Source organism: Rothia sp. HC945 (assembly GCF_051370785.1).
GTDB lineage: Bacteria > Actinomycetota > Actinomycetes > Actinomycetales > Micrococcaceae > Rothia.
Window position 1 is genome coordinate 115,343 of sequence record NZ_JBFCSN010000003.1, and the last position, 115,343, is coordinate 230,685.

A 115,343-nucleotide genomic window follows, 5' to 3' on the forward strand; every position below is an offset into this window, starting at 1 on the left:
GTCCGTGTTCTTCCGCAATGGAAGCGATGGATGCAGATGTGGCCCGAGCCGGCGGACCTGGCGTCCGCATCCACGGGAGACGCCGTGCGTGAGTGGGGCCGACTCGGTTACCCTCGGAGGGCCCTTCGCCTGCACGCTGCAGCGGTGGCCATCGTCGAGCGCCACGGCGGCGACGTTCCCTCGGACTACGACGAGCTCCTGGCTCTGCCGGGAGTCGGCTCCTACACTGCGGCGGCCATTTCGGTGTTTGCCTTCGGCGGTCGACAAACCGTGATCGATACCAACATCCGACGGGTTGAGGCCCGCGCAGTCACCGGGAAGGCGTTACCCTCCAAAGGACTGACCGCGGCGGAGACGAGACTCGCCGAATCATTGATGCCCGACGACGATGCGACCGCCGTCCGGTGGAACATCGCCGTCATGGAGCTGGGAGCCTTGGTCTGCACCGCGAAATCGCCCCGTTGCGATGTGTGCCCCGTGCTGGACCAGTGCGCGTGGGTGGCCGCGGGCCGCCCCGAGCCGGAATACGTTCCCCGAGGGCAAGCGTGGAAAGGCACGGACCGCCAGACTCGGGGAGCCATGATGGCCGTGCTCAGGGAAGCCACGGAGCCGGTGCCGCCGGATGCCCTCCTGTCCCCCGAGAGGACCGCTTGGAAGGGGGCACCTCATGCCATGGAACAGCTGAGGACCATCGGTGCCCCGGGAGACCAGTTGGAACGGTGCCTCGAGGGACTGGTCCGCGACGGGTTGGCATCACGAAACCCTGAGGGCCGTGTGACTCTTCCCGGCTGACCGGATTCGGCGTCAGAGTTGTCGAAGCATACGGGTGTTACCGAGAGTATTCGGCTTCACCCTCGCCAGGTCCAGGAATTCAGCCACGCCCTCGTCGTGGGACCGCAGGAGTTCGGCAAAAACCTCATGGTCGATCGTCTCTTGATTGCTCATGATCTCGAAGCCCATACGCCGGAAGAATTCGACCTCGAACGTCAGGCAGAACACGCGGTCGACGCCGATGCCTTGTGCCCGTTCGAGCAGCGCCTCCACCAGCATGCGCCCAACGCCTTGACCGCGCGCCCGTTCGTCCGCGGCGAGGGTACGGATCTCGCCGAGGTCCTCCCACAGGATGTGCAGGGCACCGCAACCGATCAGCTGGGCCGCGCCGTGGGCATCGAGGTCTTCGACCACCATGAATTCCTGGATCGACTCGAAATACTCGACGGCGTCCTTGGAGATCAGCGCGCCCGACGTGACGTACGGTGCGACGAGCCGTCTGATCTCGTGGACGTCCGAAGTTTTGGCAGGTCGCATCCGCAGGTTGGTCATGCGCCCAGAGTTTACGCCCGTGACCTGCGTCGGCACCATTCGATCTCACGGGCCGGCCCCGACCTCACGCGCCGGCCTTGCAATGCACGAAGCGGGGCCGCCCCGAAGGGCGACCCCGCTACATGTGATGCCACGTGCTCAGAGCACCAGGCCAGTTCCTGGGCTCATCCGAGCCCCGCACGGAGCCAGATGTGGCGGCTCCGGCCCGGACGGGCTCCTACGCGGTCGCGGACCCGGCCGCTCCGCCGCCGTCGCCACCTTCGTAACGCGGAGGTGTGGACGGACGCGAGACCTGCTGGGTGTCCGGGTTCGACTCTGTGGACTCGGCCTGACCGTAATCGAATCCGTCATCCGTCAGCTCGGACATCTTCTGCGAGGAGAAGATGAACTTCGCGTCCTTGCCTTCGCCCTCGGCGTCCACGGTGATCTTCTCTCCGCCCTGGATCTCTCCGAAGAGGATCTTCTCGGAGATCTGGTCCTCGATCTCGCGCTGCATCGTGCGGCGCAACGGGCGGGCACCCATCGAGGGATCGTATCCGCGCTCCCCAAGGATCTTCTTGGCGGCGTCCGTGAGCTCGATGGACATGTCCTGGTCCCGCAGACGCTCCGCGAGGCGGGCCACGAACAGGTCGACGATCTGGACGATTTCTTCCTCGGACAGCTGCGGGAAGACGATGATGTCATCCACACGGTTCAGGAATTCCGGACGGAAGTGCTCCTTGAGCTCCTCCTGGACCTTGGCCTGCATCCGCTCGTAGTTCGTTGTGGGATCCTCGTGGGACTGGAAGCCCACGGGAACCCGACGGGAGATGTCCTTCGTTCCCAGGTTCGTGGTCATGATGATCACGGTGTTCTTGAAGTCCACCACGCGTCCCTGCGAGTCGGTCAGGCGACCGTCCTCGAGGATCTGCAACAACGAGTTGAACAGATCCGCGTGGGCCTTCTCGACCTCGTCGAACAGGACCACGGAGAAGGGCTTGCGGCGGACCTTCTCGGTCAGCTGGCCGCCCTCTTCGTAGCCGACGTATCCGGGGGGCGCACCGAACAGCCGCGAGACCGTGTGCTTCTCCTGGTACTCGGACATGTCCAGCGTGATCAGCGATTCGTCGTCGCCGAACAGGAACTGGGCGAGGGCCTTGGCCAGCTCGGTCTTGCCGACGCCCGTGGGCCCGGCGAAGATGAACGAGCCACCGGGACGGTGCGGGTCCTTCAACCCGGCACGCGTGCGCCGGATCGAACGGGACAGCGCCTTGATGGCGTTGTCCTGACCGATGACGCGGCGGTGCAGCTCATCCTCCATATTGAGGAGTCGACCCGATTCCTCGTCGGTGAGCTTGTACACCGGAACACCCGTGGACGCGGAGAGAACCTCGGAGATGACGTCCGGAGTGACCTCGCCCATGGCGGAGTCGCTCTCCTTCCACTTCTTCTCCTGCTCGTCCTTCTCCGCGATGAGCTTCTGCTCCTTGTCGCGCAGGGAGGCCGCCTTCTCGAAGTCCTGCCCGTCGATCGCGGATTCCTTCTGGGACTTCACCTCGGCGATGCGCTCCTCGATGGCCTTGATCTCCGGCGGAGCGGTCAGACGCTTGATGCGCAGACGGGCACCTGCCTCGTCGATCATGTCGATCGCCTTGTCCGGGAGGAACCGGTCCGAGATGTAGCGGGCCGAAAGGGTCACGGCCGCCTCGAGGGCCTCGTCGGAAATCGTGACTCGGTGGTGTGCTTCGTACTTGTCCCGCAGGCCCTTGAGGATCTCGACGGCGTGCGCCTGCGACGGTTCGTCAACCTGGATCGGCTGGAAACGACGCTCGAGGGCGGCGTCCTTCTCGATGTGCTTGCGGTACTCATCCAGCGTGGTCGCACCGATGGTCTGCAGCTCACCGCGAGCCAGCATGGGCTTGAGGATCGACGCGGCGTCTATGGCGCCTTCGGCCGCTCCCGCGCCCACCAGCGTGTGGATCTCATCGATGAACAGAATGATGTCCCCGCGAGTGCGAATCTCCTTGAGCACCTTCTTGAGGCGTTCCTCGAAGTCGCCGCGGTAGCGTGAACCGGCCACCAGGGAGCCGAGATCCAGCGTGTACAGGTGCTTGTCCTTGAGCGTCTCCGGGACGTCTCCACGAACGATCGCCTGGGCCAGGCCCTCGACGACGGCCGTCTTGCCGACACCGGGCTCACCGATGAGCACGGGGTTGTTCTTGGTGCGCCGGGAGAGGACCTGCATGACGCGTTCCATCTCCTTGTAGCGCCCGATCACCGGGTCGAGGTCGCTCTCCCGAGCGGCGGCGGTAAGGTTCGTGCCGAACTGGTCCAGCACCGCGGAACCCGCCGGGGCCCCCTCCTTGCCGCCCGCACCCACGCCGGCAGCTTCCTTCGAGTCACCCGATCCGCCCTGGTAGCCGGAGATCATGTCGATGACCGTCTGGCGCACACGCGAGGGCTCGGCGCCCAGCTTGGACAGAACCTGCGAGGCAACGCCTTCGCCGGCCCTGATGAGGCCGAGCAGAATGTGCTCGGTTCCGATGTAGTTGTGTCCGAGCTGGAGCGCTTCGCGCAGGGACAGCTCGAGGACTTTCTTGGCCCGCGGCGTGAACGGGATGTGCCCGCTGGGCGCCTGCTGGCCCGGTCCGATAATGTCCTGGACCTGCTCACGAACGGCGGAGAGGGTCACGCCCATGGACTCCAGGGCCTTGGCCGCGATCCCTTCGCCCTCATGGATCAGACCCAGCAACAGGTGTTCTGTGCCGATGTAATTGTGGTTGAGCATGCGGGCTTCTTCCTGAGCCAGCACCACAACACGCCGTGCGCGGTCCGTAAACCGTTCAAACATAGTTGGTCTCCTTGTACGTCTTTGATTCGATGCTACGCACGGAAAAGGCCTGATTATCTGCTGTTCGCCACCGGCGAGACGCAATAAAGCTCAGGGCAGAAAATACGTGAGTATTTCCGCCCTGAGCTTGATCATGCACGAGGTCGAGAACCAGCAGATGCTTCGCGCCGATTCCTTCGACAGCTCTCGAAAACCGGCTCTTACTAGGAGTCTTTCTTACGAGCGGCGTAGTAGGCATCTTGGATCTCCTGGTGGATCCGGCCGCGGTCGGAGACGTTGTAACCGTTCTCCTTGGCCCACTTGCGAATCAGGGCCGTCTCAGGATTGCGGACCTGCCCCGAGCCCTTGCCCGATGCGCCTCGCCCACTGTTGCGCCCCTGGACCCGGCGTGCTTTGGCCGCGTACGGACGAATCGCGTCGCGAAGCTTCGCGGCGTTCGCCGACGAGAGGTCGATTTCGTACTGGCCGCCGTCGAGCCCGAAACGCACGGTTTCGTCAGCGGCGCCGCCCTCGAGATCGTCCTCGAGAATGATCTTAACTTTCTGAGCCATGAGTGTCTCCTCAGTCCTTATTGGCGCGGTCGGACGCAAAATTTGATGTCAGAGGACCTTAATCGTGTTAGCGAAGCGCGGGAACGGCATCCGGCTCACGCAACACTAAAGCTGTGGACTTTTGTCCTTTGTAAGGCCAGAGTATCAATCACCAACAGAAAAGGACAGTCAAATAGTCCTCCGGAAGCATAATTCTTCCTGTGAAAAACTTATGAATCCGAGTCTTCTCTGGGAAGGAAAATGTCTCCCGATCCTTCCCGGGATTTGATCTCCTCATACCATTGGCGCGCGTCTTCGTCCGAGGCTGCATGGGCCTTGCGCTCCGAGCTGTCGGCCCGGAACGCCCAGCGCATCACGAAATAGAAGATGATGCCGATAGCGACGGACGGCAACAATACAGCCACATATTCCACGCCGAACCTTCTCCCCCGGGCCCACGGGCCCGCTTGATCATCCCGATTTACTCGGGCTTCATCAGCGGAAACAAAATCGTTTCCCTAATCCCCAGTCCTGTGAACAACATGATCAGCCGATCAATTCCCAGGCCCAATCCGCCCATGGGGGGAGCGGCATGTTCCAGGGCGCGAAGAAAGTCCTCGTCAAGTTCCATGGCTTCATCGTCTCCGCCCGCGGCCAGACGGGACTGCTCCGTGAGACGCTCTCGCTGGATCACAGGATCGATCAATTCGGAGAAAGCCGTACCGCGCTCCGTACCGCCAATGATGAGGTCCCAGGCCTCAATGACGTCCGGCTTCGAGCGGTGGGGCCGCGCAAGCGGCTGCGCCGACGGCGGGTAGTCGCATACGAACGTCGGGTTGATGAGGGTCGGTTCCACGATTTCGCCGAAGAGCTCGACGACCAGCTTCTCGGCGTCCCACGAGGGATCCACCGAGACGTCATGCTGCTCCGCGATGCCGCGAAGCTCCTCGATCGTGGTCTCGGGGGTGATCTCCCGCCCGACAGCCTCCGAGAGGCCCGGATAGACGCCGAGCCACGTCCATTCCGCGTTGAGGTCGACCGTTCCCCGGTCCGTCTCGATCTGATGGACTCCCAGGGCATCGGCGCAGGCCATGATGATGTTCTTGATGAGCTCGGCCATCGTGAACTGGTCCCCATAGGCTTGGTACGCCTCAAGGGTCGTGAACTCGGGGCTGTGCGTGGAATCCACGCCCTCGTTGCGGAAAATACGCCCGATTTCGAAGACACGGTCGATGCCACCGACCACGGCCCGCTTCAGGTAGAGCTCGGTCGCGATGCGCAACGTCATGTCCTGGTCGAAGGCGTTCAAATGGGTCTGGAACGGCCGCGCGGTCGCGCCACCGTGCACGAGCTGCAGGATCGGGGACTCGATTTCGATGTAGCCCTGATCGACAAGGACCTGACGCACGGTCTGCATGATCTTCGCGCGGTTGAGAACCGTCTCCTGCGCTTCCTTGCGGACCATGAGGTCCAGGTAGCGCTGCCGGACCCGGGTTTCCTCGTTCAGGTCCTTGTGCAGCGTCGGGAGCGGGCGCAACGCCTTGGACGCCATCGACCAGTCCTCGACCATGACGGACAGCTCGCCGCGACGTGAGCTGACGACTTCTCCGTGCACGAACACGTGGTCGCCGAGGTCCACGAGCGCCTTCCAGTCGTCCAGGTTCTCCTGTCCGGCCTTCGCCAACGAAATCATCGCTTGGAGCCGTGTTCCGTCACCGGCTTGGAGGCTTGCGAAGCACAGTTTGCCTGTGTTCCGCACGAACACCACGCGCCCGACGACGCCGACGACGTCGCCCGTCTCGTCCCCGGCCTCCAGGTCGCCGTACTGCTCACGGACGCTCTGGATGCTTCGGGTCGCGGGGACGCCCACGGGATAGGCTTCACGTCCTCGAGAGATCAGTTGCGCGCGCTTGTCCATCCGGATGCGCATCTGCTCGTTGATCTCGGTCTGCTGACTGGTCTGGTCCTGCGGGGAGGATGACGAAGCTGAAGTACTCACGATCCTAAGCCTATCTGTGGGTGTATTGGACGCGGAATCCGGGGGTGTGAGAACCCTCAGATGACATCCATGTTGTCGATGAGCCGGGTTCCGCCCACCCGGATCGCGGCGAGCGCCGTCGCCCGCTCCGAATTCTCGACGGGCGACTCGAAGGTCTTGGGGTCGACGATCTCGAGGTATTCGAGGTCCACTCCGTCCCGGTCGGATATCCGTTCCCTCGCGGCGTCGACGTCGATTCCGGCGTATCCCCGGGAGAGGCCTTCCTCACGCAAGAGGGCGAGGGTGCGGGAGAGCACGAGGGCGGCCTTCCTCTCCTCAGGATCCAGATAGGAATTGCGGGAAGACATCGCGAGGCCGTCGTCGTCACGGACGATGGCTACGGGGCAGACCACCAGCGGGATCGCGAAGTCGGCCACCATCCGCTGGACCAGGGCAACCTGCTGGGCGTCCTTCTGGCCGAAGTACGCGCGGCCACGGTGGGGGCCCGCCGCGGCAACGACGACGTTGAACAGCTTGTTGACCACAGTCAGCACGCCATCGAAGTGTCCCGGCCGTGCGGCCCCTTCGAACATGGTGCCGAGGCGGCCGGAACTCACGCGCACGAGGGGCTCGCCCCCGGGGTACATGACCTCGAGTTCTGGAATGAACACGATGTCCACCCCGTACTCCCTCAACAGGGCCAGATCCTCATCCGGCCGGCGCGGGTACTCGTCGTAGTCCTCTCCCGGTCCGAACTGGAGCGGGTTGACGAAGATCGAAACTGCGACGACGTCGTTCTGCTCACGCGCTCTTTCGATGAGGGTTGCGTGCCCATCGTGCAGTGCACCCATGGTCGGGACGAAACCGAGTGTCGCCACTCGGGGCGTCGCAGGCTCGGCGTCGGGATCGCTGCGCTGCGCGGAGAGCGTGTCGGCCTCGGCCGCGTGGATCCTCGCTTCGGCGTCGCCCATACGTTGGCTGATGTGGGCGGAAAATTCTTCCAGGGTTCGAGCGATGAACAGCTCACCCGTCATAGTCGTCCTTCCTTGAGCGAATACCGCGGCACGGCCTGTCGGTGCGAATGGCCGGGTGCCACGGGGCGAGGCACCTCCGCGACTGGGCGCGGGATGCCTCGGACCGCAATGCAGTTTACTGTTCGTGGCCGCCGCTTTCACTTTTGTGCGAATTTTCGAGACCGAGAGCACGCAATATGCGTTGGAGCGCCTCGTCCGGGAGGGCTCCACGGCGATTGGCCCGGTAGGCACTCGCCTCTGCCAGGGCGAGGTAGGCGGCGCCGATATCCGGAGCAGATTCCTCCGTCGCGAACCCCTCGAGGTTTTCCCGGTGGGTCCGGACGGTTCCGGCATCTCCACGCACCACGGGCCCGGTCAGCGCACCGTCCCCGGAGGCCAGGGCGTTGTCGATGCTCGCACGAACCAGGGGTCCCAAGACCTCCCCGGGCTTCTCTATGCCCATGCTCTCCAAGATCTGGGAGGCCTGGCCGATGAGCGTGACCGAATGATTCGAGGCATGGGCCAGCGCGGCGTGGTAAAGCGGTCTGTCCCCTTCCGCGACGACCACGGGTTCACCACCCATCTCGACGACGAGGGCTTGCGCGATCGGCAGAAAGGGACCAGATGCCGTGACACCGAAGGAAGCCGTCTGCAAACGCGCCAGATCCAGGGAAAGTCCTGTGAATGTCATGACCGGGTGCACCGCCAGAGCGATCGCGCCGGCTTCTCGGCCCGGTTCCAGCACGTCGGTACCGAACCGGCCAGACGTGTGCATGAGAATCTGGCCGGTCGTGAAGTGCCCGGCCTGGGCCAGACCCGAGACGAGCGGACCGAGTTCGTCATCCGGCACCGCGAAGAGCACGACCTCACTCCGCTCGACGATCTGCGGAATCGGCAGAACGGGCACATCGGGCAAGAGAGCTTCGGCGCGGGTTCGCGAGTCCTCCGACACCGCGTGGACTCCGACCAGCGCGTGGCCCGCCGACCGGAGGGCGGCACCGAGAACGGCGCCGACCTTGCCTGCGCCGATGATTCCGATGCCGAGGCGCCCGGGACGGTTGGCTGGTTCGCTCATGATGTTGGGGAGTCCTCGCTCGGGGTCAGTGATGGGGCGGTGCGGGGTGCCGTGTCGGCGGAAATCCGCCGCGCGAAGGCCGCCCGCGCGGCCTGTTCGCGGATCATCTCACGCACGTCCTCGGTCGCCAAGTGCTCGACCTTCGTGCTGACGTCCCCGCCGACCGAGTCCAACCTCGCGGTGGCCAGTCCGAGACGCCTGAGCAGGGGGCCGTTCTCGAGGGCGACCGATTGGGTTCTCTCATGCGGAACCACGCTGAGCCGCCGCCTGAGCCACCCTCCGCGGAGCAACAGGAGGTCCGGCGTGGTGGCATAACCGTTGCGTCGATAGTTGAACGGGTCGAGCCACCGGGAGCTACGGGGCGCAACCACGAAGCCATTCTCCGGGCCGCTGCCCTCGAGCGCGCTCCGAAGCCGGTACCCGTCGACGCCGCCTTCCTCGGACGTCTCGACGACGTGCGGAAGGATATTCATCAGGTCCTGTCCCGTGCCCACGGGAAGGAGCGTCCTGTGCTGTTCCTCGGACGACGACGCGCCCAGTCCCGCGGAATTGATGCGTACCCGGAACCAACCCGGGATCCTCCACAGCAGCGGCTGGTCGATGCCGACGGCCTGGATACGGCCCAGCGGCAGGGTCCGGGTACGAGTGGAGGTCAGCCCATATCTCATTCTGAATCCGTCGCGGGTCCTGGTCAGCGTGAAGTTCGCCCCGGTGTTGACCGAGCTCCACACACCGCTGACGAGGCTCAGTATCGCCGGGACGAAGACGAAGCCCCCGACCTCCGGCAGGAAGAGACCGAAAGCCAACGACCCGCAGAGCACGATCAGGAACCAGAGCCCGGTTCCACCCAGCAGCGTCGAGACGATCGCTCGGCCAGGGCCGACGGAAGCGAGCGCAGCCTCGTTCATGTCCGACGATTCCGCCTCCGCATGCGGATTCGCCTCGGGATCGGTCTGCGCGCGGTCCGCCGCGTGCGGGTTTGGATCGAAACCTTGTCCGGCGCCCACCGACCGCGCGCCGTGTGCCTCTGCGCTCGGTGATGCCGACGCTGATTCTTCGGCCCGGATTTCATTGCGACGTCCCAGGAGCTGCTCTCGCAACGCCTCGGCGTCCTTTTTCCTGAGGTACTGGAGGTGGAGGGCGGCGTCGCCCGAATCCGCGACGTCGAACCGAAGCTCGGCCAGTCCCACGAGGCGTGCCATGAACGGCTGGAAGATCTCGATGCTCTGTACGCGGTCGAGGCGTGCTTGCTTGTCTGTGCGGAACAGCCACCCCTGGCGCACGCGCACGGAGTCCGCAGACACCGTGAAACGAGTGAACCACCAGTTGAGGAACATTCCTCCCAGCACGACCACGATCACGAGAGTCAGGCCGAGCCAGGCGAGAGTATTCAATGACGTCAGGAATTCGACGACATTCTTGCGCAGAGATTCCGCGTCCGTTTTGCCTTCGAAGATGTCCTCGACGAAATTGCGTCCGATCGCGAACAGTGCAATCACGATCGCGAACCAGAATCTCGCGAAGGGGCTCAGCGGGTGGACGCGCCGCCACCGCTGGGTATCGGGAGTCTGTGAATCCATTGGTTACAGCCCCGCGAGTCGGTCGTCGCCGCGCTCGGTCAGCTCATGCCGGAGTCGGGCGGCTTCTTCGGCCGTGATGCCCTCGATCTTCGCATCGGTCGAGGATGAGGCCGTATGCAGCTCGACCTTGGCCAGACCGAATCTGCGCTCGAGAGGCCCGACGGAAACCTCGACGGTCTGGAGTCGACCGTAAGGAATCGCATTGACTTTGTGCCACATGGCACCGTGACGGATGAGCAGGTCGTCCTCGCGCTCGGAATAGCCGCGGGCTCGGGCGCGCCGGGGCACGAGCGCAACGCTGATGACGACGCCCACCGCATAGGCGGCAGGCACGGCGATGGCCAACCACAACCACGGCCAGTTCCACCATCCGAGGCTCACCATGACCAGGGGAATGCACAGCGCCGCGGTGACCACTGCTCCCCAGATGATTTCGTTGAGCAACAGCAACTTGGGGTAGCGGCTGTCGGGCCGGACCCACTCGGTCCGCCACGGGTCGAGTTCCTGGAGAATCCGTTCAAAACGCGGGGACCCCGGACCCAGGTGTCGACGCTGGGCGCTTCCTGGGGTATCCGAGCCCGGGCGGTCGACCTCCTCCTTCGGCCCCTTGTCCGTCGAATGGTCGTGCGGGGACACCGAGTGTTCCTCAGTCTCTCCGGTTCCTGGCATATCCGCCTTCTCCCTCGGGTATGTCTTGGTCCGATCCTCGCCGAGAGGTGACGTCCTGGTCCGATTCGGATCTGTCCGAATCGTCGGGTGGTCTCTTGCACCATGTCTCAGCGAGGCAGCCCGCGATGCACACCATCGCGCCCACCACAACATTAGCGAGGCTCAACAATAAAGTGTCCGAAGCCGGGCGGAAGCGCAGTAGAGCGAGTTCGTAAGCGACGATTCCAGCGGCCCAGCCGAAGAGCAGCGCGCCGTAGACGGCACAGGTCTGGGCCAGGACGGCTATTCTGGACGCGACGATCGGCTCGATGGGCTTGTGCTTGGGATCCTTGACGTGTGCCCTGACTTTCCACCCGAGGGCGAGGGCCGCAATCGCCAGGAGCAGACTGACCGCCAGCGTCGGCCAGGGGAGGATGAACCCGATCTCTCGGAAGTCCGGCCATATGCCCGTCGCGAGCCCGCCCGAGGCAAGGGCCACGGCGGCAATCAGCGCCAGCCACCTGTATCGCAATGGCTTCATCTGCTCGGCTCCGGATCGTCCGTTGCGTCCAGATATCCGCGAATACCGTCCCGATCCGCCGCTCGTTCTGCCAGCTCCGCAACCGGGACGCCGTCCAGCACCGCGTCGGGGTCCATGCGCGCCCAAGGAGCAAGGACAAAGGCCCTTTCGGCGGCATGAGGATGGGGCAGGCTCAGTTCGGGCTCGTCCATGTACAGGTCACCGAAGGTCACGATGTCCACGTCCAGGGTTCGAGGTCCCCAGCGCACCGTGCGGACTCGGTGGAAGTCTTCCTCGATGCCCTGGCAGAAACGCAGCAGGGCGAAGGGACTCAGGTCGGTGCTGACCCTGACGATCTGGTTGAGGTAGTCGGGCTGCCCCTCGGGGCCTCCGACCGGGGCCGTGACGGCGACCGGTGAGAAGTCCTCGACCGAGATCCTGTCATTCTCCACGAGCGCCTCGATGGCCTTCGAGAGGGTGTCCCGCGACTCCCCCAAATTGGAGCCGAGGGCAATGATGGAATCAACGGTCATGGTTTCTCCCGGTAGATCGTGACCGAAACGTCCGCGAAAGTCACTTGGATGGGGGCCTTCGGTTTGTGAACGGTAACTTCGACGGCGGACACCTCGTAGGAAGCGAACAGGCTGTTCACAATGCGTTCGGCCAGGGTCTCAATGAGATCCACCGGGTCGCCCACGATGACGTCCTTGACTGTTTCGGCCACCGCGCCGTAATTGACGGTGTGCTCGAGATCGTCGGTCCTGGCCGCGGGAGCGCAATCGGTGAACAGCGTGACATCCACGAAGAACGGCTGCCCCACGCGTTTCTCCTGGTCGAAGACCCCGTGATATCCCACCGCCCCGATCCCGGAGATTGCGATGCGGTCCTGCCGCGTCGGGGCGTGCGGTGCCGGGTCGGCGGGTCTGCTCGGGAGGTTCTCCGTCATGTGTCCGTCCCCTCAGGTCCAGCAACTATCTATTGCTATGCGATGTGATTGATGGCGTTGACTATCAGGATGCGTCACCAGAGGCTTCTGTGGCGAGCAGTTTGCGGGTGACATCCACCGCATTCCGGCTCGAGGCGGCGTCGTGGACCCTGACCGCCCAGGCTCCCCTCTCGGCCGCAAGTGCGGAGATCGCCGCGGTCGCGGCGTCCCTCTCCGACGGCGGAGGAACCTGCTGGCCGTTCCCTCCCGGCTTGCCGATGCTTTCTTCACGCGACCGAGCCATCAGGGTGCCGATGAACCTCTTCCGAGAAGCCGCGATCAGAACAGGGTGTCCCATATCGGTGAACCTGCCCATGCCCGCCAGCAGGTCCCAGTCCTGGTCTCCGGCCTTGGCGAAACCGAGTCCCGGATCGAGGATCAGTTGTTCACGCATGACGCCACGGTCCAGGAACCTTCCGCGCCACTCGAGCAATTCCGCCCGCACATCCTCGACGGTGTCCTCGTAGACGGCCCGACGGTCCATTGACCGGGAGTCCCCTCGGGCGTGGGTCAAAATATACGGAACGCCGGTATCACGAACCAGATCGATCATGTCGTCCGCGACCCGTTCGCCCGAGACGTCGTTGATGATGTGCGCCCCGGCCTCGACCGCGAGACGCGCGGTCTCAACGTGCATCGTGTCCACCGACATCACAACGCCGCGCGCAGCCAGTTCCCGGATGACCGGCAGAACCCTCTCCTGTTCGGTGGGGACCGCAACGGGGTCGGCTCCGGGTCTGGTGGACTCGCCCCCGACGTCGATGATGTCCGCGCCCGCGAGCACCAGGTCCAGCGCGTGTCTCACGGCTCCGGATCTGTCGGCATGCTGCCCACCGTCGGAGAACGAATCGGGTGTGACATTGAGGATCCCCATGACCAGGGTCCGTCCGCCAGGCAGGTTCTCGAACGATCCCCAACCGCGCACGGATTCTTGCTCCGGGGAGAGTTCGAGCTCGCCACCGCGGGATCCGGACGTGGACGAGGACGCGGTCACCGGCTCTTGCCTCCCATGATGAGGCCCATGGCCTCGGAGCGGGTGGCGGTATCCCGCATCTGTCCGCGCACGGCGGAGGTCACGGTCTTCGCACCGGGTTTCTGGACGCCACGCATCGACATGCACATGTGCTCGCCCTCGATGACCACCATCGCACCCGCTGGTTCGAGGGAATCCTCGATGGCTTCGACGATTTGGGTCGTGAGGCGTTCCTGGACCTGTGGTCTCTTCGCGTAGAGGTCCACCAGACGCGCGAATTTGGACAGCCCCGTCACATGCCCGCTGGCTCCGGGAATGTACGCCACGTGCGCCAAGCCGTAGAAGGGCACCAGATGGTGTTCACACATCGAGAAGAAGTCGATGTCCTTGACCAGAACCATCTCCGAGTGGTCGATGTCGAAGGTGGTCGCCAACAGCTCGGTGGGATCCGTGCCCAGGCCGGAAAACATCTCGGCGTAGGACCGCGCAACCCGCGCCGGAGTATCTTTCAGACCATCCCTGTCCGGGTTCTCGCCGATCGCGGCCAAGATCTCGCGGACGGCGGCTTCGATGCGGGGCTGATCCATGACTACGCCTGGTCGCCCGAGGTGCCGTCGTCGGGTTTCGGACGTCCCGCAGGGCCCTGGCCGGGTTCGTCGGAACCGGGCTCGCCCGGTCCCGGCTGGGGACCGTTTTCGGGCGGGACGGCGCCGGAAGAATTCTCCGGAACTTCGAGGGGATGCTCCGGCTTCGCCGCGACGGCCTGGTCCTGGGGTGCCATGGTCTCGGGATCCTCGGCGCCGGCTTCGGCTGCCTCTTCCTTCTCGGCGGGAGTCGTGATGGGAGGCATGCTCGAGACGGGGCGCGTCTCCTTGGAGAGCCAGACGTCGCGCAACGGGCGCTTGCGCACGTCCTTGAAGATTTCGGCGATCTCGCGCTCGTTCAGGGTTTCCCTGTCCAGCAGTTCGAAAGCGAGACGGTCCAGGACGTCGCGATTCTCCGTCAGGATTTCGTAGGCCTCGTCGTGCGCGCTGTCGATCAGGGTGCGGACCTCGGCATCGATCTTGGCAGCGAGTTCATCCGAGTACTCGGGTCCGCTGGAGCCGGCGTCGCGTCCCATGAAGGGCTCCGAATTCCCTGAGCCCAGCTTGACCGACCCGATCACGGAACTCATGCCGTATTCGGTGACCATCTTGCGGGCGGTCCCGGTCGCCTTGTCGATGTCGTTGGCCGCGCCCGTGGACGGGTCATGGAACACGATTTCCTCCGCGGCCCGGCCGCCCAGAGCGTAAGCGAGCTGGTCGAGGAGCTCATTCCTGGTGGTCGAGTACTTGTCGTCGACCGGCATGACCATGGTGTATCCCAGCGCGCGACCGCGCGGGAGGATGGTGATCTTGGTGACCGGATCGGTGTTGCGCAGAGCCGCGGCCACGAGCGCGTGCCCGCCTTCGTGGTACGCGGTGATCTTGCGTTCGAGCTCCTTCATGAGGCGGGAACGCCTCTGCGGTCCGGCGATGACGCGGTCGATCGCCTCGTCCAGTGCCCGGTCGTCGATGATCTGCGCGTTGGAACGCGCCGTCAGGAGCGCGGCCTCGTTCATGACGTTGGCCAGGTCCGCACCTGTGAAGCCGGGGGTCCGCTTGGCGACGGCGCCCATGTCCACGTCATCGGCCAGACGCTTGCCCTGCGCGTGGACCTCGAGGATCTGCTTGCGTCCCTTCAGGTCCGGCGCGTCCACGCCGATCTGACGGTCGAAACGTCCGGGACGCAGAAGGGCGGGGTCCAGGACATCGGGACGGTTGGTGGCAGCGATGAGAATGATGTTGGTGTTCTCGTCAAAACCGTCCATCTCAACGAGAAGCTGGTTGAGGGTCTGCTCGCGCTCGTCGTTGCCGCCACCCATGCCAGCGCCGCGCTGACGTCCGACGGCATCGATCTCGTCGACGAAGATGATGGCGGCGTCGTTCTGCTTGGCCTGCTCGAAGAGGTCACGCACGCGCGAGGCGCCCACGCCAACGAACATTTCGACGAAATCCGACCCCGAGATCGAGTAGAACGGAACGCCGGCCTCGCCGGCAACCGCCTTCGCGAGCAAGGTCTTGCCCGTACCTGGGGGGCCGTAGAGCAGCACGCCCTTGGGGATCTTGGCCCCGACAGACGTGAATCGGGTGGGATCGGTCAGGAATTCTTTGACCTCGTGCAGTTCCTCGACCGCCTCGTCCGCGCCGGCCACGTCGGCGAACTTGACCTGCGAGTTCTCCTTGTTGAACTTCTTGGCCTTCGACTTGCCGAAGTTCATGATCTGGCCTCCGCCACCTCCCATGCGGGAGAGGAGGAACCAGAAGATCAGCATGACCACCAAGAAGGGCACGATGAAGCCCAGCATCGAGGTGAACCAGTTGTTCTGGACGGGCTGGTCCGTGTACCCCTTCAGGCCGGCATCGTCCATGGCTTTGACGACGTCGCCCGATCGGGGTTCGACGTAGTAGAACTCGACCTTCTTGCCCAGGTCGCGATCGCCCTCGTGGTAATTGTCCTTGAGCGAGAGCTCGACCTTCTGGTCGCCGTCGTAGATCTTGGCCTCATCGACCTTGTCGTCCTTGAGCAGCTCCATCCCCACGTTCGTGTCCACGCGGTTCGTGGAGGAGGACGTGGATACGAAGATCACGGGAAGCAGCACCAGAAGCGCCAGGAAGATCCAGAAATACGGCCCCTTGAGGATCCTGTCCTTGAGCGGCTTCTTCTGGTTGCTGTTTTGCTGAGCCAAGCTAATTTTCCTCCGCGTGAAACGATCACGGTCGAGTTTGAATCCTCGCAATAGGGTACAGCCGTGAGCTGAAGAGCGTCCGCTCTTCACCTCACAGCGGACATTCGCCGAGGATCATGGGAAATCCCTCAGGATTCCCTAGGAATACACGTGCGGTGCCAAGGTTCCGATGCAATCCAGGTTGCGGTACTGCTCAGCAAAATCGAGACCGTAGCCGACCACGAATTCGGGATCGATGTCCCATCCGACGTACTTGACGGGGACCTCGGTCTTCACGGAAGACGGCTTGCGCAGCAGGGCGCAGATCTCCACCGAATTCGCGCCCCGCGATTCGAGGTTGGACTTGAGCCAGGACAACGTGAGGCCGGAATCGATGATGTCCTCGACGATCAGGACGTCACGCCCATGAAGGTCCGTGTCCAGGTCCTTGAGGATGCGAACCACGCCGGAGGACTTCGTGCCCGACCCGTAGGAAGAGACCGCCATCCAGTCCATCGTGTAATGCGCGTGCAGAGCACGGGACAGGTCGGCCATGACCATCACGGCGCCCTTCAGAACACCAACCAGGAGGACCTCCCTGTCCTCGTAGTCCTTGTCCACCTGGGCCGCGAGTTCGGCGATCTTCTCCTGGATCTCTTCCTTGGTGAAGAGAACATGCTTCAGATCTTCCTTGACGTCCTGTGAATCCACTGCTGTCTCCTGCTCGAGTCGCTGAAATCTTGGGGGCCGCTCGCGCCGGGCGCGGAATACCGAGGAGCGCGACGACTCATGGCAACTCTACCCGTGACGCGACCGGGGCACGTCACGGGGTCGTGCCAGCCCCATGAGTCGAGGCATTCACGCGGATCCGGCCTTCCTCCACGGCTCGGGTGAGGACCAATGCGCCCTCCGGTCCATCAGGCCTCTCCCCCTCGCGCTCGGACACGAGCGGACGACGTCGCCAGGCGGCCACGTGTCCCGCCAACTGGATCGGGCCCGCGTTGCCGTGCCCGGCGACCAATTCTTCGATCGCGGTCAGCCGTTCGAAACTGGGCGCCTCTCCCCCGGCGTCGACGATGGCACGAGCCAGGACGCGACGACGCATCGCGGGATGTGCCGCCCTCAGCCGTGGCAGGGACAATGCCGCAACGACCGCGGTGTCCTCTCCCCGAGGTACGGAGTGGTAGTCGGACGGATCCGTCGCGGCCTCCCGGGCGACGTCGTTGGCGCACTGCTCGAGGAAATCCGCGTCGCCACCGAGAATCGCTGCCGTCCGCGCGAGTGCCTGCGGAATCCCCGGCCCAATCCTCTCGTCGAGGAAAGGCAGAACCTCGTGGCGAACGCGGTTCCGACGGAATGCGGTCTGGTCGTTCGTCGGGTCGTGCCACGCCGTGAGACCTTCGGCCTCGCAGATCGCGAGCGTATCCGCACGCCGGAGGGCGAGAAGCGGTCGGATCACCAGGGTCGGTGCCTCGGGTTCCCGCTGAGGTGTCGCCCCGCCAGCAGGCCGCGGGCCGGCGTCGCCCCGCGCCTCCTCCAGAATGCGGGCTTCCGGCATCCCGGAGAGGGAACGGGTACCGGACCCACGGGCCAGGCCCAGCACCACGGTCTCTGCTTGATCGTCGAGTGTGTGGCCGAGGAGCACGGCTCGGGCCGCCTCCTCCCGAGCGACCCGGCCCAGGGCCTCATAGCGAGCCGTGCGGGCGGCCATTTCCGGGCCCATCCCACGCCTCTCGACCTGCGCCCGGACCGTACGAACCGGGGCAAGGCCCAGTTCTTCGCATTCCCGCGCGGCACGCTCGGTCTGTTCAGCGCTGCCTTCCTGGAGCGCGTGGTCCACGACCACGGCGCCGACCCGCAGATCACCCCGGCGTGCGAAATGTGCGGCGATCGAGGCCAGGGCCAAGGAATCCGGCCCCCCGCTGCAGGCGACCAGTACCAGCGGGCGCTCCGTGTTCTCGCCCCGGATCCCCTGCGTTCGACCGGTGGGGGCGGCGCGGAAGCCCCGCACATGACGTTCGAGCACCTCCGCAAAACTTCTGCGGGCGGATCCGACGGACGGATGAAGCCGACCGGCACGCCCCGACTGCGCCACTAGCGCGCCCTTTCCGGGCGGTCGTCCTCCGTGGTGTCGGCCGGACGGTTCGACGCCGCCCGACCATCCAGCACCCGGTCGATCCAGAGCCCCGGATTGTGGATCTCGAGTTCGCTGGGCAGGTTGTCCGGTCCCTCCCAGATCCTGTTGAACTGCGCCATGCCGCGCTCGTCGACCACGTGGCGCACGAAGCGCTGGCCGTCCCGATACTGGCGCATCTTGATGTCCATGCCCAAGGCTTTGCGGATCATGGTGTCGAACGCTCCCCTGTTGCGTCCTCGGGTTTCGAATCGGCGGCGAATGGTCTTGACCGTGGGCACGATCTCGGCGTCGACGGCGTCCATCACGACGTTCGCGTGCCCCTCCATCAGGCTCATGATCCCGGTCAGCCGCGAGAACACCGCAGCGGACTCCTCGTCCAGCAGGGCCGTCATGCGGTTCTTCGGAACGGGGTTGAGCTCCGCGCCCGCGTCGATCGTCGCCTCGCCGTCGGCCGCCGTGCTAGCGGCAGGAGCTTCGCCCTTCTTCCGGGCGCTGCGCACGGCCTCGGCCGCGCCGTCGATGAGCCGGTCGACCATTTCCTTGCCTCCGCCCGATACGGATTCGGGCAACCTGGACATCAAGTCGATCATGTGCCCGCGCAACCACGGTGCGGCGGCGAACTGTACGCGGTGAGTCTGCTCGTGGAGGCACACCCACAAGCGGAAGTCCTCCGGCTCGAGGTTGAGCTCTCTCTCGATCATGACGATGTTCGGCGCGACCAGCAGCAGCCTGCCGCCCGGTGCACCGAAACCGCCCAGCGCGGCGAACGGGTCGTACTGTCCGAGAACCTTGCTCGAGAGGAAGGACAGGACGCCGCCGAGCTCGACGGCCGTGCCCATTTCCGCGACCTTGCGGTCGACCGACCCCATGTCATCGAATTTCTCTTGCAAGCCGGCCCGCACCAACTCGTTGAGAATATGGGAGAAGGTCTGCGCGTTGGCTCGCGACCAGCCCGCCCGATCCACCACCAGGACCTGCGAGTCGTGGAGGTTCTCGGCCGCGTCCAGCTGGGTAATCCGATGCACATGGTCCACGGAGGCGGTCGCGTTGTACCTCACCGATTCGACGACGCGGCTGGCCTCCCGGGCGGAGAGCCTGGGGCCTGCCGGTGTCACACGTGCCGCGGCCGAAGCGGAAGCCTTCCAACTGATGATGTTCTCCGTCATGATCCCCACCATGCCACACGAGGCCGAAAGCGACCTCAGAGTTCGGAGAGAGCCGCGACCGAAGCGTCCAGGGTGTTCGTGGCGGCCTTGGCGTCAGTTACGTCGTTGACCACGAAGGAGTACGCGAGAAGCCTCCCCTGCGACGTCGTGGTGTAGCCCGTCAGGGAATTGACCTTCAGCAGCGTGCCCGTCTTGGCGCGCGCATTGCCCTGGGCCGCCTTGGCGTCGTCGGCCTCGAAACGGGCGGCCAGCGTGCCCGTGCCGCCGGCCACGGGCAATGTCTCAGCGAGGTCCGACGTCGCGGTCTTGGATTGGGTCGCGTTCGCGATGAGCTGGGACAGAGTGATCGGCGTGACGCGGTTGTCCGCCGAGAGACCGCTCGAATCCTTCTGCGTCAGCCCGTCCGTGGAGATCCCGGCGGCCTCCAGAGTTTCCTTGACCGTCCGGATCGCACCTTCGGTCGATCCGTCGTTGCCTGCCGCGACGGCCGCGTTGCGACCGAGGACCTCGGCCAGGACGTTGTCGGAATTCTCCATCATGTATTTGGCCTGTTCCAGAACGGTCGCGGATTCGACCGACCCGAGCTTGCGGTCCTTGCCCTGGTCACCAGAGGCAGTCGACCCGGACCCGGCCGTGAAGCTGATCCCCTGGTCGGTGCCCAGATCGTTGAGGGCCTTCACATATTCGTTCAGGGCTTCCTGGCCGGCATTGTCCGGACGATGGGAGACGTCCTCCCCGTCCGAAGGTCGTTGCGTGTGGTGGTCCCACAAGGCGATCGGCGAGATACCCGTGACGTACCCGGCGTCGATATCGGCCGAGTCCCATGCCGGGTTGGTCGCTTCTCCCGAGTACATGGACGCGTCCAGATTCACCGGCAGTTCCCCGGAGACCCCCTGCTGTTTGAGCCGGTCCACGGTCTGTTGGGCGAGGGTGCGCATGCCGGCGTGCCCCAGAACGGAGTTCTCGTCCGATTCACCGTCGGAGATCATGGTGTCGCCGCCCGCCACCAGATTCACCGACTTGGAGTCCTGGGACAGATAGGAGTTTGTTTCGTACCTCGAGTTCGGGTCCGCGTGGCTCAGCAGCGTGAATTGCGTCAGGAGTTTCAGGTTCGAAGCCGGTGTGACCGGATGCGCGGCATCGTCCGAGTACAGGACGTCCCCACTCGAGACATCGACCACCTGGGAGGCCATGGTGCCGCCTCCGTTGAGCTTTCCGGCTGCCGCCCCCAAGGGTCCAGCGAGATCCGCCGGGGCGGGGCGCGCGGCGTCGTCGGGCAGGTTCTTGACCGGGTTCTCTGCCGAGGACGCCGAGTCCATGACGTTGGGCTGGTCCGCCCCGGTCAACATTCCCCACTGTCCTGCGGCCGTCGGTACGAGCCAAGCGCCCACGCCCAAGCAGCCAGCCGCCAGGATGCCCGTGGCGACCCACCATCCGCGGCTCTTCTGCCGGCCGGACTTCTCGGGCTTGTCGGAGTTCTTCGACCGCTCGGGCGGCTTGGGCTGGCGCGTGCTCATCGGGTCTCCTCGAGAGGTGGGGGCTGGTCTCCGACCGGGTACGGACCGGCCGAAACCGTTGAGGTTCGTTCACGAGTTTAGGCGCAATTCCCTCGGCGAGGTTTTCCCAAATGCGCGCGTAGGGCGATAGATTGAGAGGCAGAAAGGCCGTTGGTACGCCAAACGGCCATAGAGTCAGGAAATCTACAACCAGCCAGTGTGCAGGAGATTCGTTCATGGAACTTGATGTCACGATCGAGATCCCCCAGGGGTCCCGCGTAAAGTACGAGATCGACCACGAGACCGGGCGTCTCCGCCTGGACCGCGTCCTCTACACGTCCATGCAGTACCCCACGCACTACGGGTACTTCGAGGACACTCTCGGCGAGGACGGCGACCCCCTCGATGCGATGGTCGTGATGGACTACGACATCATTCCGGGCGTCATCGTCGAGGCCCGTCCGATCGGCGTCTTCAACATGACCGACGAAGCCGGCGGCGATGCCAAGGTTCTCTGTGTCCCGAGCGACAAGCGTTTCGACAGCATCGAGAGCCTGGACGACATCGAGGACTACAAGAAGGACGAGATCAAGCACTTCTTCGAACGCTACAAGGATCTCGAACCCGGTAAGTGGGTCAAGGGTGAAGGCTGGGATTCCAAGGAGGAAGCCGAGCGCCTGATCCAGGAAGCCGCCGATCGGTTCAAGAACTCCTAGTTCGGCTTCCTCGGCGGAGGCCTCACCTCTCTCAGCGACGGGCGACGCCGCGAACTCACTGTTCGCGGCGTCGCCCGTTTTGGTGCGGTTGTGGCGTATGGGGCGCGCGGTTGGGGTTCGTCTCGCCGACCCGCGTGGGTGGCGGCGTGCGGTTGTGTGTGGGGGGGGGCGTTCGGCTGTGTGGGTCGCGGCGTGCGGCGGCCGAGGCGCCCAGGAGGCCCGTAGCGTGGCGGTTGCCCAAATCGGTGGCCTTTTCCGTCGTTAGGTGGCGGTTTAGACGCCACCTAACGACGGAAAAGGCCCCTCCATCGGGTAACCCCCACCCAACGGCAGCTCGCTACGGACCCACAGAGCTACGACGCGGCCGGCAAACCCCACTCCATCGGGCAACCGCCACCCAACGACACCGCGCAGTGGGCGCGCAGGGTTGCGAAAGCGTCACCAATCCCTTCGAGGTGGCAATCCCGTGCGTTCTCGACCCGTGTCCGACCGCGAGGTGGCAGATTCGTGCAGTTTTGACCGTCGAAAGCGCACGAAACTGCCACCTCGGGCTCCGAGCGTGCACGAAACTGCTACCTCGCGACCACCTCGGCGGCAGCTCCAGCGGGCCGACCCGCGCCACGGGGCACTGCCCCCCCCCTATTTCCCCAAGTACTCCAGCGCGGCGAGCACCTGGGCGCGGGTTCCCGTCTCGAGCGTCGGGTGGATGACCGGGTAGAAGAACGGGGAGTGGTTGGCCGGGATGTCTTCCCGAAGGCGGCCGTTGCGCACGGCGTCGTCGTACTTTTCCTGGTCGGCTCCGCCGAAGAACCAGTAGCAGTAAGGCACCCCGAATGCGTTCGGAAGTTCGCTGAAGTCCTCGGAGGCGGTTGCGGGCGCGCCCGGTTGGAGGACATCGGCTTCGAAGCCGGTGCTGAAGGCGCGGCTGATCCGGTCGGTGACGTCGGCGTCGTTGTCGGTGAGGGGGAACTGGTCGTAGTACTCGAATTCGGGGTCGTCCTGCGCGCCAGCCGCCTCGGACTCGCCGCGCACGATGCGCTCGATCGAGGCGATGACCCGGTTCCGCACGTCGGGATCGTAGGTGCGCACGTTGAGGCGCAATTCGGCACGGTCGGGAATCACGTTCGCCTGTGTGCCCGCGGTCAGGGACCCCACGGTCACGACCGCGAACTCGCCCGGCTCGACTTCCCGAGAAACGATGGTCTGCAACTTCAGGACCACGCTCGAGGCGATTACCACCGGGTCCACGGACAGGTGAGGCATCGACCCGTGGGAACCCCGACCGTGGATCGTGATGTGCACCGAGTCCGCCATGGACAGCATGGGACCCGCGTGGGTGAAGACGTGACCACTAGGCTTCGGCATGACGTGTTGACCCAGGACCACCTCGGGGTGCGGGACCTTATTCACCAGGCCGTCGTCGATCATGGCCGAGGCACCCTTGGACTTCTCTTCCGCGGGCTGGAACAGCGCGATGTAGGTGCCGGCCCAGGCATTCTTGTTCTGCACCAGAATCCGTACCGCACCCATGAGCGCTGCCACGTGCATGTCGTGGCCGCACGCGTGCATGACCCCCTCGTTCTCCGAGGCATAGTCCAGCCCCGTCCTTTCCGTGACGGGGAGTGCATCGATATCGGCCCTGGCCATGATGGTGGGGCCTTCGCCGTTCTCTATGACCGCGACGACGCCGGTCCCACCGATCGATGTCGTCTCGAGCCCGAGGTCCTTCAGCTCCTGGTGGATTCGCTCCGAGGTTCGGTGTTCCTGGAGTCCGAGTTCCGGCCTGCGGTGCAGGTCCTTGTACAACTCCTCCTGCCAGTCCAACTGGTCGGAGAGGTTCCGAAAGACGTCGCTGGTTCCCATGGTTGTCCTTTCACCTCGTGTGACTCCCCATCGGCGTCGATCGGGAGGAGGCGGCCAGACTCATCCGGCCAAGGCCGCCCTGTATCCATCCTCCGCCTCTTGCCCGAACGGGACCAGCACCACGGTGCGTATGGTGTCGCCGACTTGCTCTTCCATCGAACGGATCGTCTCGACGGCGATTCTGGTCGCGTCATCCATCGGCCATCCGTACACGCCGGCCGAGATGGTGGGAAATGCGATGGTTTCGACGTCGAGTTCGGCCGCGGCCTGGAGCGAGGCCCGGTAGCAGGACGCCAAGACAGGAGCTTTCTCCTGATACTTCTCGGGTGTCTTGGCGTACGTGGGCCCTACGGTGTGGACGACCCACTGCGCAGGCAACTCTCCCGCCGTCGTCACGACCGCCTGGCCGGCGGGAAGGCCGTCCGGCAAGTCGGTCTCACGAATTTTCTTGCACTCGTCCAGGATCGAGGGGCCACCGGCACGATGGATCGCACCGTCGACGCCGCCACCACCCATGAGGGAGGAATTGGCCGCATTCACGATGGCTTGGGTTTCGACCGCGGTGATGTCGCCTGGGCGTATTTCGATGTCCATGCCACCAGCCTAGGGGCAACTCGCCATCAGCGGGATGGGCTGTGGACAAGTGATGGAATCCCCGTTCCGGCCGAGACGGAGACGTCGATCGACGCAGTGCTACCCCACCGGCGACCAACGCTCGAGCCGAGGGGCAGAGCACAGCGCGAGCTGAGACTCCGTACTTGCTCACGCGTCTGCCGCCTCGGCCGCGATCGGAGACATCTGCCGGTGTCTACTCGGGTGTGACGTACGCTCCGGACAAACCGCCATCGACCAGGAACGTGTTGGCTGTGATGAAGGATGAATCATCCGACGCCAGGAAGGCGACGGCAGCGGCCGTTCCTCGCCTATCGGACCGTGGTCGAGTCCGGTGCCGCTCGCCTCGCGGCCGAGGCCGACCTGCAGGCGCCCCAGAGAAGAGGGCTACGACGTGCACTGGACGCGGCGTCGGCGGCCACGCCAGAAGAGTATCGACACCTCGAAGGTACGGAGACATTGCTGCGGAGCTTCCTGAATCTCAGTTCGTAGGGCCGCATCTGAGCTCGAGCGCGGAGGGTGAGCCCGACATCTGTCCCGGCGGTCCTCCGCTATCCCCGAAAGCGCCCCCGGAGGGCGCCTACCATGCCCTGGGCCATGCCCCGACCCGACCGCATCGAGCGGTACGCGGCATAGCGGGGGACGGAGACGGGAAGATCCCAGGTCCCGGCGAACTCGACGTCGCGACCCCCGAAAGACCTCTTGAATTGGGTAAAGCCCGCCCACGGGTGATTGGGCGAATCCGTCGGTGCGATGCCGAAGAGATCCGCGGTTTTCGCGCCGCGTTCGGCAGCGTCCAGGACGGCCTGAGCAATCAGCGGCTGATTGGGGCGGAGCTTCTTGAATTCGGGCCTCATGCCCGCGTGAGCGAAGATCCTGGTGCTCGCCGAGTCGTAGACGAAGGCAGAAGCGACAACCTGTCCTTCGTACCGCGTCAGGTACACACGGCCCGAGCCGCATGTCAGCAGCGTACGTGCCACTGTGCGGAGATAGTCGGCATCGTGCGCCACGAATCCCTTGCGCTCGGCGCTCTCCTGGTTCAGGGCAATCAGCTCCTCGACGTCGGCCGGATCCCGACTCGACTCGATGCTCAGCCCTTTGTCCTGGTGACGCCGCCAGAGATTCCGGTTCGTGCTCGTCATTCCGGCCAGCAGCGCTTCGGGTCCCTGGGTCAGGTCCAGCCACCTGGAACGACGCGGCTGGATGTCGCGTGGGGCCTCACGGGCTCCCAGCTCCAGCAGCTCTGACCGAAGACCCGGAGCCCGCATCTGTTCTGACCCGTCGGAAACCATGGGCTCGATACGCACCCATGCGACCTTCGCCTTCTTGGCGGCCTCACCCAAGCTGGTCAGTGCGGCTTCGAGAGCCACGACGTCGTTCGCGACCGGACCGTACGGGAGGTACCAGATCCGCCCCAACGTATTGCTCTCCTCGATCACCAACGCCGACCACCCGGGTCCGCGAAACCGGTGGGTCCTGCGCCCCAACGCGGTTTGGACGCGACCCCAATCGCGGCTTTGCAGAACGGTGTGCGGGCCTGCCATCTGACTGATCCGGCCCGCGATCGGGACAGACCCCGCGGACCCCGCGGACCCGGCGGACCCGACGGACCCGGCATGCCCGGACCAGGCTGAGGAGGGGAGGAACGGAGACGGGTGCGTCCCGAATTCGGCGCGTCCGTCCGGGCGGTTCAGTAGTGACATCGGTGTGGTCCCTCTTCCGATCGTGAGCGATGGCGGAGAACCAGGGGCAACAGACGAACCGCCTCGTTGCTGGTTCTCTCTGCAAAGAGTTCGGAACCAACCCGACGTTCGGATTCATACGGGAAGGAAAAACTTCAGACCGCCAGGACCCTGCGCGCGAAGTCGACCAAATAGTCATTGAGACTCGTGGCCGCCCGCTCTCCCTCTTGGGCATCCTCCCGGACGATGGCGGTGAGCATCGCCCGGTGGAGGGCCGCACCGGCGGTCACCTCTGACTGGTCGGTCACGTGCGAAGTCCAGAATCTGCGCGACAGATTCTGCAACTGAACCATGGCGTCGTGAAGGTACTCGTTATGGGCCGCACGGAGAATCAGCCCGTGGGTCTGGCGGACGGTCTCGGAGTAATCGGACAGGCTAAAGTTCTCCGCCCCAAGGGTTTCCGCGAGATGGCGCATCTCGTCGCGCTCCCCGGGTGTGGCCCGCTCGCATGCCAAACGAGTCGCCCACGGATCCAGGACCCTGCGCATCTCGAGGATCCGCAGTTCCGACTCAACGCTGATTTCCGGGATGAGGATGCCCCGACTGGGATGGATCTCCACCATCCGCTCTCGCGCCAGCCGATGGACCGCCTCACGAACCGGCGTACGGCCCAGTCCCGTCCACTCCATGAAATCGGCCTCCGACACGAAGGTGAGCGGCTCGATCTCCCCGTGAATGATCATGCGCTCTATGTGCACATAGGCAGTGTCCGTGAGCGTGGGTCCGGAGCGCGTGCGGACGGGACGGTTCATGCTGGTCCTCTCTGACGGGGTCGTACAGAAATCTTGGCACACCGCTGGAATATACAGCCGATATATCGGTAGAGTGGCGGCCATGAATGGTGTCAGGGCTCACAATGACACCGAAAGCAAGGAGAATGACATGTCCACTCCAACGGTCGGACCGAAAACCATGGAACTCCGGTCCATTGACTGGATCCCGCCGCGGGAACGTCACGGCTCCCCGGTCTCTTTCTTCTTCCTCTGGTTCGCGGCGAACAGCTCAATCACGGCTCTGGTGACCGGCGGCCTCTTCGTTCTGCTGGGCAATTCGGCCCTGTGGTCCATCCCCGCCATCGTCATCGGCAACCTGATCGGCGGCTTCATCACGGCGCTCCACTCCGCCCAGGGGCCTCAGCTCGGCGTCCCCCAGATGATCCAGAGTCGCGCCCAGTTCGGCTACTACGGGGCGATCCTTCCCCTGGTCTTGGCCCTGATCATCTATATCGGTTTCTACGCGACCGGCCTGGTACTCGGCGGACAGGCACTCGCGACCCTGCTCCACATCAGCGTCAAGGCAGGTGCGGTGATCTTCGCGCTGTTCTCGACCGTCCTGGCCATCGCCGGGTACAAGTGGATCCACAAGTTTTCGCACGCGGCGTCGGTCCTGAGCGGGGTCGTCTTCGTGATTCTCCTGGTCATTATTCTGGGCGGCCCGATGCGTCACCAGATCACCGCGGACACCAGTTTTGCCTTGGCCCCGTTCATCCTGGGTATCTCGCTCTCGGCGTCGTGGCAGCTGACCTTCGGTCCTTACATCGCCGACTACAGCCGGTACCTCCCCGAGACGACGTCCCAGCGGTCCACGATCGGGTGGACCTTTGCGGGGAGCTTCATCGGGGCAACCCTGGCCATGATCGTCGGAGCCTTCGCCGCACAGATCGGCGGGGATGCATTCAGCGACCACCAGGTCGGATTCCTCTCGGGGCTGGCGGGCACCTTCTTCTGGCTCGTGCTGCTGGCCGTCGTCGTCGGCAAACTGACGGGCAACACGCTGAGCTCGTACGGCGGGTTCATGTCTTTGGCGACGATCGTCACGGCGGTGGCCCGGCACGAGGTCATCAAACCCCGCGCACGCACGATCTACGTGCTCATCATCTCCGCCTTTGCGGTAGTGATCGCGCTCCTGGCATCGGACAATTTCGTCGCCGTGTTCACCGACTTCCTGATGTTCCTGCTGTACTTCATGACGCCGTGGTCTGCGATCAACCTGGTCGACTACTACCTCATTCGACATAAGAAATACGACGTCGACGCCCTATTCCAGCGCAATGGCCCCTATGGCACGGTCAACAAGGGGGCCTTCGTGGCCTACTTCGCCGCCGTACTGATCCAGATCCCGTTCATGAACAGCTCCCTCTACGTCGGCCCCATCGCCCATCTGTTCGGGGGTGCCGAGATCGCGTGGATTATCGGTCTCGTGGTCGCCGGCGGCATCTACCTGGTCATAGCCAAGAATTCGGCGGCCGGTCGTGACTCCACTGCTGACGATCGTTCCGCAAACCACCAGCAAGAAAGGAATGCACTGTGAAATACGATCCCAACGAGGTCGAACGCCCGCTCTCACACTCCCCCTTCAAGGCTCTGACTGTGCCTCGCCCCATCGGTTGGCTCTCGAGCGTCAGCGAGGACGGTGTCGAAAACATCGCCCCGTACAGCCAGTGGCAGAACCTGACCTTCGACCCGCCGATGGTCATGTTCGCGGCCAACCAGTACCCGGACGGGCGACGCAAGGACACTGTTGTCAACGCCGAGAAGGCCGGGTGGTTCGTGTGGAACATGGCGACCTGGGATCTGCGCGAATCGGTCAACATCTCAGCCATGGCGCTGCCGCCTGGTGAGAACGAGTTCGACCGCCTCGACGTCACCAAGCAGACCGCGGACCTCTCCCCCGCCCCGATGGTCGCGGAAAGCCCTTTCCACTACGAGTGCAAGTACCTCACCACGCATCGCCTGCCCGGCAAGTCCAATGTGGGGACCATCGACGTCGTCTACGCGACCGTCGAGCGAATCCACCTCAACGAGAAGTACCTGACCGATGATGGCCGCGTGGACATCACCACGGTGCAGCCCATCGCCCGGATGGGGTACTTCGACTACACCGTGGTGACAGACACCTTCGAGATGCGCGTTCCCGGCGCCGACGCCGACGCGCAGGCCGGCCTGGGCGGCAACCCTCAGTAGGAAGTGTCTAGAGGTTCCAGTGGGTCGGTCGCCCCGCCACAAATGTGGCGGCGACCGACATCCCTGCCAGGGTGCGCGCGGCGTCGTCACTCGTGGCCCCGGCGAACGGATCCGAGTCGAGCAACAGCACGTCCGCGACGTCACCGGAACGAATCCGGTCGACGCCGTCCGTCGAGGCCAAGAACGCTTCCCTCGAGGTGATCGCCTCCTCCTGGTGCCACGGCGGCCGCTCGTCGCCCGAACGATGGACCGCGGCCGCCATGGCCAACCACGGGTCCAGAGGAGCCACGGGCGCGTCAGACCCCATGGCCAGCCGGACGCCCCGATCCAGCATCGTGCGGAAGGCGAAGATGCGGTCGGCTCGATCCGGCCACAAAAGGTCCATGGCGTCCCGGTCGTCGAGGAGGTGAGCGGGTTGCACGCTGGCTGTAACCCCCAACCGGGCCATACGGTCCAGGTCGTCCGGCCGAACCACCTGCGCGTGCTCGACCGAGCCTCGAGCGCCCACGGATCCGAAGGCATCCAGGGCCAGACCGACGGCGGCGTCCCCCAGAGCGTGGAGTGCGACGGCGAGATCCCGTTGGTGAGCGAGGTCGAGCAATCTGGCCAGCTCTTCCGGCGGCACGTTCTGCACGCCTCGGGGATGGTCCAGATCTTCGGCCCCGACATAGGGCTCGCAGCAGTGAGCGGTCCTGGTTCCCAGCGACCCGTCGGAAATGATCTTGAGCGGACCCATCCGGATGAGACCTGACTCGTCCAGCGCGTCCCCGCTTGCGAGTCCGCGGTCCAGGACGTCGTCCAGGAGTTCCGGGTAGACACCGGTCCGAACCCTGAGCAGTGGTTCGCTCTGTCTGGAACGACTCACCCATGCGTCGTGATTGGCCGCGAATTCCAGATCGACTATGCCGACGACGCCGCGGGCCGCCGCGGCCCGCGCGGCGTCGCGAACGGCCGCTTCGGGATCCGGCGCCAACGGTTCGAGCTTCGCGAAGAGCGGGAACCAGTCGTCCTCGCTGAAGATCCCATCCCGCGGAGGGACACCGAGCAGAGTCATCGCCGCCGAGTTGAGCCACCCGTTGTGCATGTCGCCGCTGACCAGAACCACGGGTCGGTTCCCGGTCACGGCGTCGAGCTCGGTCACGGTCGGCTGCCGCTGCCACGCCGAGGCACGATACCCGAAGCCGAAGAACACGGTGTCTCCGCCGTCCTCCTTGAGCGCTTCGCCGACGGCCTGGGTCACTGCTGCGGGCGACGGCGTCGCCGACAGGTCAAGCCGCGACCTGGCCTGGGCCCACTGGTCGAAGTGGACGTGCGCGTCCCAGAGGCCGGGAACGAGCCACCGGCCGTCGGCATCCACGAGGTGATCCTCAGGTCCTGGCTCGAGACCGTTTCCCCATTCGATGCGGCCCTGAGCGATGCGCGCGTCGAGGACGTCGCCGCCGAAGGGGTCTCTCACGGCACGGAGGAAGAACGAATCCATGACTCCCTTCTACCCCAGTCGCTGATCCGCCGCCTCACGACCTCCCGGATACCGCCGGAATATGACGTCGGGGTGTTTCGGGGCGGAGTGAGTGGAGTGCTGGCTCGTCTCGGTGAAGTGGTGGGGACGCACGGGGCCGCCTCGGGGACGAGGTGGCAGTCCCGTGCGAGACGACGCCGCGAGCCGCACGGACGCCGCTGGGTGGGGACCTTCGTGGCCGCCATCGGGGTTTGGGCGCGGACTCCTGTCGCAGTCACACGTCGTCGAGTCGGGAAACCACCACCGGGTCGGGTAACCGCCGGCTCGAAACCCGTCACCCGCCGCTCACCCCACCAACCGAGCTGGCCAGACGCGCGGCGGAGTCGATGACACCGCCACGCCGTCTGCCCCGTCACGCCGTCGCGGCAGCCGATTCCGCCGCGGAATTCTCATCCGCCATACGAGCGACGAGGTCTTTGGGAACGCCGAAGAAGTAGGTCAGCAGGAACCCTGCCACGTAGGAGATGAGCAGCCCCACGGCGTAGACCCCGAGGGCAGCGCCCAGGCCGTGGTTGCCTGCGGCCAGCGGGAAAAGTGCCCAACCGCTGGGTCCGATTGCGGTGGAACCGGTCGCGAACCCGAGCTGGTTGAAGATGCCGATGAATCCGCCGCCGAACGCGCCTCCGATGCACGCGGTGATGAACGGGCGGCCCATAGGCAGGGTCACGCCGTAGATCAGCGGCTCTCCGACACCGAGAATTCCGGCGGGCAACGCCGACTTGATCGTGTTGCGCAGGGCCCGGTTGCGGATGCGCAGGTAGACCGCGGCGGTCGCGCCCACCTGTCCGCCACCCGCCATCGCCAGGATCGGCAGAAGGATCGTGTAACCGGCCTGCGCGATCAGCGTGGTGTGGATCGGGATGAGTGCCTGGTGCAGTCCCAGCATCACGAGCGGCAGGAAGAGTCCGGCCAAGACAAACCCCGCAAGTCCGCCGCTGGTCCCGAGCAACCAGGTGGCACCAGTTCCAATACCGGTCGAGATCCAGCCGGCGAGCGTCATGAGCGGGAAGAGGGTCAACGCTCCGGCGACGAGGACAGTCACGGTCGGGACGATCAGCATCGCGAGCGATTCAGGGGCCCACTTCCGGGCCCATCGCTCCACATAGGCCGCGAGGATGGCAGCCAGCAGCGCGCCGATCACACCACCCTGGCCGGGCTCGAGGCTGGCACCGAGAATCGACACCTTGGACACGCCGGCGAAGGGGATGATGGCCGCGACCGCGCCGCCGAGCACTGGCGTCCCGCCAAATTCCTTCGCGGCGTTCATGCCCACGAAGACCGCGATCAGGGTCATGAACCCACTGGAGATCGCGGTCAGGACCGGGACCACCCCGGCCGCCCACGGCCACGCCCCATTCGCGACGAAGTTCTGGAGCACGCCGCTGATGCCGGCGACGATTCCGCAGGCAATCAGCGCGGGAATCAGCGGGAGAAAGATGTTGGCTATCCGACCCAGGAATGCACGGATGGGAGAAGACTTGCGCTCCGACTGGGAACGTTTCATCTGCGCGCCGAGGGCTTGGAGGTCTTCGGGCGACCCAGGGGCCTCACCCTCGGCACCTGTTCCGGCGCCCGTACCGTTGCCTCCGGACGAGGCGCCAGCCTCGCCGGAGGACCCGAGGCCGGCCGCACTGCCCGCGTCACCCCTTCCATTCCCCGCGGGTTCCGATTCGGCGTCCCGCAAGCGGGCCTCGATGTCGCGGGCGACGGTGTCCACGACGCCGGGCCCCAGGACCACCTGCATGGTCGGCCCCGGAACGACGCCGAGAACCGCGTCAATCCCGCGCAGGGCGTCGACGTCTACCGCCGATTCGTTGTGGACCGGAATCCTCAGGCGGGTGATGCAATTCTCCACACCGTTGATGTTTGACGCACCGCCGAGGCCAGCGATGACGTCCTGGGATGTCTTGTTCTGATCGGACATGGCCGACTCCTTTGTGGGTTGCGTTCGTTTCTCCGCCCCGACCGGCGGGGTACCGGTGGCGGGACCGCCAGGCTGCCGGCGGGGTCGCATGGTTCAGTTGTGGGGTCGGACCAGGCGTTCCAAGGCGGTTCGGAGGACGCCGGAGTCGCGCTCGAGCTCTTCGCGGGCGCGCTCGGCGTCGACGTCGGCGAGAATCGTCAGAATCGCGACCTTGGCGCTTCCGCCGGCCGCGCTGACGGCTTTCTCGATGACGTCCGGCTCTGCCCCGGTGACCGCGCCCACGATGCGCTGGACCCGTTCTCTCAGCTTGGCGTTGGTGGACTGCACATCGACCATGAGGTTTCCGTAGGTCTTGCCGAGGCGCACCATGCTCATCGTTGAAATCATGTTGAGCACCAGCTTCTGGGCGGTTCCGGCCTTCAGCCGTGTCGATCCGGCCACGAGCTCCGGACCGACCACGACCTCGATGGGGTGCACCGCGACGGCCGCAAGACGCGAACCCGTGTTGCACACCATCGCTCCCGTCGTGGCACCACGCCGCCCCGCCTCCTCGACCGCGCCAACGGCGTAGGGGGTCCTGCCCGAGGCCGAAACCCCGACGAGGGTATCCAGCGGACCGATGTCCAGGTCGATCACGGCCTGGGCGCCAGCGGCGGCATCGTCCTCCGCTCCTTCCACGGCGGAGACCAGGGCTCGTTCGCCGCCGGCAATGAGACCGACGACCTCCCCCGGGCCTGTGTTGAACGTGGGCGGGCACTCGGACGCGTCCAGGACACCGAGCCTCCCGGCCGTCCCGGCACCCGCATAGACCAGACGCCCGCCGGCACGGAGCCCGGGCACGGCCTGGTCGACGAGTCGGGCAATGTCCTCGACGCTGCGTCCCACGGATTCGGGGACCGTGGAGTCCGTCCGGTTCATGAGCCTAGCCAGGTCCGCGGTCGGCATCCTGTCGATCTGTGAGTACTGTTCGTCCACTGCCTCGGTGGTGGGCACGTCCGTTGTCATGATTTCTCCGATGCTGGGGTGGGGGTTTGGGCGGTTCGGGGCAGTCGCTTGAAGGCCAGAGCTTCATGGGAGCGCGCGATCGCGGTCCTGGCTTCGTCCTCGCGCAACTGGAAGACCATGGTGAACAAAGCGTCGACCACGAACAGCTGTCCCGAACGGGAGGTCATCGCACCCAGTCGAAGACCGTTCTCGCGAGTCGCAACGCTGACGAGGACATGATCGGCCGTCCCCAACGGTGAGCGCGGGCGCGTCGTAATGGCCACGGTGCGGGCACCGGCACGTGCGGCGAGGGAGAGAGGGTCGACGACGTCCCGCGTGCGCCCCGACGCGGAAATTCCGATGAACACATCCTGGTCCGTCAGCAGGACGGCGAACGTGAGCGCGTCATGGGCGTCCGACGCTGTGTGGACCTGGATCCCTATGCGCCCAAGTTTCGCCGCGAGGTCTCGCGCGACCAGGCCGGACGCTCCGACGCCGACGACGAGCACCCGCCTGGCCCCTGCCACGGCTCCGGCCACCTCACGGACGGCGTGCGCGTCCAGTGTCTCTTCCGTCCGCGCGATCGTCTCGCGGTCGCTGGAAGCGAGCTTTGCTATGACAACCTCCGGGAGATCCTCGGCGGAGATCCCAGCGGGGTACGAGCGGTCGCCCCCGTCCGACCCTTGTGCACGGCCGATCGAAGTGGCCAAACGTGTGCGCAGCTCGCGGAAACCCGAGCACCCGACGGCGCGGGCCAAGCGAATGACTGACGCGTCGCTGGTCCGACTCTCCTTCGCGAGATCCGCCAGTGTCATCGGCACGGTGCGCGCCGGCTCCTCGAGGATGAAGCGGGCCACCCGGGCGGGCCCCGGGCTCAACGTGCCCTCCGCAGCTCTCAAGGATCCGAGGATATCGGCCTCCTCGCCGCCTTCGAAGTTTTTCTCCACTTTGGTGTTCACAACTCGAAGTTTTCCTTCATATGTGAGCCATGTCAAGAACTACGACTTGGCGTAGTTTTAAGTTCTGCACCGTGGTATTTCTATATATGGGCACCTTCAAACCCCTTCAACACAACATGTTGTGTTTTTGACCAACAGAGAAAGGACGCCATGAATGAGCCATCCGCCTCTCGCAGGCGGCCCCCGACATCGTTCCGTACCCTCCCACCCACCGAATCGCCCCACCTGGTGTACTTCTCGAGCGCCTCCGAGAACACCCACCGGCTCGTGCAACGGCTGAGGCATTCCAGTGTTCGCATACCCCTTCGTCCCCGCACAGAGGGCATGATCCGGGTCAGCCGGCCCTACGTGCTGGTCGTGCCGAGCTACGGCGGCGGGGACGCCAGAAAGGCCGTCCCTCGGCAAGTCATCACCTTCCTGAACGACCCACAGAACCGCTCCCTCATTCGGGGAGTCGTGACCGCGGGCAACACCAATTTCGGGGAGGACTACTGCATCGCCGGCCCTGTGATCTCCAAGAAGTGCGGAGTCCCCGAGCTCTACAGGTTCGAGCTGCTCGGCAACGCACACGACGTCAAGACCATCGACCACGGACTCGACGAGTTCTGGAAATCCGCACAGAAAGAGAAGGAAACCGCATGACGCTCTCGCCGGAAGCCACCGACGTCGGCCGCGAAGGCATCGGGACACGCAAGGACTACCATGCCCTGAACGCCCGGCTGAATCTGTTCGACGATCAGGGGCGCATCCAGTTCGAACAAGACCAGCAAGCCATCGACGCCTTCCTGAAGCAGCAGATTGGCCCTCGCCTCAAGAAATTCGACTCTGCCCTAGGCCGCCTCGACTGGCTCGTGACCAATGACTATTACGAGGCCGAATTTCTCGCCAACTACGAGCGTGACGCCCTGGAGGAGATTCATGACCGTGCCCACAAGTTCGGGCACACCTTCGGATCGTTCCTGGGCGCCTTCAAGTTCTTCACGTCGTATGCCCTCAAGAGCTTCGACGGGACGGAGTATCTCGAAGATTTCCCGGACCGGGTCGCGGCGACGGCCCTGTACCTGGCACAGGGCGAGCGGGAGTTCGCCGCGAACCTTGTCGACGAAATGATGTCCGGTCGCTACCAACCGGCCACCCCCACGTTCCTCAATGCGGGCAAGAAACAACGCGGCGAGCTGATCTCCTGCTTCCTGCTGCGCGTCGAGGACTCGATGGAATCGATCGGTCGGTCGATCAATTCGGCCCTCCAATTGTCGAAGCGCGGCGGCGGGGTCGCCCTCATGCTCACGAATCTCCGGGAATCGGGTGCACCGATCAAGAAGATCGAGAACCAGGCGTCGGGTGTGGTTCCGGTCATGAAGATCCTCGAGGACTCTTTCTCCTATGCCAATCAGCTGGGGGCCCGACAGGGGGCCGGCGCAGTCTATCTGCACGCCCACCACCCGGACATCCTGCGCTTCCTGGACACGAAACGGGAGAACGCCGATGAGAAGGTTCGGATCAAGACCCTCTCGCTCGGCGTCGTGGTCCCGGACGTCACCTTCCGACTGGCGAAGGAAGACCGCGAGATGCACCTGTTCTCTCCCTACGACGTCGAGCGCGAGTACGGCACCCCGATGTCCGAACTGTCGATCACGGAGCACTACGACGATCTGGTTCGGAACTCGCGCATCCGGAAGACGACGATCCGGGCCCGGGACTTCTTCACGACCATCGCGGAGCTCCAGTTCGAATCCGGTTACCCGTACGTGCTGTTCGACGACACCGTCAATCGCGAGCATCCCCATCCCGGACGCGTCGGGATGTCCAACCTGTGCAGCGAGATTCTCCAGGTCAGCACGCCATCGACCATGGATCCGGACCTGACGTACTCCTCCGTGGGCCGAGATATCTCCTGCAACCTGGGCTCGCTCAACATCGCGGCCGCCATGGCCTCACCCGACGTCGGCCGGACCGTGGAGACCGCAGTGCGGGCCCTGACGAGCGTTTCGGACCAGTGCGACGTCGGTGCGGTCCCGTCCGTCGAACGCGGCAACCGGGCGAGCCACGCGATCGGGCTGGGGCAGATGAACCTGCACGGATACCTGGCATCGCAACGCATCCAGTACGGCAGCCCCGAGGCGCTTGACTTCACGGACGCCTATTTCCGACTCGTGACCTATCACGCGATCCGCGCATCGCACCGACTCGCTGTGGAACGCGGGGAGACCTTCGAAGGGTTCGAAGACTCCGATTACGCGAGTGGGGCCAGGTTCGACCGTTACGTTCGATCGAGTGGCAAACCAGCGACCGAGCGGGTGCGAGCACTCTTCGCCGACGCCGGCTTGCACCTGCCGACCCGTGAGGACTGGATCGTGCTCAGGTCACGGGTCATGCGCGACGGCATGTACAACGCGTACCTGCAGGCGATACCGCCCACCGGCTCGATCAGCTATATCAACCACTCGACCGCGTCGCTGCACCCCGTGGCGTCCCGGGTCGAAATCAGGAAGGAGGGCAAGCTGGGCCGCGTGTACTTTCCGGCGCCCCACATGGACCAGGACAACCTCGAATACTTCCAGGACGCCTACGAGATCGGGTACCGCAAGATCATCGACACGTACGCTGCCGCAACCCCGCATGTGGACCAGGGGCTTTCGCTCACGCTGTTCTTCACCGACGAGGCGACCACGCGGGACATCAACAGGGCACAGATTTACGCGTGGAGGTCCGGAATCAAAACCCTCTATTACATCCGGCTCCGCCAGGCGGCCCTGAACGGAACCGAAGTGCAGGACTGCGTTTCCTGCTCCCTCTGACCCCTCGCCGCTTTTTGAAGGAGAACACCATGACATCATCGACCGATCGCCGCCCCCTCACCGACATCTCGGTGACCCCGCCGTCCTTTCGCCACGACCCGAACCACCGGTTGCGACCGATCAATTGGAACCGCGTCCAGGACGAGAAAGACCTCGAGGTCTGGAATCGGCTCACGTCGAATTTCTGGTTGCCCGAGAAGGTTCCGCTCTCGAACGACCTCCCTGCCTGGCAACGCCTGTCCGAAGAAGAGCGGACGCTGACGATGCGGGTCTTCACGGGCCTGACCATGCTGGACACGGTTCAGGCGACCGTCGGGGAAATCAGCCAGATCCAGGATGCCCGCACCGAGCACGAGGAGGCCGTGTACACAAACATCGCCTTCATGCAGTCGGTCCATGCCAGGTCGTATTCGAGCGTGTTTTCCACGCTGGCCTCGACGCCCCAGATCGAGGAATCCTATCGGTGGGCCGTCGCCAATGACCTTTTGCAGGAACGCGCCAAGAAGGTTCTGGTGCACTACTACGGGGACGATCCGCTGCGCCGCAAGGTCGCCTCGACCCTGCTGTCGTCGTTGCTGCTCTACGCCGGGTTCTATCTCCCCCTGCATTTCTCGGTCCACGCGACCATGACCAACACCGCTGACATGATCCGGCTGATCCTGAGGGACAAGGCGGTTCACGGGTACTATTCGGGGTACAAGTTCCAGCGCGGCCTGGACTCCTGCACGAGCGAACGCAGGGAAGAGATCCAGGCCTTCACCGTGGGTCTGCTCGACGAACTGTACGACCTCGAGCTCCAGTATTCGGGAGAGCTGTACGAGCCCCTCGGCCTCATGGACGACGTCGCCGTCTTCGTCCGGTACAACGCCAACAAAGCCCTCATGAACCTCGGATACCCCGCTCGTTTCGGCGCTGAGGAAACCTCAGTGAATCCCGAGATCCTCGCGGCCCTCGCACCGGGATCGGACGAGAACCACGACTTCTTCAGCGGCTCCGGGTCCTCCTACGTGATGGGCAAAGCCGTGGAGACGGACGACGACGACTGGGACTTCTAGCCGCCTCCCATCGGGCGCTCGACCCAGCGCGAGGTGGCAAGTTTGTGCGCAATTCATGCCGAAATCCGCACATACTTGCCACCTCGGGCTCGGGGTGTGCACGACACTGCCACCTCAGGCCGACACCGCTATGTCGGGTTGGGTCCTTGTTCCGGGCTCGGGTCCGAGGACTGCGCCACATGTCGACCGGAGGCACCCGATGCATCGTCTCGGCCCGCCGTGTCGGCAATGCCCGGGCCGGCGTCTCTCCGTGAATCATCGGTTGGGGCCGCGTCGGACGAACCGACGTCGCGCGAACCTGCGTCGGACGTGCTTTCGCCCGTGGTCGACGTCTTCTCGGCGGAGACTCGCTTCGAGGTCCCCGTGTCCGCGCCCACGGCGGCCTCAGTTCCGGCGTCTTCCTCACGACCCGGCGTGCGCAGGTTCCACTTGCGGATTACGAAACGGAACAAGAAGTAGTAGATCAGTCCGTAGCCGATGCCTATGGGTATCAACCAGATCGACTTCTGGGATATGCCGAAGTTGAGGAGGTAGTCGATGGTTCCCGCGGAGAATCCGAAACCGGAATGTATGCCCAGGGCGTTGGTCAGGGCCATGGACGTTCCCATGAGCACCGCGTGGATCAGGTAGAGCGGCCAGGCGATGAACATGAAGGAGAACTCCAGCGGCTCGGTGATCCCCGTGAGGAACGAGGTCAGACCCGTCGAGAGCATGATGCCGCCAACGACCTTCTTCTGGCCCGGCTTCGCCTCGTGCCAGATGGCCAGAGCCGCCGCAGGGAGACCGAACATCATGATCGGGAAGAAGCCGGTCATGAAGACGCCCGCACTGGGATCGCCGGCGAAGAACCGGGAGAGGTCCCCGTGGGCGCCGTCGTAGTCGCCCAGGATGAACCACACGATCGAGTTGAGAATGTGGTGCAGGCCGAAAGGAATCAGCATTCGATTCAGGAGGCCGTAGATTCCCGCACCCAGGACCGTGTTGCTGCCCACTGCGGCGCCGATCGCGGCGAGGCCCTTGTCGAAGAACGGGTAGAGCAGGGCGAGCACCACGGCGATCACCAACGCGGCCAGTGAGGTCAGGATCGGCACGAGACGACGCCCGCCGAAGAAGCCCAGCCAGTCGGGCAGCTTGGTTCGGTGGAATCTTTGCCACAACAGGGCTGACGTCAGACCGATCACGATGCCGCCCAGCACGCCGTAATCGATCTCCGGCTTCTCTCCGGCTGCCGCGGTGGCATTGCTGTCCAGGACCACCGGAGACATGACCTTGAAGATATTGGTCATCACCAGGTAGCCGACGACGGCCGCGAGCGCCGTCGAGCCGTCACCCTTCTTGGCGAAGCCGAAGGAGATTCCGACGGCGAAGAGCAGTGGCAGTCCGTCGAACAGGGCCGAACCGGCGGCGCCGATCACCTGTGCGGCCGTGGATATGGACGAGAATTGCCCGAGAAGATCATCCTGTCCCAGCCTTTGGAGAATCGCGGCCGCAGGAAGGGCCGCGATCGGAAGCATCAGGCTCCGGCCAAAGCGTTGGAGAAGTTTCATGGCGTTGCCGTCACCCTTGGTCCGCGGTGCGGCGGCGGCCGGGGTGGAAACGTCTGACGAAGACATGGGGACCTCGTTTCCCGCGGGTGCGAGAGTAGCGTGCGGTTGTGAAGGTCGAGCGCTATGGGTACGCTCGAGACAACTGTTTATAACCAGTGGTTCTGATCACTGTATTCGCATGACATAGCTTGTCAAGGGCCAGGAGGCACCCAATGTTCGATCCGGAGAAATTGCTGGAAGCACTCGGTGGAGCCGAGAACGTTGAAGAAATCGAAGGGTGCATCACCCGCTTGCGCACCGAGGTCGAGGATTCGTCTGCGGTGGATCAGGCCGCGCTCAAGGCCATGGGAGTCCACGGGGTTGTGGTCTCGGGCGGAATGGTGCAGGTCGTCGTCGGTCCCGAGGCCGAGAACCTGGCCGAAGACATTCAGGATCTGCTGTAGAGAAAGCGCGCGAGCACGTGGTCCACAAGCACGAACAGGTCAGGTCGGAGTTGCGGGAACTGGCCCGGAGGGAACTCTCTCCGGGTGCCGCGCTTCCGGGGGAAAGAGCCCTCGAGAAGCAGTTCGGGGTTTCCCGCATCACGATTCGACGTGCCGTCTCGGATCTGGTCGCGGAGGGTGTTCTGGTCCGTATTCACGGCAAGGGCACCTTCGTGTCCCACGGTCGTGTCCGTTCGACCCTCCACCTTGCTTCCTTCACCGAGGACATGAAACGGGCGGGTTTCGAACCATCCACCGAGATTCTCGTGGCCGATCGAGGCACACCTCCCCCACGGGCGGCGGAGTTCTTCGGTCTGGAGGAAGGCGAACAGACTCTCTGCATCAAGCGCCTGCGTCGCGCAAACGAGGCCCCGGTCAGCGTGGACGAGTCCTGGATCCGTCCGGACCTGACGGACCTCCTCCTGGCCAAGGACCTGACGCAGTCCCTGTACTCACATCTGTCGGGGACCGGTTTCGAGGTCAGCACCGCCGAACAGACCGTCGAGGCGGCTGCGGCGGAACCGTCGGTCGCTCGCGTCCTCGAGGTGGAGCCCTCGGCCCCCGTGCTGCTGTTCCACCGCTACACGTGCGCCCAGTCCGAGGAAGGACCCGTACCGCTCGAGTACTCGATCTCGACGTACCGGTCGGATCGGTACCAGATTTCCATGACCCTGGACCGCGAGCGTCTGGGAGCCCCGGAGCCGGAGGACTCAAAACCCGCTTAACTTGTCAGTCAGCCCCCGTACCCTGGACTCAGCGCCTCGCACGACGCCCGAGGCAGAGTCTGGAGGTGCCTGTGTTCTTCGTTGATGTACCGGAACAGCGTGCGGCTCGTCCGCGCCCTGGTCTGGTCTATTCCGCGTCCGACCTCGTGCGGGCCGCGGAATGCTCGTGGGCCACCCTCCACCTCCTGGACGAAAAGCTGGGCCGTCTCCCCCGATTCGAGGCGCCGGAAGACCCGATGCTCGAACGCACTTCGGTGCTGGGTGACCAGCACGAAGCGGCGGTGCTCCAGGAATTCCGCGAGCGCTTCGGTCCGTACGACCCCGCGACCGGCCGAGGTGTCTACGAAATCGAACCTGCCCGCAGAATGGATTGGGGCACCCTGGTCGACAAGCACCGGGAGTCCATCGAGGCCTTGCGGTCCGGGGCCGACGTCGTCTTCCAGGCCTCTTTCTTCGATGGCAGATTCCATGGAAGGTCGGACTTCCTGGTCCGCGAGGATGACGGCCGATACGCGGTCTACGACACCAAACTGGCTCGCCATGCCAAGGTCACCGCACTGCTGCAATTGGCCGCCTACGCCGACCAACTGGACAACGCAGGAATTCCGGTGTCTGACACCGTCACTCTGATCCTCGGGAACCGAGAGCGGGCCTCTTTCCACGTCGGGGAATTCATGGCGGTCTATCAGGAGCGGCGGGACCGTTTCGAGGCGCTGTCGCGGGAACGCATCACCTCGGATGCCGAGCCGCTCGACTGGTGGCAGGACTCCGTGTCCAGATGCGGCAAGTGTCCGCACTGCGCGGCTGAGGTCGAGCGGCATCGGGATGTCCTCCAGGTGGCCGGGATGTCCATGGCTCAGAGAAAACTCCTGCGGCAGCGCTATGGAGTGCGCACCGTCGACGACCTCGCCAACCTCGAAGGTCGTTCCCTGCCCTCACCCGTTCGATCGGCCAGGGACCAGGCTGCGCTGCAGTCCGGGCGCGCGGTTCCGGACAAGACGGTGACCTTCACCGATGCGTCGGGTACACGAAAGAGCGTCTCTTATGTGGTCACGGATTCGGCGCCCTTGACCAGGATTCCGGCGGCGAACCCCGGCGACATCTTCTTCGATTTCGAAGGAGACCCACTATGGCAGGATCCCGGGGACTCCTCGTGGGGCATCGAGTACCTCTTCGGCTTGGTCGAATCCCCGGAAGACTCATCCGAGGATCCCCGGTTCGTGCCCTTTTGGGCCCATTCCCGGGACGAGGAAAAACAGGCACTTCTCGATTTCCTGGAGTACGTCCGTCAACGCAGGCAACGGTTCCCGGGGATGAAGATCTATCACTATGCCAACTACGAGAAAAGGGCCCTCAGGGACCTGGCCGCGAAGCATGGGGTCGGCGAGGAAGCCGTGGACGATCTCTTGAGGGAGGAAGTACTGGTCGATCTCTACGACACCGTTCGCTCCAGCCTGCGCATCTCCGAGGACTCCTACTCGATCAAGAAGCTGGAGCCCCTCTACATGGGCGACCGACTGCGCGCTGGCGACGTCACCACGGCGGCCGCCTCGGTGGTGGCATACGCCGACTACTGCTTGGCCAGGGACTCAGGGGACCAGAAGCGCGCCGTGGCCGTTCTGGACTCCATCGGGGACTACAACCGGTACGACTGCGTCTCGACCCTGCGTCTCCGGAATTGGCTGCTGAGCCTGGTCTCCCGGTCGGTCGAGGAGGAAGTCAGTCAGCCATCCGACAGGCTTGACCCCTCGCTGGAGCCCGAGCCTCCGGAGGACGCCCGCGAGTCGGCCGTCGAAGCATCTCTTCATCATTTCGTCGAAACGGCGTCGCCGGAATCCACCGGGTTGGACCCGGACATCTTCCGGGACACCATCCGGGCCGTCGCCATGGTCTCCAGCGCGACAGGCTACTATCGGCGCGAGCGCAAACAATTCTGGTGGTCACACTTCGACCGGCTGTCGGCCCCGGTCGCGGATTGGGAGTCGCAGCGGGACGTCCTCGTCTTCGAACGCCTCGCGGTCGAACAGGACTGGCACACAACCACCCCGCGTGCGCGAACCGAAAAACGGATCCTCTCGGGAACGGCTCGCCTGGCCGAGGGCTCCACCCTGCGGGACGGGGATTCCGGCCTCTTCGCGATGTACGAGACGCCGTTGCCGCCCTACCTGGAGGACAAAGCCCGTGAGGCACGCCAGCGCGTCGAATCCGGACCACGTGACGGTCAGCCCGTTGCCTCTCGAGCCAGTGATGCGCGCCTGACCCTCGAGTCCCTGGAGCAGACGGACGTTCCTGGGCACGTGCGTATTCGTGTCGTCGAGTCACGGCCGCAGGGCACGGAACCCTTCGATCAGCTGCCCATCGCCTCAACGCCGCCCGCCCCCATACGGACGAAAGCCCAGGAAGAATCCTTGGCTTTGCTCGCCGAGGAAGTCGATGCGGCGCTGCCGCACCTCCCCCGCGCCGCCGGCTTGGACATTGTGGCTCGACGGCCGCCGCGTCTCGCTGGCGGTGGGGCCCTTCCGCGCGTCGGCGACCCGGGACTCGGCGACGGCAAGATCCCCATGGCGGACGCGATCCACGCTGCGGTGTCACGACTCGAGAACTCTTATGTCGCCGTTCAGGGGCCTCCCGGAACGGGAAAGTCCTTCGTCGGTTCCCACGTGATCGGACGGTTGGTCCGTGAAGGATGGACGATCGGCGTGGTCGCCCAATCCCACGCCGTGATCGAAAATCTCTTGAAGGGGTGCATGGTCAATGGCGGTGTACCTGGCGACGCCATCGCCAAGGCCAAGAGGTCCAAGACGTCAACCGACGATGAAGTTCCTCGGGTCCCCTGGCGGGAAATCGCGCAGAAGGACATCCCTTCATTCATGGCCGAAGCCACATCCGGCGAATCGCCAGTACCCGGGGGCAGGATCTACGGCGGAACCGCCTGGGACTTCGCGCACCAGGATCGTTTCGCGCCGGGCAGCGTGGACCTTCTGGTCATCGACGAAGCCGGGCAGTATTCACTGGCCAACATGCTGGCCGTGTCCCAGTCGGCCCGGAACCTCTTGCTTCTGGGAGACCCGCAACAATTGCCCCAGGTCACCCAGGGAAGCCATCCACAACCGGTCGACGAATCGGCCTTGGGCTGGCTCTCAGCGGGTGCACGAACCCTCCCGCAGGAATACGGGTACTTCCTCGATGCGTCGTGGCGTATGCATCCGGAATTGTGTGCCCCAGTTTCCACGTTGTCCTATCAAGGGCGGTTGCACTCGGCGTCGGCCGCTGCCCAAAGGATGCTCGCGGACACGGAACCGGGGGTCTACCGCCTCGAGGTTCCGCACACGGGCAACGCGACCTCATCTCCCGAGGAAGCCGCACGCGTGGTGGAACTTGCGAGAGAACTCGTCGGAAGGAGCTGGAGAGATGCGCCGGACGAAGCGTTCAGGCCATTGGAACCTCACGATGTCCTCGTCGTGGCTGCCTACAACGCCCAGGTGGAAGTCATTCGTGAAGCCCTGGCGGAAGCGGGGCTTTCGGATCAGGATGAGACAGGGGTCCGGGTCGGGACCGTCGATAGGTTTCAAGGGCAGGAAGCGCCGGTAGTCATCGTTTCCATGGCGGCTTCCTCTGCCGAGGACGTACCTCGCGGGATGGACTTTCTTCTCTCCCCGAATCGTCTCAACGTCGCCGTTTCCCGCGGACAGTGGGCAGCCGTGATCGTCAGTTCCCCCAGCCTGACGGACTATTGGCCCACCAATCCGGAATCGCTGTCGATTCTGGGCGGGTTCACGGCACTGCGCAGGAACGCCACATCGTGGGACCGGCTTCCGCTCTCAGGGAGCACCCGGGACAAAGAAGGGGAGATCCATGAATAATAATCATGAACCGTACGGACACGAGCAGGAGGAAGGGATGATAAACATCAACCCCAGTTTCAAAGCCCGGACTCCTTATATCTTCCACTTCGACGACCAAACGGTTGTTCTGGGGGATCCCGAATACCTGAAACAGGTTGAGACCTTCCTGCTGACGGCTGACCTCGCAACACGCACCACCTACTGGGACACCGGCGAAGAAGACCCTCTCGATTTCGATCCGGACCCCGAGCCCGAGGACATGAATAGCGTCGGGATCGAGGGGGACGAATCCGTATTCTGGAATGCCATCGAATCGGCTATTTTCCAACAAACGGAATGGCCCGAGGGTGAGGACGCCGTGGTCTATGCGCCGCACGTTCCCGACTGGCTCTCGCAGGCGCAGTCCTGGTATTTCGATCCCATTTGTCCACCACTGGGTCCGGGTGGTCCCGGTGGGTGGGTCCGACGGCGAGCCGTCGAGGGCCGGGGCTACCCGGTCGGCCTCTTCCAATTGACCGAAGCGGATTCCTTCTGGGTCTTCGCGTCGGAGGAGGACCTTTCCGACATCATGGAACTGTGCCGATCACTGGCCCGATTCCGTATCGGCTTCGATCAGGTCACCCCGTATCTCGGTCCCGATGACACGATCGGGTCGCTGGCCCTGCCCATCGAATGCAGGGATGCGCTCCATGAGGAGCTCATGATCAGGGGCGTGGACGTCGAATCTATGTTCTGGGAATGAGACCTCCGGCCGGAGACAGGCCCTCGTCGAGAAGTCGAAGTGGCAAACCGGCGGCCCACGGGTTCAACCCCACGGCTCTGGCCGGTCGGGTCGTGGCCGCCGTCAACGCCTCGTCGAGGTCGATACCGGCCTCGACCACGGTCCGCACCGCCTGATCCATCGTGAGGGTTGAACCGGCAATGGCACCCTGGCTACCGTCCGGGGTGGTCAACCGCGCGATGCCGTCGTCCACCCGAACGTCCAGGGAACCGAGCCTGTAGTCACCGTCGGACTGGCCTGTGGCGGACATGGCATCGGTTATGAGCACGACCCGACCGGGCATAGCACGGAACAGCATCGCGACCACTTCGGGCGCAATATGGACCCCGTCGGCGATGACTTCTGCAACCACGTGAGATGACTCCATCGCGGCAATCACCGGACCAGGGTGCCTGTGATGGATTCCGTTCATGGCGTTGAAAGCGTGCGTCAAGATCGACGCTCCGGCGTCAAAGGCGCGCATCGCAGTCTCGTAACCGGCATCGGTGTGGCCCACGGCCACGCGTACGCCCTGGCCCACCAAGTATCGGGTCACCGCAAGGTCCTCATCGAGCTCAGGGGCCAGCGTCACCTGACGCAGGTAGCCGCCGGCCGCATCCACCAGACGCTTGGCCTGGTCGAGCGTTGCCGGTTGAAGGTAGTCCTGCCGGTGCGCCCCCTTGTGCGCGGGCGAAAGCCACGGACCCTCGGCATGGATGCCCTCCAAGCGAAGACCAGCGGGGACGCCCTCGCCGGTCGTGATGGCCCGCACCACGCGCCGGAAGGAATCTTCCAGTTCGTCCAACGGATTGGCGACGAACGAAGCCAGCGCCCGCCCCGTCCCGTGGTCCCTGTGCACCGACAACGAGGTCGGCAGGCTGTCTGCGTCCTCATACGCGTACCCGCCCGCTCCGTGGCAGTGAATATCGGTGAATGGGGCAATCAAGAACATGCCGGATGCGTCGAACGGGTGCGACCCCGCGGCACTCCCGGCGTCCCGGTGGAAGGAGTCTCCCAGGCCGCCGCGGATCGGTACGCCCGCGTCGTCGCACTCGGCCCAGACCGGTCCCGAATCCGCCGTCAACGCCTCGGCGGGAACATCGGCAAAAACGGGCACGTCCCGTAGCGTCTCGGTCGGGCGTGCATTGTGGATCAAGGTATTCATGAGTTCAGTCCTTCACTCCGCGGACGACGCTGAGGTCGAAGCCGTACCGGTCCGCTCGGTAGGTCGTCTCTGTGCATTCGACAGGCCGCCCCAGAGAGTCGCGGGCACATCGCTCGACACGGAGCGCCGCGGCTCCGACGGGCTGGGACAGCAGGTTGGCCTCCTCAAACCCAAGGTTGACCGCGCGGATCGATTGGTCCGCCGATTCCGCGCGGTGCCCCCGGGGGGACAATTGTTCATCGAGGGAACCACGAGGGTCAGGCAGGCTGCCACCAAAATATTTCAAGGGGATGCGCGCGAGCTCGAGAGCCATCGGCAGGCCGTCCGCGAGCCGCAGGCGATGGATCCGAGCGAGTCCCTCCCCCACCGGCACATTCAATTTTTCGGCCAAGAGCTCGTCTGCGGGGACAACGTCGTTGCCAAGAGTCTCGCTGCTCGGCCGATGCCCTCGCTCGTCCATGTCTTCAGAAAACGACGTCAGACGCAGGCCCTTGCGAATCATGCTCGGATCCGCGATATAGGTCCCCGAGCCACGGATCGAGTAGACGGTTCCAGAGGCCACCAGGTGGGCGATGGCTCGACGCACGGTGGCCCGGCTGACGCCGTACTCCTCCTGCAGGGCCCTCTCCGTCGGCAGTACCTCGTGCGGTTCACCAACGGCGACGACGTCGGCCTCCAACGCGGCGGCCAGCGAAAGGTACTTGGGCACGAGCTCTGTTTCGCCTGCGGTCATCCTCGGACATCACCCACTGTTTGAGTATTGGTACGAACCAAACATACACGGATCACCCGAACGGGACTATTGGTCCGTACCAATTCGGTCATCACGGGGTAGGCTGGAGACATGGAAATCATCGTTGTCCCTGATCCCGAAGCCGTCGGCGACGTCGCGGCGGAACGCATTGCCGAACTCGTTCGGAGGAAACCGGGCGCGGTTCTGGGCGTTGCGACCGGTTCGAGCCCCGTTCCGACGTACCGGTCCCTCGAGCAGCGGGTGCGCAACGGCCTGGACATGTCCGGGGTAAGCGCCTTTGCGTTGGACGAGTACGTCGGTCTGAGCGAGGGCCACCCCCAGAGCTATGCAGAGGTCGTGCGGAGAGAAGTGACGGAGAGGCTCGGGCTCGACCCGGAGCGCGTGCACGTCCCGAAGGGCCACGCAGAGGACGTCCCGGCGGCATGCGAGGAGTATGAAGAGGCGATTCGCGCCGCCGGCGGGGTCGACCTCCAGATCCTCGGGATCGGCAGCAACGGTCACATCGGGTTCAACGAACCGAGCTCCTCTCTCGCGGGCAGGACTCGCGTCAAAACCCTGACTCCCACCACACGCAGGGATAACGCACGGTTCTTCGACGACGACCTCTCCCAGGTCCCCACCCATTGCATCACCCAGGGCATCGGCACGATCCTGGACTCAGGTCTGGCTCTGTTGGTGGCATCGGGCGAAGGCAAGGCCGAAGCAGTAGCCGCCATGGCCGAAGGGCCTCTGGGGGCGTTCTGCCCGGCCTCCGCTTTGCAACTGCATCGTCGGTCCGTCGTCGTCGTGGACGAGGCCGCCGCATCTTTGTTGACGAATCGGGAGTACTACGACTTCGTCAGGGACAACCGTCCGTCCTGGCAACTCTGAGCAAGAGGGACTGACCCCCTCGTTGAGCGTGGGACGCCCCTATGATGCGCGGCGGCCGGCGACTGTCGCCGTTGGGCGGCGGTTACCCGATTCGGTGGCGCTTTCCGGCCGTTTGAGGCCCCGCACCCGCACCCGACACTCCACGTTAGGTGGGGGATACCCGATTCGGCGCCGATCTCCGTCGTTAGGTGGCGGTTGAACCGCCACCTAACGACGGAAAGCACCTCCTGATCGGGCAACCACCACCCAATGCCCGCCCCGGAACGCCCACGCATCCCGGACCGCCTACCCCGCCCGGACACGCGCGATGGCGCCGTCGGTGGCAGCCCCAGCGATCCCAGCAGCCCCAGCGGCCCTGATCAACGATCAGCCCCCAGCAACTCGCCGCCACCCCGCGCCATATCCCGCCCGGACGGGTTCAGTCCATGGAGGGCAGGGCGTCGACGAACCAAGAGGTGATGCTGGTCGGGTGCGTGATCGCGGTCCCCACCACCACGGAGTCGGCTCCCGCGGACAGGGCCGACGCGGCCTGGGCCGGGGTGTGGATCCGCCCTTCGGCAATGAGCATCCGGCCGGTGCCCTGCGCCGCGATCTGTTCGATGAGTTCCAGGTCCGGGCCATCGATCTTGGGGCGTTCCCCCGTGTACCCCGCGAGGGTCGTTCCGAGAACGTCCGCACCGGAGTCGACCGCGGCCAGTGCGTCGTCGAGAGAGCCGCAATCGGCCATGACCCTTGCCCCGGTCTTTTCGTGGATCACGGCGATCGTTTCAGTCAGACTGCGACCATCGGGGCGTTCCCGCCGGGTCGCGTCCAGGGCCACGATGTGGGCACCCGCCTGGGCGACAGCGAGGGCGTGATGGAGGGTCGGGGTGATGAAGACCCCTTCGTGACCGTCCTTGAACAAACCAATGACGGGCACCTCCACGGCCGACCTCGCGTGCTGGATGTCGGCGAGACCCTGGACCCTGACGGCCCCCGCCCCACCGAGCACGACCGATTGGGCGACCTGGGCCATGGTCCGAGGGTCCCGCATGGGTTCACCAGGGTATGCCTGGGCCGAGACGACGAGTCGCCCCCGCAGGCCGTTCAGCTGTTCGTTGGTGAGGAGCATGGGTTCCTTTCCGCCCGGAGGGCGCGTCTCAGTCCGTGGGGGCTACGGGGTTACGGTCCGACCAAGCGAGCGAAGCCGCACCCAGGAGCGCCGCCATATCCCCGGACGAGGCGGCCACGGGGCGCGTGGTGATCCCGGGCAGTCGGACCTTCGAGAAGGTCTCGATCATGGGCTCCCACCACGAAGGTCCCGAAGCTGCCAGGCCGCCGGAGAGCACGAGCTCGTCCGGGTCGATCATATTGACGATCCCACCGAGGAATGCCCCTGCGATTTCCCCCGAAACCCTGACGACGCGGCTTGCAGAAGCGTCTTCATCGGCCCGTGCGAACACTTCGCGGGCAGTGCTGAGTTCGGCTTGTCCGCCGGCGCTGCGATAGGCCTCCGCGAACGAGACGCCGCCGCACGCGTTTTCGAGGATCATGTGCTGAGGCGTCTCCGACCCGGCCGCGAAGAGCTCGGCGTCCGGGTGGTGAGGCATCGGCGTCATTCCCACGTGACCGGCGACGAAATGCCTGCCGACCTGTGGTTTGCCGTCGATCAGCATGGCACCTCCCACACCGGTCCCGAAGGCGACCAGGAACATCGTCCCTCCCGCCGTCATGCCGTGGTTCTTTCTGTACAGCGCCTCGCCCAACGCATGTGCGTGGACGTCATTGACCGGCCGGACGGTCGTGATGGGCCGACCGGGAACGTCCTCCAACAACGCGGCCAGGTCGCGTGACAGTGCGGTCCCGGTCCAGTCGCGGATGTTGGGCGTTGCCGAGACGACGTCGCCGGTGTGCGGGTCGACGACGCCGGCCGACCCGATGCCCAGGACGGGACGGACCTCAATCCCGCGTTCCCTGGCCTCGTCAAGCAGTGTCCTGGACACCGAAGCCGCGGTGGCCATGACCGCGGACGCCCCGCGTTGGGCCGGCGTGGGTTCGGCGGCCTGCCCCAGGATCTCTCCCGTGGCGGTGATGAGCGCTCCCGCCGTTTTCGTTCCACCCAGGTCGAGGGCGACCGCGGCATGGGTCATAGGAGTCCGGTCCTTTCCAAGATCGTACGAATCGAGGCGGCCTCGTTCTCGTTGAGCGCCGCCATCGGCTTGGACATTGTATTCGACGAGATTACGCCCAGTTCGACCAGCGCGGTCTTGAACGCGCCCAGCCCTGCGGCACCGCCGGAGACGCGATTCGAGTCCACGCACCCGACGATCGTGAACAGATCGACCAGACGGTTCTGTTCACGACGTGCGGCTTCCCAATCGCCGGATGCCGCCGCCTCGTACAGACGAACGTAGCCGGAAGGATCCACGTTGCCCAGCCCGGGCACAATGCCGTCCGCCCCGGAGAGCATGGCTCCGTCGCACACGACCTCGTGGCCCGTGAACAGGGAGAACCCCGCGACGTCGCGCGTGGCGAGCGCGAGCTGCCGGAAGGCGACGTCGTCGTTGGAGGAGTCCTTGACTCCGACGATCGTGCCCTCGTGAGCCAGCTGGGCCAGCAGGTCCGCGCCCAAGGGGATGTGGGTGCGAACGGGGACGTTGTAGGCGAAGACGGGGACATCCACGGCATCCCGCACCATGCGGAAGTGATCGAGGATCTCGTTCTGGTTCGTGATCACGTAGTACGGACTGGAGGCGACAACGGCGTCCGCACCGAGCCGGGTCATTCTCCGTGCTTCTTCCGCGACCCGCACACCGGTCTGGTCATTGGCGCCCACGATCACGGGCACCGACCCGTTCACGATCTCGGCGGTCAGTTCGACGACGGTGCTCCGTTCGTCATCGCTCATATAGGGCGTCTCGGCGGAGGACCCGAGCATGAACAGGCCATGCACTCCTCCGTCGATCAGGTGACGGACGACCCGTTCGAGGCCGTTGCGGTCAATCTCGCCGTCGCTGGATCGGGGGGTGACGACGGGCGGGATGACGCCGCGGAATCGAGGATTGCTCATGTCTTCTCCTTTTTAGGGGGTCAGGCTCTTCTTGTCAGAGCGAGGTCAGGGATTGCCGCGACTCTTCGAGCCACGACAATGGGATGCGGGTGAAGTAGATGCCATGCCATTCCCTCTCCCACAACAGTCCGATCGATCCGTCGCTCAACTGAGCCATGGACTGATAGACGTAGTGGCGAGGGTTGAACACTTTGTTGTGCGGCCAAGTTCGACCGTCGTCGTAGGAAAGCCGCAGTACCCCGCAGCCGCGAAACGGCAACAGCTGAGAGGCGTTCGCGAAGACGACGCCTCTCCCCCGTTCGGTGCTGAGGGCGACCGCGTTGGGCTGGCTGAAAATCTCGGTCAACTGGGGATCAAAATCGACGGGGCCCCACGTCTGGCCACCGTCCGAGCTCCGGGACCGGGCCACCCTGCCGCTGCTGTTCTGATTGCGCATGAGCAGTACGAGTTCACCGTTCTCCGCCTCGAATACGGTCGATTCGTGGAGAGATGCGGCGTCGTAGCTCAGCGTCCGGGAGTGGACCGTTTGTCCGTCGATCTCCCGTTCGTCGTTCGGGGACCCGCCCAGGCACCAGGTCGTTCCGCCATCGTCGGAATACACGACCGCGGCAGAGAAAGTGATGTTCTCTTCCCTGTTGTAGTAGACGGGCATGACGAGTCGGCCGGCATACGGCCCCTTCTCGATCTGGATTCCGGACCCGGGGGACGTTCCCAGGAAACGCATCCACGGCTGCTTGACCTGCGGCGTGATATCCACCGGGTCGCTCCATGTCTCGCCGTCGTCGTCGCTCGTGACCATCCAGAGGTAGCAGCTGAGAAGCGGGCGCAGAGGCGGATGGCTCGTAGAGTCCCAGATATTTCCCTGCTTCTCGCCACTGAGCAGAACCGTCCCGTCCGTCTCGACCCGGTACTCTGTGGGGGTTCCGTCGCCACGAAGGACCTGTCCGTCTTCCTGGAGCTCGTGTTCGTCTCCGTCGTCATCCGTGAGGAGCAGACGACCGGCATCGTTGAAACCCGTGCCGAGCGCGGAATTCGGTTGTCCGACGCCGCCGGGGAAATGGTCGATCAAGACGACGATCCTGCCGGTCGATCTGTCCTCGACCAGCAGAGAATCGATGACCGATGCGCCTTTCGGCCCTTCGCCCGGCGAAGAAATGACGGTTTGAAGATCCTCCCACGTCGCGCCGTCGTCCAGGCTTCTGCGGATCACGAAGTTGATGTGGTTCGGGCTGTCATTGGCGATGGCCGTGCGCTGGTCCGCTCCGGCGATGAGAACACCGCTTTGCGTCCGCAGGAGAGAAGGAATCCTGTAACTGACGGAACCGAGCATTCCTGTGTCGAAGAGAGCGTTCGTGTCCAGGGGGTCCACCATCGACAGACGCTTGACCTGCGCATCGGAGAGGATTTGGTCGAAGACCATCGCAGTCGAGGCCTCCCCGAAGAGTCGAGAACCGTCGATGTCCATCCCCACCGTGACGACGTCGACGTCCGCGACGTCGCGGAAAAAGGCTACCCCCGGAGCACGACCAACCTGGAAACCGTCCACGTAGATGGTGGTTGCTCCATATCCGGAGGTCACGACGATGTCGTGCCACCCTCCGTCGTCCCAGTTGCCTGGGGCCACCACATCCACCAATGTTCGACCACCAGCCGTGACGCTGTAACGCAGGTCCCCGGAATCGATCCGTAGGGTCACCGCATGCTGTCCCGGATCCTGCTTCGCCAAACCGCCCTGAAGGATGACTCCGCCTTGGTGGCGCCCTCTCACACGGAAACGTGCCCGCAGAGAGCCCACGGAAAGTTCGGCGCAGCGTCGGGCATCACGGTCCGCGAGTCTCTCTGCGGCAAACTCAACCAGGGGCCGCGTTTCTTCGGTGTGCGCCAAGACTCCGCGCGGGGTCAGGACGTCAGACCTGATAGTCAGGTGGGAAACCTCCGGAACCCCTTCCCGACCCACCTCAAGAGCTCCGAGCTCACCCAACGCCTCGAAGAAGCTGACATCAGTGGCGGTAAAGAGCTCGTACCCGTCCAGGAAGATGGACGTCCCGCGAGGCCCGACCACGACCGCGACGTCGTGATCCCGCCCGTCATTGAGCCGGTCGGCATCTTCGGCATCGAGGAATGAGGAAATCCCGCCGTCAACGGTGACGCGCCGGACCAGACGATTCCGTTCGATCGCCAGCTCCCACTCCGCACTCTCGTCGGCGGCCCGCGCCGACAGCAACGTGCCGTCGACGAGAGTCGCAAACTTCAGCAGAATCGTTCCCTCGCGGAGCCCCTGCAGCACATCCAGCCGCTGAGCCGTCGCACGATTGATGTCGGCGCAGGAACCGACTTCGTCCACAAGAACCCCGCTGGCATGCAGCGATGCTTTCATGACAATTCCTCCGTTGAAGAAGCTATCCACAAGGTGCCCCTCGACACATAGGACATCCTATGACTGCACTCTAACACCTCGATCGAGCCTGGTCAGGAATCGAATTCTCTGGGCGCGAGAGGGACGTTGACCTGGATCACTCAACCTGCTAATTTCCGCGTAGGACGTCCTACCTATGACTGACATCTCACCCGCGGCCGAATGCCGGCCTTCAGAGCAAGGATCTCGTGGTCATGAGTTCTCCTCATACTTCATCTCGTACCTCCCCCAGTACCGGGAAGCGCTGGTGGCAGCACCTCAATTCACAGGACGGAAAATCGTTCTTCGCAGCCTGGCTTGGCGTTCTCCTCGACGGGTACGATTTCGTGCTCATCTCTTTCGCCCTTCCGGCAATGATCGAGACCTTCGACCTCACCCTCGTTCAGGGCGCCTCTTTGGTATCAGCGGCCTTCATTACCCGCTGGCTCGGCGGCCTCGTCCTGGGCGCAGTCGGCGACAAGTTCGGCAGGCGTCCCGCGATGGTCGTCTCGATCCTCATGTTCGCTGTGGCTTCCATCGGCATGGCTTTCGCGCCGAACTATTGGTTCCTCTTCGTCTTCCGCCTCATCATCGGGTTTGCCATGGCGGGCGAGTACTCCGCCTCGGCCGCATACGTCATCGAGTCCTGGCCCAGGCACATGCGCAACAAGGCCTCCGGCTTCCTACTGTCCGGATATGCCTTCGGCGTGGTTCTTGCGGCCCAGGTCGACAAATACCTCGTCCCGTGGGCCGAGCAATTCGGGCATGGGTGGGGCTGGCGAGCCCTGTACCTGACGGGCATCGTTCCTATCGTCGTCGCGATCTACATGCGCCGCTCGCTTCCCGAAGCCAAGGATTGGGAGGAATCCAAGAAGACGGGACCGGCCCAGGAAGCGGACATGCTCACGACCCTGTTCGGCGGCCCGAAGAAAATCCTCAACCTCATGGGCACCGTAGTGGCTGCGGTGTCGCTCCTGTTCATCTTCGCCGGATTCGGCCTCCCCCGGTACGCTGTGGTCCTTCTGGCCGTGGTGTCGGCCGCGGTATTCATCGCCTTCATCGTGCAATTCGACAAGATGCGTTGGGCCACCGGTATCGCCATCGTGGTGACAGTCTTCGCGAGCTTCATGTACACCTGGCCGATTCAGGGCCTGTTGCCGACGTACCTCAAGGGGGTCGGCATGGATCCCAACGTGGTGGCCAACATCGTCACCATCGCGGGCTTGGGCAATGCCCTCGGCTATATCGTGGCCGGTTTCGCGGGGGACGCCGTCGGCATGCGCCGCTGGTACGCCATCAGCCTGACCATCTCCCAGATCCTTGTGTTCCCTCTGTTCCTGCAGAATGGCGAGTACGTGGTCCTGGTCGGGATTCTGCTCTTCTTCACCCAGATGTTCGGACAGGGTGTCTCCGGCCTTCTGCCCAAGTGGGTTTCCAGCTACTTCCCGGTCGAAAAGCGAGCGGCCGGCTTGGGGTTCACCTACAACGTGGGCGCCCTGGGCGGCGCAGTCGGCCCGATTCTTGGTGCGAGCCTCGCCGACAAGTTCTCCCTGGGCACCGCACTGGCGGTTCTCTCCGTCGGGTTCGCTCTCCTCGTCATCCTGTCCATCTGGCTGAATCTGCCTCGTAGGGCTCAGACCGCCGTATCAGCTGAAAGCGTCCGGCCTGAGGACGGAAACGACGAAATCATCGCAACCACGGACTGACTCGTCGCCCTTTCACTTCATCACTTCTGCACCTCATCACTTCATGCCTCATTGACGAGCCGAAAACTCCTCAACGAAGGAACATCATGAGGCCATCCGTGGATCGCCGACTATCCCGTCGTAAGGTGAGCCCCCTGGAAGGCTGACGCCGAACAAGCGCCCGTTCGAAGAATTCTTCGAACGGGCGCTTGTCTCCTTGCGCTCGAGCGCCCCGGCCTGTCGCCGTGCCGGCTTCGCCCTCAGTCGAGAAACGACGGAGCGGCCTTCAGCAAATTCACTGTGTATTCGGACGAAGGATTGCCCAGCACGTCCTGCGCCAGCCCCTGCTCGATGGCTCGCCCCTGGGTCATGACCAGGAGGTCATCGGAGATATGTCGCACGGTCTGGATGTCATGCGAGATGAAGACCATCCCGATGCCGAGTTCCTTTTTCAGATCGATCAAGAGGTTGAGGACCTGGGCCCGCACGGAGACGTCCAAAGCGCTCGTCGGCTCGTCGGCGACGATGACCTCGGGATCCAGGGCGAGCGCTCGGGCGATGGCGACGCGCTGGCGCTGGCCTCCGGAGAGCTGGGCCGGAACCGCTTCGGCGGCCGATGTAGGCAGCCCCACCATGTCCAGCAGTTCGTAGACCCGATCCGACCGGCCCGGTACGCTGCCCATTCCGTGCACGTCCATGGGGTCCCTGATGATGTCGTGAGTGGTCATGCGAGGGTTCAGCGCGGTCGAGGCGTTCTGGAACACCATCGTCACCGCCTTGCCGAAGGCCTTCCGGTCCGCCTTGCCGGTGCCCACCGGCTTGCCCCGATGCAACAACCGTCCTCCGGTGGGCTCCTGAAGACCGACGAGGACGTTCGCGAGCGTCGTCTTCCCGGAACCGGACTCACCAACGATGCCGACCGTGCGACCGCTCTGGACCTCGAGGGAGATCCCGTCCACCGCTTTGACCACCTTTCGCCGGAACAGTGAACCGGTTCGACTGGTGAAGTGGACTTCGAGGTTCTCCAGGGAGAGGACGGACTCTGCGGTCCGGGATTCCGTGGCGCTCATGAGTCAGCTCCTTGAATGATGTTGACCGTGGCCGTTCCGGAGGCCGGTTCGTTGGTTGCCCAGTAGTGATCGGAGTCGCCGACCTGCTCCATGCGCAACGGCGCCAAGGGATTGGCATCGTGGCGCTGGGATCTGGGGGCAAAACGATCTCCGGGGGCAAAATCCCCAGGGCTCGGAACGGTTCCCGGGATCTGGTAGAGCCGCTCTGCCGAGGACTCGATGGACAGCACCGACCCCAGGAGCCCCTGCGTGTACTCGTGCCGCGGGTCGGACAGGACTTCCGAGGTGCTCCCGCTCTCGACCACCTGGCCCGCGTACATGACGGTGACCCGATGGGCCAGTGACCCCACCAGGGCGAGGTCGTGGCTCACGAAAATCATCGCGAAACCCAACTGTTTCTGCAGGTCGAGCAGGAGATCGATGACCTGCCGCTGGACGGTGACGTCAAGCGCCGTTGTGGGTTCGTCGGCGACCACCAGCTTGGGCGATCGAGACAGGGCCATCGCTATCAGAACACGCTGGCGCTGCCCACCGGAGAGCTCATGGGGATAGCTCTTGAGGGTTCGGTCCGGGTCGAGCTGGACGAGCTCCAGCAGCTCTGCGGGACTCATACGCCCACCGCGCTTGGTCAGCTGCTCCATTTGGTCCTTGATGAGCATCGACGGATTCAACGAGGACAGGGCGTCCTGATAAATCATCGCGATCTGTTGGCCCCTGAGTCCGGCGAAGGTCCGGTCCAGGGCCTGCTGCCCGGCAGCCGAGGGGACGAGCTCCTTGCCGCCGAAGTCGATCGACCCGGTCACCACCGCGTTGGGCGCCTGGAGGCCCATGATGGCCAGGGAGGTGATCGACTTTCCGGATCCGGACTCGCCGACCAGCCCCATGGTTTCTCCCGGGGCAACGGAGAAACTCAGGTCGCGCACGACCTTCGTGTCCCCATACCTGTCCGGGAAGGAGATCGACAGATTCTTGACCTCGAGCAACGGCGCGGCGTCCGGGTCGGGAGCAAACCGGTCCGTGCGGCGGGCCTCGGCCGCGGCGAGAGCGGCGAGCTGGGAGCCCAGGACGGATTTGCCCCGCGGACCAACAGTCTGGATGTTCGACGTCGGAATATCCTGCTCGGAATCCGAGGCGAAGATCGCTTCCGTGGTCGGTTGCGGGTTCTCCCTCCGGCGCTCATCGGGCTCAGCGCCCGCCGCGTGCGAGCGCAAACGAGGGTTGGCCATCGCATCGGTCATGCCTTCGGACAGGACATTCAACGCCAGGACGGTCAGAAGGATGGTGATACCGGCGAATGTGGTCGCCCACCAAGCGCCCGAGAGAACCACATTGCGCCCGTAGGAGATGACGTTGCCCCAGCTCGGGTCGGGATCCTGGATCCCTGCACCCAGGAACGAGAGGGACGCCTCGAAAATGATCGCGTCGGCAACCATGACCGTGGCGAAGACCAGCACCGGGGCCGCACTGTTGCGCACCACGTGCTTGAGTAGGATGAAGCTCTTCAAGGCACCGACAATGCGTTCGGCGCGAACGTAGTCCTCGTTCCATTGGGTGAGGATATTGGCTCGCACCACGCGAGCAAGCTGCGGGGTGTAGATGATCGCGATCGAAAGGATGATCACGGGGATCGTATTGCCCATCGTGGACAACAGAACCGCGGCGAGGGCGATGCCCGGGAACGCCATGATCACGTCCATGACCCGCATGACTCCCTCGTTGACCCACCTGCGCCCGGTCGCGGCGATCGCGCCGAGGATGCCGCCGAGCACCAGGGCCAGGGCCACGGACCCCAGGCCGATGACCAGGGAGCTGCGCGCCCCGTACAACAGACGGGAGAAGATGTCCCTGTTGAGCCGGTCGGTGCCGAACAGGTGATCCCCGCTCGGTGGCTGCGGTACTCCTGAGCCTGTGGCCAGCGGGTCGTGGGGTGCAAGCACCGGGGCAAGGATCGCCGCGAGAGCGATGATGACCAGGAATGCCATGGACAGCTTGGATCCCCAGGGCATGGTCCGGAAACGGATTCCGGGCCGGGACAGCCGGTCGGCGAGCTTGAATCTCATGGTCACACCGTCCTAATGCGGGGGTTGATGAGCAGGTAGAGGAGATCGACGATGATGTTGACCGCCACGAAGGTCACGGCGATCGTCACCACGACCCCTTGGACCAGGTTGATGTCCTGATTCGTGATCCCATTGAGGATCAGCTGACCCATGCCCGGCATCGAGAAGATCATCTCGATCACCACGGCGCCGCCGAGCAAGTAGCCGATGCGCAGACCGAGCACGGTCACGGGCGTCACGAGCGCGTTGCGCAGAACGTTCTTCCTCAGGACTTCGCCTCGAGGGACGCCGTTGCCGATCGCGGTGCGGACATAGTCTCTGTCGAGTTCTTCGACCATGGAGGTCCGGACCACGCGAATGAGGGAGGCGCACACAGGGATGGCGAGCGCGACGGAAGGCATCAGCATCGACGTCGCGTACTTGCCGGGGTCATCGAAGATGGAGGTGTAGCCGCCCGAAGGAAGAATCCGCCACCCGACGGCGAACCATTGAATCAACAAGATGCCGAGCCAGAAGGAAGGAGTCGCGACGGCCGCGATCGAGAAGACACGGATCACCTGGTCGGGCCACCGGTCTCGCCAAAGGGCGGCGACGACGCCGAGCACCAGCGACACGATGGCCGCGATGACCACTCCCCAGAAGGTCAATTGCAGGGTCACGGGGAAGGCTCCGGCGATCATGGTGGAGATCGGGGATTCGGGCGGCGTCGTGACGCCGAAGTCGAGCCGTACCAGGCGCCCCAGGAACGACAAGTACTGAACGACCAATGGATCGTTGAGACCATGGGCTGCCCGGTATGCTTCCTTGGCGTCGGAGCTGGCGCCTTCGCCGAGAGCAGCGGTCGCCTGGTCCCCCGGGGAGAAGTGCAACACGATGAAAACGAGCAGCGTGATGCCCAGGATCATGAAGGGCAGGGCGACGAGCCGACGCCCGAGGAGTCTGAGTATGTTCCCCACGAGAAATCCTCCTTGGATCGTGTGCGGGAGAAGGTGGCTGGGTCAGTTCCGTTCGACGCCGAGGAAGGACAGGCCCGTGGTCGGCAACGGCTGGAAGCCCTTGAGCTCGGAGCCGTGCCACGCCGTCGGCAGCTTGCGATGGAAGATCGGGTAGAGGGGAACCTGGTCGGCGATGATGTCGATCGCTTGGCCCCACAGGCGCTGCGCCTCCCCGTGATCGGTCGTTCTGACCGCCTGGTCCATGAGGCTGAGGGTCTGGTCGTGCTCCGGCGTTCCCGCCCAGTGATACCTCTTGTCCGCCCACGTCTTGCCGCGGAACCACCACGAGAGCAGCAGATCCATGTCGTTGCCGAAGACGGAGGGGTCGCCCGGAGCCACACAGACGTCGTACTTCCCGGCATCCACGTGCTGGGAGTAGAGGGCACCGGACTGGAGTGCTTTCATGCTGGCCGTGACCCCGGGAATCCTGTTCCACGACTCGAGAACCACCGGCATGACGTCCTTGACCCAGGAGGTGTCCGTGGTGTGGACCGTGAACTCGAGCGAGTCCGCCCCGGCCTCCCTCAGGAGGGCCGCCGCCTTGTCCGGATCGTAGTCGTACACGGTGGAGGCCCTGACGTAATCGGGGTGCTCACGGTGCACGTACGACGTCGCCGCGCTGGCGTTTCCCAGGAGCCCCCGCTGAATGACCTGCTCGGTGTCGAGGCCATAGTGCAGGGCTTTGCGCACCCGGACGTCGTCGAACGGCGGCTTCTGGAGGTTGAACATCAGGAACAGCAGCCCGAAAGAAGGAACCTGTTTGAGTTCTGAGCGTTCCTTGAGCCATTCGGTATCCAGGTACGGGACGTCCTCGATCGCCTGGACGCGATCAGAGTCCTGAGCGGTGACCCGGGCCGCGGAGTCGGAGAGCAGGAACCAGGTCATTTCGTCCACGGTGGGCTTGTACTTCCCGCCGTAGTCCTCGAAGGCCTTGAATTCGATGCGGTTGTCCTTGAGCGCCCGGACGAACGAATACGGTCCCGACCCGACCGGATGGGCATCGAAGCCCTTGGGGTCCTTCTCGACCGCGGCCTTCGGCACGATCTTGACGCACGAGATGCGCTCGGCAAACTGCGGGAAAGGACTCTTGAGGCGGAACAACACGACGTCCTCGCCTTGGGGCTCGACGGCCTCGATGAATCCGAGGAATTGCATGAGGGTCGAGGAATTCTTCGGGTCCAGAATCCTGGTGAACGAGTACACCACGTCCTGGACGGTGACGGGAGAACCATCGTGGAACTTGGCCCCGGAGCGCAGTGGGACCTCGTACGTGGTCTCGTCGATTTGCTTCGGCATCTCCGAGGCCAGAGCGAGATACGGTTCACGCGTCGCCGGGTGGAGGTCCACGAGCCCTTCGAAAACGTGCAGGTTGACCGCCATCGCGGTGGCGCTGGTCGTAATCATGGGGTCGAATCCGCCGGAAAGCGTGTAAGAGATACCGGCCTCAATGCGTTTCTTCTGCGGAGCGGACTCCCCCGCGCAGGCGGAGAGGCTGGCCGAGAACGCGAGCGCCGCACCGAGGCCGCCTACGGCCGTGATAAAGCCGCGCCGTGACACACCGTGCGCGGTCTGAGACTTCGTCATCGAAGGCTCTGGGTTCATCGGGACCTCCGGGAGATGGGATGTAGGATGTCCTAGCTAAAGTGCGAATTTATAGCTATTGCACGATGTTGTCAACATCACGTCGAAGAAGCGAGCCGGCGCCGGGGTTGGACGGCGCAGCCAACACGATAGGATCCACAAGTGTGAATCATCGACGAGGGGAATCGCATGCCGGAGAAGGAACCGATGCCCAAACGCAGAGTGGGCGCCGCTGATCGCATGCGCGCGCTCCAGCAGGACATCATGGAGTTCATCCTGGACCGAGGATTGGCTCCTGGGGATCCCATGCCCACGGAGTTCGAACTGGTCGAGGAGCTCGGCGTCGGCCGCAATACGGTGCGTGAAGCCCTCAAGGTCCTTCAATCGATGGGCATTGTGGAGGTCCGCCACGGATACGGGATGTTCGTGGGCCGCAAGAACCTCGAGGCCCTGGCGATGGGGCTCGAGTTCCATGCCCGCATGTCCCTGCAGGGTCGGGGAGACGAGGCCCTGGAAGTGGTCGAGGTCCGCCAGGCCCTGGAATCGGCCCTGATCGGCTCGGCCATGGACGCCATGACCTCGAAGGACCACATGGCCCTCGAAGCGTGCATCCGAGGCATGGAGGAGTCCGCGGAAGACGGCGCCCTGAACGCCGAGCACGACCACGAATTCCACAGATTGCTCTTCGCGCCCTTGGACAACGACCTCTTGGCCAATCTGCTCGAGGTTTTCTGGTCCGTCTATGGCCGGATCCGTGAACAGGTCGGCCAATCGATCCCGATGGCCAAACAGAATGCCCGGGCACACCGGGAGGTCCTCGAGGCCGTCAGGCACGGGGAGAAGGAACGTGCCGCGGTTCTGCTGACATCGCACTTTGATGCGCTGCGCGATGTGCTGCGCAGCTCCGCCGGCTGACCCGAGCCAGGCATAATAGCGGAACATGTATGCCATCATCATCGAAGCCACGGACGCGCCCGGCCTGGGCGATCGCCTGCGGTCGCTCCCGGCGCTGACCGAAGGCACCGAACTTGGGTCGCCGTCATCGGGCCGGTTGAGCGCCGTGTTCACGGAGCCCGGACCTGCGATCGACGTCGCCCTCGAGGCTCTCCGCTCCCCCGGCGTGTCCGTGGGAGTCGGGATTTCCTCCGGCGGCCCCGACGACTCCGGGTACGCGAGCGCTTATGCGCGGGCGGCGGTTCAGCGGTGCACTGCTGCCCCCTCCGCCGGTCGGGCCGCGTTCCGCAATGTCTTCGTCGAGGCCCCCGATCCCGCCCTCGCCGATGCGGCCACGGCCCTGGCGAGGCTGCTGGCTCGCCTGGTCGGCACGAGGACCGAGGCCGAATGGCGCGTCGTGGATCTTCTGGTTCCCGGCGTGCGTGGACAGCACCGTGCCGTCGGAGAGGCATTGGGCATCTCCCCGCAGGCCGTCAGCAAGGCCCTGATCCGCACCGGGTGGCATGAGCAGAGCGAGGGCCGGGCGGGCCTTGTGGAGATTATGAGGCGTCTCAACAACTCGTAATATCATTGTGGCTGTTATCCCGATGGAACCACGCATCAAGGAATCAGGTTTCATGAACAGCCCTTCAGTTGCCGTCATTCTGCCTGTCTACAACACCGCGCGAACGGTAGTTCGATCGATCGACAGCATTCTCCATCAAACGCACACAAATTTTGAACTCGTCATCGTCAATGACTCATCACCGGACGACGCAGATCGTGTCATTCGCCAGCACCTGGCGGAAACGAATGATTCTCGCGTTCGTTATGTGGTCAATGAGCACAATCTGGGATTGGCGGGATCACGTAATCGCGGTCTGAGGAGCGTGAGTTCGGACTGGGTGGCGTTCCTGGATTCGGACGATGTTTTTCATCCCGAGTTCCTCGAGAAGATGCTTGCTGCCGCGGGACCGGCCACGGACGTCGTCGTATGCAGCCATGACGTGTTGTACCCGGACGGAACGCATCGGTACCGGTCTCGGGGCAGACCCGGCCGCTATACGGGGAACCAGGCCATGACTCTCCTGATGAAGGACGAAATGACGCCCTATGCGTGGGACAAGCTGTTTCGCTCCTCGACAATTCGAGGGTTGGAGTTTCCCCTGTTGAATCGGGTCGAGGACGCCGGATTCTCGATCGCGGCGTACGAGCGCGCTCGAGAAGTCGTATGCATCGAGGACTCACTCCATTTGTATTCGGTGAATCCGCAATCCATTACTTGGGGGTCGGTTCCACCGATTCCTGAAAGTTACCGTTTTATGGAATTCCTCAAGGAGACCACCCGGGCCCATGAAGGGTCGCCGTCGGCAAAGAATGCCCTGGCGGCAGCATGGATTCTCACTTTCCTGAACTCCGCCCAGGCCGCCCTCAGACTTACTCCTCCGGACGTGGGCCACCACATTCGCGAGTGCCAGAGCGCCATGAGATTCTCCCTTCTTCTTCGCTGCCTCAGGGCACGCCCCGATTACGCGCTGGCGGGGCTCCTGCTCAAGACCTCTCCCCTGGTGTACGGGATGCTCTACAACGAATTTGTCAGACGTCGCTACGGGATCTGAGACGGGCATCTGCCTCCCGGGGGCTTTCATCACGGCGCACCGGATTCGCCTGACGCTCTTCCCTCCGGCACGGCAAAGGCGCCCCAACCGGTCTCATCCGATCAGGGCGCCTTTCGTGTCCCCCGCCCGAAACCACATCGCGGTCCCTGGGCGTGCGGACTTCGGGCCTGTGCGGCCTACTTCTTCTTGACCAGGCCCTTGTCCGCCATCCAGTCGAAGGCCACGTCCCCAGGATCCTCGCCCTCGACGTCGACCCGATAATTCAGGTCCTGCATCGTCTTGTCGTCCAGGAGCTTGGAGACCTCCTCGAAACGGTCCTGGAGCTCGGGGTACTCCTTGACCAGGTCGGAGTTGAAGACCGGTGAACCGTTGTACTTCGGGAAGAATTCCCTGTTGTCCTCGAGGACCGTCAGGTTCAGCGCAGGGATACGACCGTCGGTCGTGAAGACCTCACCGAAGTTGCAGTCGCCCTTGGCCGTGGCCGCATAGACCGTCCCGGTGTCCATCACCGATACCTTGTCTTCCGGAACGCCATCCGGGGCCCCACGCTTCAGCCCGTACTTTTCGAGCATCGGGTTGAATCCGTCGCTGCGGGAGTTGAATTCCGACTCCACGCAGAAAGACCGTTCCTCGGGCGGAACCTTGGCGATGTCCTCCAGGGTCTTGACGTCGTACTTGTCCTTGAAGTCCTGGCGAACCGCGAACGCGTACGTGTTGTTCAGCGGGGCGGGCTTGCCCCACGTGAGGTCGTTCTTGGCGTCTTCCTTCTTCACTGCCTCCCACTGCTCCTGGGCATCCGGGATGGCCTTGTCCTTGCCCATATAGGTCAGCCAGGCGGTGCCGGTGTACTCCCAGCCCAGCTGTGCCTGGCCGCTGACCATGAGGTTGCGGGAGGGCTGGGACCCCGGAACGTTGGTCATATCGGTCACGTCGAAGCCTGCCGCCTTTGCGGTCAGCACGGCGATCTTGCCGAGCACCAATTGTTCGGTGAAGTTCTTGGAGGTCACCGTGACCTTTTTGTCTCCTGCGCCGTCGATGGGCTTGATCGCCCCCGACTCCAGGTCGGGAAGGGTCGACGTCGCCGGCTGCAGGCCGCACCCGGCCAGCGCGAGCACCCCGACGGCGCCCAAGGCGGCGAACCGTATCTTCTTCTGTCCAAACATGTCTAGATTCCCTTCGGTCGAGCGACCTGCTCGACGACGCGAGCAATCCAGTCCACGCTCAGCGCGAGGAGGGCCACCAACAGTGATCCCGCGATGAGGACCTTGTTCAAGGACAGGTTGACGCCCGTGGTGATCAGGAGGCCCAGACCGCCGCCGTCGACGAACGTTGCGAGAGTTGCCGTGCCCACAAGGAGCACGAGTGCCGTGCGGATGCCTGCGAGCATGACCGGAACGGCCAGCGGCAGCTCGACCTTGAGAAGAACGGCCATGCTGCTCATGCCCATCCCGCGGGCGGACTCCACGAGCCTCGGGTCAACGGCGTCGAGCCCCACCATCGTGTTCTTCAGAACCGGAAGGAACGCGTACAGGATCAGGGCCAGAGCAGAGGCTTGGAACCCGAAGCCGAGCCAGAAGGCGAACAATACGATCAGGCCGACCGGAGGTGCCGCCTGCCCCAGGTTCGCAATCGCCATGAACGGACTCCCCAGCCATCGCATGGGTTTCCGGGTCAGGAGAACTCCGATCGGGATCGCGAGCACCAGCACGATCACTGCCGCAACCACCGTCAGCTGGAGGTGCTGCCAGGTCAGTTGCAGAAGGTTCTTGGGATCGAGCGTAACCTTTTCCGAATCGGTCAGGTTGGCGCTGGTCAACCACCACGCGATGGCCGCCAGGGCGAGAATGATGACGATCGGCTGGATCACGAGTCCGCCCCATTGACGGCGTCCGGTGTCCAGATCCGCCGACTGAGCTGACTGGGTCATGAACGGTCACCGCTTTCGTTCCACGGCTCCCGACCGGGGGCGCGTCCCGAGGGGTCGGCAGAGGACGTCGTGTCCTCCACGACCTGAGCATCGGAGTCCTTGGACTCGGTGCCTGCGGTTCCTTCCGCCTCGTCGGAGGCCTCGGAGTTCGTGCGCTGGACGGTCACCGGGATCTCGCCCGTGTTGTTTCCGACCGGCGTGTAGTCCCCCGGGGTGTAACGACGCAACTCGGTGATGGCGGTCATGACCGTTTCGACGGTGATGATGCCCCGGTATCGCCCGCGCGCGCCCTCGACCACAGCCTCACCGGTGCTCGCGACCAGCATCGTGTCGAGAGCATCGTTCAGGGTGGACCTGGTTCCCACGAGGGGGAGCTCCTTGTCGAGGTGCGAGGGAACCGTGGTCATCCGCGTCAGCTGTTCCTTGGAGAGCCATTGGATCGGACGCTCGCGTTCGTCCACGATGACCGCCGAATTGTACCCCGTCTTGTCAATGTGGCCGACCAACTCGCGGGCACTCTGACCAGGATGGCCGAGGACGCCGGAAATCAGGTCGACGTCGCCCACGCGGGCCAGGCCCAGTTGCTTCAGGCCGGCCCCGGAACCGATGAAGTTCTCCACGAACTCGTTCGCGGGATTCGCGAGGATCCTCTCAGGGGTGTCGTACTGGACGATCCGGGCCCCTTCGTCGAAGACCGCGATCCAGTCGCCGAGTTTGACGGCCTCGTCGAAATCGTGGGTCACGCACACGATGGTCTTGTGAAGTTCGCTCTGGATGTTGATGAGCTCGTCCTGGAGCCGCTGCCGGGTAATCGGGTCGACGGCGCCGAATGGTTCGTCCATCAGGAGAACGGGCGGGTCCGCCGCGAGGGCGCGGGCGACGCCGATACGCTGCTGCTGGCCGCCCGAGAGCTCCCGCGGGTACCGGTTGCGATACGTGTCCGCATCCAGGGAGACCAGGTCCAGCAACTCGTCCACGCGCTCTGCGATGCGCTTCTTGTCCCACCCGAGCATCTTCGGGACGAGGCCGATGTTGCTCGCGACGGTCATGTGCGGCAGAAGACCCCCTGCCTGGATCACGTAACCGATCTTTCGACGGAGCTTGTCACCGTTGATCTTGGTGACGTCCTCGTCGCCGAGGATCAGTCTGCCCTCCGTGGGTTCGATCAGACGGTTGATCATCTTGAGGGTCGTGGTCTTGCCACACCCGGAGGGGCCGACGAACATGATGATCTGCCCGGCCGGAATTTCCAGGGTCAGCTGGTCGACCGCGGGTGTCTTGCCGCCGCCGTAGCGTTTGGTCACGTTCTCGATGAGGATCGAGGCGCCCTTCTGGCGCGCTTCTCCCCCGCGGGTTGCGTTGTTCCGGGTTTCGTCGGCCGGCGACGTCGTCTGCTCGGTTCCGACGCCCTGGGACGCGGCGTGGGAGGAGGTGGTGTTGTTTCGGGTGTTCTCAGACACGGATACCCCTTGAAGTGGTCAGACGGCCGACGAGGATGAGGACCACGTCGAGTATGAGGGCGAGGATGATCACGGCGACGATGCCTGTCACGACGGATTCGAGGGAATTCGCGCCTCCGAGCCGCGAGAGGCCCGAAAAGATGTAACCACCGAGTCCAGGGCCGAGCGCGTAGGCGGCGACCGCCGCAATGCCCATCGTCATCTGCGCCGAGACGCGCATTCCGGCCAGAATCACCGGCCAGGCGAGGGGCAGTTCGACGCGGAAGAATGTTTTGACGCGGCCCATGCCGATGCCTCGAGCGGCCTCGATCGTCGATTGGTCGACGCCCGCAAGACCGACCACCGCGTTGCGAAGAATCGGCAGTACGGCGAAGAAGGTCACGACGACCACGGCCGGCACCACGCCGAAGCCCAGAGGCACGATGAGGAGGCCGATCAGGGCGAAGGACGGGATGGTAAGGCCGACCGCGGAGACGTTGTTCGCCACGGAGGTCAGCGCACGGCTTCGGTAGCACAGCGCGGCTAGAACGATCGCGATGACCGTAGCGAGCACGAGGCACTGCACCACGAGGCTCATGTGTTGCCAGCTGGAGAACAGGATCTGTCCCCAGCGCTGGCGCAAGAATTCGCTCATGGTGTTCCTAGTGTGATGACTGCTGACATGGGCGAATACCCATATCCTGCCCAACGATAATCAGCCTGCTGATGAGAACCAACTATTTGCGGTAAGTGCAACCTTCCTAGCCCCCTTGGTTCATCAGCATCCTGATCAATGAATACGCGGGATTCGGCGCCGAGAGGCGGCGTCGTCACATATTGGGCCGAGCGCGACACAATCGAAACAGTTGCGGGCGGCCTCGCCGTCGGCCGACCATAAATGGAACATCGTTGTACGCGAGCATCGACCGTCGAAGAGGACCAGCATGGCCGAACACACCTTTGGATTCAGAACCCGCGCGCTCCACGCCGGGGGAACCCCCGACGCCGAGCACGGTTCGCGAGCAGTCCCGATCTACCAATCGACATCCTTCGTTTTCAAGGATTCCGACGACGCCGCCAACCTCTTCGCCCTGCAGAAGTACGGCAATATCTACTCCCGTTTGGGAAATCCGACCGTCGCGGCCTTTGAGGAACGCGTCGCTTCGTTGGAAGGCGGCATCGGTGCCGTGGCCACGTCATCCGGAATGGCCGCCGAATTCATCACTTTCGCGGCGCTCGCCCAAGCGGGCGACCACATCGTGTCCTCGGCGCAGCTCTACGGCGGCACCGTGACCCAGCTGGACGTCACGCTTCGACGTTTCGGAATCGAGACCACGTTCATCGACTCCATGGATCCGCAGGCGTTCAAGGATGCACTGCAGGAGAACACCAAGGCCGTGTACACCGAGGCCGTGTCGAATCCTGCGTGCCAGGTCGCGGACCTCGAGGGACTCGCCCAGGTCGCCCACGAGGCCGGAATCCCTCTCGTGGTCGATGCGACCATTTCGACCCCGTATCTGGTGCGGCCTCTCGAACACGGCGCTGACATCGTGATCCATTCGGCCACCAAATTCCTCGGAGGCCACGGGACCACGTTGGGCGGCGTCGTCGTCGAGTCCGGTCGTTTCGACTGGGGCAACGGAAACTTCCCGTCGATGACCGAACCGATCCCCTCCTACAACGACATTTCTTGGTGGGGAAACTTCGGTGAGTACGGGTTCCTGACCAAACTGCGCTCGGAGCAGCTCAGAGACATCGGACCTTCACTCTCGGCACAATCGGCGTTCCAGCTGATCCAGGGGGTGGAGACGCTGCCGCAGCGCATGGACGCCCACCTGAGCAATGCGCGGGAGGTCGTCGATTGGCTGGATGCGGATCCCCGCATCGCCTACGTGAATTACGCGGGTCTCCCCGATCACCAGCATTACCAGCGAGGCCGCAAGTACCTTCCGCTCGGCGTCGGCTCGGTATTCAGCTTCGGTGTCGCCGAAGCCAACGGCCTCTCCGGCCGTGAGGTCGGAGGCCGATTCATCGAGAACCTGCAGCTCGCGAGCCACCTGGCGAATATTGGTGACGCCCGCACCCTGGTGCTGCACCCGGCCACCACGACCCATCAACAGCTCTCCGCTGAGCAACTGGCCGCGGGCGGCGTTGCGGAAGACCTCATCCGCATTTCGGTGGGCCTCGAGGACCCGGAAGATATCCTCTGGGATCTGGATCAAGCCCTGACGGCGGCCACGGGACTCACCCGCGATTCCGCCGAACAGAAAGGTCTGTGAGACATGACGAATCAGAACGCACGCACCTGGATCGGCCCGAGTGCGCCGGAACGCCTCAACATCCTGCACAACACGAGGTCGGTCGCGATCGTGGGCATGTCGGACAAACCGGCACGCGCCTCGTATTTCGTCTCGACCTACCTGCTCTCGAGTTCCCCCTACCGGGTCTACTTCGTGAACCCGGTCCTCGCTGGCAAGGGAGCCAAGGTTCTTGGCCAAGAGGTATACCCTTCCCTCGATGCACTGCCGGAAACGCCCGACGTGGTCGACGCATTCCGGAAGCACGACGATCTCCCGGGAGTCGCCGAGGAGGCCGTGAAGATCGGGGCCAAGACGCTCTGGTTGCAGCTGGGGTCGTGGAACGAGGAGGCCGCGGCGATTGCAGAAAAGGCCGGGCTCAATGTCGTGATGGATCGGTGCATCAAGATCGAGCACGCCCGGTTCCACGGCGGCCTGCACCTGGCCGGGTTCAATACGGGGGTCATTTCCTCGAAGCGGCAACGGACGGCGTAACTCTACCGGGCGGGCTTGTTCTCCCGCACCCTTTCCACCGTCCCCCAGAGGCCGGATCTCCACGGCGTCGTGTGAGGCCCGTGGATCGGTCGACCACGGGGCACGTCCCGACGGGTTCTCGCCTGATCAGGACCCCTTCGAGGACGAGCCATCGTCCTGGCTGGGACCCCACGTGGTGTACCCGTCGGGACCCTCGACCTGTTTGAAGGACATGTCCTCGGTGTCGGCGTCGGCGTCGAAACGCCAGTCGTCGTCCTTCCACTGGACCGTGAAGGTCAGCTCGCCGTATCCGGCGCCGTCGTGGGCCGAGATCAGAATTTTCACTGCGGCCTTGTCCTTGGTGTAATCGGCCAGCTTGAAGCCCGCGACTTTGAGGTTTTCGGCTTGGCTGGAGGATGAGGCGGACTGGCCTTCCTCTTCGAAGCGATCGGCAACCTTGTCCCGCGAATCATTGGCGATGGCCTGCTTCCTGATGACCTTGGCCATCAGACCATTGTCCTGGGAGACCACGGGAAGGCTGTAGTTCGTGGCGGCGAAGAGCGCGCCCTCCGGGGAGTGGCTGAAGCAGGACGGCACCTTGTCGTCGTCAACTTTCTCCGGGCCGAACTTGTCCGAGGCTGGGATCTTCAGGCCGTTGAGACCGTCTTTCCAGTCGGTCTTGGGCGCAGAATCGAGAGTCGTCTTGTCCGACGCGTCTTCTTTGCAGATCGACGTCTTCTCTTTCGAATCACCCGCATCGTTCGATCCGCCCATTCCGCAACCGGCGAGGGCCAGAACGCCGATGGCGCCGAGACCGATGGCCCTGGACGCGTGGTTCAGTCGTGACATGGTGTGCCTTACGTCAGGTATGAGTCTTATATCACCATGCTAAATGCTTTGGTTCACTTTTCAATCAGCGAAGCGGGCGTCTTCCGCGAGCTGTCGATTTTCCAGCACGACGTCGTACAACCAGATCAGCACGCACAGCGCCGTCATCACCCCACCCGCAATGCAGACTCCGGCCCAGTGCCCGGCGCTCCAGGCCCACACGCCAATGGCAGATCCCACCGCGGCCCCGACGAAGTACATCGTCATGTAGACCGAGTTCAGACGCGCCCTGGCCTGAGGATCCAACGTGTACACGGTGTTCATCGAGATGATGTGCACCAGTTGGACGCCGATGTCCGTGAGAACCATACCGACGCAGAACCACAGCACGCTGTGCCCACCCAGAACAAAGGCTCCCCATCCAAGCGCCAGGGCTGCGAGACCCAACATGGTCCCGCGGCGCCCGTGGCCCCGGTCGACCATTCCGCCGGCCACGCTTGCCATGAGCGCTCCCGCCAGCCCGGTGAGGCCGACCAGGCCGATGGCCGTGGGGCTCAACCCGAAAGGCTCACCCGCCAGAAGCAACGTGGTGGTCGCGAAGATCGCACTCATCGACGCGAAGGAAATACCGGAGATCAGCGAGCGGGTGCGCAGCCGCGGGTGACGTAGGATCAGGCGCCCCATGGAGAGGAACAGACCCGGGTAACTCGGTGGGTCCTCGGGATAGGACCGCGGCAGCACACGCCATAGCCCGATTCCCACGAGGATCATCAGGACCGCGGCGACGTGATAGATCAGGGTCCACCCGCCGATGTCCGAGAGGATCCCGGCCACCGCTCGAGCGATCAGGACGCCCGCGAGCAATCCGGACATCACGGTCCCCACGGCCCGTCCGCCCTTGCCGGGCGCAGCCAGGATTGAAGCATAAGGGACCAACACTTGCGCGGACACGGAGAAGAGACCCGCCACGGCGACACCGATGAGGAAGACGCCGAACCCAGGGGCGAAGCCGGCGACGGCCTGCCCCGCGGCGGTCAGCCCAATGAGGCCGACCGTGAGCTTGCGCCGTTCGAACAGGTCACCCAGAGGCGCAAGGAAAACCAGGCCAACCGCGTAGGCCACCTGAGCGACCGTGACCGATGTGGCCGCCGTGGAGGAGCTGACCCCCAGCGCCTCGGAGATTTCGTCGAGGAGAGGCTGGTTGAAGTAATTCCCTCCCGCGCACAAGCCTGTGGCAAGGCACATCAGGAACAGTACGGAACGAGTCAGCTGGGGTGCGGGCTTGGCTGTGGTCACCCCGCAAGCCTAAGCCGATCCGAAGCGTCAGTGGTAAATGCGGAGTGCGCCGGTGTGAACGTTCCACCCCAGAATGTATCCTCGCGAAAAGTGCTGACGAATTTCGTTTCCTCGGCGATATTCGTTGGTCACGGGGAACCCGAATCCTCGTTCGTAATCCGACCTGGACCAGAGGGTTCCGATCGCACCGTATTCCTTGACCCAGTGGGCGCCGGTGCGTTCTGTCCACAAGAATTTGAAGCGTTGCCCGTGTTCGTCCTCGAAGATCTGGTACCGCCCGCCGGTGGCATTGCTCTCCGGGATGATCGGTCGGCCGAACACCCTTTCGCCTCCGTTGGCGCGATAGGCCTGACCGATGGCACCGTACGGCGTGAGGGCACCCAGCCTCTCCCCCGCGGCACGGCTGCCCCACACGGAGTCTGACGCATCCGAGGGTGCGCCCCCGTATTCGTATCCGTAGAGATTGACCGTTCCGAGCAACCGCCAGGGGGCTCCCGTGCGGGAAAGGTACCCGTCGGCGTAGGTTAACGCTATGCCCACGACCCGGGCCTTGGGGTTGAGCAACGCCGCGCTATGGGCCGGCGAGGTCTTCCACCATTCCAGCAATTGCAGCACGTCCGTCTGGTAGGTCAGGGCGATGACCTCGTTGGCGTGCGAGTACCGCCCGGCTCGCCGATCCGAGAGGAAGTCATTGGTGTGATAGAAGGTCTCCGCAATGACCTGTTCGTCCGAATGTCGTTGTTCGATCTGTGTGAGCTGGGCGGAGAACTTGACCGGGCGCAGGCCCCGAGAGCCGCGGTAGGCGTTGATTCCGTCCAGCAGCCTTTGCGTGTCCTGAAGCCGCTTCTCTTGGCTGACTCGGAGGATGTCCTGCTGGGCGGCCCGCCCGGGTGGCGGGGCTTGGAGTTGGGTTCCGACCAGGGCGACGGCGGCCAACGCGGACGCCGCCACCATGTTGCGCGCCGTCGACCCGTGGATCATCGCGCCCACCATGGATCGCCGCCGTTGCGCATGACGCGGGACGTAGCGATTCCGACCTCGAAGATCCGGCAGCGCGATCGCACAGAAACCCATGGACGACTCCATTCATGAAGGAGACGAATGATCAGGACTCAGCCAGCGCAGAACTCTTTGTCTACACTGAAACACCACCATTTTATGCAGACAAAGAAAGATAAACTACTAAGAATTGATATCCGATATAGAAGCGAAACTATCAATTAATGGTTTGTGTCATTGTTTTCCTGATCCGAAGGCATGACCCGGTCGGGCCACGTGGTGGCCTCGCCGGTGTCGCCGGCCAACCGACCCGCGATCCACACATCGAGCAGGCGCCCGTTCACCGTGGACAACGCCCTGCGGGAGAGGCCTTCATATGAAAATCCCAGCCGTTGGGCCAGACCGGCCGAGGCCTCATTGCCGACCATGGCCCTCCACTCGATGCGGCTGAGCCCGAGGCCGGAAGGCAAGTCCTTCGGGTCCGATGCTTCCGGCTCGCGGAACGCGAAGTCCAGCACCAGACGGCAAGCCTCCGCCGTATAGCCCCTTCCCCGGGCGCCTTGAGCGGTCCACACACCCATGCTGGCGATCCGCCCGCTGGTCATGGAGAGGCTCACGACGCCGGCGAAGAGCCCGACGTTCTCGTCACCCGGCACCTGGTCGGCCGCGTCGCGAGGAACCTGGATCAGAGTCCCCTCATTCGGATGTTTGGCCTCGTCCCTGATGTGGAACGCCCACACCAACTCGTGCCCGGATTTCCACCCCGGGGCGACGACGCCCTCGATGTATTCCAGTGCGTCATCCTCCTCGTACGGGTACGGAATCGAACCAGTCCATCGCGGAATCTGCGGATCCTGGCACGCATCGACGATCGCGGCGACGTCGTTGGCGCACGGGGCATCAAGGGCCAGGCGGTTCGACCAGAGGCTGACATTTCGCATGTGGTCAGTTTAGGGCGTCTCGCCCGTTCCCTCCCGGACGCAGACGAATGGCGGCGGCCCCGCAGAAGCGGGACCGCCGCCAGAATCGGTCCGGCAGATCGCCGAACCTCGCGCGGACTAGGGCATTAGGACTTGCGATGTCCGCCGGCAGCAGGTCGGTTGGCAACCACCGGGTGCAGTCCGGTGACGCCCTCCCGCTCCGCGGCGATCTCCATGACTCGACCACGCACGGCGAACCATCCGACGATCAGGGCCGGGATCACGATGACCATGGAGCCCAGGGTGAATGTACCCACCGGGTAGTCGAGGGCGATCAACACGACGACACCCGCCATGAAGAGGAGCACGAGCCAGTTGGCGTAAGGCGTCAGCGGAGCTCGGTAGTGCGGCCGCTGGTACAGCCCCTTTTTCGTCAGGGAGACGAACTTCATGTGGCAGATAGTAATGGTCAGCCATGCGCTCATGATGCCGATCGACGCGAAGTTCAGCACGATTTCGAAGGCGCTCTCCGGAACGAAGTAGTTCAGCACCACGCCCAGCAGCGCGACGACGGCGGTGAGGCAGATGCCGCCGTACGGAACGCCGGATCGGGTGAGGTTCTGGGCGAATTTGGGCGCGGACCCGGCCATCGCCATCGAGTGCATGATGCGTCCCGTGGAGTACAGGCCCGCGTTGAGTGACGAGAGCGCCGCGGTAATCACCACGAGCTGCATGATCGGACCTGCGGCGTCGACACCGATCGAGGAGAAGAACGTGACGAACGGGCTCTCCGTCTCGCTGAACGCGGTGTACGGGAGCAGGAGGCAGAGAAGCAGAACGGAACCGACGTAGAACACGGCGATACGCAGAATGACCGTGTTGATCGCTTTCGGGATGATCTTTTCCGCGTTCTTGGTCTCGCCCGACGTCGTGCCGACGAGCTCAATACCGGCATAGGCGAAGACCACGCCCTGAGTAATGATCAGAGCCGGCATCAAACCGTTGGGGAAGATGCCGCCGTTGCCGGACATCAGGTGGAACCCGGTGGGCTGGCCGTTCGGGGTCCCGAAGATCACGAACACGATGCCGAGGGCCAGGAAGATGAGCAGGGCGATGACCTTGATCAGCGAGAACCAGAACTCCATTTCGCCGAAGACCTTGACCGAGATCAGGTTCATCACGACGACGATCACGACCACCAGGAAGGCGATGACCCATTGCGGGATCGCGGCGAAGGCGTCGAAGTACTGCCCGAACCAGCGCACGTAGATCGCGATCGCGGTCGCGTCCACCACCGCCGTGGTCGCCCAGAACAGCCAATACATCCACCCCGAGAAGTACGCGGCCTTCTCACCGAAGAACTCACGGGAGTAGGAGACGAAAGAGCCAGACGAAGGCCGGTGGACCACGAGCTCGCCGAGGCAGCGGAGGATCAGATAGCCCATGAAACCGCAGACGGCATAAACGAGGAAGAGCGAGGGTCCGGCGGAGGCCAGACGCCCTCCCGCTCCCAGGAAGAGGCCGGTGCCTATGGCACCGCCGATGGCGATCATCTGGAGTTGGCGGGGGCCGAGCCCTTTGTGAAAACCCGCCTGTTCATCATTGAATGTCTGTTCGGTGCCGTGGCTCTGGGGCTCGGCACCGGACCGCGAAGCTTTGGATGACATGGGTCAATACCTTCTCTTAGAAAACCTCGAAGGGTGTGAGTGACCGAAACGTTACCGCTCGGGTGTGACGAATATGTTACCCACAAAAATGAGGGACCGTGCTGCACACCACACGGTGCGCGACACGGCCCCTCTCTCGACGAGGTCGGCCGACGATCAGCCCACGGGCTTCATCGCATTGACCAAGGAGAACAGGTCCTTGGGGTCATCGGGGTCTGCCACGAGGTCAACGTAGCTCTGCAGTTCGGAGCCCGCGGTCGCGTCCCTGACGCACCGCAGGGCGGAGAAATCGTTGATCGCGAACCCGACGGAGTCGAAGATCGTGATGTCCTCGGCGGAAGTGCGCCCCTGCGCCTCGCCGTTGAGGACCTGCCAGAACTCCGTCACGGGGAAGTCCGGGTCCATTTGCTGGATCTCGCCCTCGACCCGGGTCTGCGGAGTGAACTCCACGAACACGTTTCCGCGATCGAGGATCTCTGCCTCCAACTCGGTCTTGCCGGGGCAGTCACCGCCCACGGCGTTCAGGTGAACGCCCGGCCGAACGTGGCGGTTCGCGAGGATCGTGTTCTGCGCCTTGTCCGCGGTACAGGTGGTGATGATGTCGGCGTCGGCCACGGCCTCGTCGACCGTATCGGCCACCGTGACACGGAATCCGAGGGGCTCGAGGTTCCGCTGAAGCTTTTCGACGGCCTGGGGATCGATGTCGTAGACCGTCAGGTCCTCGATACCCAGGGCGGCGCGGAATCCGAGGGACTGGAACTCGGACTGCGAGCCCGCGCCGATGAGTGCCATGCGCTTCGAATCCGGCCGGGCCAGCTTGCGCGCGATCATGCCCGACGTCGCGGCCGTCCTCAATGCCGTCAGCAAGGTCATCTCGGCGAGGAACGTCGGGTAACCGTTGTCGACGTCGGCCAGCACGCCGAACGCCGTCACGGTCTGGAAACCACGCGCGGGGTTGGACGGATGTCCGTTGACGTATTTGAAGGAGTACTCCTCACCGTCCGATGTCGGCATGAGCTCGATGACGCCGAACGGAGTATGGCTGGCCACCCGCGGGGTCTTGTCGAACTTGGCCCACCGGCTGAAATCGCGCTCGAGGTAATCCATCATCTTCCCGATGATGTTTTCCACTCCGTCGCGCTGGATCCAGCGCGCCATGTTCTGGACATCGACGAATTGCGTCACGGCAATCCTCCCTCTCAAAGTGACTCGTGTTCCTATCGACAGTGTAATATCCACACTCTTTGACCGAAACGGACAATCAAACAACAAATTTCGCACAACATGAGCAGATTACGATCCATGAGTTAGCATTCTGTTCATGGCAAAGACTTCAGATCTTGATCGACGACTCATTGCGGCCCTGCGCAAGGACGGCCGCGCCTCCATCGCGGCCCTATCCGAAGAGCTCGGCGTATCCCGAGCCACCGTCACCAAACGCATCGATTCCCTCACGGCCCGCGGCATCATCGTGGGTTTCAGCGTGCGGGTCAGGGACTACGCCGAGGCCTCACAGGTCCGAGCGATATCCCTCATCGAGGTCGAGGGACGGACCACCGATCACGTCATCAATGAGCTGAGAGGCTTGCCCGAAATCCTCGCGCTCCACACGACCAACGGTGGATGGGACCTCGTCGCCGAGATGCAGTGCGTCGATCTCCAGGACTTCGACGCCGTACTCAAGTCCATTCGGGGGATCTCCGGTGTGGTCAACAGCGAGACGAGTCTCTTGCTGAGCTCCGTGGTCAGGTAGGAGTGCAGAGCTCCGCCGAGGCCCAACGGCGCGAGCGTCGACACCACCCCGGACGCACCATGCTTGCGGTTTTGTAAGTAGTTAGTAACTGGTAACTTCTGGGCATGGTCGAAAGAATGAGCCGCTCGAAGCGACGAGCACAGATAGCGGAGATCGCGGCCGAGGAGTTTGCCGCACACGGCCTTCACGGCGCCTCGACGGAGGCCATCGCGAAGAAGGCCGGAATCTCCCAGGCGTACGTGTTCCGCATCTTCGGGACGAAGAAAGCACTGTTTCTCGAGCTGATCCAAGAGGCCTTCGGGCGAGTCACGGAGGGCATGCAGAAGTCCGCCGGAGCGGACACGGGCCTCACGGCTTTGTCCGAGATGGGACAGCAGTACTACGACTCGCTCGCCGACCGAACGAATCTGTTGCTCCAACTCCAGGGACTGGCAGCCTGCGGTGACCCCGAGATCCAGGACGCCGTGCGACAAAGTTTCGGGGACATGTGGACGGCGGTCGCTGGGACCACAGGCTTGGACCCGGTCACGGTCAAGACATTCCTCGCCTACGGCATGTTGCTGAACTCCGGAGCGGCCATGGACGTCGAAGCACTCGACGAGGAATGGGCCGAGGGCATTCGGACACGAATCCGCCCGGACCTGTTCCGCCACATCACCGGGGAGACGAATCAATGACCTCGGCCTCGAGTCGTCGCGGCGCACCCTCCGGACTTGGTCCGGCCATCGTCGTCGTCGCGTTTCTGGGAGCAGTGATCGGAGGCGTCGGCGCACCCCTCATCACCTCAGTCGCCATCCACATCGGGACAAGCCTCGAAGCGGCACAGTGGTCGCTCACGATCACCCTGTTCTCTGGCGCCGTGACCGCTCCGGTTCTGGGGCGACTCGGCACGGGTCCACATCGGAGAAGCTCGCTCCTGATCGCCCTCTCTCTGGTGGCTGCGGGTGGTTTGCTGATCACATGCCCCGGGCCGTTGTGGCTCCTGATGATCGGTCGCGCATTCCAGGGATTCGGCCTGGGCGTCACGGCTCTCCTCATGGGCATCGCGAGGGATCACCTCCCGGAAAAGCAGGCCGAGTCGACGATCGCGATCGTCTCGGTCGCCTCCACGGTCGGGATCGGCATCGCCTACCCCTTGATGGGCCTGATCAACGAGGCAGCGGGACTCCGCGTCGCCTTCGGCACGGGATTTCTTCTGTCCCTGGCTGCGGTGCTCGTCGCGTGGAAATTCGTTCCACGAGACCGGCCGGGTCCTGCTGCTCGTGTTGATGTGCCTGGTGCGGTGCTTCTTGCACTCGGCATCCTGGGGGCTCTGCTGGTTCTGGCCCAGCCCTCGGTGTGGCGGCCCGCCTGGCTGGGTCTCTCGATCGTGATCGCATCCGCCGCCGCGTTCATCGCATGGGTCGCGGTCGAACGGCGCACGGCCGAACCCCTGGTAAACCTGGCCGTCCTCCGGAACAGCGGCGCCTTGCGTGCGAATGCCGCCATGCTCGTCTCGGGAGCAGGCATGTACCTGTTGTTCTCGTTGCTCACGCGGTATGTTCAGACACCGACCGCGGCCGGATACGGGTTCGGGCTCTCCGGCGTCCTTGCCGGTGCCGTCCTGATTCCCTTTTCCGCCGTGGGGCTCGGGGCAGGCCGCCTCACGCCAGTCCTCAGGAGTCGCGTGTCGCCCCCATGGATATTCACGATATATGCCGCTTCGGTAATGCTCGCCGCCTGCATCTTCGCTCTCGCGCCGGGTTCGCTCCTCGTGGCGTTGGCTTCGATGGCGGTTCTCGGTTTCGGCGTCGGCGGGGCGTCGTCCATCATGCCGCGACTCGTGCTCGAGGGCGTACCCCAGCAGGAATCCTCCAGCGTCCTGTCCCTCAACCAGATCGCACGCACTGCCGGCTTCAGCGCAGGGAGCGCCGTCGCCGGCCTCCTCCTCGCCACCGCAACGACGAAGGGGGCCGTATTCCCGACAGAGCACGGCTATTCTACGGCCGCTGTCTGCGTCATCATTCCGCTGCTGATCGGCGTTGCCCTGGTCCTCCCCCGCAGAGGCCGACAAACGTAGGCCACGACCGCGCACGGTGACTGGTAGCCACCGCGCTCGGTCGTGGCCGTGAGGGCCGCCGTCAGTCCTCGTCGTCGTGCTCGTCGTGAATCTCCGGGGAGATCACGGCCCGAGCCTGGTGCGGGTGGTGCGGGTGCTTGGTCTCAGCGGCCGGACGTGCGGCGACGATCGGGTGTGTCCCCGTGACGCCCTCACGCTCCGCGGCCAACTCCATCACCCGGTCCCTGACGAGGAACCAGCCGCCAACGAGCAACGGGATCAGGATCAGCATGGAACCCAACGTGTATGTTCCCACGGGGTAGTCAATGGCCATGAGGACCAGAACGGCGACGAGGAACGCGACCGTCATCCAGTTGGTCCATGGTGCCAGGGGCGCCCGATAGCGGGGTCGTGTGTACAGGCCCTTCTCGGAAAGGCTCACGAACTTCTTGTGGGAGAGCGTCACCGCGGCCCATGAGGCCATCGTTCCGAGTGCAGAAATGTTGAGCACGATCTCGAAGGCCTGCTCCGGAACGAAGTAGTTCAGGATGACGCCGATCAGTGACACCACGGCGGTCAGGCAGATTCCGCCGAAGGGCACACCCGACGAATTGAGCTTCGCCGCGAACTTGGGAGCCGACCCGGCCATGGCCATCGAGTGCAGGATGCGGCCCGTGGAGTAGAGCCCGGCGTTGAGCGACGAGAGGGCGGCGGTGATGACGACCAACTGGACGATGGGTCCGGCGGCGTCGACACCGATCGAGGAGAAGAACGTCACGAAGGGCGATTCCTTCTCACTGTAAGCGGTGTACGGCATCAGCATGCACAGCAAGAGCACGGATCCGACATAGAAGACCGCGATGCGCAAGATCACGGTGTTGATCGCTCTGGGGATGACCTTCTCCGGGTTCCGGGTCTCCCCCGACGTCGTCCCCACGAGCTCGATGCCGGCGTAGGCGAAGACGACCCCCTGGACCACCACGAGCGCGGCGAGCCCGCCGGAGGGGAAAAGGCCCCCATGGTCCGTGATGAGGTGAATGCCGGTGGGCTCACCATTCGGCGATCCGAAGATCACGAAGATGATGCCGAGCACCAGGAAGAGGACCAAGGTCGCGACCTTGATGAGCGAGAACCAGAATTCCATCTCACCGAATACTTTGACAGAAATGAGGTTGGTGATCAGCACGATCGCGACGACGGCCAGTGCACAGACCCACTGCGGAATGTTTCCGACGAAATCACTGTATTTGGCGAACCAGCGCACGTAGATCGCGATCGCCGTCGCGTCGGCCACCGCCGTCATGGCCCAGTTCAGCCAGTACAACCAGCCCGACACGTACGCGGCCTTCTCCCCATAGAACTCTCGGGTGTAGGAAACGAACGAACCGGAGGAGGGTCGGTGGCACACCAGCTCCCCCAGCGAGCGGAGCATGAGGTATCCGAAGAATCCACAAACTCCGTAGATGATGAAAAGCGAGGGACCGGCCGAGGCCAGGCGTCCGCCCGCCCCTAGGAAGAGACCGGTGCCAATAGCCCCACCGATCGCGATCATTTGGAGCTGGCGGGCTCCGAGCCCCTTGTGGAGCCCCGCGTCCTCGTTGGCCACCACCCCGGCAGTGCCGTTGCTGCTCGGAGCAGGACGATTATCAGGCGCAGATGTCGATGACATTGTTCAACCTTCAGGTCAGGGAGCAACCACGCGCGCAACCGGGCATCCCGCCGGTCCGCACGAACGGTGCTCTGCTCGAAATATCACCGGCGGGGAGAGGACGATCTCACGACACTGTGGTTCACCTCACCCGAGCGGTTCACTGTGGAAGCTTACCTCGGGGTCACCCCAGAATGCGCCAGCACCGGGGACTGCACCGTGTTCGGCGTGGGCGCCGAGGCACCGGCCGGCTATTCGTCGTCTTCGTCGTCGTCGAGGCGGATGGTGGTGTTGGAGCGTCCGTGGTCGAAAGGTTCATCGGCGTCCTCCGTGGTCGGCCACTGCGCGACCACCGGGAACTGGCCCGTATAGCCCTCGCGCTGCGCCGCAACCTCCATCACCCGGCGCCGAACCATGAACCAACCGATGATGAGCAAGGGAATGATGATGAGCATGGAGGCCAACGTGTAGGTGCCCACGGGATAGTCGAAGGCGATCAGGATCATGACCGCCACGAAGAACGCCATGGTGATCCAGTTGGTGAAGGGGGCCAACGGCGCCCGGTACTTCGGGCGCTGATACAGGCCCTTCTTGGCCAGCGACACGAATTTCTGGTGCGGCAGGGTGATAGCGGCCCAACCGACAATGATCCCGACGGCCGACATGTTCAGCACGATCTCGAAGGCCGCCTCCGGGACAAAGTAATTCAGCACGACGCCGAGCATCCCCACGCCCGTGGTCAACAGAATCCCCACGAACGGGACCCCGCCCTTGGTCAGCTTCTGCGCGACGCGCGGAGCCGAGCCTGCCATCGCCATCGAATGGACGATGCGACCGGTCGAGTAGAGACCGGCGTTGAGGGACGAGAGCGCGGCCGTGATGACCACGAGCTGCATGATCGGCCCGGCGGCGTCGACCCCGATCGAGGCGAAGAATGTGACGAACGGGGATTCGTCATCGCTGTACTGCGTATAGGGCAGCAAGAGGCAGAGGAGCAGGACGGAGCCCACGTAGAACACCGCGATCCTGAGGATCACGGAGTTGATCGCGCGGGGGATAACGCGTGCGGGCTCTTGCGTCTCGCCCGAGGCGGTGCCGACGAGTTCGATACCCGAATAGGCGAAGACCACGCCCTGTGAGACCACCAATGCGGCCAAGAGGCCGTTGGGGAGCATGCCGCCGCTCTGAGAGATCAGGCTGAACCCGGTCGGCTCCCCCGAGGGCGACCCGAAAATCACGAAGAGGATGCCCACGACCATGAATGCGACCAGGGCCGCAACCTTGACGATCGCGAACCAGAATTCCATCTCGCCGAAGACCTTCACCGAGATGAGGTTCATGACCGTGACCGCCGCGATCACCAGGAACGCGAGCACCCACTGCGGGATGGAACCGATGAAGTCGATGTACTGGCCGAACCACCTGATGTAGATGGCCATCGCGGTTGCGTCCACGATCGTTGTGGTTGCCCAGCTCAGCCAGTACATCCACCCGGTAAAGTAGGCCGACTTCTCACCGAAGAACTCGCGACAGTAAGAGACGAAGGAGCCCGACGACGGCCGGTGCACCACGAGTTCACCCAACTGGCGCAGGATCAAGTATCCGAAGAATCCGGCCACGGCATAAAGGATGAACAGGGTCGGGCCGGCCGACTCGAGGCGGCCACCCGTCCCGAGGAACAAACCCGTACCGATCGAACCGCCGATAGCGATCATCTGGAGTTGGCGAGGGCTCAGGCCCTTCTTGAACCCCTCCTGCTCGGCTTCGAATTGGTTCTGCGCGGCTTCGGGTGAACGACTCGCCGCCGACGAGTCCGAGCCGGATGCTGCCATGGGGTCCTCCCGTTGCTTGGAATCTGAACCTTACACGGTCCGCGAAATATCGCTCCACAGCCTACCGCGATGCTCGGACTCGTGTAACCCAAAACACAACAAATGTTGTTTTTGGGGAAACCCCATCATAGGACCCCAGGCCCGCGCGAGGTGGCAATCATGTGCGGCTTGTGGCCCAATTTCCGCACAAAACTTCCGCCTCGGCGCGCGGGGAGGGACCGACTTACTCAGGAACGATGCGGACGGCGCCCTTGTCGGCGCTCGTCACCATCGAGGCATAGGCACGCAACGCCGTGGACACCTGACGCTCGCGCGGCTTGGTCGGCTTCCAGGGCAACGGGCCGCGGGCCTCCCGCCTGCGGGCCAGCTCCTCGTCGGACACGTGGACCTGGAGGAGGCGGTTGGCGACGTCGATCTCGATTTCGTCGCCGTGCTCGACCAACCCCACGGCGCCGCCCGCAGCGGCCTCCGGCGAGATGTGACCGATCGAGATACCCGAGGTCCCTCCCGAGAAGCGTCCGTCTGTGATGAGGGCGCACTCCTTCCCGAGGCCCAGGCCTTTGAGGTACGACGTCGGGTACAGCATCTCCTGCATGCCCGGACCACCCTTGGGACCCTCGTACTGGATCACGACGATGTCGCCCGGCTCCACGTGCTTGGACAGGATCTCGAACACGGCTTCGTCCTGCGACTCGACCACGAACGCCTTGCCACGGAAGTGGAACAGGCTCTCATCGATGCCCGCGGTCTTGATGACGGCGCCGTCCTCCGCGATGTTGCCGAAGAGGATGGCCAGGCCGCCGTCCTTGGTGTATGCGTGTTCGACGGAGTGGATGCACCCGAACTCGGGGTCGGTGTCGAGCTCCTCGAACTTGTTGGCCGTCGAGAAGGCCTGGGTCGTGCGGACGCCGCCTGGCGCGGCCAGGAACAGCTCCCGGGCCCGCTCGGTGGCCGTGTCGCGGCGGATGTCCCACTCGTTGAGCCAGTCATCCACGGACTCCGCGTGCACGGTGCGCACCCCCTCGTGCCGGAACAGGCCGGCACGGTCCAGCTCGCCCAGGATCGCCGGGATTCCACCGGCCTTGTGCACGTGCTCGATGTGGAACTGCGTCGAATTCGGCGCGACCTTGGCCAGACACGGCACGTGCCGAGACAGCTCGTCGATGTCCTTGAGCGTGAAGTCGACCTCGGCCTCCTGCGCGGCCGCGAGAATGTGCAGCACGGTGTTGGTGGAACCGCCCATGGCGATATCCAGGGCCATCGCGTTGGTGAAGGCGTTCTTGGAGGCGACGTTGCGCGGGAGAACGGATTCGTCGTCCTCCTGGTAGTACTTCTTGGCCAGATCGACGACGGTCCGTCCCGCATTCAGGAACAGGTCCTTGCGGGCGACCTGCGTAGCCAACGTGGTTCCGTTGCCGGGCAACGACAGGCCCAGGGCCTCGGTCAGGCAGTTCATCGAGTTCGCGGTGAACATCCCGGAGCAGGAACCGCACGTCGGGCATGCGTTCTCCTCGATCATGCCGAGCTGGTCATCCGTCACGGACTCGTCCACGGCGTAGGACATCGCATCCACCAGATCGATCCGGTGTTCGATGACGCCCTCGACCGCGTTGCCCGACTCCATCGGGCCGCCCGACACGAAGACCACGGGAACGTTCAAGCGCATCGCGGCCATGAGCATGCCCGGCGTGATCTTGTCACAGTTGGAGATGCACACCAGGGCGTCGGCGCGGTGGGCATTGACCATGTACTCGACCGAGTCGGCAATGATGTCTCGGGACGGAAGGGAATAGAGCATTCCGTCGTGACCCATGGCGATCCCGTCGTCCACGGCAATCGTATTGAATTCCTTGGCGACGCCGCCGGCCTCCTCGACCGCGCTGGCAACGAGCGCTCCCATATTCTTCAGGTGAACGTGGCCGGGCACGAACTGGGTGAAGGAGTTGGCGATCGCGACGATCGGTTTCCCGAAGTCTTCCTTCTTCATTCCCGTCGCACGCCAGAGCGCGCGGGCTCCGGCCATGTTGCGCCCGTGCGTGGATGTTCTGGAACGCAGTTCAGGCATATGTCCTCCTTCGGCCTCTGATGCTCATTCCAGACTACTCCCGCAGTTTCGGCTACCACCTGCCGAGACGTCATGTCTTGAATGATGGAACGCCGCACACGGTCGACCATCCGTCGCTCCCCGCGCCGGAAGTGGACCACCGTCCCGCACGTTCGAGGCCGGCTATCCGGCGTCCTCGGCGTCGAGGTGACGCACCAGATCGACGACGGAGGACCGAAGCCGGGAGATCCCCTGCACCGGATCGTTCTGCGTAACCAACCGGGCCGACGGCCTGCGCCCCAACATGTTCCGGAGATCGGCGATCGTGGTTCCGTGCGCGGAGCCCTCATCCGCCACAACCTCCACGGTCGTGGTCACGGCGTCGTACTCCGCATCCCCGATGGCCGCCGCAGAGGCAAAGAAGTCGTGGATGTGGGCCATGTATCCGTAACCATGTTGCTCGTGGAACTCGAAGTAAAAACGAAGCGCGTCGTCGAGCACCTTCAGCAGGCGCGCGCCCCGCCCGTCAGGATCGAGAGGACGATCCGCCGCGGCGTCGATGGCCCACGTCGCCGCATCGTCGGGCTGGAGCTCGTAGCGTTCGGTCGTCTCGAGCCCGCAGACGAGCGGCAATTTGTTCTCGGGCAACCCCTCAAACGCCTCGTAGGCCGCGAAGACCTCCCGCGCGGCCAGAGGATCCGAGTGGATGTTCCATTCGGCCAGAGGCGTCGTGTTGCCGGGATGGAAGAATGCGCCGCCCATGATCGTGACCGAGTGCAGCAACTCCGGGAGCCTCGGCTCCATGCGCAGGGCCAGAGCAAAGTTCGTGAGCGGTGCCGTGCAGATCGCGTCGAGTTGGTCCGGATTCTCGCGGGCCAGCTCGACCCACACCTCTGGCGCGAAACCTTCCGTGATCTCCACATCGGAATCCACTCGGGCGTACCCGATGCCCTGGGGGCCGTGGGTCTCCGGGGTCGTGACCAGTTCCTTGCCGAGCGGACGGGATGCCCCAAGGAAAACCGGCACGTCGTCGCGCCCGCACAGGCTCAGCAGCCCCAGATTGTTCCTGGCGACGTCATCGGCGGGAACGTTTCCAGGAGTGCACGAGACGGCCTCGAAGACGATCTCGGGCTGGGCCGCCAAGTACACGAGCGCGAGCGCATCGTCGATACCGGTGTCGTTGTCCAGAAGAATGCGGGGCATGGCCCCAGCATAGGGGCTTACCCCTCCGGATCAGCCCTTGTCGGAGCCGTCTTCGGGATCCTGGCTCTCGTCCTCCGCATGGATGATCGTTGTGCTGCCGTGACCGCGGCGACCCTCACGATGGGTGCGTCGGGCCGCGGGCCGGTCCGCAACCACGGGATACAGACCCGTGACGCCCTCACGCTCCGCTGCCAGTTCCCTGACCCGGCGTCGCACCACGAACCAGCCGACGATCAGGGCAGGAATGATGATGACCATGGTCGACAAGGTGTACGTGCCCACCGGATAGTCGAAGCCGATCAGCACGATCACACCCGCCAAGAAGACCAGAGTGATCCAGTTCGTCACCGGAGCCCCGGGCGCCCTGTACGCAGGCCGCCGGTACCTACCCTGCTTGGTCAAGGAAACGAACTTCATGTGGGCCATGGTGATCGCGACCCAGCCGGCGATGATGCCGAGAGAAGCAATGTTGAGCACGATCTCGAAGGCGGACTCGGGGACGAAGTAATTCAGCACGACGCCGAGGAGAGCGACCCCTGCGGTCAGCAGGATCCCGCCGTACGGAACACCGGATTTGGTGAGCCGCTGGGCGAATCGCGGGGCAGAACCCGCCATGGACATGGAGTGAAGTATGCGCCCCGTGGAATACAGGCCGGCATTCAGGGAAGAGAGGGCCGCGGTGATGACCACGAGTTCCATGATCGGACCGGCCGCCCCGACGTTGATCGAGGAGAAGAACGTGACGAACGGAGACTCGTCCTCACTGAAGGCCGTGTAAGGCAGCAGGAGAGTGAGCAGGAAGATCGCGCCGACGTAGAAGATCGCGATGCGCAGGATGACCGTGTTGATCGCCTTGGGAATCACCTTGGCGGCGTCACGGGTCTCACCGGAGGTGGTGCCGACCAACTCGATCGAGGCATAGGCGAAGACCACGCCCTGCATGATGATCAGCGCCGGCATCAGACCGTTCGGGAACAGACCACCGTTTTCAGCAATCAGACCGATGCCGCGAGGGGATCCCGTCGGGGTTCCGAAGATGACGAAAGCGATCGCGAGCACCAGGAAGACCACCAGCGCGGCGACCTTGATGAGAGCGAACCAGAACTCCATCTCCCCGAAGACCTTCACGGAGATGAGATTCAGGGCCACGACCAGAACGATGACCAACAGCGCCACGAGCCACTGGGGTATGGCATCGACGAAGGCACTGTACTGACCGAACCAGTGCACGTAGATCGCGATGGCCGTGGAGTCCACGATGGCCGTTGTCGCCCAGTTGAGCCAGTACATCCACCCCGAGACGAACGCCGCTTTCTCACCGTAGAACTCGCGGGTGTAGGAGACGAACGAACCGGAGGACGGACGGTGGACCACCAGTTCGCCCAACTGTCGGAGAATCAGATAGGCGATGAACCCGCACAGCGCATAGTCGAGAAACAAGGAGGGGCCGGCGGAAGCCAGTCGGCCACCCGCTCCCAGGAACAACCCGGTACCGATCGCCCCACCGATGGCGATCATCTGGAGCTGGCGCGGGCCGAGGCCCTGCTTCAGCCCGGCCTGTTCCTGCTCATACGCCATTTCTTCGGGATATTTTGCGGTGTGCCTCTGACTCGTATCGGTCATGGATTCCTCTGCATATCTTGACGCCGCCGGCCGACTGTTCGCCTGTGCGATGGGCAAGCCAGAGGAAGATGCGGCGTCTCTAGTTCTCTCGACAACCATGGTCGGACCACCCCAGTGTGGCCCTGGCTACGTGTATTGGTGATGCGCGTCCAAAAGACGCCATCGATACGATAACCCCGATAGTCACAATCGCGTAACAGGGCTTGGTCGAGAAATACCGTGTCACACGCCGCGACGAGCCGGAACCCGCTGGATTCCCGAGGACGAACCGAGAAAACTGGGCCGGGCACACGGACCATCCCGAGCGGCCGAGAGACTTGGCTCGACGACGCCGCAGCAACCCGCACTCCCGAAGCAGGTGCTACCGCCAAGACCGATGGAGGAAAGACATGCTGAACAGCGCCGACCGCATCCGCACGACCCACGTGGGCTCGCTCCCGCGAACCGACGAACTGATTCGGGCCAACGCCCGCCGCGCACGCGGTGAGATCTCCGAGTCGGATTTCCAGGCAGTCCTGACCGAGTCGGTCGACGACGTCGTGGAAAAGCAGGTCGAGTGGGGCATCGACGTCGTCAACGACGGCGAGTACGGTCACGCGATGGCGAGCGACGTCGACTACGGCGCGTGGTGGCACTATTCCTTCGCCAGAACCGGTGGCCTCGAAACCGTGGACAACACGTCCTTCCAAGAGATCCTCAAGACGCCGGGCAACGGTCGGTACAACAGCTTCGCGGTGCGCCGGGACTGGAACCGGTTCGCCGATTTCTACGAATCCATCAACCTGGGCAATGACCCGGACGGCGAATTTCCGATCGCGACGGGTCCGCTCACTTACCAGGGGCAGGACGCGGTTGCCACGGACATCAACAATCTGCGCGCAGCCGTGGAGAAGAATGCGGCGTCGGAGGCGTTCATCGCGTCCCTCTCACCGGGGTCTGCATCGCGTATTGGCAATCACCACTACGCGACCGACGAAGAGTTCATTTATGCCTGGGCAGATGTGCTCCATGAAGAATACAAAGCCATTACGGACGCCGGATTCATCGTGCAATTGGACGACCCCTCCATCGCGGAGGCCTGGGACCAGCTGACGCCCGAGCCGACCATCGAGGAGTACCTGCGGTTCAACCAGCTCGCGATCGAGGCCGCGAACTATGCCTTGCGCGGCATTCCCGAGGAGCAGGTCCGCTTCCACCTCTGCTGGGGATCGTGGCACGGCCCCCACACCACGGACATCGAGATCAAACACCTCATCGACTCGCTCTTCACGATCAACGCCGGAGCGTACGTCTTCGAGGCGGCGAACGTCCGCCACGCGCACGAGTGGAAGGACTGGGAGGGAGTGGACCTTCCCGACGGCAAGCTGGTGATCCCCGGCGTCGTCTCCCACTCGACCAACGTGGTCGAGCACCCAGAGCTCGTGGCCCAGCGGATCGAACAGTACGCTTCCGTCCTGGGCAAGGAGAACGTGATCGCCGGGACTGACTGCGGTCTGGGCGGTCGGCTCCACCCTCAGGTCGCTGAGGCCAAGCTCAAGTCCTTGACCGAGGGCGCGAGGATCGCCACCGAACGCTTGTACTGACGCCGCGGGTCGGGTCGGGGTGCGGGGCGCCAGGCGTGCGCGGGGCCCGGGCTCGGTTCGCGGGTACGGGCGCGGGCGCGGGGCGCGGACGCACCCCGAGGTCACGAATTGGCAAAAAGTGCATGCCCTCACGACCGGATGCGTCTAGGGTGGATTCCAAACTGTCGTCCCTGACGATTTCCGAATCCCCCAAGGAGTCATCTCATGGCCGCTGACCAGACACAAGATTCGAACCTTCTCGCCCCGCTCGCCGGGGAAGTCATCCGCATCGACCACGTTCCCGACCCGGTCTTCGCCCAGAAGATGATGGGCGAGGGTTTCGGAATCCAGGAGCCCTCATCGGGCGAGATCGTCGCTCCCGTATCGGGCGAGGTCACGGTGACGACCAGCAGCAAGCATGCCCTCGGCATCAGGACCGATGACGGCCTGGAGGTCCTGCTTCACCTGGGCATCGACACCGTCGAGCTCAAGGGCGAGCCCTTCGACCTCGAATCCGCCAAACACGATCGCGTCACCGCGGGCCAGCGGCTTGGGTCGATGGACATCGAGGCCGTCCGCGGCGCGGGCAAGGACCCCACAACGATCGTGGTCGTCACCAACTCGGCCGACCGGCTTGACGCCCTGGCCGTCCAGGGCGGCCGATGCGAGGCCGGCGACGTCGCCGCCGCCGCGACGCTGCGAGACTGAGACGGCGAGCAGGCTGCGTCGGCGGGGAGACTGAGACGGGGCCTGGCTGACACGGCGTCGGGACCGAATCGGCGTCCGGGCTGACCCGGCGTCGAGGTGTCAGTTTTGCGCACGCCCGTTGCCCGAGGTGGCAGCTATGTGCGGAATTCACCCCAAAATCTGCACAGGGTTGCCACTTCACGCCGGGCCAAGCGCAAAAGCTGCACCGGATTGCCGCCTCGCTAGGATTGGCGACGGCATCAGGCTCTATGAGCCCGTTGCGTGGCGCTGTTAGGTGGCCGTTGCCCGATTGAGAGTGGTTTCCCAGCGACATCGCGGCCCTGCGCACCCGCTGCGCGGCTCTGTTGGGTGGCGGTTGCCCGATAGATTGGCGTTTTCCGTTGTTAGGTGGGGGTTCAACCGCCTCCTAACAGCGGTTACCGCCACCGAGTCGGGTAACCGCCACGCAACGCGGATCGTCACGGGGCCCGTCCACCACCACGCCGTCAGAAAACGATCGCGTGGTTCCCGTGCCAGAAGACCCTGTCCTCCGCGTGGGCCTGGACCGCGCGTGACAGGGTTGCCCTCTCCACGTAGGCTCCGTGTTTTTGCAGGTCGGCCGGGGAAAAGGTGTGGTCTACCCGGGTGACGTCCTGCTCGATGATCGGGCCGGCATCAAGTTCGGGGGTGACGTAGTGCGCCGTCGCTCCGATGAGTTTCACGCCGCGCTCCCACGCCATCCGGTACGGCCCGGCCCCCACGAAGGCCGGAAGGAACGAGTGGTGGATGTTGATAATCGGCACGTCGATCCGACGCAAAAAGCTTTCGGAAAGTATCTGCATGTAGCGAGCCAGGACCATGAAATCGGCCTTTCCCTCGACCAGCTCCATGATCCGCGCCTCTGCCTCCGACTTGTCCGCGCCCTGCGAGGGAACGTGGTGGAACGGGACACCGAAGTACTCCACTTCGTCGCGCAGATCCGGGTGGTTGGAAATGACCATCGGTATCTCCACGGGCAACTCGCCCCGTTGCTGGCGCCACAACAGGTCGAGCAGGCAGTGGTCGGACTTCGGAGCAAGGACGATCATGCGCTTCGGCGTCGAACGGTCGATCAACCGCCAGTCGAGCCCCACGGACAGCAAGGTGTCCTGCAGGTCCGCCTCGATGTCGGGGATCGACGCAGTGAAGTTCTCCTTGTGGAAGACGGTGCGCTGGTAGAAGATCGGCTCTTCGTCGATGCTCGTGAACTGGTCGCTCTGCAGAATATTGCCCCCGTTCCGAGCGATCGCGCCGGCGACCGCACTCACGATCCCGGGGCGGTCAGGGCCCTTGACGACGAGGCATCCCTGGTCGGCAAAGCGTTCGATGCGAGGGGTCATGGATTCTCCGTCATTCTTCGGGTCGGGAACGTTCAGGGGGGGCTGACGCGCAAGCGCCCGGGCCAGCACGCTGTACTGGCCCGGGCACCTGGGTTCGGGTTTTCAGCGGAACAGCAGCAGGGCCTCGCCCTGGCCGCCACCGCCGCACAGGGACACGGCCGCCTTGCCGCTGCCCCGGCGCTTGAGTTCGTAGGCCCCGTGCAAGGCCAAACGCGCGCCGGACGCGCCGATCGGATGGCCCAGCGCGATGGCCCCTCCGTGGATGTTGATTTTTTCCTGGTCGATGCCGAGATCACGGCCTGACTGGAGCGACACCGCCGCAAAAGCCTCGTTGATTTCCCACAGGTCGAGGTTCTCGGGCGTCCATCCCTCCTTGTCCAGGGCCGCCTTCGTGGCCTGCGAGGGTTGGGAATGCAACGCGGTGTCCGGGCCTGCCGTCTGGCCGGCCGCGCCGACCTCCGCGAGCCATTCGAGACCGTGGTCCTCCGCGTACCGCTTGGAGGCAAGCACCAGGGCCGCCGCGCCGTCGGACAAGGGCGAAGAGTTCCCTGCCGTAATCGTCCCGTCCTGCGCGAAGGCGGGCCGCAATCCCCCGAGGGTCTCGGCGGTCGAGTCCGCGCGGATCCCCTGGTCCGTATCCACCACCACGGGGTCGCCCTTTCGCTGAGGAATGCTCAACGGCGCGATTTCCTCGGTCAGCAGACCGGACGACGTCGCCGCCCCGGCCCGCTGGTGCGAAGCCGCCGCTATCTGGTCCTGTTCCTCACGGCCGATACCTCGCGCTACGTTGTCCTCTTCCGCCATCGCGCCCATGGACCGCCCGTCCTGGGCGTCGGTGAGCCCGTCCCGCGCGACCGCATCCACCAGGCGGAGATCACCGTATGAGGTGCCGGCGCGGATCCCCGGGGCGATATGCGGAGCCGTGGACATGGACTCCTGCCCTCCGGCGACGACCACGTCGGCTTCTCCCAGCCGGATGAGACGGGCCGCTTCGGTGACTGCCGCAAGCCCGGAGAGGCAGACCTTGTTGAGGGTCATCGCCGGCACATTGCGGGAGATTCCCGCACCCAATGCGGAGGACTTCGCCGGGTTCTGTCCGCACCCCGCCTGGACGACGTGCCCCATGAAAACCTGGTCGACGGCCTCGGTGGCCACTCCCGACCGTTCGAGAGCCGCCGCGATCGCGTGGGAGCCCAGATCGACGGCAGTGAGGGATGCCAGCTGGCCCATGATCTTGCCCTGAGGGGTGCGGGCACCACCCACGATGACGACGTCGTTGAGCTCGGGCATCGAAAATCTCCTTCGGTCGGAGGGGTGCGGTTCTCCCCCACATGGTACGCCAGCGGAGAGTTCGGGGCCCCACCGGGTCGTCCCCCGTTACATCCAGTTCTTCTTCTTGAAGAGCGCGTAGAGAATCCCGCTGATGACCACCATGAGGCCGAGGGCGAATGGATACCCGAAAACCCACCCCAGTTCGGGCATCTCCTCGAAGTTCATCCCGTAGATGCCCGCAATGATCGTGGGGACCACGAGGATGGCCGCCCAGCTCGAGAGCCTCTTCATGGCGTCGTTCTGCCGCTGGCCAACCAGGGTCGAATCGACCGTCAGCGCGTTCTGCAGGGCCGAACGGAGGCTGTCCAGGTGCTCGATGGCTCGCAGCACGTGGTCCCGCACGTCGCGGAAATGCGGGTGCAGCTGTTGCGGGGTCCCGTACTTGTCCGCCCCGCGCATCAACAGGTCCAGAAGGTAGCTCAACGGCCTGGTGACCCTCTGGAATTTGACCACCTCGTTGAACAGTTCGTAGATGCGTTGCGAGGTGTTGCCCCCGGCGAAGAGGTTCTCCTCGATCTCGTCCAGGTCCTCTTCCAGATCCATGAGGACGGGCTCATACCCATCCACGACGCCGTCGAGCAGGAAGTACAACAGGGTCTGAGGGTTGTGCGGCTCGAGGGCAGATCGGTTGAAGGCGCGACGCAACTGCCTCACGACCAGCCCGGAGGCCCCACCCTTCGGCACCGTGACCACGAAGTAGTTCGGGCCGATGAACGCGTGGATCTCGGCGATGACCAGCTTCTCCGATCTGTCCTTGTAGGAGATCGGGTGCGCTGCGAGGAACAAGGCCTGGCCGTAGCGTTCCAGCTTGGGACGCTGGTGACCGTGAGAGGCGTCCTCGACCGCCAGGGGATGGAGGTCGAAAGCCTCGGCCAGGCCCTGCAACTCTTCCTCGGAGGCGTCCTCAACGACGAAACACGCGGTCGATTCCGGCGACGCGCGGAGAGCCTCCACAGTCGACTCGGCCGACTCCTGCTCATGAACGCGTTCCTCACGATCAATCAACACATGAAGCAAGTACGCCATGATGAGCCAGCCTATTCCTCGGTATGGTCTGCCGGGGACCGGCGCCTAGTGGTCTTCAATGAGATCCCGGACCACGATAGTGTTCTCGCGTCCCGGCCCCACCCCGATGGCGGAAATCCGGCAACCCGAGAGCTCCTCGAGCTTCTCGACGTACTTGCGAGCATTGTCCGGCAGGTCGTCCAAGGACTGTGCCTGGGAGATGTCTTCCGTCCAGCCGTCGAAGTACTCGTAAATCGGTTTCGCGTGGTGGAATTCGGTCTGGGTCATGGGGATTTCGTCGTGGCTCACGCCGTCGACGTCGTAGGCAACGCACACCGGAATGCGATCCAGACCCGTCAGAACATCCATCTTGGTCAGGAACAAGTCCGTGAAACCGTTGATGCGCACAGCCTGACGGGCCAGAACGGCGTCGTACCAGCCGCAACGACGCGGACGTCCGGTGTTGACCCCGAACTCCCCGCCGGTGTTCTGCAGGAACTCTCCCCACTCGTCGAAGAGCTCGGTGGGGAACGGGCCCGCGCCGACCCGCGTGGTGTACGCCTTCTGAATTCCGATCACACGCGAGATCCGGGTGGGTCCCACCCCGGATCCGACGGAGGCGCCGCCCGCCGTGGGGTTGGAGGAGGTCACGAACGGGTAGGTGCCGTGGTCGACGTCGAGGAAGGTCGCCTGGCCGCCCTCCATGAGCAGGGTCTTTCCCTCGTCCAGCGCGTTGTTGAGCAAGAGCGTGGAGTCCACGATCATCGGCCGGAGGCGCTCGGCGAAGGACACGAAGTAATCGACGATCTCTTCCACCTCAACGTGGTGGCGGTTGTAGACCTTGACCAGCAGCTCGTTCTTCTGGCGCAAGGAGCCCTCGACCTTCTGGCGAAGAATCGATTCATCCATGATGTCCTGGACACGAATACCCAGGCGACCGATCTTGTCCATGTACGCGGGGCCGATGCCGCGACCTGTGGTACCGATGGCCCGCTTCCCCAGGAAGCGCTCGGTAACCTTGTCCATGGTCTGGTGGAACGGCGCGACCAGGTGAGCGTTGGCGGAGATGCGCAGCTTCGAGGTGTCCGCGCCGCGAGCTTCGAGCCCGTCGATCTCTTCAAAGAGCGCTTCGGGATTCACGACGACGCCGTTGCCGATGACGGGGGTCGCCTCCGGGCTGAGAATGCCTGCAGGCAGAAGCTTGAGCTCGAACTTCTCCCCACCGACGACGACGGTGTGGCCAGCGTTGTTGCCGCCATTCGGCTTGACCACGTAGTCGACGCGGCCGCCGAGGAGATCGGTCGCTTTGCCCTTGCCCTCATCGCCCCATTGGGCGCCGACGATTACGATTGCTGGCATGTGGAACATCCATTCCTGTTGACAGGTCACCGACCGGGTTTCACGGCGGCGAGAGGCCCGCGCGACCTGCCGGCCTCGCAAAGCCAGAGTCCAGGATACCCGTTGCGTACGATGTCGGCTCGAGGTGTGGAAGAGAGCCTTCGTATGTTTTCGAAAGGTCGCCCCACCCCGAGACCCAGCGAGCGCACCGGATCCGGGAGCCCGGGGTTCAGCTCAGGACCGAGATCTTCATCGGGTAGGGGTAGACCTCTCCCCTATTCGCCTTGACGGCCCCGATGATGTGGCACACGATCGCGATGATGTTGACGACCGCCCACACGGGCAGTGCGATGACGATGCCGATGCCGAAGGTCACGATCACCAGAATCCAGGCCGCGATGTTGATGATCCACACCAGGAGATTGAAGTTGAAGGCCTGCGCCGAGGAATACCGCACGAACGCGTACCCGGGCTTGTCCTTGTATATGAGCCAGAAGACCAATGGACCCAGGATGCTCAACCAGCCCGCGGTGACCAGGAGGATCACCAGCGTCGAGAGGTGCGCCAGCACGGCCATCGTGCGGGCATCGGACGGGATGCGGTTTCCGTAGGCGTCGAAGTCTCGGCTGGAGCCCGGGGCGGACTGTGAGTGCCCCTCCGGACCGGGTGCGGGAGGAGGCTGAGGTGTATGGCTGTTCATGGCGAACCTTCTCTCTCGGGTGTCGAGCGGATACGTCTACCGTAAACGTTTGCCGCATCTCATGGGATCCCCGCACGGTGTGGCGCGCTAGGCCTTGTACAACGCGTCCGCTTCAGCATTCTTTGCGGCGACCGGTCCGCCGAGGTCCCCGGCACGTTGCAACGCGTCGAGATCGATCAGGTCGTCCGGCTCCCCCTCGTGAATCGCCCACCCCGTACCGAGATCCCCGAGAGAGCGGTGTTTGACATCGTAGTATCCCGTTTGGCCCAGCATCACAATGCCTCGGGCTCCGGCCAAAGCACCCATCAGGTGGTGATGGAACCGCGTGGTGATCCACACCTGGTTGCCACGGAAGGGGAACTCCTCGCGCCAGAACGCGGTGAAAGGCACGAATCGGCCCTCTCCCACGACGTCGTGGAGCGCGGAGTAGGCCGGGTGGTCCCCTCCTGGGATGGCCTCGACGTAGGTGACTCTTTCACGGGGGATGCCCCAGGCGCGGACCTGGTTCCGGGCGTAGCGGACGAAGGATTCGAAGTCCTCGGGCCCCACGAGGTCGCTCTGGATACAGAGCACGACCTCCGTCGGGCCGTCGGTCTCCCATGGGGGCACGTCGGGAACCAGAAAGGCGTCGTCGTACCCCACATCGATCCCGAGGTGCTCGGCGCTCGCGCGGTCTCGAACACTGACGTGGTCGAAACCCGTGAGGTCTTCCGGCCCGGAAGGCATGAGCCCCTGTCCCGTGGCCACGAGCCGTGCCCCCGAGATTTCCGCCGCGGCTCGCATGGCTTGGACCATCACGTGGTTCTCGGGCCACATGCTGTTGACGAATCCGCCACCCAGAAGATGCAGAACGGAAGCTTCGCGCATCTGCAACAGCCCGAGATCGTAGCGTGGCGAACCCAGGTTGTGGACCAGGTCGGCGGCGCTGCGCATGGACCCGCGCAACGCATCATCGGCCAGGCGGATCGCGGTGTTGGTTAGATGCAGGCGCGGGTGGCGGATGTCCTTGAGCAATGCGGCCACCGTTCCGGGTTCCCTGACATCCAGCCACACGTCCGTTTCGGGCGCCACGCTGGCAAGGTAGGAGACCCAGCGCGCCGCGATGAGTTCGTCGCCGAAATTGGGAATCCCCGCCGTCGACAGCAGATAGATCGATCCGGGGTCGCCGGGGGAATGGTCGACCGCGGATCGGTGCGAAGACCAATGCATATCATCAATATACAGTGATCCACTTCACTATCCGGAGACCGTGGCCCCGCAAAGAGCATCCTTGCGTGCCCTCCGAAGGGCCACGGGCAGGGCGCAGGATGTCACACCCAGGACCTTGGGTACGGCAGATCCTAGACGCGCGCCGGCAGGTCCGGGAAGGCATCGGCCACGCCTCGGAAGGTAACCTCCCCGCGTTCGGTATTCAGGCCGGCCGCGAGGATGCGGTCCTCCCGGAGGGCTTCCTCGATGCCCTGTCCGAGTCGGAGCACGAACGGCAGGGTCGCGTTCGTCAGCGACGCCGTCCCCGTCCGGGGAACCGCTCCCGGCATGTTGGCGACGCAGTAATGCCGGATCCCGTCCACCTCGAAGACCGGGTCCTCGTACGTGGTCGGGTGAGAGGTTTCGAAGCAGCCACCCTGATCGATGGCGACGTCGATGAGCAGCGAACCAGGTGCGAGAAGGTCGAGGTGCTCCCTGCGCACCAGCTTGGGCGCGGCAGCCCCGGGGACCAGGACGGATCCGATCACGACGTCGGCTCCTTCGAGCTCGCGCTCGATGTTGCGCGGATTGCTTGCCAGGACCCGGGCGGAGTTGCCGAAGTAGTCTGTCAGTTCCCGCACGCGTGGCAGGTACGCGTCCAGGATCGTGACCTCGGCCCTCAGCCCCACGGCAAGAAGCGCCGCTTGTGTCCCGACCGTACCGCCGCCCAGAACCACGACGCGGGCCGGGGACACCCCCGGGGTTCCGCCCAACAGGATGCCTGGGCCGCCTTCGGTGTGAAGACTGTACTGTGCCGCGGCCTGCGCCGCGAGACGGCCGGCGATTTCCGACATCGGCGTGAGCAACGGCAGGGCCCGACCGTCCCGGACGGTTTCGTAGGCGATGGACCGCGTTCGGTTCTCGATCAGCGCCTGGGTCAGGCCCCGGTCCGCAGCGAGATGCAGGTAGGTGAAGAGCGTCAGGTCCTCTCGGAGGAATCCATATTCCGGCTCGATGGGCTCCTTCACCTTGACCAGGAGCTCGGCCTTTTCCCATACCTCGGCCTGGGTTCCCAGTCGAGCGCCCGCGGCCACGTATTCCGCGTTGTCGAAGCCCGAGCCGACGCCCGCTCCGTCCTGCACGAAGACCTCATGTCCGGCTTCGACGACGGCGTGTACGCCGTCGGGGGTCATCCCGACACGGCGTTCACTGGGCTTGATCTCGGTAGGCACGCCAATACGCATATTCAGTCGTTCCTTTCGGTCGATCCGGCCGGCGACGGCATTGTCACCGCCCACCGCCAATTATGGTCCGTCCGCGAGGAACATTCACTCGTTCTCCCCCACCGTTCCGGGGGCGTTTCAGGACGAGAGCTGACCGGCGGCCTCGGGATCCGAGTCGTTCAGGAACGATGAGATGCGCTGAGCTTCATCGGTCTCGCCGATGGCCGACGCCGCCCTACCCAACAGGTACAGCGAACGGAGGAATCCTCGGTTCGGCTCGTGGGAGAACGGGATCGGGCCGTGCCCCTTCCAGCCGTGGCCACGCAGAGCATCCAGGCCGCGGTGGTATCCGACGCGAGCGTAGGCGTACCCCTCGACCACGTAGCCGGAATCCAACGCATCCTGGGCCAGCAGCGCCCAGGCCAGGGAAGACTTCGGGAACGCGCGAGCGAGATCCTCACCTTCGTCACCGGCCTCGATGCGGGCCAGCAGCTCGGGCTCCTCGTCCAAGTACGTGGGCTCAGGGCCGTCGAGAAGGTTCTTTCCGGCAAGGGGCATGATGGATCCTTTCGTCAGAAGGTGGACTGGTGCCCACTGTACCGGCGTCGGACAGGGAGCGAGGGGCCGAAGTCGCAGTTTTGTGCGCCCTGACCCGCGAGGCGGCAGTTTTGAGCAGTTTTCAGCCCCGGAGCTGCCCAAGATCGCCACCTCGGGCCGAATTTCGCCCAAGATCGCCACCTCGCCGGGGCCGGCCCGGATTGCCGACGGCGTCGGGCGCGGGAAAGGCCCTATTGCGTGGCAGTTGCCCGAATGCGTGGTGGCTACCTCCCTAGGAGGTGGATGTGAAGGGGCCTCAAAAGTGGCGGTTACCGGAATGGGTGGCGCTCTCCCCTGCTAGGTGGGGGTTTAACCGCCTCCTAACAAGGATTGTCGCCACCAAATCGGGTAACCACCACCTAAAAGGTGGGCTACAGCGCCCCGACGGGCACCCTCCCGATCGGTAACCGCCTCCGGATCGGGGAACCGCCACCCCATGGGATTAATCGGCCCCGTGCCGCCCCGGCCTCCTCGGGTCGGTCCGTCGACCCCTGCACAACCCCTTGCACCGACCCGCATAGCAGCCCACCACACCAGCACCCGCTGGGCCCGTTCAGGCCTGCCGGTCCGCGCTCCGGCCGGTCGTGCGATCGCCGAAAACGCCCACATCCAGAATCAGCAACGCCATGGCCAGGGCCACCACGCAGAACACCAGGACAGGACCGGCCCCGGACAGCAGGGGCAAGAGGATGAACGGCAGGAAGGCGCTGGTCAGCTTGGACAACGAGTAGGCGAACCCGGAGGCCGTTCCGCGCACTCGAGTCGGGAAGTTCTCGGCCATGAACACGTGGTAGGAGTTCGAGAACATATTGCTCGCCATCGTGAACAGCATGCCGGCGACAACCACCCACACCGGATCCTCGCCGAGCCCGAAGGCCAGGCCGAAGACCCCCATCAGTCCGGCGGTGAACATCACCAGGTACTTCCGTTCGAATTTTTCGATGACCGGAACCACCAGGAGGGAACCGATCGGATACCCGAAGTATGTGAGGGCGGTGTACCCGATGGACTCGACCACGTCGAAACCCTTGGCGCTGAGCACCAGAACCGCGACCGTCCCGAATCCGTAGTACCCGAAAACCTGAAGAATGTTCATGACGGACAGCATCAGGGTGCGCTTGCGGAAAGGCGTTCGGAAGATCTCACCGAACGGGACCTTGGTCTCCTGGGCCGGTCTGATGTCTGGGTCCGGCTCCGGCAGGGGTTTGCCGGCCTGCTCGGCCTCCCGTTCGAAGGACTCGACGACGCTCCGGGCTTCCTCGATCCGTCCCTGGGTCTCCAACCATCGAGGGGACTCGGGCACGTGCCGACGGATGAACCACACGAGGAACCCGCCGACCGAACCGATCACGAACAGCCAGCGCCAGCCGGCGACACCCAGCGGCGCCAACGGAACCAACCAGTGCGCGAGCAGTCCGACGAACGGGATTCCAAGGAAGCTGACCGTGTAGGCCCAAGCGATGTACCGACCGCGCACCGCCTTGGGGAGCAGGTCGGAGAGATAGGAGTCGGCCAGTGCGTACTCGCCGCCGATGCCCACGCCGGCGATGAATCGACAGACGATGAGCCACGCGGCGTCGGGGGCGAAGGCCGCGATCAGGGAGAACACCGAGTAGAGGAGCAGATTGACCACGAAGGCCGAGCGACGCCCCACCCGGTCGGCCAGGCGGCCCATCAGGATCGCACCCAGGAATTGGCCGAGGAAGGCCGAGGCCAGGACCAGAGACAGCGTGGTTCCGGTCAGGTCGAATTCATTCTGCAGAACTTTGGAAATAATGGCCGCGAGGAAGTTCTCGAACTGGTCGAAGAACACCCCAAGACCGACGATGACCGTGATCCATCGGTGGGAGCGCAGGACCGGAAGCCGGTCCATGCGGGCGGACACCGAGGGTCCCGCCGAAGTGATCAGCCGGTCATTCGTGCTCTCGCTGGGGTCGACGTGGTGCATTCCATCACACTAATCATCAGTGTCGTTGGGTGTAACGGACCCTGCGCGCCGTCTTGAACTGTGGACCGCACGACGTCCTCGCCCCGGAAAACGACTCCGGCGTGCATCCTCCGACCCGTGGGCCGATGGATGCACGCCGGAAACAGGCGGTGCGCGACGTATGCCGCGAGCGCCTACTTGATCTGGGTTCCCGCCGAGCCGAGGTGCTCGCAGGCCTGAACGACGCGGTTGGCCATGCCGTCCTCTGCCTTGGCGCCCCAGGTGCGGGGATCGTAGAGCTTCTTGTTCCCGACCTCGCCGTCGATCTTCAGGACGCCTTCGTAGTTGGACAGCATGTGTCCGGCCACGGGACGGGTGAAGGCGTACTGAGTGTCGGTGTCCACGTTCATCTTGATGACGCCGTAGGAGACGGCGTCGGCGATCTCCTGCTCGGTCGATCCGGAGCCACCGTGGAAGACCAGGTCGAACGGGCGGTCCTTGCCCAGCTTCTCCCCTACCTCCTGCTGGATCTGCTGGAGCAGTTCGGGACGCAGTTTCACATTGCCGGGCTTGTAGACCCCGTGAACGTTGCCGAAGGTCAAGGCAGTGATGTAACGACCCTTTTCGCCGTTCTCACCGAGCGCATCGATGGTCTTGAGAGCGTCTTCGGTGCTGGTGTAGAGCGTGTCATTGATTTCGCCGACGACGCCGTCTTCCTCGCCGCCGACCGCGCCGATCTCGACCTCAAGGACGATGTGAGCCTTGCCGGTGCGTTCGATGAGGTCCGCGCCGATGCGGAGGTTCTCCTCGAGCTCGATGGCGGAACCGTCCCACATGTGGGAGTTGAAGATCGGGTCCTCACCGCGAGCCACGGCGTCCTCCGACTCCTTGAGCAGGGGGAGAACGAAGCCGTCCAGCTTGTCCTTGGGGCAGTGGTCCGTGTGGAGGGCGATGTTGACGTCGTACTGCTTGGCAACCTCGCGGGCGAAGGATGCGAACGCGAGCGAACCGACGACCATGTCTTTCTTGCTCGACCCCGACCAGTAGGCAGCACCGCCGGTGGAGACCTGGATGATGCCGTCCGAACCCGCTTCGGCGAAACCGCGGATCGCGGCATTGAGGGTCTGGGAGGAGGTCACGTTGATGGCGGGGTAGGCAAAGCCCTTGCTCTTGGCCTTATCGAGCATCTCTGCATAAGCGTCCGGGGTTGCGATGGGCATGCTGACTCCTTTGTGACGGAAGGTCGGGTCGGCGACGAACCGACCCCTGATGATCGGAGCGACCCGGCCAGCCGGGACCTCCGCAGATCTGGGTTCAGTCTAACAAGGGGCCCAGGCCCTCGAGGCAAGAATGTGTACAGGTTTCCGCGGACCAGTCGGGAACCGCCCCCCCCCCGAGGCCCAGGGGGAACGGCATCGGGGGGGGGTGCACCGGGCGGAACCGTGAAGGTGGCTCTCACCCGGCCCGCTCACCGCGGGTCGTCATAGAGCGGTGATTCTCCGGGTTGCGGTTGGTGACGGGCGTCCCCGAGGACCACGTGCACCTGGTGGTAGTCGCCGTCGTCGTCCGTGAAGGAGAAGCGGTAGCGACCCGAGGGCAGGTCCTTGAGGCGCCCCTGCTGGATGGTGAGACCGGTCCCCGGATCCTCACTCAGGTACGCCGCCTCGGGAACCACCACGGCCTCTCCAGTAGCAGCGTCACGATAGGTCGCCGTGACCTTGATGTCGGCCATCCCTGGTTGCGGGATCGGCTCCTCCGACCGGATGGGGATACGGTCCGTGCCCACGTCGTAGACCGGCAGACCCGTCGAGGCATTGCGGGCGCTGTTGCCCGCCGACGACGCCGGAACCATCAGGTGACTGGCGTCGTAGGCCACTCCGCTGTGTGCCAAGTGCGGTTCGTCGGCCGGTTGACCGTGGGCATCCAGGAAACGATGCTGCCCACTCGTCGCAGGATCGGGGTTCAGCGGTCCCTTGACCTGGACCATCAGTTGCCCGTGCGCATTGTTGATCAGGTCCCGAGCCTGGCTCAGGTCGAGCGTCCCCCCGCTCGACGGCACAGTCAGCTGCTCGCCACAAACTCCGTTGCCGATGACGACTTCGTAGTCGCCGTCGGCGGCCGGGACGAGCCCGGCCCCGTCAGCGCTGGGGGCCTCGAGGCCGAACTGGTCGCTGCCCGCAGGGTCCTCACCCGATGGGGCCACGGATCCGGCCGGTCCGCCCGCCGCAGGGCGGCCGCTGAACGGTATCGGCGATGTGCCGTGCTCCTGCTTCCACGGGCTGTCTTCGGACAACGAAGGGTCGCCGTCGGTCGGGCCCTGGACGCAGGGTGTGTCGTCCGGTGGCAGAGCGGCTTGGGCCGGTGCCGAGGCACCGCCGAGTGTCCCGAAGCCCAAAGCGGCGGCCGCTGCCACGGCGACCACGGGTGAGAACTGATCTCGTGTTCTGCTGTTGGCATTTCGGAGGTCCATGACTCATCGCACTCCTCGCTATCCATCGGGCCGGAAAGAGTTCCGGTCCTCGAGCCCGATCACTGGTTTTCCGCCAGAATCGCGGAAACCTTTGCTCGTACGGAGAGCCTACGAAAAGAAGAGTGCCGATGGGTTACCGTCCGATATCAATTCCAGGGAATTCGAATAACAATTCAATAACCACGACATTCGAGGCGCTGGAAGGGACGAATCGTAGGTTGAAAAGGTTTTTCTGGTCGTCAGATCACGCGCTGGTCAAACACGTGCCGCCGAACCCAGGAATGCATGGCGATGGCAGCGGCCGCTGAGGCGTTGATGGATCGAGTGGAGCCGAATTGTTCGATGGACAGGGTCGCGACGGATGCGTCCTTCATCTCCGGGCTGAGCCCTGGGCCTTCCTGGCCGAAAACCAGCACACAATCCCGAGGGAGATCGTAGGTTTCCAGTTGATGCGAATCCGGGAAATTGTCGATGCCGATCACGGCCAGTCCTTCGGAACGGGCCCATTCGATGAATGATTCGACGGTGACATGGTGCCTGACGTGCTGATACCGATCCGTGACCATGGCTCCGCGCCTGTTCCACCGTTTTCGACCGATGATGTGCACTTCCTTGGCGAGAAATGCGTTCGCCGTACGGACCACGGAGCCGATATTGAGATCATGCTTCCAATTTTCGATGGCCACGTGGAAGGAATGCCGTTTGGAATCCAGGTCCGCGATGATCGCTTCCATGGTCCAGTAGCGGTATTCGTCCGTGACGTTCCGGCGGTCGCCGCCCTTCAGCAACTCGGGGTCCCAGTGGTCCCCTTCGGGCCACGGCCCGTCCCAGGGACCCACCCCGACGACGTGCTCGGCAGCCGCGCCGTCGGTGTCCTGGGTCGGGACCTCTTCCCCGGGGTCTTCCCCCGACCCGCGCACGGAGTCCTGTTCGGCTCCCACCCGCTAGTCCAGGCCGAGTTCGGACTTGGAGTACGCGTACAGGCAGGGGACGCCGGCGCTTTCCTCGATGCGTTCTTTCGCCCCGGTGGCGCGGTCCACGATGATCGCGACCGCGACAACGTTGGCTCCTGCCTCGCGCAGTGCTTCCACCGCGGTGAGGGCAGAACCGCCGGTCGTCGAGGTGTCCTCCAGAACCACCACGTTCCGACCCGAGACTTCGGGGCCCTCGACCTGACGGCCCATCCCATAAGACTTCTGGGCCTTGCGGACCACGAAGGTATCGATCGCGCGGTCGTTGTCCCCGGCAGAGCGCATGATCGCGTGGCCCACGGGATCCGCACCCATGGTCAGCCCACCGGCGGCCTCGAAATCGATCCCGTTGCGGTCCAACAGGTCCAGCATGACCTGCCCCACCAACCGGGACGCCTCATGGTGCAGGGTGATCCTGCGGAGGTCGACGTAGTAATCCGCTTCGAGCCCCGAGGCGAGCGTGACCTTGCCGCGGACCACGGCCAGTTCGGAGATGAGGTCGCGGAGTCTCTCGCGGGCGGCCTCGATGGACAGGACGGTGGAAAGATCGGAAGTCATGCGTCTCATTCTACGTGGTGAGCTGGGGCTTCCCCACGCGTTCAGGGCACAGTGTGGATCACTTCGCACCCGGGCTCCCCGGGTTCACGGACGGGTGCGTCGAGCTTCGTCAGCATCTCCGCGTACTCCGCGCCCGGGTCCGAGTCGGCGACAATGGCGCCGCCCGCGCTCACGCCAACCATCGACGTCGCCTCCGGCCCGGGCCGCATCACGAGCGTGCGAATCACGATGGACAGATCCGATTCTCCCGACGGCGACACATACCCCAGCGCTCCCGAGTAGATACCCCGCGGCCGCGCCTCCAGGCGGTCGATGATCTCCATGGTGCGGGGTTTCGGAGCCCCGGTCATGGATCCGCCGGGGAAGCACGCCCGGACCAGATCGACCGCTGACCGTCCCGGACGCAACCGGCCACGAACGGTCGAGACCAGCTGGTGCACCGTCTCGTAGCTTTCGACGCCCATCAGCACGGGCACCCGGATCGATTCCGGCGCACAGACGCGGGAGAAATCGTTGCGTAACAGGTCCACGATCATCAGGTTTTCGGCCCGTGTCTTCGGGTCAGCGGCCATGGTCCGGGCGGCTCCCACGTCGTCCTCGGGAAGGGCGCGCCTCGGCGTCGTGCCCTTGATCGGTTTGGCTTCACACCACCCGTCCGAATCGACGGCCACGAATCGCTCCGGGCTCGAGGACAGGACCGCGACGTCGTCGCACCAAAGGAAGGCCGCGTGCGGCGCTGGTTTGGATCGGCGTTGCCGCGCGTACAGATTCAGGGCCGCGTCGAACCCGAAGGTCACCGGCACGCTCCGTTCCGACGCGGCGGTCAGGCACACCTCGTAGGAGTTTCCGTCCCGGATTTCCTCCAACGCCTCCTCAATCGCGCGCAGGTAACGACCCCGGTCAGGCGGCGCGCACCGGAGGTCGACGTCGGTCGGCAGGGGTGTCGGGGACGTGGGGCTCGGAGACGCGGAGTCGGGGACAGCGGGGGCGTTGGCAACGGAGCCGACCGGGTCGCGAACAGATTCGCGCAGCGCCTCGACCGCCGCGTCCACCCATGTTTCGTCTCCCACGATCCACCAGTGCTCCTCCCGGTGATCGATGACCACGAGACGGGTCGAAACCATCCACACGGCATCCGGCGTCTCGGCGGAGAAGGGGGAGCAGAACCCCAGGTCGGCCCTCGCCTCGTACCCGAAATACCCGAACCATGCCCCGACCATGGACCGCACGAAGCTCGGGAGCCACCGATCCGGCGGCGCCGAGGGAGTCTCGCGTGCCCCCACCCCAGCGTCCGTGAGCCGGTGCTCCAGCACGTCGAAGATGGTTCCGCAGATCCGGCCACGGAGCGTCCCGTCGGGGCCGAGGCGGTCCACCCGAGGGTCGGGACGCCCCGCGGTCTCGTACCTGAGGACCTCGCTCGGAACGAGCATGACGCTCCAGCGAGCCGGGGCACCGCCCCTGATGTGGGCGGAGGAGGAGTCCAGCCACGCCGCATAGCGGTATTCGATGCCGTCGAGACGACCCATGGAATGCACGAGGCGGCGGAACAGTCCGCTCTCGTCGACCACAGAGGGTGCCAAGGCATCGTGCGCGGCCCACAGGGGACGGCCCAGGGCATCGACCCCGCAGGGAATCCTGTGCGAGAACATGACAGCATTTTCCCACGATGCCTTCCTTCGGACCGGGCTAGGGTGGAATGAACGCATTGAGCATCACAAGGGAGTGAAAATGGGATTCTCGGCCAAACGCATCGCCGCCTCCATCGGTCTCTCAGGAGCCGCGGGGTTGCTGGGAGTCGCGGCGCACGACGTCGTCCAGAAGAAGCACACGATCCTCCGGAACTTCCCCGTTCTCGGTCACGCTCGGTATTTCATGGAGTTCATCCGCCCGGAAATCCAGCAGTATTTCATCGAGAACAACTACGACGGTCGCCCGTTCGACCGGGATACGCGGTCGATGGTCTATGAACGGGCGAAGGGCCTCGGCGGGGAACAGGCTTTCGGGACCGAGCGCAAAGTCCTGCGCCCGGGACACGACTTCATCCTCCACACCATGTCCCCCGTGGCGCCCATGAAAGAAGAACCGCGCCAGCGCCTCGGCGGACCGGACTGCACTCAGCCCTACGACATCTCCTTGTTCAACATTTCCTCGATGAGTTTCGGGGCGCTCTCCGCCAACGCCGTCATGGCCATGAACAAGGGCGCGGCCCTCGGCGGCTTCTCCCAGGAAACAGGCGAGGGCGGCCTCACCGATTACCACCTGAAGTACGGGGCCGATGTCATCTGGGAATTCGGTTCGGGATACTTCGGGTGCCGCACGGAGGACGGCCGGTTCGACGACGAAACCTTCGCCCGCAAGGCCGCCAAGCCAGAGATCAAGGGAATCCTCATCAAACTCAGCCAGGGGGCAAAGCCGGGGCTGGGCGGCGTCCTCCCCGGAGAGAAGGTCACCCCGGAGATCGCCAAGGCTCGCGGCGTCCCAGAGGGAGAAACCTGTGTGAGCCCCGCCGCCCATCCCGAGTTCTCGACACCGCGGGAGCTTCTGCACTTCGTGGCCCGCGTACGGCAAGCGGCCCAGGGAAAACCGGTGGGCATCAAACTCTGCGCGGGTTCGCGGATCGAAATCCTCGGCCTGTGCAAGGCCATGCTCGAGACCCGGATCGCCCCCGACTGGATCACGGTCGACGGGTCCGAAGGCGGGACGGGCGCGGCCCCGGTCGAATTCGAGGATGCGGTCGGCATGCCCCTGACAGAGGGGCTGATCAGTGTCAACAATGCCCTGGTCGGCGTCGGGCTCAGGGACAGGGTCGCCCTGGGAGCGTCGGGCAAGGTCGTCGGCGGGGCGGACATCGTGCGGAGAATGGCCCTCGGAGCCGATTTCACCAACAGTGCCCGCGGCATGATGATGGCGACCGGGTGCATCCAAGCTCAGAAGTGCAACACCAACCGGTGCCCGTCCGGCGTCGCCACCCAGGATCCCAGGCTCGCGCGAGGGATCGACGTCGGCGACAAGGGCGAGCGAGTCAAGAACTTCCATAAGGGCACGATGAATTCGGCCATGCGCATTCTCGCGTCGATGGGGCTGAGCTCGTTCCGCGACCTCGGCCCGGAGCACATCATGCACCGCATCGACTCGACCAGCTCGGCCTCCTACAACCGCATGTACACCTGGCTCACCACGAATTCGCTCCTTGACGGAACCGCGCCCGAAGACTGGATGGAGAAATGGAACCGCTCTGACCCCGACAGCTTCATGGTCGCCCGGCACCACCACACGAGGGCGAACTAGCAGCCTGCACGAGGGGTGGGGCCCGACGCGGGCGAGGCGGGGCTCGACGCGGGCGAGGGCCTGCGTGGGGTGGTCCTCCGCTCGGGTTGGGTGGCGGTTACCCGATTCGGTGGCGCTTCCCCACGTTTGGAGGGCCCCATCTCGACACCACCCGCCCACGTTGGGTGGCGGTTACCCGATTCGGAGGCGGTTCCCCACGTTTGGAGGGGGTTCAACCGCCACCTTTTGACGGGAATCGCCTCTCAATCGGGTAAACGGCACCTCACTGGACCACGCACGGAGACGACGTCGTCGGTATGCCCTCGAAGTGGCAATCCGGTGCGTCCGTCGCGCCGAGGTGGCAGGCTTGTGCGGATTTCGCCGTGAAAAACGCACAGAATTGCCACCTCGGCCTCGCGCGGCACCGCCCTCTCGCCGCGACCAGCCCACCCGCGGGTCAGGCGAACGCCGACTGGCCCGTGATGTCGCGGCCCACGATGAGCCGCTGGATGTTCTCGGTGCCTTCGTAAGTGTGCACGCCCTCAATGTCGAACATGTGCCGGATGACGTGATTCTCCAGCAACACGCCGTTGCCGCCGAGCATGTCGCGCGCGGTCGCGAGGACTTTCCGGGCCTTGGTCGTGTTGTGCACCTTGAAGAGGCTCGCCTGCTGGTCGCGCAGAGTTCCGGCCTCCTGGAGCTTGGCGATCCGGGCCGACATGAGTTGCATGTCGGTGATCTCGGACAGCATCTCGACCAGGCGCTCCTGGATCATCTGGAACTTCGCGAGGGGTTTGCCGAACTGGATCCGCTGCTGGCTGTAGCGGAGGGCGGCCTCGTACCCGCTGATCGCGTGGCCCAGGGCCGACCAGGCGACACCCACGCGCGTCTGGACCAGGACCACCGACACGTCCTTGAAGGTCCTGACGCCGGGGAGCACGTTGGACTCGGGAACGCGCACGCCGTTGAGGCTGATCCGGGCCTGGTGGATGGCCCTGAGCGTTCCCTTGCCCTCGATGACTTCGGCGTCGTACCCGTCGGAATCCTGGTCGACGATGAACCCGCGCACGTTGTTCTCCTCGTCGCGGGCCCAGACCACCGTGATTCCGCCCGAGGCCCCGTTGCCGATCCACTTCTTCTCGCCCGTGAGCACGTACTCGCTGCCATCCCTGACCGCCTTGGTCTCCAAGGACACGGAGTCCGAGCCGTGATCCGGTTCCGTGAGGGCGAAGGAGCCCAGGAGGCTCGCATCCGCGAGCGCATCCAAGTACTTCTTCTTCTGCTCCTCCGAGCCGAACAGGGCGATCGATCGCAAAGCCAATCCTCCCTGCACGGCGACGGCCGTCGCCATGGAGCCGTCCCACCGGGACAGTTCCATGGTCACCAGGCCCGCGCCCAACGGGGACAGTTTTCGATGCCCGGGGACGTCCAGACCATCGGTCATCAGGTCCAGCTCACCGATGCGACGCACCAGGTCCAACGGGTATTCGGAGCGGTCCCAATACCCGTTGATCAGCGGGAGGATCTCGCGACCATACTGACGCGCGGCGTTCCAGGCGGCGCGGTCGTCATCGGTCGCGTCGGAGAAGACGTCCAGGTAGTCCGTGTCCACGGGGTCGGTCACGTCATAGGAAGTTTCGGGGTTGACCGCGTTCACGGTCCCTCCTTCGTTTTGGGGGTCTAGTTCTCTTGCTCCGTGCCTCGGGCGTCATCGGCCTTTCGAGGCCGCGGAACGAAGGTCTCTCTTCAATATCTTGCCCGACTGGTTGCGGGGAAGCTCATTCACGAACTCAACGCGTTTCGGCACCTTGAACGGGGCCAGGTGCTCTCTGACGTGGCGCAACAGACCGTCCGAGGTGAGGGCTGCACCTTCTTTGGGTACGACGAAGGCCGTGACCGCTTCGATCCACCGGTCATCCGGGGTCCCGACGACGGCGACCTCGGCCACGCCGTCGTACCTGTAGATCACGTCCTCGATCTCCCTGGACGCGACCACGATTCCTCCGGTATTGATGACGTCCTTGATGCGATCAACGACCTCGATGAAACCGCCGTCGTCCATGACGACCTGATCGCCAGACCGGAACCATCCGTCCTTGAAGGATTCGGCGGTGTCCTCGGGCAGGTTCCAGTAGCCCGTACATACCTGTGGTCCCCGGTACTGGATCTCGCCGGGTTCGCCGATCCGGGCCGGCAGCCCGTCCGATGTCATGATGCGCGCCCGAACATTGTGCACGGGCTTCCCGCACGACGCCGGGCGCTCATCATGTTCTTCCGGCCCGAGCACACAGGTCAGCGGGCCGAGTTCCGACTGGCCGAAACAGTTGTAGAAACCGATCTCCGGGTACTGGGCCCGCAGGGTCTCCAGGACCGCGACCGGCATGATCGACGCACCGTACTGGGCCTTGCTCAGGCTGGACAGGTCCCGCCGGCCGAGGTCCGGGTGATTCGCGAGGGGAACCCACACGGTCGGGGCCAGGAACAGCGAACCGATCCTTTCCCTCTCGACGAGGTCCAGAATCTGCGGCACGTCCGGTTTCTCGATGAGACGCAGGCTGGCCCCGATCAACAAATACGGAACCGCGAACACGTGGAGCGCAGCCGAATGGTAGAGGGGCATCGCGACCAGGGGTGCATCCTCCGGGTCGAGGGAAAGCGCCATGATGCAGGACTCGTACTGCGCCCTCAAGCTCGCGTGCGTGTGGACCGCGCCCTTGGGCTTCGAGGTCGTACCCGAGGTGTAGAGCAACTGGACGACGTCGTCCGCCGACGCCGCGGGAGCACCGATCGAGTCCGACCGCGTCCGGGAACGCGGTTCCTTGCCGACGCCGACCAGAACCTGCTCGAGCAGCCCCTCCTCGGAACCGTACAGAGGCCGGACCGATTGGGCCGGAACCTCGTCCAGGACGTCGAGGGCCGTATCGCGCAAGCCGGGATCCGTGTACACGGCGGAGGCACCGCTGTCCTCCAGGATGTGCGCCAACTCCGCCCCCGTCAGGGCGAAGTTCACGGGGACGTGCACATATCCCGCCCTCAGCGTCGCGAAGAACGCGATGAGGAACGCATCGGAGTTCTTGCCGAAAAAGGCCAGCCGGGCTCCGTCCTCGTACCCGTGAGAACGCAGGGCGCGGGCGGCGTCGGTGACGGCATCGTCGAATTCCCGGTAACTCCAGGTCCGGTCGCCGAAGGCGAGCGCCGGGCGCGAACCCCAGCGCTCCGCGCTCCGGGACAGGCCCGCGTCGATGCCTTCTTCCCGGGCGGCACGGACTTCGATACTCGCACCCATGTGGTTCGAACTGCCCATACGGTCAGTCCACCCTCTCGATGATGGTGACGTTCGCCTGGCCTCCGCCTTCGCACATGGTCTGGAGCCCGAACCGTCCTCCGGTTTGTTCGAGGGTGTGGAGCAGCGTCGTCATGAGTCGCGCGCCGGTCGCCCCGATGGGGTGCCCCAGGGCGATGGCCCCTCCCCGCCGGTTGACCTTGGACATATCCGGTTCGAGCTCTTGGGCCCACGCGAGAACAACCGTCGCGAAGGCCTCGTTGATCTCGATCGCGTCCATGTCCTCCAGGGACATGCCGGTTCGCTCGAGAGCGCGCCGCGTGGCCCGAATGGGCGCTGTCAGCATCTGCACGGGGTCGTCGCCCCGGGCCGAGAGGTGGTGGATTCTCGCCCTCGGCGTCAGACCGAATTTCTCGACCGCGTCGGCAGAAGCGATCACGAGGGCCGCCGCCCCGTCCGAGACCTGGGAGGCCGACGCCGCGGTGTGGATCCCGCCAGGGCGGACGGGTTCCAATTCGGCCATCTTCGCCCGGTTGGGTTCGCGCGGGCCTTCGTCCTTCGTGACGTCGCCGACAGGCACGATCTCGTCGTCGAAGTCGCCGGCCGCCCAGGCCGCGAGGGCCCGGCGATGCGACTCGGCGGCATAGGTTTCGACGTCGTCCCTGGTGAACCCCCACCTTTCGGCCATCAGCTCGACCCCACGGAACTGGGATATTTCCTGCTCCCCGTAGCGACGGGTCCATGCCTCGGACCCTGCGAAGGGGTTCGGGAATCCGAGGTCACCGGTAGCCGTATTGGCCCATCCGAGCGGCACGGAACTCATCGACTGGATGCCTCCGGCGACAACCAGGTCGCTCGTTCCCGACATCACGGCCTGCGCCGCATAGTGGACAGCTTGCTGTCCTGATCCGCACTGACGATCGATCGTCGTGCCCGGGACGGCCTCCGAACCGCCCGCGGCGAGCCATGCCGTCCGTGCGATGTCGAAGGACTGGGGCCCGACCTGATCGATGCATCCCAGGATCACTTCGTCGAACTCCTCCGAAGCCACCCCCGTCCTTTCCAGGGCCGCTCTCAAGGGAACAGCCGCGAGATCCACGGGGTGGGTGGTCGAGAGTCCGCCTTTTCGGCGTCCGACGGGGGTACGGACGGCGTCGACGATATAGGCCTCGGGCATGTCTGCTCCTCTTGGGGGTTCAGAGTGGTCGGATCTGTGGCGTTTTATCTGGGCGACATCCGGATGGCACCGTCCATGCGGGTCACCTGGCCGTTGAGATAGTCATGACCGATGATGTCCATGGCCAGTTCGGCGTACTCCACGGGCTTCGCCAGGCGGTGCGGGAAGGGAACCGATTTCTCCAGCTGGGCACGGAACTCTCCGTCGACCCCCTTCATCATCGGGGTGTCCACGATCCCGGGCGCGATCGTGTTGACTCGAATCCCCTTGCTCGCCAGGTCACGAGCCGCGGGAAGGGTCAGGCCGACGACGCCACCTTTCGAGGACGCGTACGCGGCCTGCCCGACCTGGCCCTCGTACGCTGCGACCGAAGCGGTGTTGACGATGACGCCGCGCTGGCCGTCCTCGTCCACCGGGTCCGTCTGCGCGATAGCCTCCGCGGCCAGCGCCAAGACCTGGAAGGTCCCGATGAGGTTGACCGTGATCACGGACGTGTACGCGGCGAAGTCGTGGACGCCGTTCTTCCCCAGGATCCTGGCACCGAGACCGATACCCGCGCAGTTGACGGCAACGCGCAACGGACCGGTTCCGCCGCCGACCGCCTCCGCGACCCCCGCCTTGACCGATTCCGGGCTCGTCACGTCGACCTCGACGTAGGTGATTCCATCGATCTTTTCGGCCTTCTCGATGGAGGCCGCCAGGTCGAAGACGTAGACGTGCGCCCCGCGATCGACCAGGGCCAGCGCGGTCTCGTGTCCGAGTCCCGATGCACCGCCGGTGACAATTGCGGAAATTCCCTGAACATCCATGCTTTTCCTCCTCGTTGTCGAATGGGCCGCCCGATTCCGGACCGGCCGCTATTGATGCATCTACACGAATGCCGACACGCCGGTGATCGCGCGTCCGACAATCAGCGAGTTGATCTCGTAAGTGCCCTCGTACGTGTACAGGATCTCGGCGTCACAGAAGAGCTTTCCTGCCTCGTAGTCGCTGGTCACACCGTTGCCGCCCAGGAGCGCACGCGCTTTGGCGACCGACTCTCGGGTCAGCCGGGTGCCCGTCGACTTGCCGAGGGCCGCGTGCATCATCTGGAGGGTTCCGGCCTCTTGTTCGCGAGCGACCTGCATCATGAGCCCCAGGGTCGCGTGGGCATTGCCCGCGATCTCGGCGATCGCCTGCTGAATCAGTTGGAATTTGGCCAGCGGGCGGCCGAATTGTTCCCGTTCCGTGGCGTAGGCGCGGGCGACGTCGAGGGCGGCCATCTGGAGACCGTAGGCCTGCCAGCCGACCCACACTCTCGAATTGCGCAGCATCTCGTTGACGCTCGCGAAATCCTCGGCCAGCGGAAGGTGGTTTTCGGCCGGCACGCGGACGTCGTCGAGCTCGATGTCCGCGTTCTGCATGATGCGCAGGCCGATCTTGTTGCGGATCTTGGTCGCGGTGTACCCGGGGCGGTCCGTCTCGACGATGAAGGCCTTGAACTGATGATCCTCCGTGTCACGGGCCCAGACGAGGGCGAAATCCGCGATGGTCCCGGCCCCGATCCATCGTTTGCTGCCCCGAATGATCCATTGGTCTCCCTCTCGGGTGGCCGTGGTCTGGATGCCCCCGGCGATGTCCGAGCCGTGATCGGGCTCGGTCAGGGCGAAGGCTCCGATGGCCTCGAATCGTCGCAACCTCGGCAACCACGTCCTTCGCTGTTCCTCAGACCCCAGTTGATTGATCATCCCGACGATCAGTTCGTTGTGGATTCCGACGAGTGCCGAGAGGGAGACGTCCGCCCGAGCCGTCTCGGCGTACACGAGCCCCCTGTAGAGCCAGGACCTGTCCGTGAGCTCGAGTTCGCCGAGACCCATGTCCGCAAGACCGGGAAGCAGGTCGAAGGCGAAGTCCTCGCGATTCCAATAGTCGATGCTCTGGTCACGGACTTCGGACTGAAGGTGCTCCCGAACCCTGTCGTAGGAGGCGCGTTCCTCGTCATTGAGCAACGAACGCACGTCCAGCAGGACGCCGTCGGGATGCGGCATGCCCGTGGGAGGCTCTCCCACCGGCGTGGTTCCGGATAGTACTGACATCACAATGCCCTTCCTTGTGGGAAACCATGGTGCACACTCGAATATGGCGTACATCACAGGTATTCGCGACACTACCCGAACAGGGAGCGGTTGTTCCAGATCATCCATGAGGCGCACGCAACATTGCCGAAATACCGCCGGTCTATCATGGGCACATGCGCGAACTTCAGGCTCACATCATTCAGGACATGGGCGTCCGCCCCAGCATCGATCCCGCGGAGGAAGTGAGGCTGCGCGTCGACTTCCTGTGCGACTACCTCAAGGCCTCGCGCGCCAACGGGTTCGTGCTGGGGATCAGCGGCGGGATCGATTCCTCGCTGGCCGGCAGGCTGTGCCAGCTCGCCGTCGACAAACTCTCCGAAGAAGGAACCGACGCGGATTTCGTGGCCGTCCGCTTGCCGTATCGTGCCCAGGCCGACGAAGAAGATGCCCAGTCGGCCCTCGAATTCATTCGCCCGACGAGCAGTCGAACCTTCGACGTCGAGCCCGGAACCACGGGGATCGAGCGCGAGTTCCGGCGCGCCACGGGCCGCGACATCGCCGATTTCAACAAGGGCAACGTGAAGGCGAGAATGCGCATGATCGCCCAGTACGCCCTCGCCGGCGAGAAGAATCTGCTGGTGGTCGGGACCGACCACGCGGCAGAGTCGATCACCGGGTTCTTCACGAAATTCGGCGACGGCGGGGCGGACATCCTCCCGCTCTACGGACTCGACAAGCGCCAGAACCGGGAGCTGTTGAAATACCTCGGAGCCGATGAACGCGTCTGGGCCAAGGTCCCGACGGCCGACCTGCTCGACTCGACCCCCGGACGCACCGACGAGGACGAGCTCGGCATTACTTACGACGTGATCGACGATTTCCTGGAGGGCAAGGAGATCGAGACCGACCAGGCGGAGGCTCTCGAGGCTCGCTACCTCCGCACGCGCCACAAACGCACGACCCC

Annotated in this window: 96 protein-coding genes, 2 pseudogenes and 1 riboswitch (2 of these 99 running past the window's edge); of the genes and pseudogenes, 25 read left to right on the forward strand and 73 right to left on the reverse strand. The window is 64.3% G+C overall.

Annotated features, from left to right (window positions below):
• On the forward strand, positions 1-792 hold the 3' portion of the coding sequence (locus AB0Y14_RS10530; RefSeq protein WP_436589217.1) for an A/G-specific adenine glycosylase. The gene continues 213 nt to the left of window position 1, outside the view; the window shows 792 of its 1,005 coding nt (coding positions 214-1,005); its start codon lies beyond the left edge, outside the window; it ends in the stop codon at positions 790-792.
• A 12-nt stretch (positions 793-804) separates the two neighbouring features.
• Here AB0Y14_RS10530 and AB0Y14_RS10535 read toward each other — a convergent pair whose 3' ends face one another.
• The 19 genes from AB0Y14_RS10535 to dacB form a co-directional block, all read right to left on the reverse strand.
• Complete coding sequence (locus AB0Y14_RS10535) at positions 805-1,323, reverse strand: amino-acid N-acetyltransferase (protein WP_436589218.1); 519 nt, start codon at positions 1,321-1,323, stop codon at positions 805-807.
• A gap of 217 nt (positions 1,324-1,540) precedes the next feature.
• Positions 1,541-4,153 (reverse strand): ATP-dependent Clp protease ATP-binding subunit, encoded by a 2,613-nt coding sequence (locus tag AB0Y14_RS10540; protein ID WP_436589219.1) that lies wholly within the window; start codon positions 4,151-4,153, stop codon positions 1,541-1,543.
• A gap of 203 nt (positions 4,154-4,356) precedes the next feature.
• On the reverse strand, positions 4,357-4,704 hold the full coding sequence (locus tag AB0Y14_RS10545; protein WP_436589220.1) for a histone-like nucleoid-structuring protein Lsr2: 348 nt from the start codon (positions 4,702-4,704) through the stop codon (positions 4,357-4,359).
• 209 nt (positions 4,705-4,913) lie between these two features.
• A complete protein-coding gene (locus tag AB0Y14_RS10550; RefSeq protein ID WP_436589221.1) occupies positions 4,914-5,108 on the reverse strand; it encodes a hypothetical protein in 195 nt (64 codons plus the stop codon).
• 56 nt (positions 5,109-5,164) lie between these two features.
• A complete protein-coding gene (gene lysS / locus AB0Y14_RS10555; protein WP_436589340.1) occupies positions 5,165-6,613 on the reverse strand; it encodes a lysine--tRNA ligase in 1,449 nt (482 codons plus the stop codon).
• A 125-nt stretch (positions 6,614-6,738) separates the two neighbouring features.
• Positions 6,739-7,695, reverse strand: coding sequence for a pantoate--beta-alanine ligase (gene panC, locus AB0Y14_RS10560; RefSeq protein WP_436589222.1), 957 nt, complete (start codon positions 7,693-7,695; stop codon positions 6,739-6,741).
• A 115-nt stretch (positions 7,696-7,810) separates the two neighbouring features.
• Positions 7,811-8,749, reverse strand: a complete 939-nt coding sequence (locus AB0Y14_RS10565) for a Rossmann-like and DUF2520 domain-containing protein (protein ID WP_436589223.1) — start codon at positions 8,747-8,749, stop codon at positions 7,811-7,813.
• On the reverse strand, positions 8,746-10,329 hold the full coding sequence (locus tag AB0Y14_RS10570; protein ID WP_436589224.1) for a PH domain-containing protein: 1,584 nt from the start codon (positions 10,327-10,329) through the stop codon (positions 8,746-8,748). Before AB0Y14_RS10570 ends, AB0Y14_RS10565 begins: the two co-directional genes overlap by 4 nt.
• Positions 10,330-10,332: 3 nt before the next feature.
• A complete protein-coding gene (locus AB0Y14_RS10575; protein WP_436589225.1) occupies positions 10,333-10,998 on the reverse strand; it encodes a PH domain-containing protein in 666 nt (221 codons plus the stop codon).
• Positions 10,976-11,518, reverse strand: a complete 543-nt coding sequence (locus tag AB0Y14_RS10580) for a DUF3180 domain-containing protein (RefSeq protein WP_436589226.1) — start codon at positions 11,516-11,518, stop codon at positions 10,976-10,978. Before AB0Y14_RS10580 ends, AB0Y14_RS10575 begins: the two co-directional genes overlap by 23 nt.
• Positions 11,515-12,030, reverse strand: a complete 516-nt coding sequence (gene folK / locus AB0Y14_RS10585) for a 2-amino-4-hydroxy-6-hydroxymethyldihydropteridine diphosphokinase (RefSeq protein WP_436589227.1) — start codon at positions 12,028-12,030, stop codon at positions 11,515-11,517. Before folK ends, AB0Y14_RS10580 begins: the two co-directional genes overlap by 4 nt.
• Positions 12,027-12,443 (reverse strand): dihydroneopterin aldolase, encoded by a 417-nt coding sequence (gene folB, locus AB0Y14_RS10590; RefSeq protein ID WP_436589228.1) that lies wholly within the window; start codon positions 12,441-12,443, stop codon positions 12,027-12,029. The genes folK and folB overlap by 4 nt, the downstream gene beginning before the upstream one ends.
• Positions 12,444-12,507: 64 nt before the next feature.
• Positions 12,508-13,476, reverse strand: coding sequence for a dihydropteroate synthase (folP, locus tag AB0Y14_RS10595; protein WP_436589229.1), 969 nt, complete (start codon positions 13,474-13,476; stop codon positions 12,508-12,510).
• Positions 13,473-14,042: a GTP cyclohydrolase I FolE gene (folE, locus tag AB0Y14_RS10600; RefSeq protein ID WP_436589230.1), complete on the reverse strand. Its 570-nt coding sequence runs from the start codon at positions 14,040-14,042 to the stop codon at positions 13,473-13,475. The genes folP and folE overlap by 4 nt, the downstream gene beginning before the upstream one ends.
• Positions 14,043-14,044: 2 nt before the next feature.
• On the reverse strand, positions 14,045-16,222 hold the full coding sequence (gene ftsH, locus AB0Y14_RS10605; protein WP_436589231.1) for an ATP-dependent zinc metalloprotease FtsH: 2,178 nt from the start codon (positions 16,220-16,222) through the stop codon (positions 14,045-14,047).
• Positions 16,223-16,360: 138 nt separating this feature from the next.
• Positions 16,361-16,912 carry a hypoxanthine phosphoribosyltransferase gene (gene hpt, locus AB0Y14_RS10610; protein ID WP_436589232.1) on the reverse strand — a complete coding sequence of 184 codons (552 nt, stop codon included), beginning with the start codon at positions 16,910-16,912 and terminating at the stop codon, positions 16,361-16,363.
• A gap of 112 nt (positions 16,913-17,024) precedes the next feature.
• Positions 17,025-18,227, reverse strand: coding sequence for a tRNA lysidine(34) synthetase TilS (gene tilS, locus AB0Y14_RS10615; RefSeq protein WP_436589233.1), 1,203 nt, complete (start codon positions 18,225-18,227; stop codon positions 17,025-17,027).
• A 68-nt stretch (positions 18,228-18,295) separates the two neighbouring features.
• The gene (locus AB0Y14_RS10620) at positions 18,296-19,504 is read right to left on the reverse strand and encodes a zinc-dependent metalloprotease (RefSeq protein ID WP_436589234.1); all 1,209 of its coding nucleotides are present in this window, start codon (positions 19,502-19,504) and stop codon (positions 18,296-18,298) included.
• A gap of 35 nt (positions 19,505-19,539) precedes the next feature.
• On the reverse strand, positions 19,540-21,021 hold the full coding sequence (dacB, locus tag AB0Y14_RS10625; protein WP_436589235.1) for a D-alanyl-D-alanine carboxypeptidase/D-alanyl-D-alanine endopeptidase: 1,482 nt from the start codon (positions 21,019-21,021) through the stop codon (positions 19,540-19,542).
• 215 nt (positions 21,022-21,236) lie between these two features.
• On the opposite strand from dacB, the gene ppa reads away from it, so the two are divergent.
• Entirely contained in the window at positions 21,237-21,716 is a 480-nt protein-coding gene (gene ppa / locus AB0Y14_RS10630; RefSeq protein WP_436589236.1) for an inorganic diphosphatase, read from the forward strand.
• Between the two features lie 639 nt (positions 21,717-22,355).
• Here ppa and AB0Y14_RS10635 read toward each other — a convergent pair.
• The 5 genes and pseudogenes from AB0Y14_RS10635 to AB0Y14_RS10655 form a co-directional block, all read right to left on the reverse strand.
• Positions 22,356-23,579 (reverse strand): M20 family metallopeptidase, encoded by a 1,224-nt coding sequence (locus AB0Y14_RS10635; RefSeq protein ID WP_436589237.1) that lies wholly within the window; start codon positions 23,577-23,579, stop codon positions 22,356-22,358.
• Positions 23,580-23,639: 60 nt separating this feature from the next.
• Positions 23,640-24,173: an O-acetyl-ADP-ribose deacetylase gene (locus tag AB0Y14_RS10640; RefSeq protein ID WP_436589238.1), complete on the reverse strand. Its 534-nt coding sequence runs from the start codon at positions 24,171-24,173 to the stop codon at positions 23,640-23,642.
• Between the two features lie 214 nt (positions 24,174-24,387).
• Positions 24,388-24,492: pseudogene (locus AB0Y14_RS10645) on the reverse strand (SDR family oxidoreductase); the annotation flags it as partial.
• Between the two features lie 250 nt (positions 24,493-24,742).
• On the reverse strand, positions 24,743-25,894 hold the full coding sequence (locus AB0Y14_RS10650; protein WP_436589239.1) for a lipid II:glycine glycyltransferase FemX: 1,152 nt from the start codon (positions 25,892-25,894) through the stop codon (positions 24,743-24,745).
• 134 nt (positions 25,895-26,028) lie between these two features.
• Positions 26,029-26,685, reverse strand: coding sequence for a GntR family transcriptional regulator (locus AB0Y14_RS10655; protein ID WP_436589240.1), 657 nt, complete (start codon positions 26,683-26,685; stop codon positions 26,029-26,031).
• Between the two features lie 130 nt (positions 26,686-26,815).
• Between AB0Y14_RS10655 and AB0Y14_RS10660 the strand changes: the two genes are divergently transcribed.
• A complete protein-coding gene (locus AB0Y14_RS10660; RefSeq protein WP_436589241.1) occupies positions 26,816-28,243 on the forward strand; it encodes a purine-cytosine permease family protein in 1,428 nt (475 codons plus the stop codon).
• Entirely contained in the window at positions 28,240-28,896 is a 657-nt protein-coding gene (locus AB0Y14_RS10665) for a flavin reductase family protein (protein ID WP_436589242.1), read from the forward strand. Before AB0Y14_RS10660 ends, AB0Y14_RS10665 begins: the two co-directional genes overlap by 4 nt.
• A gap of 7 nt (positions 28,897-28,903) precedes the next feature.
• On the opposite strand, the gene AB0Y14_RS10670 is transcribed toward AB0Y14_RS10665, so the two are convergent.
• The 4 genes from AB0Y14_RS10670 to AB0Y14_RS10685 form a co-directional block, all read right to left on the reverse strand.
• A complete protein-coding gene (locus AB0Y14_RS10670) occupies positions 28,904-30,376 on the reverse strand; it encodes an amidohydrolase family protein (RefSeq protein WP_436589243.1) in 1,473 nt (490 codons plus the stop codon).
• Positions 30,377-30,767: 391 nt separating this feature from the next.
• On the reverse strand, positions 30,768-32,339 hold the full coding sequence (locus tag AB0Y14_RS10675; protein ID WP_436589244.1) for a PTS transporter subunit EIIC: 1,572 nt from the start codon (positions 32,337-32,339) through the stop codon (positions 30,768-30,770).
• 93 nt (positions 32,340-32,432) lie between these two features.
• Positions 32,433-33,344, reverse strand: a complete 912-nt coding sequence (gene murQ / locus AB0Y14_RS10680) for an N-acetylmuramic acid 6-phosphate etherase (RefSeq protein ID WP_436589245.1) — start codon at positions 33,342-33,344, stop codon at positions 32,433-32,435.
• On the reverse strand, positions 33,341-34,282 hold the full coding sequence (locus tag AB0Y14_RS10685; protein ID WP_436589246.1) for a MurR/RpiR family transcriptional regulator: 942 nt from the start codon (positions 34,280-34,282) through the stop codon (positions 33,341-33,343). Before AB0Y14_RS10685 ends, murQ begins: the two co-directional genes overlap by 4 nt.
• A 150-nt stretch (positions 34,283-34,432) precedes the next feature.
• Here AB0Y14_RS10685 and nrdI point away from each other — a divergent pair, with 150 nt between their 5' ends.
• The 3 genes from nrdI to nrdF are packed head-to-tail and all read left to right on the forward strand — an operon-like array spanning position 34,433 to position 38,135.
• The gene (gene nrdI, locus AB0Y14_RS10690) at positions 34,433-34,924 is read left to right on the forward strand and encodes a class Ib ribonucleoside-diphosphate reductase assembly flavoprotein NrdI (protein ID WP_436589247.1); all 492 of its coding nucleotides are present in this window, start codon (positions 34,433-34,435) and stop codon (positions 34,922-34,924) included.
• Positions 34,921-37,080 carry a class 1b ribonucleoside-diphosphate reductase subunit alpha gene (nrdE, locus tag AB0Y14_RS10695; RefSeq protein WP_436589248.1) on the forward strand — a complete coding sequence of 720 codons (2,160 nt, stop codon included), beginning with the start codon at positions 34,921-34,923 and terminating at the stop codon, positions 37,078-37,080. Before nrdI ends, nrdE begins: the two co-directional genes overlap by 4 nt.
• A gap of 29 nt (positions 37,081-37,109) precedes the next feature.
• Complete coding sequence (gene nrdF, locus AB0Y14_RS10700; protein ID WP_436589249.1) at positions 37,110-38,135, forward strand: class 1b ribonucleoside-diphosphate reductase subunit beta; 1,026 nt, start codon at positions 37,110-37,112, stop codon at positions 38,133-38,135.
• 377 nt (positions 38,136-38,512) lie between these two features.
• Here the strand turns inward: nrdF and AB0Y14_RS10705 are convergent.
• Positions 38,513-39,748 (reverse strand): annotated as a pseudogene (locus AB0Y14_RS10705) (PTS transporter subunit EIIC); the annotation flags it as partial.
• Between the two features lie 146 nt (positions 39,749-39,894).
• Here AB0Y14_RS10705 and AB0Y14_RS10710 point away from each other — a divergent pair.
• From AB0Y14_RS10710 to AB0Y14_RS10725, 4 genes are all read left to right on the forward strand, one after another.
• Positions 39,895-40,125, forward strand: coding sequence for a glucose PTS transporter subunit EIIB (locus AB0Y14_RS10710; RefSeq protein WP_436589250.1), 231 nt, complete (start codon positions 39,895-39,897; stop codon positions 40,123-40,125).
• 17 nt (positions 40,126-40,142) lie between these two features.
• Entirely contained in the window at positions 40,143-40,889 is a 747-nt protein-coding gene (locus tag AB0Y14_RS10715; RefSeq protein WP_436589251.1) for a GntR family transcriptional regulator, read from the forward strand.
• Between the two features lie 71 nt (positions 40,890-40,960).
• The gene (locus AB0Y14_RS10720) at positions 40,961-44,752 is read left to right on the forward strand and encodes a TM0106 family RecB-like putative nuclease (protein ID WP_436589252.1); all 3,792 of its coding nucleotides are present in this window, start codon (positions 40,961-40,963) and stop codon (positions 44,750-44,752) included.
• Positions 44,745-45,476, forward strand: a complete 732-nt coding sequence (locus AB0Y14_RS10725) for a hypothetical protein (RefSeq protein ID WP_436589253.1) — start codon at positions 44,745-44,747, stop codon at positions 45,474-45,476. The genes AB0Y14_RS10720 and AB0Y14_RS10725 overlap by 8 nt, the downstream gene beginning before the upstream one ends.
• Here the strand turns inward: AB0Y14_RS10725 and nagA are convergent.
• Positions 45,460-46,659 (reverse strand): N-acetylglucosamine-6-phosphate deacetylase, encoded by a 1,200-nt coding sequence (gene nagA, locus AB0Y14_RS10730; protein ID WP_436589254.1) that lies wholly within the window; start codon positions 46,657-46,659, stop codon positions 45,460-45,462. The two genes, AB0Y14_RS10725 and nagA, sit on opposite strands and share 17 nt — an antisense overlap.
• 4 nt (positions 46,660-46,663) lie before the next feature.
• Positions 46,664-47,368, reverse strand: a complete 705-nt coding sequence (locus AB0Y14_RS10735) for a GntR family transcriptional regulator (RefSeq protein ID WP_436589255.1) — start codon at positions 47,366-47,368, stop codon at positions 46,664-46,666.
• A 135-nt stretch (positions 47,369-47,503) separates the two neighbouring features.
• Between AB0Y14_RS10735 and nagB the strand changes: the two genes are divergently transcribed.
• Positions 47,504-48,283, forward strand: coding sequence for a glucosamine-6-phosphate deaminase (gene nagB / locus AB0Y14_RS10740; protein ID WP_436589256.1), 780 nt, complete (start codon positions 47,504-47,506; stop codon positions 48,281-48,283).
• 418 nt (positions 48,284-48,701) lie between these two features.
• Here the strand turns inward: nagB and AB0Y14_RS10745 are convergent, their stop codons facing one another.
• The 4 genes from AB0Y14_RS10745 to AB0Y14_RS10760 are packed head-to-tail and all read right to left on the reverse strand — an operon-like array spanning position 48,702 to position 53,709.
• Positions 48,702-49,394, reverse strand: a complete 693-nt coding sequence (locus AB0Y14_RS10745; RefSeq protein WP_436589257.1) for an N-acetylmannosamine-6-phosphate 2-epimerase — start codon at positions 49,392-49,394, stop codon at positions 48,702-48,704.
• Positions 49,395-49,422: 28 nt separating this feature from the next.
• Entirely contained in the window at positions 49,423-50,412 is a 990-nt protein-coding gene (locus AB0Y14_RS10750) for an ROK family protein (RefSeq protein ID WP_436589258.1), read from the reverse strand.
• Positions 50,409-51,332: a dihydrodipicolinate synthase family protein gene (locus tag AB0Y14_RS10755; protein ID WP_436589259.1), complete on the reverse strand. Its 924-nt coding sequence runs from the start codon at positions 51,330-51,332 to the stop codon at positions 50,409-50,411. The genes AB0Y14_RS10750 and AB0Y14_RS10755 overlap by 4 nt, the downstream gene beginning before the upstream one ends.
• A 34-nt stretch (positions 51,333-51,366) precedes the next feature.
• The gene (locus tag AB0Y14_RS10760; protein ID WP_436589260.1) at positions 51,367-53,709 is read right to left on the reverse strand and encodes an exo-alpha-sialidase; all 2,343 of its coding nucleotides are present in this window, start codon (positions 53,707-53,709) and stop codon (positions 51,367-51,369) included.
• 233 nt (positions 53,710-53,942) lie between these two features.
• Between AB0Y14_RS10760 and AB0Y14_RS10765 the strand changes: the two genes are divergently transcribed.
• Entirely contained in the window at positions 53,943-55,433 is a 1,491-nt protein-coding gene (locus AB0Y14_RS10765; RefSeq protein ID WP_436589261.1) for an MFS transporter, read from the forward strand.
• A gap of 239 nt (positions 55,434-55,672) precedes the next feature.
• Here the strand turns inward: AB0Y14_RS10765 and AB0Y14_RS10770 are convergent, their stop codons facing one another.
• Genes AB0Y14_RS10770 through AB0Y14_RS10785 form a run of 4 tightly spaced genes read right to left on the reverse strand, consistent with a single transcriptional unit; the run spans position 55,673 to position 61,121 of the window.
• Positions 55,673-56,482: an ATP-binding cassette domain-containing protein gene (locus tag AB0Y14_RS10770; protein ID WP_436589262.1), complete on the reverse strand. Its 810-nt coding sequence runs from the start codon at positions 56,480-56,482 to the stop codon at positions 55,673-55,675.
• The gene (locus AB0Y14_RS10775; protein ID WP_436589263.1) at positions 56,479-58,542 is read right to left on the reverse strand and encodes a dipeptide/oligopeptide/nickel ABC transporter permease/ATP-binding protein; all 2,064 of its coding nucleotides are present in this window, start codon (positions 58,540-58,542) and stop codon (positions 56,479-56,481) included. Before AB0Y14_RS10775 ends, AB0Y14_RS10770 begins: the two co-directional genes overlap by 4 nt.
• 2 nt (positions 58,543-58,544) lie before the next feature.
• Entirely contained in the window at positions 58,545-59,498 is a 954-nt protein-coding gene (locus AB0Y14_RS10780) for an ABC transporter permease (protein ID WP_436589264.1), read from the reverse strand.
• Between the two features lie 42 nt (positions 59,499-59,540).
• Complete coding sequence (locus tag AB0Y14_RS10785; protein ID WP_436589265.1) at positions 59,541-61,121, reverse strand: ABC transporter substrate-binding protein; 1,581 nt, start codon at positions 61,119-61,121, stop codon at positions 59,541-59,543.
• A gap of 186 nt (positions 61,122-61,307) precedes the next feature.
• On the opposite strand from AB0Y14_RS10785, the gene AB0Y14_RS10790 reads away from it, so the two are divergent.
• From AB0Y14_RS10790 to AB0Y14_RS10800, 3 genes are read left to right on the forward strand one after another with little or no spacing between them, the layout of a single operon-like run.
• Positions 61,308-62,033, forward strand: a complete 726-nt coding sequence (locus tag AB0Y14_RS10790; protein ID WP_436589266.1) for a FadR/GntR family transcriptional regulator — start codon at positions 61,308-61,310, stop codon at positions 62,031-62,033.
• A 25-nt stretch (positions 62,034-62,058) separates the two neighbouring features.
• Positions 62,059-62,637 carry a hypothetical protein gene (locus tag AB0Y14_RS10795; protein ID WP_436589267.1) on the forward strand — a complete coding sequence of 193 codons (579 nt, stop codon included), beginning with the start codon at positions 62,059-62,061 and terminating at the stop codon, positions 62,635-62,637.
• Between the two features lie 52 nt (positions 62,638-62,689).
• Positions 62,690-63,670: a glycosyltransferase family 2 protein gene (locus AB0Y14_RS10800; protein WP_436589268.1), complete on the forward strand. Its 981-nt coding sequence runs from the start codon at positions 62,690-62,692 to the stop codon at positions 63,668-63,670.
• A gap of 176 nt (positions 63,671-63,846) precedes the next feature.
• Here the strand turns inward: AB0Y14_RS10800 and AB0Y14_RS10805 are convergent, their stop codons facing one another.
• From AB0Y14_RS10805 to AB0Y14_RS10820, 4 genes are all read right to left on the reverse strand, one after another.
• Positions 63,847-64,833, reverse strand: coding sequence for a glycine betaine ABC transporter substrate-binding protein (locus tag AB0Y14_RS10805; protein WP_436589269.1), 987 nt, complete (start codon positions 64,831-64,833; stop codon positions 63,847-63,849).
• Positions 64,834-64,835: 2 nt separating this feature from the next.
• Entirely contained in the window at positions 64,836-65,597 is a 762-nt protein-coding gene (locus tag AB0Y14_RS10810) for an ABC transporter permease (protein WP_436589270.1), read from the reverse strand.
• Complete coding sequence (locus AB0Y14_RS10815; protein WP_436589341.1) at positions 65,594-66,916, reverse strand: ABC transporter ATP-binding protein; 1,323 nt, start codon at positions 66,914-66,916, stop codon at positions 65,594-65,596. Before AB0Y14_RS10815 ends, AB0Y14_RS10810 begins: the two co-directional genes overlap by 4 nt.
• 133 nt (positions 66,917-67,049) lie before the next feature.
• A complete protein-coding gene (locus AB0Y14_RS10820; RefSeq protein WP_129316264.1) occupies positions 67,050-67,691 on the reverse strand; it encodes an ABC transporter permease in 642 nt (213 codons plus the stop codon).
• Between the two features lie 289 nt (positions 67,692-67,980).
• On the opposite strand from AB0Y14_RS10820, the gene AB0Y14_RS10825 reads away from it, so the two are divergent.
• Together AB0Y14_RS10825 and AB0Y14_RS10830 are read left to right on the forward strand one after the other, a co-directional pair.
• Positions 67,981-69,315, forward strand: coding sequence for an O-acetylhomoserine aminocarboxypropyltransferase/cysteine synthase family protein (locus AB0Y14_RS10825; RefSeq protein WP_436589271.1), 1,335 nt, complete (start codon positions 67,981-67,983; stop codon positions 69,313-69,315).
• 3 nt (positions 69,316-69,318) lie between these two features.
• Entirely contained in the window at positions 69,319-69,828 is a 510-nt protein-coding gene (locus tag AB0Y14_RS10830; protein WP_436589272.1) for a CoA-binding protein, read from the forward strand.
• Positions 69,829-69,954: 126 nt separating this feature from the next.
• Here AB0Y14_RS10830 and AB0Y14_RS10835 read toward each other — a convergent pair whose 3' ends face one another.
• The 6 genes from AB0Y14_RS10835 to AB0Y14_RS10860 all read right to left on the reverse strand — a co-directional run bounded on the left by AB0Y14_RS10835 (position 69,955) and on the right by AB0Y14_RS10860 (position 76,702).
• A complete protein-coding gene (locus tag AB0Y14_RS10835) occupies positions 69,955-70,656 on the reverse strand; it encodes a hypothetical protein (protein ID WP_436589273.1) in 702 nt (233 codons plus the stop codon).
• Positions 70,657-70,716: 60 nt separating this feature from the next.
• Positions 70,717-71,931 (reverse strand): MFS transporter, encoded by a 1,215-nt coding sequence (locus AB0Y14_RS10840; RefSeq protein WP_436589274.1) that lies wholly within the window; start codon positions 71,929-71,931, stop codon positions 70,717-70,719.
• A 27-nt stretch (positions 71,932-71,958) separates the two neighbouring features.
• Positions 71,959-73,005: a CAP domain-containing protein gene (locus AB0Y14_RS10845; RefSeq protein WP_436589275.1), complete on the reverse strand. Its 1,047-nt coding sequence runs from the start codon at positions 73,003-73,005 to the stop codon at positions 71,959-71,961.
• Between the two features lie 146 nt (positions 73,006-73,151).
• Positions 73,152-73,871: a GNAT family N-acetyltransferase gene (locus tag AB0Y14_RS10850; protein WP_436589276.1), complete on the reverse strand. Its 720-nt coding sequence runs from the start codon at positions 73,869-73,871 to the stop codon at positions 73,152-73,154.
• A gap of 125 nt (positions 73,872-73,996) precedes the next feature.
• Positions 73,997-75,517, reverse strand: coding sequence for an amino acid permease (locus tag AB0Y14_RS10855; RefSeq protein ID WP_436589277.1), 1,521 nt, complete (start codon positions 75,515-75,517; stop codon positions 73,997-73,999).
• Positions 75,518-75,673: 156 nt separating this feature from the next.
• Complete coding sequence (locus AB0Y14_RS10860) at positions 75,674-76,702, reverse strand: ornithine cyclodeaminase (protein ID WP_436589278.1); 1,029 nt, start codon at positions 76,700-76,702, stop codon at positions 75,674-75,676.
• A gap of 136 nt (positions 76,703-76,838) precedes the next feature.
• On the opposite strand from AB0Y14_RS10860, the gene AB0Y14_RS10865 reads away from it, so the two are divergent.
• The 3 genes from AB0Y14_RS10865 (at position 76,839) to AB0Y14_RS10875 (ending at position 79,329) form a co-directional block, all read left to right on the forward strand.
• On the forward strand, positions 76,839-77,270 hold the full coding sequence (locus AB0Y14_RS10865; RefSeq protein ID WP_129316273.1) for an Lrp/AsnC family transcriptional regulator: 432 nt from the start codon (positions 76,839-76,841) through the stop codon (positions 77,268-77,270).
• A 116-nt stretch (positions 77,271-77,386) separates the two neighbouring features.
• Positions 77,387-77,947, forward strand: coding sequence for a TetR/AcrR family transcriptional regulator (locus AB0Y14_RS10870; protein WP_436589279.1), 561 nt, complete (start codon positions 77,387-77,389; stop codon positions 77,945-77,947).
• Entirely contained in the window at positions 77,944-79,329 is a 1,386-nt protein-coding gene (locus AB0Y14_RS10875) for an MFS transporter (protein ID WP_436589280.1), read from the forward strand. Before AB0Y14_RS10870 ends, AB0Y14_RS10875 begins: the two co-directional genes overlap by 4 nt.
• A gap of 61 nt (positions 79,330-79,390) precedes the next feature.
• On the opposite strand, the gene AB0Y14_RS10880 is transcribed toward AB0Y14_RS10875, so the two are convergent.
• The 5 genes from AB0Y14_RS10880 to AB0Y14_RS10900 form a co-directional block, all read right to left on the reverse strand.
• Positions 79,391-80,977: an amino acid permease gene (locus tag AB0Y14_RS10880; protein WP_436589281.1), complete on the reverse strand. Its 1,587-nt coding sequence runs from the start codon at positions 80,975-80,977 to the stop codon at positions 79,391-79,393.
• A gap of 230 nt (positions 80,978-81,207) precedes the next feature.
• On the reverse strand, positions 81,208-82,788 hold the full coding sequence (locus tag AB0Y14_RS10885; protein WP_436589282.1) for an amino acid permease: 1,581 nt from the start codon (positions 82,786-82,788) through the stop codon (positions 81,208-81,210).
• Between the two features lie 223 nt (positions 82,789-83,011).
• Positions 83,012-84,853 (reverse strand): dihydroxy-acid dehydratase, encoded by a 1,842-nt coding sequence (gene ilvD, locus AB0Y14_RS10890; RefSeq protein ID WP_436589283.1) that lies wholly within the window; start codon positions 84,851-84,853, stop codon positions 83,012-83,014.
• 162 nt (positions 84,854-85,015) lie between these two features.
• Positions 85,016-86,035 (reverse strand): nucleoside hydrolase, encoded by a 1,020-nt coding sequence (locus AB0Y14_RS10895; RefSeq protein WP_436589284.1) that lies wholly within the window; start codon positions 86,033-86,035, stop codon positions 85,016-85,018.
• A 30-nt stretch (positions 86,036-86,065) separates the two neighbouring features.
• Positions 86,066-87,658: an amino acid permease gene (locus AB0Y14_RS10900; protein ID WP_436589285.1), complete on the reverse strand. Its 1,593-nt coding sequence runs from the start codon at positions 87,656-87,658 to the stop codon at positions 86,066-86,068.
• 292 nt (positions 87,659-87,950) lie between these two features.
• Positions 87,951-88,041, forward strand: a riboswitch (SAM riboswitch).
• Between the two features lie 6 nt (positions 88,042-88,047).
• On the opposite strand from AB0Y14_RS10900, the gene AB0Y14_RS10905 reads away from it, so the two are divergent.
• A complete protein-coding gene (locus tag AB0Y14_RS10905) occupies positions 88,048-89,241 on the forward strand; it encodes a cobalamin-independent methionine synthase II family protein (RefSeq protein WP_436589286.1) in 1,194 nt (397 codons plus the stop codon).
• A 204-nt stretch (positions 89,242-89,445) separates the two neighbouring features.
• Positions 89,446-89,928: a PTS sugar transporter subunit IIA gene (locus AB0Y14_RS10910; protein WP_436589287.1), complete on the forward strand. Its 483-nt coding sequence runs from the start codon at positions 89,446-89,448 to the stop codon at positions 89,926-89,928.
• A 485-nt stretch (positions 89,929-90,413) separates the two neighbouring features.
• On the opposite strand, the gene purU is transcribed toward AB0Y14_RS10910, so the two are convergent.
• The 14 genes from purU to AB0Y14_RS10980 all read right to left on the reverse strand — a co-directional run bounded on the left by purU (position 90,414) and on the right by AB0Y14_RS10980 (position 106,244).
• Entirely contained in the window at positions 90,414-91,286 is an 873-nt protein-coding gene (gene purU / locus AB0Y14_RS10915; protein WP_436589288.1) for a formyltetrahydrofolate deformylase, read from the reverse strand.
• A gap of 102 nt (positions 91,287-91,388) precedes the next feature.
• Complete coding sequence (locus AB0Y14_RS10920) at positions 91,389-92,576, reverse strand: acetyl-CoA C-acetyltransferase (RefSeq protein ID WP_436589289.1); 1,188 nt, start codon at positions 92,574-92,576, stop codon at positions 91,389-91,391.
• A gap of 87 nt (positions 92,577-92,663) precedes the next feature.
• On the reverse strand, positions 92,664-93,644 hold the full coding sequence (locus tag AB0Y14_RS10925; protein WP_436589290.1) for a magnesium and cobalt transport protein CorA: 981 nt from the start codon (positions 93,642-93,644) through the stop codon (positions 92,664-92,666).
• A gap of 45 nt (positions 93,645-93,689) precedes the next feature.
• Positions 93,690-94,982: an adenylosuccinate synthase gene (locus AB0Y14_RS10930; protein WP_436589291.1), complete on the reverse strand. Its 1,293-nt coding sequence runs from the start codon at positions 94,980-94,982 to the stop codon at positions 93,690-93,692.
• A gap of 208 nt (positions 94,983-95,190) precedes the next feature.
• Positions 95,191-95,661 (reverse strand): DUF4870 domain-containing protein, encoded by a 471-nt coding sequence (locus AB0Y14_RS10935; protein WP_436589292.1) that lies wholly within the window; start codon positions 95,659-95,661, stop codon positions 95,191-95,193.
• A gap of 87 nt (positions 95,662-95,748) precedes the next feature.
• Entirely contained in the window at positions 95,749-96,870 is a 1,122-nt protein-coding gene (locus tag AB0Y14_RS10940) for a polysaccharide pyruvyl transferase family protein (RefSeq protein WP_436589293.1), read from the reverse strand.
• A gap of 131 nt (positions 96,871-97,001) precedes the next feature.
• The gene (gene ald / locus AB0Y14_RS10945) at positions 97,002-98,093 is read right to left on the reverse strand and encodes an alanine dehydrogenase (protein ID WP_436589294.1); all 1,092 of its coding nucleotides are present in this window, start codon (positions 98,091-98,093) and stop codon (positions 97,002-97,004) included.
• 117 nt (positions 98,094-98,210) lie between these two features.
• Positions 98,211-98,630, reverse strand: a complete 420-nt coding sequence (locus AB0Y14_RS10950; protein ID WP_178980360.1) for a DUF3151 domain-containing protein — start codon at positions 98,628-98,630, stop codon at positions 98,211-98,213.
• 592 nt (positions 98,631-99,222) lie between these two features.
• Positions 99,223-100,617, reverse strand: a complete 1,395-nt coding sequence (locus AB0Y14_RS10955; protein WP_436589295.1) for an MFS transporter — start codon at positions 100,615-100,617, stop codon at positions 99,223-99,225.
• A 173-nt stretch (positions 100,618-100,790) separates the two neighbouring features.
• Entirely contained in the window at positions 100,791-101,816 is a 1,026-nt protein-coding gene (gene fbaA, locus AB0Y14_RS10960) for a class II fructose-bisphosphate aldolase (RefSeq protein WP_436589296.1), read from the reverse strand.
• 248 nt (positions 101,817-102,064) lie between these two features.
• On the reverse strand, positions 102,065-103,066 hold the full coding sequence (locus AB0Y14_RS10965) for a hypothetical protein (RefSeq protein ID WP_436589297.1): 1,002 nt from the start codon (positions 103,064-103,066) through the stop codon (positions 102,065-102,067).
• Between the two features lie 239 nt (positions 103,067-103,305).
• The gene (locus tag AB0Y14_RS10970) at positions 103,306-103,905 is read right to left on the reverse strand and encodes a TrmH family RNA methyltransferase (protein ID WP_436589342.1); all 600 of its coding nucleotides are present in this window, start codon (positions 103,903-103,905) and stop codon (positions 103,306-103,308) included.
• 105 nt (positions 103,906-104,010) lie between these two features.
• Positions 104,011-104,595, reverse strand: coding sequence for an orotate phosphoribosyltransferase (pyrE, locus tag AB0Y14_RS10975; RefSeq protein ID WP_436589298.1), 585 nt, complete (start codon positions 104,593-104,595; stop codon positions 104,011-104,013).
• Positions 104,596-104,636: 41 nt separating this feature from the next.
• Positions 104,637-106,244, reverse strand: coding sequence for an anthranilate synthase component I family protein (locus AB0Y14_RS10980; protein ID WP_436589299.1), 1,608 nt, complete (start codon positions 106,242-106,244; stop codon positions 104,637-104,639).
• Between AB0Y14_RS10980 and AB0Y14_RS10985 the strand changes: the two genes are divergently transcribed.
• Positions 106,243-107,883, forward strand: a complete 1,641-nt coding sequence (locus AB0Y14_RS10985; RefSeq protein ID WP_436589300.1) for an FMN-binding glutamate synthase family protein — start codon at positions 106,243-106,245, stop codon at positions 107,881-107,883. The two genes, AB0Y14_RS10980 and AB0Y14_RS10985, sit on opposite strands and share 2 nt — an antisense overlap.
• Before the next feature lie 436 nt (positions 107,884-108,319).
• On the opposite strand, the gene AB0Y14_RS10990 is transcribed toward AB0Y14_RS10985, so the two are convergent.
• The 5 genes from AB0Y14_RS10990 to AB0Y14_RS11010 are packed head-to-tail and all read right to left on the reverse strand — an operon-like array spanning position 108,320 to position 114,397.
• A complete protein-coding gene (locus tag AB0Y14_RS10990; protein ID WP_436589301.1) occupies positions 108,320-109,519 on the reverse strand; it encodes an acyl-CoA dehydrogenase family protein in 1,200 nt (399 codons plus the stop codon).
• 51 nt (positions 109,520-109,570) lie between these two features.
• Positions 109,571-111,166: a fatty acyl-CoA synthetase gene (locus AB0Y14_RS10995; RefSeq protein WP_436589302.1), complete on the reverse strand. Its 1,596-nt coding sequence runs from the start codon at positions 111,164-111,166 to the stop codon at positions 109,571-109,573.
• 4 nt (positions 111,167-111,170) lie between these two features.
• Entirely contained in the window at positions 111,171-112,322 is a 1,152-nt protein-coding gene (locus AB0Y14_RS11000; RefSeq protein ID WP_436589303.1) for an acetyl-CoA C-acetyltransferase, read from the reverse strand.
• 44 nt (positions 112,323-112,366) lie between these two features.
• The gene (locus tag AB0Y14_RS11005) at positions 112,367-113,131 is read right to left on the reverse strand and encodes an SDR family NAD(P)-dependent oxidoreductase (RefSeq protein WP_436589304.1); all 765 of its coding nucleotides are present in this window, start codon (positions 113,129-113,131) and stop codon (positions 112,367-112,369) included.
• 60 nt (positions 113,132-113,191) lie between these two features.
• Positions 113,192-114,397: an acyl-CoA dehydrogenase family protein gene (locus AB0Y14_RS11010; RefSeq protein ID WP_436589343.1), complete on the reverse strand. Its 1,206-nt coding sequence runs from the start codon at positions 114,395-114,397 to the stop codon at positions 113,192-113,194.
• A 155-nt stretch (positions 114,398-114,552) separates the two neighbouring features.
• Here AB0Y14_RS11010 and nadE point away from each other — a divergent pair, with 155 nt between their 5' ends.
• Positions 114,553-115,343 carry the 5' portion of an ammonia-dependent NAD(+) synthetase gene (nadE, locus tag AB0Y14_RS11015; protein ID WP_436589305.1) on the forward strand. 31 nt of this gene lie beyond the right edge of the window, so only the first 791 of its 822 coding nucleotides appear in the window; it begins with the start codon at positions 114,553-114,555; its stop codon lies beyond the right edge, outside the window.

Coding starts and splice junctions, on each gene's coding strand:
- AB0Y14_RS10535 (WP_436589218.1), bottom strand. CDS start 1,323: ATGACCAACCTGCGGATGCGACCTGCCAAAACTTCGGACGTCCACGAG.
- AB0Y14_RS10540 (WP_436589219.1), bottom strand. CDS start 4,153: ATGTTTGAACGGTTTACGGACCGCGCACGGCGTGTTGTGGTGCTGGCT.
- AB0Y14_RS10545 (WP_436589220.1), bottom strand. CDS start 4,704: ATGGCTCAGAAAGTTAAGATCATTCTCGAGGACGATCTCGAGGGCGGC.
- lysS (WP_436589340.1), bottom strand. CDS start 6,613: ATGCGCATCCGGATGGACAAGCGCGCGCAACTGATCTCTCGAGGACGT.
- panC (WP_436589222.1), bottom strand. CDS start 7,695: ATGACGGGTGAGCTGTTCATCGCTCGAACCCTGGAAGAATTTTCCGCC.
- AB0Y14_RS10565 (WP_436589223.1), bottom strand. CDS start 8,749: ATGAGCGAACCAGCCAACCGTCCCGGGCGCCTCGGCATCGGAATCATC.
- AB0Y14_RS10570 (WP_436589224.1), bottom strand. CDS start 10,329: ATGGATTCACAGACTCCCGATACCCAGCGGTGGCGGCGCGTCCACCCG.
- AB0Y14_RS10575 (WP_436589225.1), bottom strand. CDS start 10,998: ATGCCAGGAACCGGAGAGACTGAGGAACACTCGGTGTCCCCGCACGAC.
- AB0Y14_RS10580 (WP_436589226.1), bottom strand. CDS start 11,518: ATGAAGCCATTGCGATACAGGTGGCTGGCGCTGATTGCCGCCGTGGCC.
- folK (WP_436589227.1), bottom strand. CDS start 12,030: ATGACCGTTGATTCCATCATTGCCCTCGGCTCCAATTTGGGGGAGTCG.
- folB (WP_436589228.1), bottom strand. CDS start 12,443: ATGACGGAGAACCTCCCGAGCAGACCCGCCGACCCGGCACCGCACGCC.
- folE (WP_436589230.1), bottom strand. CDS start 14,042: ATGGATCAGCCCCGCATCGAAGCCGCCGTCCGCGAGATCTTGGCCGCG.
- AB0Y14_RS10620 (WP_436589234.1), bottom strand. CDS start 19,504: ATGACGGAGAACATCATCAGTTGGAAGGCTTCCGCTTCGGCCGCGGCA.
- dacB (WP_436589235.1), bottom strand. CDS start 21,021: ATGAGCACGCGCCAGCCCAAGCCGCCCGAGCGGTCGAAGAACTCCGAC.
- ppa (WP_436589236.1), top strand. CDS start 21,237: ATGGAACTTGATGTCACGATCGAGATCCCCCAGGGGTCCCGCGTAAAG.
- AB0Y14_RS10635 (WP_436589237.1), bottom strand. CDS start 23,579: ATGGGAACCAGCGACGTCTTTCGGAACCTCTCCGACCAGTTGGACTGG.
- AB0Y14_RS10640 (WP_436589238.1), bottom strand. CDS start 24,173: ATGGACATCGAAATACGCCCAGGCGACATCACCGCGGTCGAAACCCAA.
- AB0Y14_RS10650 (WP_436589239.1), bottom strand. CDS start 25,894: ATGTCACTACTGAACCGCCCGGACGGACGCGCCGAATTCGGGACGCAC.
- AB0Y14_RS10655 (WP_436589240.1), bottom strand. CDS start 26,685: ATGAACCGTCCCGTCCGCACGCGCTCCGGACCCACGCTCACGGACACT.
- AB0Y14_RS10660 (WP_436589241.1), top strand. CDS start 26,816: ATGTCCACTCCAACGGTCGGACCGAAAACCATGGAACTCCGGTCCATT.
- AB0Y14_RS10670 (WP_436589243.1), bottom strand. CDS start 30,376: ATGGATTCGTTCTTCCTCCGTGCCGTGAGAGACCCCTTCGGCGGCGAC.
- AB0Y14_RS10675 (WP_436589244.1), bottom strand. CDS start 32,339: ATGTCCGATCAGAACAAGACATCCCAGGACGTCATCGCTGGCCTCGGC.
- murQ (WP_436589245.1), bottom strand. CDS start 33,344: ATGACAACGGACGTGCCCACCACCGAGGCAGTGGACGAACAGTACTCA.
- nrdI (WP_436589247.1), top strand. CDS start 34,433: ATGAATGAGCCATCCGCCTCTCGCAGGCGGCCCCCGACATCGTTCCGT.
- nrdE (WP_436589248.1), top strand. CDS start 34,921: ATGACGCTCTCGCCGGAAGCCACCGACGTCGGCCGCGAAGGCATCGGG.
- nrdF (WP_436589249.1), top strand. CDS start 37,110: ATGACATCATCGACCGATCGCCGCCCCCTCACCGACATCTCGGTGACC.
- AB0Y14_RS10710 (WP_436589250.1), top strand. CDS start 39,895: ATGTTCGATCCGGAGAAATTGCTGGAAGCACTCGGTGGAGCCGAGAAC.
- AB0Y14_RS10725 (WP_436589253.1), top strand. CDS start 44,745: ATGAATAATAATCATGAACCGTACGGACACGAGCAGGAGGAAGGGATG.
- nagA (WP_436589254.1), bottom strand. CDS start 46,659: ATGAATACCTTGATCCACAATGCACGCCCGACCGAGACGCTACGGGAC.
- nagB (WP_436589256.1), top strand. CDS start 47,504: ATGGAAATCATCGTTGTCCCTGATCCCGAAGCCGTCGGCGACGTCGCG.
- AB0Y14_RS10745 (WP_436589257.1), bottom strand. CDS start 49,394: ATGCTCCTCACCAACGAACAGCTGAACGGCCTGCGGGGGCGACTCGTC.
- AB0Y14_RS10750 (WP_436589258.1), bottom strand. CDS start 50,412: ATGACCCATGCCGCGGTCGCCCTCGACCTGGGTGGAACGAAAACGGCG.
- AB0Y14_RS10755 (WP_436589259.1), bottom strand. CDS start 51,332: ATGAGCAATCCTCGATTCCGCGGCGTCATCCCGCCCGTCGTCACCCCC.
- AB0Y14_RS10760 (WP_436589260.1), bottom strand. CDS start 53,709: ATGAAAGCATCGCTGCATGCCAGCGGGGTTCTTGTGGACGAAGTCGGT.
- AB0Y14_RS10765 (WP_436589261.1), top strand. CDS start 53,943: ATGAGTTCTCCTCATACTTCATCTCGTACCTCCCCCAGTACCGGGAAG.
- AB0Y14_RS10770 (WP_436589262.1), bottom strand. CDS start 56,482: ATGAGCGCCACGGAATCCCGGACCGCAGAGTCCGTCCTCTCCCTGGAG.
- AB0Y14_RS10775 (WP_436589263.1), bottom strand. CDS start 58,542: ATGAGATTCAAGCTCGCCGACCGGCTGTCCCGGCCCGGAATCCGTTTC.
- AB0Y14_RS10785 (WP_436589265.1), bottom strand. CDS start 61,121: ATGACGAAGTCTCAGACCGCGCACGGTGTGTCACGGCGCGGCTTTATC.
- AB0Y14_RS10790 (WP_436589266.1), top strand. CDS start 61,308: ATGCCGGAGAAGGAACCGATGCCCAAACGCAGAGTGGGCGCCGCTGAT.
- AB0Y14_RS10795 (WP_436589267.1), top strand. CDS start 62,059: ATGTATGCCATCATCATCGAAGCCACGGACGCGCCCGGCCTGGGCGAT.
- AB0Y14_RS10800 (WP_436589268.1), top strand. CDS start 62,690: ATGAACAGCCCTTCAGTTGCCGTCATTCTGCCTGTCTACAACACCGCG.
- AB0Y14_RS10805 (WP_436589269.1), bottom strand. CDS start 64,833: ATGTTTGGACAGAAGAAGATACGGTTCGCCGCCTTGGGCGCCGTCGGG.
- AB0Y14_RS10810 (WP_436589270.1), bottom strand. CDS start 65,597: ATGACCCAGTCAGCTCAGTCGGCGGATCTGGACACCGGACGCCGTCAA.
- AB0Y14_RS10820 (WP_129316264.1), bottom strand. CDS start 67,691: ATGAGCGAATTCTTGCGCCAGCGCTGGGGACAGATCCTGTTCTCCAGC.
- AB0Y14_RS10825 (WP_436589271.1), top strand. CDS start 67,981: ATGGCCGAACACACCTTTGGATTCAGAACCCGCGCGCTCCACGCCGGG.
- AB0Y14_RS10830 (WP_436589272.1), top strand. CDS start 69,319: ATGACGAATCAGAACGCACGCACCTGGATCGGCCCGAGTGCGCCGGAA.
- AB0Y14_RS10835 (WP_436589273.1), bottom strand. CDS start 70,656: ATGTCACGACTGAACCACGCGTCCAGGGCCATCGGTCTCGGCGCCATC.
- AB0Y14_RS10845 (WP_436589275.1), bottom strand. CDS start 73,005: ATGGGTTTCTGTGCGATCGCGCTGCCGGATCTTCGAGGTCGGAATCGC.
- AB0Y14_RS10850 (WP_436589276.1), bottom strand. CDS start 73,871: ATGCGAAATGTCAGCCTCTGGTCGAACCGCCTGGCCCTTGATGCCCCG.
- AB0Y14_RS10855 (WP_436589277.1), bottom strand. CDS start 75,517: ATGTCATCCAAAGCTTCGCGGTCCGGTGCCGAGCCCCAGAGCCACGGC.
- AB0Y14_RS10865 (WP_129316273.1), top strand. CDS start 76,839: ATGGCAAAGACTTCAGATCTTGATCGACGACTCATTGCGGCCCTGCGC.
- AB0Y14_RS10870 (WP_436589279.1), top strand. CDS start 77,387: ATGAGCCGCTCGAAGCGACGAGCACAGATAGCGGAGATCGCGGCCGAG.
- AB0Y14_RS10875 (WP_436589280.1), top strand. CDS start 77,944: ATGACCTCGGCCTCGAGTCGTCGCGGCGCACCCTCCGGACTTGGTCCG.
- AB0Y14_RS10880 (WP_436589281.1), bottom strand. CDS start 80,977: ATGTCATCGACATCTGCGCCTGATAATCGTCCTGCTCCGAGCAGCAAC.
- AB0Y14_RS10885 (WP_436589282.1), bottom strand. CDS start 82,788: ATGGCAGCATCCGGCTCGGACTCGTCGGCGGCGAGTCGTTCACCCGAA.
- ilvD (WP_436589283.1), bottom strand. CDS start 84,853: ATGCCTGAACTGCGTTCCAGAACATCCACGCACGGGCGCAACATGGCC.
- AB0Y14_RS10895 (WP_436589284.1), bottom strand. CDS start 86,035: ATGCCCCGCATTCTTCTGGACAACGACACCGGTATCGACGATGCGCTC.
- AB0Y14_RS10900 (WP_436589285.1), bottom strand. CDS start 87,658: ATGACCGATACGAGTCAGAGGCACACCGCAAAATATCCCGAAGAAATG.
- AB0Y14_RS10905 (WP_436589286.1), top strand. CDS start 88,048: ATGCTGAACAGCGCCGACCGCATCCGCACGACCCACGTGGGCTCGCTC.
- AB0Y14_RS10910 (WP_436589287.1), top strand. CDS start 89,446: ATGGCCGCTGACCAGACACAAGATTCGAACCTTCTCGCCCCGCTCGCC.
- purU (WP_436589288.1), bottom strand. CDS start 91,286: ATGACCCCTCGCATCGAACGCTTTGCCGACCAGGGATGCCTCGTCGTC.
- AB0Y14_RS10920 (WP_436589289.1), bottom strand. CDS start 92,576: ATGCCCGAGCTCAACGACGTCGTCATCGTGGGTGGTGCCCGCACCCCT.
- AB0Y14_RS10925 (WP_436589290.1), bottom strand. CDS start 93,644: ATGGCGTACTTGCTTCATGTGTTGATTGATCGTGAGGAACGCGTTCAT.
- AB0Y14_RS10930 (WP_436589291.1), bottom strand. CDS start 94,982: ATGCCAGCAATCGTAATCGTCGGCGCCCAATGGGGCGATGAGGGCAAG.
- AB0Y14_RS10935 (WP_436589292.1), bottom strand. CDS start 95,661: ATGAACAGCCATACACCTCAGCCTCCTCCCGCACCCGGTCCGGAGGGG.
- AB0Y14_RS10940 (WP_436589293.1), bottom strand. CDS start 96,870: ATGCATTGGTCTTCGCACCGATCCGCGGTCGACCATTCCCCCGGCGAC.
- ald (WP_436589294.1), bottom strand. CDS start 98,093: ATGCGTATTGGCGTGCCTACCGAGATCAAGCCCAGTGAACGCCGTGTC.
- AB0Y14_RS10950 (WP_178980360.1), bottom strand. CDS start 98,630: ATGCCCCTTGCCGGAAAGAACCTTCTCGACGGCCCTGAGCCCACGTAC.
- AB0Y14_RS10955 (WP_436589295.1), bottom strand. CDS start 100,617: ATGCACCACGTCGACCCCAGCGAGAGCACGAATGACCGGCTGATCACT.
- fbaA (WP_436589296.1), bottom strand. CDS start 101,816: ATGCCCATCGCAACCCCGGACGCTTATGCAGAGATGCTCGATAAGGCC.
- AB0Y14_RS10965 (WP_436589297.1), bottom strand. CDS start 103,066: ATGGACCTCCGAAATGCCAACAGCAGAACACGAGATCAGTTCTCACCC.
- pyrE (WP_436589298.1), bottom strand. CDS start 104,595: ATGACTTCCGATCTTTCCACCGTCCTGTCCATCGAGGCCGCCCGCGAG.
- AB0Y14_RS10985 (WP_436589300.1), top strand. CDS start 106,243: ATGACAGCATTTTCCCACGATGCCTTCCTTCGGACCGGGCTAGGGTGG.
- AB0Y14_RS10980 (WP_436589299.1), bottom strand. CDS start 106,244: ATGTTCTCGCACAGGATTCCCTGCGGGGTCGATGCCCTGGGCCGTCCC.
- AB0Y14_RS10995 (WP_436589302.1), bottom strand. CDS start 111,166: ATGGGCAGTTCGAACCACATGGGTGCGAGTATCGAAGTCCGTGCCGCC.
- AB0Y14_RS11000 (WP_436589303.1), bottom strand. CDS start 112,322: ATGCCCGAGGCCTATATCGTCGACGCCGTCCGTACCCCCGTCGGACGC.
- AB0Y14_RS11005 (WP_436589304.1), bottom strand. CDS start 113,131: ATGGATGTTCAGGGAATTTCCGCAATTGTCACCGGCGGTGCATCGGGA.
- AB0Y14_RS11010 (WP_436589343.1), bottom strand. CDS start 114,397: ATGTCAGTACTATCCGGAACCACGCCGGTGGGAGAGCCTCCCACGGGC.